We start from the raw sequence: 108,201 nt of genomic DNA, 5'->3' as shown, positions 1-108,201 counted from the left end.
GCCGCGCCTCTGCCGCCCCCCGCCGGACTGTCTGCCGGACCCGCCCCCTCCGCGGCGCCCGCTGGGCCTGGGGAGCCTGCGCCGCTCCCCCTGGCGAGCGCCTCTGCCGCCCCTTACGACTACGCCGCCCCCGTCCCCCAGACACAGCCCGTGGATGTGGACTGGTTTGACGACGCCGCTTTTCTCGGCGACTCCCGTACCGAGGGGCTGCTGCTCTACACCGATCTCTCCCCCGCCGGCCGGCTGGCCTACCGGGGACTCAACGTCCAGACGGTGCGTACCAAGCGGTTTGTCCCCCAGGACGGCGGCACTGTCACCGCCCTGGACTGCCTCCAGAGCGTCTCCTATGGGAAAATCTACCTCATGCTGGGCGTGAATGAGCTGAGCTGGATGACCCCGCCAGACTACCGCCAGCGCTACGGCGAGCTTTTGGACCTCATCCTCGCCGTCCAGCCCCAGGCCCAGATCTACCTCCAGACCATTATCCCCGTCACCGCCGCCAAATCCGCCCAGGGGGAGTTCACCAACGAACGCATTCTGGCCTTTAACCAGGAGATCCGCGGCCTGGCCGCAGAGAAGCAGGTCTATCTGGTGGACGTGTGGTCCGCCTTTGTGGATGAGGACGGCTGCCTCCCCCAGGAGGAGAGCAGCGATGGGGTCCACCTCTACCAGCGGCATTACCAGAGGTGGCTGGACTATCTGGCCGTTCATACCGTGTCTCCCGCCGCCCCATCATAACCAGGAAAGGAATGGAACCAGGTTGACAGCTCCCACTGACAAGCGCCAGCTTTTGATCGATCATATTCTGGCCGGCCAGGACGGCTTCTACCGCCTGGCCTACAGCTATGTCAAGGACCCGGACGCCGCCATGGACGTGGTGCAGGAGAGCATCGCCAAGGCCTTGGGCAAGGTGGACGGACTGCGCCAGCCCGCCTACCTCAAAACCTGGTTTTACCGCATTCTCGTCAACGAGAGCGTCAACTACTTCCGCCACAGCCGGCGGCTGGTCCCACTGGATCAGGACGGGCCGGGGCTCTCCGCCGCGCCCGAGCCGGACTATAGCGCCAGAATTGACCTGCACAACGCCATCGAGCGGCTGGGGGAGAAGGAGCGCACCGTCATCCGCCTGCGTTTTTTTGAGGATCTCAAGCTGGAGGAGATCGCCAAAATTACCGGCGCCAACCTGAACACAGTCAAGTCCCGCCTTTACAAGGGCCTGAAGCGGCTCCGGGCATGGACAGGGGAGGATTTCTATGAAGGATCACTTTGAGCAGGAGAAATTGTCCTATCAGTCGGTGGAGGTTCCCCCGGCTCTCTCCTTCACGGTGGCCGCCGCCATCCGGGAGGGGGACCGCCGCCGCCGGGCCCGCAGGCGGGTGCGCCGGGCCTGTACCGCCGGACTGGCCGGGTGCGCCTGCTTCTGCCTGCTGGTAAACAGCAGCCCCGCCCTGGCCAGCGCACTGGAGCAGGTGCCGGTCCTGGGACATCTGGCCCGGCTGGTGACGGTGGAGGAGTACCACGCCCACAACCGCACACGCCTTATTGACGTGCGCCGCCCCGCCCTCACCGTCACCGGCCGCCCCCAGCTGGAGGAGGCCATCACCGTCGAGATCGACCAGCAGATCGACCTTCTGGTGGAAGAGGCCGAGCTCCGGGCCGAGGAGCAGTATACCGCCTTCACCGTCACCGGCGGACAGGAAGAGGAGTTCCTTCCCGTCATTGTCACCATTGACTATGAGCTGCGCTGCTCCAACCAGCGCTACCTCTCCTTTTTGATCTACCAGACCGAGGTGCAGGCCACCGCCTATACCCAGATCTTCGCCTATAACCTGGACCTGACCACCGGGGAGCCCGTCACCCTGGAGGACCTGCTGGGCCCCGACTACCAGGCCATCGCCGGTGAGGCCGTCCAGGCGGAGATGGATCGCCGCGTCAGAGAAGAGGACGCCGTCTACTTCACCGCCGATCTGGGTGGCTTCTCCGGCATCACTGCCGGCCAGCTCTTCTGCCTGGATGAATCCGGAAATCCTGTGATTCTCTTTCAGAAATACGAGGTGGCCCCCGGCTTTATGGGCCAGCAGGAGTTCACCGTCCCCATCCCCGAGCCCTCCCTCCAGGCCGGCCGCTGAGATTTTCAAAATTTTTTGGAAAATCCAGTTGACAAACCGCTCTTCTTCGAGTATACTAATTCTTGCCCTGTTTGAAACGAGGAAATGAGGGCAGGCTATGGCGGTATAGCTCAGTTGGCTAGAGCATGCGGTTCATACCCGCAGTGTCCCCGGTTCAAATCCAGGTACCGCTACCATGGGCTGTTTGATCAGTCCTTCGCTTGGCGCGTTGGTCAAGCGGCTAAGACACCGCCCTTTCACGGCGGTAACACGGGTTCGATTCCCGTACGCGTCACCACGACGGGAGAGGAATCGCTCCCGCCAACCGGAGGCTTAGCTCAGCTGGTTAGAGCGCCTGCTTCACACGCAGGAGGTCACTGGTTCGAGTCCAGTAGTCTCCACCATAGGAACTCCTAGAGCCGCAACGGCTCTAGGAGTTTTCTTTTTGTCATGGGCATACTGAGTGTGTGCAGTTTGCAGGTAACCCCAGAAGGGTGCCCCCTCTGGACGCCCCCATGGCGAGAAGTCCAGGCGGCGCACCGCGCCGCCACCACTGCCTCAACGTTCTGATTCTCTTCCAATCGACCCAGTCTAAGCTAGGGTCCTGCGCTTACGTTGCAATAGAAGTGCCGGGCCTCCCCAGTCGGCCCGGGGGTTTGTCCCCTGCCAATTCTCCCCCCGGCCGACTCGAGGGGCCCGGCACAGAAATGTAGGCCGAGCAGAAACCCTACGCAGGGACTGGCGCTGCCTGCCAGACTGACACCATCGGCATGGCAGTGCTCCGGCGCGGTGCGCCGGGTGGGCCCCTCGTAATGGGGGATTCTCAAGGTGGGTCAACCCCCCTTGAGCCCTTTGGGCGCCCGGGCCCTTTCCCGAAAGGGCCTGGGCGCCCGCTGCATAAGCGGCCCGTGCGGCGAGCACAAATCTCTCCGCCGGGGCCCCTGGGGGGGCTCTGCCATAAGGAAACCTGCCGATGTTACAATTCATTGCTTGCCGCAACGGGCAATTTCTAATACAATCATGGCAGCAATTGAAAGAAAGGTGGTTATCCCTCATGCTAAAGGAAAACATCAGAGCAATCAGAAGATCAAAGGGACTCTCACAAGAAGAACTTGCTGTCAAGCTGAATGTGGTGCGGCAAACAATCTCTAAATGGGAGCAGGGTCTGTCGGTTCCAGATGCCGATATGCTGATTTCCATATCAGAGGTATTTGAAACCTCTGTAAGCACACTGCGGTAATCGCAGTTGTGCTTCACACATTTGAGTGGCTGTTCGTCAGAATCGCGCCGCTTGCCTTGATTGGAGCAATCGCCGGGGTTTGTCTGACACGAAAGGACGTGTAAAACGGCCCAATTTTCAGGGGACCGGCCTCTTATTTTCTGCTCCTCGGATAGGGCTTCCTCACATCGGTAAGGCCCAGCAGGTAGTCGGCGCTGGTCTGGTAAAATACCGCCAGCTTGATGAGCACATCGGTGGGAATGTCCCGCTTGCCCAGCTCATAGTGGGAATAGCTCACTTGGCTGCACTGTAGATACGCCGCAACATCCTTTTGCAGCAAATCTTGGTCTTCCCTCATATCGCGGATTCTCTTGTACATTCTGCCTAACTCCTTTCCAATTCTGAGGGGATGATAGGCAGAAGTATATATAAAACGTTTTGTTATCTTGACACGTAAAACAAAATGTTTTATAATAAAATTATTATCAAGACGGGCGGCTTTCTCCAAGACCCGCCGGAAGGGAAATGTGCGATATGAAAAAATTAAGGGTGTTTTTGTTAGGGCTGGCGATGATCTGCGCTCTGTGCGCCTGCGGCGGGGGCGGCGGCACCTCCTCCCCCCAGGATGATCTGGAGCAGGCGCTAAAGGACAAGGTGTGGGCCGATGTTGCCGTGGAGTGCAAATTCAGCTATGCCGATGTGAAAAACGTCACCACAAATGTGACGGACATTTCCGAGGATGACGGTACCTATACCGTCAAGGGCAAGGCCACGGTTTTGGATAACTATGGGGACAAGTACGTAGGGAAATTTACCGCCGAGTACACTTACAGCGAGTCCTCCGAGTCCTTCAACAAGGTAGATCTAGACCTGGAGACGCCCACAAAGCAGAAATAAGCGCTCAGAGCAAAAAGGCGCGGAACCCAGAGGGTTTCCACGCCTTTTTTGTTTTGTCACGGCCGCAGGACCATAGACAGGTCCATGTTTTCCGGGTGGAAAAAGACCTCGCAGAAGGCCACCGGCTCATCGGACAGGTCGTAGAAAATCTCCTGCCAGTTCTGCACCACCGTCTCCCGGGGGAGCGCCAGGGCCTGGGCGGCGTCTTCGTCGGCCTGACAGCCCAGGTGGGCGGCGAAGTAGGCGAAATCCCGACCGCAGAACCGGGCGATCCACTGATACAGGGTCTCCCCCCGGGCAGGGGGTTCCGGCGGCAGAGTAAGCACCTCCTCCGGCAGGGCGATTTTGCAGAATATCATAGGCGTCTCCCCCAAGGTGTACAGCCAGTGGAGCTCATATACCCGCCCGCAGGGCCGGGGAAACCGGCGGGCCATGGCCTGGCTGGCCCGGGCAAAGCCGCAGCGCAGATTGCGGCAGTCCCCCTCCTGATCCTCTGTGCGGATGAGGCGGAGGAAGTCCGCGTCCAGGTCCATCCGGTGGCGCAGCTGCCCCACGGAGGGGTGGGCGAAATTGCCCTTCCCCTGGCGGCGGGTGACGTACCCCTGCCACACCAGGGTGTCCATGGCCTCCCGCACGGTGGCCCGGCTTACGTTCAGCCGCCGGGTCAGGGCCTCCTCCGTCTCCAGCCGGTTCTCCCCCGGCCTCATACGGCGGATGCTCTCTAATAAAACTCCACAGGTCTGACTCCACAGCCGTCTGCTCTTCCCCGCCCCCATTCAGGACTGCTCCAGGAACGTAACCGGCGCCATGAAGGGGCGGATGTCCCAGGCGCAGGTATCCCGGGTCACCAGGTCCCGGACAATCTCCCCCGCCACTGCGGACATCACCACCGCGCTCTTAAACCCGGCGGCCAGAATCAGGCCGGGGATGGGGCTTTTACCCAGAATGGGCTCGTTGTTCTCCGTGGAGGGAGAGGCCGTCACCCACCCGCGGAGAATCTGCACCTTTTCTAACGCGGGGTAGGTGCGCAGAAGCTGCCGGCGCAGGTTGCGGCAGTGCTCCAGAGAGGTACAGTCCTGCTTACCGGCGTCCACGCTCTGATGGGGCTTGGTGGTCTCCGCCAGCAGAATATTACCGTAGTGGCTCTGCCCCACGCACAGGGTAGTGGACGCCTGGGTCTGGCTGTGGGCCTCGTCGAAGAAGGCCGCGGAGGAGTAGTAGCTGCGCAGGAAGGGCTGGATGGCCTCGGTGACAAAGGCCTCCGCCTTTACCGAGTGGACCGGCACGTTCAGTCCCGCCCCGGCGCACAGCTCCGCGGTACCGCTGCCGGCAGTGACAATCACGTGCTCCGCCCGCAAGGTGGATCCATTCTCCAGCTGCACGCCGGTACACCGGCCGCCCTCCACCAGCAGGCACACCGGCCCGGCCTTCTCCCGCACCTCCAGGCCGTGCCTGCGGCCCTGGCGCACCAGGGCGTACAGGTAGTGGAAGGGGTACACCCGGCCCTGGACAAAATAGGTGGCCGCGATCACCGCTCCGGGGGCCATGTTGGGCTCCACCTCCAGGACCTGGTTCTCATCCAGCCAGCGGATGTCCAGCCCCGCCGCCTTCTTCTCCTCGTAGAGCCGGCGCAGCCCGTCCAGATGCCCCGGCCGCTCCGCCGCCAGAAGGGAGGGGTAGTCATTGTAGCCGATGTCGCTGTCCAGCTCCGCCTCCATGGTCTTCATCCGCGCAAAGCCGGCCAAAGTCAGCTCATAGCTCAGGCCCATGGAGGCATCCTGCACCTGCACATTGCCGAAATTGGCCCCCGAGGCCCCCCGGCCGATCTCCCCCCGGTCCAACAGCAGGGCGGGCACCCCCGCCTTGGCCAGAAAATAGGCGCAGGCACAGCCGAAATAGCCGCCGCCCACCACAATGGCGCCGTAGTTATTCCCCATCTCCGCCACCTCCCAGGGCCCCGGTCTCACAGGGCACAATGGGGAACCGGGGTTTGTCCCCCTCTATGGTCTCGGGGCTCTGGATCCCCTGACTCATTAAAATCTGTTGAATCAGCCGGCCGCACATACGGCCCTGACAGGCCCCCATCCCCGCCCGGGTGGCCCGCTTGATGCTGGCTACGGTATGGCACCCCTGCGCGATGGCCTGGAGCACATCGGCCCGGGTGACCTCCTCACACCGGCAGATATAGATCTCTGTGCCGTCCATTCAGCGCCCCTCCTGTTCCAGCCGCTTCATAAAGCGGACCTGCTCCCGGTGCTCCGCCGGGAAAACCAACGTCACCAGCACGGTTTTATTATAGACCGGCCGGTCCTCCACCGCGGCCACCACCGCCTGGCACACCGGCTGGCCCAGCCGGTCCACTGCGGTGACGGTCTGGCCCTCCTCCGGCAGGGGGCGGTACTCATAGGGGAAGGTGAGGGCCCACTTTCCCGGCTCATAGTCTGGCGTCTCCAAAAAGATGGCCTGCCCTGGACAGGCCGCCACGCACAGCTTGCACCCTACGCACTTGTCCGGGTGGAACTCCGGTCTGGCGTTCAGGCTGGCCTTGGTAATGGCCCCGGTTTTGCACACAGTGGCACACGGGTTGCAGGGGATCTCCTGGCAGCACTCCAAGAGGGCCGCTCCCCGTCTCTTCTGCTCAGACATACGCGCTCTCTCCCTTCTCAATAACCCGCTCCTTGCCGGACAGGCGGCGCAGGGCATGGGCCCCGCCCCGGAGGGATCTCAAACTCTCCCGCAGGGCGTTCATCTTCTCCTGTGCCTGCTCCCCGTGGTACCCCAGGGCGCAGGCGGCGTGAACACCCGCCAGACGCCCCTCCTCCAGGGCGGTATTGGCCTCTTCCACCCCGGCCAGGTCGCCGCAGACATAGATGTCCGGGTTGGTGCTGCGCATCCAGCCGTCGTGGACGGGCAGAATGCCCCCCAGCGCCCCCTCATAGGTGGTCTGGCAGCGGAACATGGCCGCCAGTTCCGTCCTGGGATTGAGGCCCACCGCCAGCAGAATGGTGTCCACCGCCAAGGCCCGCTCCGTGCCGGGGATGGGCTGGAAGCGTTCGTCCACCTGGGCGATGACCGCCTCCTCCACCTCCCCCGTTCCCCTGGCCTCCACCACGGTGTGGCCGGTGTATACCGGCACGCCGGCACGCTGAATTTTTCCCGCGTGGACCAGGTAGCCGGTGATCTGGGGGGCCGCCTCCACCAGGGCACAGATCTCCGCCCCCGCCTGCATCAGCTGGTAGGAGACAATCAGGCCCACGTTGCCGGAACCCACCATGAGAATCCTTTTCCCCGCCAAAGTGCCGTGGACATTGCTGAAGGTCTGGGCGGCCCCGGCTGTCATCACGCCGGGCAAAGTCCACCCCGGGAAGGCCAGGGCATTCTCCTTGGCCCCGGTGGCCAGGATGATTTTCCCCGCCTTCACCGGCTCCACCTTCCCTTTGCGGAGCACCGCCACTGTCCCGTCGTCCAGCAGGCCCAGGGCCCGGGTGTCCAGCCAGGTCTCCACCCCCAGCTCCTCCGCCTGACCCAGCAGGATGTCCGCAATCTGGAACCCCCGGGTCCCGGCGTAGTGTGCGCCGGAGCCGAAAAACTTGTGGATCTGTTTGTAGAGCTGGCCGCCGGCTTTCAAATTCTCATCCACCAGCAGCACCTTGGCCCCCAGGCGGGCGGCCTCAATAGCCGCGCCCAGTCCCGCGGGGCCGGCCCCTACCACCAATAGATCGGTTACTCGCACCGTACTCCCACCTTTCCCAGGCCGTGCTGTGTCTCAATGACCATGCCCTCCTCCAGCGGCGTGACGCAGGAGCGGACATTGGGCGTCCCGTTCACCACCACCACGCAGTCGCTGCACTGGCCGATGCCGCAGAACAGCCCCCGGGGCTGGCCGGTCTTATGGGTATGGCGAAAAGCGCGGATGCCGTTGTCCACCAGCGCCGCCGCGATGGGCTGGCCCTCCAGCCCCATCAGCTGTGTACCGTCAAACGTAAAACGCACCTGCTTTCGCTCCGGGTAGTCCACAATGGGGTGCTCCCGTCCAGAAAGATACATGATGTGCCGCCTCCTTCAAAATTTGTACGTACAACTTTGAGCTAATTATACTCCTGGTCCGCCGTCTTTGCAAGTGTCTTTTTGCGGAAAAGGGCCGCACCCCCCGGAGGGCCCTGCGCGGGCGGCGCCAGGGCCCAAGGGGGGCTTCCCCCCTTGGGAATCCCCCGGGCGGGCGGCCTCTATGTCCAGGCGAGAGGCAAGCGCAAAACAGTTGCGCCCGCGCCCGACACATTCCCGCGTCAGTCGATACAAAAAAGCCCGCGTCGACTACACGGTAAAACTTGAACGCTCCAGCGATTCAACAACCGGATCTGACGGCCGCCACGGAGTTAGTTGCAACACAACCAGCAGGGCGGCCGTCGGACAGCGTATTTGAATTGCTTAGACTGTCAAGTTTTGCGTTGTATACGACGCGGGCTTACATGTTTTGTCTATTTTCTTGTCGGGGCGGGCACAGCTATTTTGTTTCGTGTCCGATGAATTCAGAGGCCGCCTGTCCACGGCTTTGGGGGAGTCCAGAGGGGGGATGATCCCCCCTCTGGCCCTTTAGGTCCAGGGCCCTTTCGGGAAAGGGCCCTGGCGCCCGCCGCGCAGGCGGCCCGCCCGGCGAGGGCAAATTCCCCGCCCCCGTGGGGCGGCCCGCCTGCCCAGGGCCCCTTGGAGCCCCAAAAACCTCAAAAAGAACGGAGAACCGCTCTTTCGCGGTCCTCCGTCTCTGTCTGATAAAGGGAGCGTCAGCACAGCTTCGCCCCAGCGGGGATTGCGTCGCTGAGCATGATCAGGTTCAGCCGCTCCTCCCCCCGCTCGGTGTGGACGGCGGACAGGAGCATTCCGTTGGACTCCAGGCCCATCATCTTTCTGGGGGGCAGGTTGACAATCGCGGCCAGGGTCTTGCCCACCAGGGCCTCCGGCTCGTAGTACATGGCGATGCCGGAGAGGATCTGCCGGTCAATGCCGGTGCCGTCGTCCAGGGTGAAGCACAGGAGTTTATTGCTCTTTTTCACCTTCTGGCAGTCCTTGACCTTCACCACCCGCAGGTCGCTCTTCACGAAGGTGTCAAAGTCCACCGTCTCCTCCAGCTGGGGCTCCAGCTCCAGAGGGGGCAGGGCGGCTTTTTTCGCCGCCTCGGCGGCGGCCTCCAGCTCGGCCAGCTCCTTCTGCACATCGATGCGGGGGAACAGGTTCTCCCCCCGCTCCACCGTCACGTCTTTGGGCAGGCCGCCGAACTGTCCGGCGCTCTCCCAAGTGCGCAGCTCCGGCCCGGCGCCGATCTGGTCAAAGATCTTCCCGCAGGACTGGGGCATAAAGGGGGTGAGCAGCACCGCGGACAGGCGCAGGCACTCCAGCAGGTTGTACATCACCCGGGCCAGCCGGGGGCGGTTGGCCTCGTCCTTGGCCAGCACCCAGGGGGCGGTCTCGTCAATATACTTGTTGGCCCGAGCAATCACCTTAAAGGCCTCCATAAGGGCGTTCTGGAAGGCGTATTTCTCCATCTCCCCCTCGTACCGGTCCCGCAGGGAGGCGGCCAGGGCGGTGATCTCCCCGTCCTCCGGGCCCTCCGCCTGCTCCGCCGGGAGGCGGCCGCCTGCAAAGTACTTGCCCGCCATGGACACCGTCCGGGACAGCAGGTTGCCCAGGTCGTTGGCCAGGTCCATATTGATCCGGCTGATCAGCGCCTCGTTGGAGAAGTTGCCGTCGGAGCCGAAGGGGAACTCCCGCAGCAGGAAATACCGCAGGGCGTCCACTCCGTACCGCTGGGCCAGAATCACCGGGTCTACCACATTGCCCTTGGACTTGCTCATCTTGCCGCCGTCCAACAGCAGCCAGCCGTGGCCGTACACCTTCTTGGGCAGAGGCAGGTCCAGGGCCATGAGGATGGCGGGCCAGATGATGGCGTGGAAGCGGACAATCTCCTTGCCCACAAAGTGTACGTCGGCGGGCCAAAAGGTCTCAAAATCCTGGTACTGTCCGTTCTCATAGCCCAGGGCGGTGATATAGTTGGACAGCGCGTCAATCCACACATAGACCACATGGCCGGGGTCAAAGTCCACCGGCACCCCCCAGGTGAAGCTGGTCCGGGAGACGCACAGGTCCTCCAAGCCGGGCTTGATGAAGTTGTTCACCATCTCGTGGACCCGGGAGCGGGGCTCCAGAAAGTCCGTGTTCTCCAGCAGGTCCTGGATGCGATCGGCGTACTTGGACAGCCTGAAGAAGTACGCCTCCTCCTGGGCGTCCGCCACCTCCCGGCCGCAGTCGGGGCACTTGCCGTCCACCAGCTGGGTCTCGGTCCAGAAGGACTCGCAGGGCTTGCAGTACTTGCCCTCGTATTTGCCCTTATAAATGTCCCCCTGCTCATACAGCCGCTTGAAAATCCGCTGGATGGACTGCTCATGGTAGCTGTCGGTGGTGCGGATGAAGCGGTCGTTGGAGATGTTCATCAGCTTCCACAAATCCAGAATCCCCCCAGGGGCAGAGACGATATTGTCCACAAATTCCTTGGGGGTAATGCCGGCCTCCCTGGCCTTGTCCTCAATCTTCTGGCCGTGCTCGTCCGTGCCGGTGAGGAAGAGGACCTTATCCCCCTTCAGCCGCTTGTACCGGGCCATGGCGTCGGTGGCCACGGTGCAGTAGGTATGGCCGATGTGCAGCTTGTCCGACGGGTAGTAGATGGGTGTTGTGATATAAAATGTGTCAGGATGCTTCATTGGGGTTATCCTCTCTTTCTTGCTCTTCTTTCTTCCGCTGCCAGGTTTCGCGTCTGAACACCTTGGGCCAGCTGCTGGCGCTGGCCCCCCGGAGCAAAAACGCCGCCGAAAGGGCGCTGTAGCAGATGGCAAACGCGTAAAAGGCCACATAGGCCCAGCTGTGGCCGTCCGCCAGGGTGGTCATGGACAGGCAGATGGCCAGCAGGCAGCAGAAGACAGTCCGGCCGACCTTGGGCCTCTCAAAGGAGAAGCCCGCCAGATAATAGCAGGCCAGCAGGGCGCAGATAATGGCCAGCAGCTCATAGATATAGTCCTCCACCACCGGGTCGGCAGTCCGCGGCTGGTAGGCGGAGATAAGCCATACGCAGCAAAAATAGGCCGGCGTCAGCAGCAGGCCGCTGTATTTGCCCACCTGCTCCCCCCGGTAGCGCCTGCGCCCCACCGCTGCAATGCAGAACGCCGCCGCCATGGCCAATCCCGCCCGCAAAGCCGGCAGAAACAGTCCCGGCAGGGGATTGGGCACCCCCTCCAGGGGCCCCGCGGCCGCCCGGGCCGCCTGGTAATCCACCAACACGCGCAGTATGTCGATCATCTCCAAAACGGTCCCCGCCAGCAGCAGGAAGGCCGACAGGATCATTCCCATCAGATAGGGGAAGCAGTCCTCCACCTGAAAGGCCTCGTCATAATCCTCCTGCCAGCCCCTGCGCTGGCTGTACCCCAGCAGGGCGCAGAGGGCAGCCGCCGCCGCGCACAGCGCCAGCAGCGCCATGGTGCTGGGCATCCCCGGCGTAACCAGGCCGGTCTCCGGCTCAAAGGCGGTGGCCCGCTCCCAACGGCGCAGGCCAAACCCGGCGGCGCCCAGCAGCACCGCCGTCCCAGGAAATATCCACTCTTTTCGCATATCAGGCATCCTTTCAAAAGGGGCGCTTTTCCCGCCAGGGCAGACAAGTCCCAGACGGATTTTAATAGTATACCATACTCCCTGGAAAAAAGCACGGGATTTGCCATGATTTTTGGGGAAAATCTCCCGCCGGGCCGAATTTCTCCACAACGCCCGAAAAAGCGGTGCAGCATTCTGCTGCACCGCTTTTCCGCCGGTTTACCTAGTCTGAATAAACACACCCTGCTCCCCGCTCCACCCCACGGTGAAGCCCAGGGCGGTTCCCAGGTCACGGAGCTTATAGTAGGTATAGCCCTTCCCCCCATCGTCGGTGAGGACAATGGCCTCCAGATTGGCCGCCGCGCCGTTCACCTTGGTGGCCGCGGCGGGCACCGTATAGGCCCGGTTCCCCGAGAAGGGGGTGGACATCTCTGACCCGTCGGCGGTGTAGGACCGCCCGGTGACGATGTTCACCGCTCCGTCCCAGGTTACCTCAAACTGCGCTCCGGTGCCGTTCAGCGTCGCCGCCACGTCCCGCAGCTTCACATAGTTGGTGTCGTTCCCGTTGGCGTCCTTCAAGGCGTACATCTGGAACTCCACCGGTCTCCCGTCCACCTGCACTGTCTGAGTGGAGGCGTAGGCCAGATTTTTGGGCCGCTCCGGCTGGGGCGGGGTGGTGGGCTTCTGTCCGGACGCGCCGGGGCCGTAGGGACAGTCCGACGTCCAGAAAATATAGGTATTCTTTGTGACTGCGCCGGTATAGTCCCACTCCCAGCCGATGGCCATGCCGTCCACCAGTTCACCAATACTGCCGTCATCGTCCCCCCAGCCCACAGGGACCACCATCTTGCCGGTGGCGTCAATAATCCCATGCGACATACCATCTGTGAGTCTGGTCACACCATAGAGAAAGTTATCTTCACACCTCAAGTCCATGTAGGGATAGAGATAGGGCAGGAGCATGGCGCCGTCCATGCCTATAATGGCCTGCATGGCGTTTTTCTGCACCAGAAGGCGGTCACTGCCCAGATAGGCCACCAGCCCCGCCCCGTTCAACTCAGGCAGGGCCCGCCGGGCGCCGGTTTTGTCCATCAGGACGATCTGCTCCTTCTCGTCCTTTATGGGAAGCCAGCCCTCCCGGAGCCGGTTTTGCTGTATCCCGCAAAGCGCAACCGTATCCCGCTGGTAGGTGCCGGTTTTCATGCCTGCAGGGGCATAATCAAACCATTCGCTGGGGAAGTCATAGACAACGCTGCCGCTGGTGTCGATCAACCGGCCGTGCCTGGCACGCATCTCCCCTCCGTTGCCGGTATACTGCGCCGGTACCGTAACCACGGCAATCCCGTCGCTGAAGTCATAGCAGTCAATAAACTCCTCGGAGAACGCCCGCTTTCCGGCGGTGTCGATATAAAACTGCTTATCGCCCTGCTTCACGATGGCCCGGCCGCTATTGAAGACGTTGGCGTTGTCAAACTGGGCGGAGATCACCACAGCGCCGGTTTTGTCAATGTAGCCGTAGCGCTCCTCGGCGGTGTTGGGGTCGTAAGCCCTCACCGGGGCCCGCCCGTCGTGAAAATGCCCCATCAGGGTGTAGCCGGATCCAGTGCCCAGGGTGTTGCCCTTGACGTCGTAGAACGTATAGGTCTTGTTCTCCTCCTTTACGAAGACGCCTTCTCCTCTGTGATAGCTGTCCGCCAGGGCGGCGGGCGCGGGAGTCACGTTGACGGTGAACCCGCCGGCAGAGGTATAGCTGCTCTTGGGCGCCGCCTGGGCGGGGACGGCCAGCCCCAGCGCCAGGGTCAGGACCAGTGCCGCCGATGCCAGTTGCTTTCTCATGTTCGGTTCCCCCACTTCTTTTGGAATGTTCAGGGTTTTTTCTTCCATTATTGTACACCATTTCATCCCGCAAAGCAAGGACGGGCCGGCCCCCCTTGAAAAGACGGGGCCGGCCCTTTATAATAGGGACATATCCCGCATTTGGCCGTTTTCCGGCGGAAAGGGGACGTTTATGACGCAGCACCGTTATACCCGGCTGAAATTAAAAATGCTTCTCTTTGTGGTGGTGGGGGCGGTAGGCGCCAGCGCCGCCGGGCTGTTCATTCTGGAGTTTCTGGTGGACGGCCTGTTTCAGGACGCCTTCGCCCGGATCTTCCTCTGGGTGGCCTCCCACCTCTTCGGCCAGACCGCCGAGGTGGCCCTGGACGCCTATCAGCACTATGTGCGCAACTATAAAATGCTCTACATCATTCTGGGCCTTGTGCTGCTGATGCTGGCGGCGTTCTATCTGGCCATGGGCCGCTTCACCCGCTGGCTGGACCAGATCCGCTCCGCCACCCGGCAGGTGGCCGGCCAGTCCAGCAGGGAGATCTCCCTCCCCAAGGAGCTCAAGCCTCTGGAGGAGGATTTGCAGGACATCCGCCGGCAACTCCTGGCCCGGGACGCCGCCGCCAGGGAGAGCGAGCGGCGGCGGCAGGATCTCACCGCCTTTTTGGCCCATGACCTGAAAACCCCGCTCACCTCTGTCGTAGGCTATCTCACTCTGCTTCAGGACGATCCAAAGCTCACCGAGGCCCAGCGGGCCAAGTTCACTAACATCGCGCTGGACAAGGCCCAGCGTCTGGAGGAGCTGCTGGGGGAATTTTTTGACATCACCCGAATGGACCTGGGCATCAACCCCGGCGCGCTGGTGCCCATTCAGCTCACCGTCCTGCTGGAGCAGCTGGCTGACGAGTTTTATCCCATTTTCTCCGAAAAAGAGCTGGTGTGTCAGGTGGAAATCGAGCACCACCTAGTGGTGCTCGGCGACCCGGACAAACTTGTCCGGGTCTTTGACAACGTGCTGCGCAACGCTGTCAACTACTCCGCCCCCGGGGGGCAGATCCGCGTCTCCGCCCTGCGGGAGGGGGAAAACGTGGAGATCATCATCTCCAACCAGGGGCTGGAGATCCCCGAGGGGGAGCTGGCCAACATCTTTGAAAAATTCTACCGGCTGGACGCCGCCCGCTCCACCCGCACCGGCGGCGCCGGCCTGGGCCTGGCCATCGCCAAGGAGATCGTGGAGCACCACGGCGGCGCCATCCGGGCGGAGTCCAACGGCAGCTTTACCAGCTTTGTCATCTCCCTGCCCCTGTATTCCGGCGGAGGCTGACCTGCCCCTCAGAAAAAGCGGCCTGCGGAAACAGCGTTTCCGCAGGCCGGGCGTTCTCTATTCTCTCTATTGCCGCTGAGCCAGAGGAACGAAAGTGCGCATCGGCGCCACCGCCTTGTAGGCCGGGCGGATGATGCGGTTGGCCGTCCCGGCCACCTCCTCCAGCCGGTGGGCGCACCAGCCCACCATACGGGCCACGGCGAAGAGGGGGGTGTACAGCTCCTCCGGGATGCCCATCATCTTGTACACCAGGCCGGAGAACAGGTCCACGTTGGCGCACACCACCTTTTTCTCCCCCTTCACCTGGGCCAGCACCCCGGGGGTAAGGCGCTCCACCGCCTCGAAGAGGGCGAACTCCTCCTCCATGCCCTTGGTCTGGGCCAGCTCCCTGGCAAAGCGCTTGAGCAGCGCCGCCCGGGGGTCTGACAGGGTGTAGATGGCGTGGCCCATGCCGTAGATGAGCCCGGAGCCGTCCCCCGCCTCCTTTTTCAAAATACGGCCCAGGTAGTGCTTGACCTCCTCGTCGTCTCTCCAGTCCTTCACCCCCTCCTCAATAAAGCGGAACATCTCCATGACCTTCCGGTTGGCGCCGCCGTGGCGGGGGCCCTTCAGGGAGCCCACCGCCGCCGCGATGGCGGCGTACATATCCGTCCCCGAGGAGGAGAGCACCCGGCAGGTAAAGGCGGAGTTGTTGCCGCCGCCGTGTTCCGCGTGGAGCACCAGGCACAGGTCCAGCAGCTTGGCCTCCTGGTCGGTGAACTGGTTGTCATGGCGCACGGCGTAGAGGAAGTTCTCCGCCACCCCCAGCCCGGGCTGGGGCCGGTGGAGGTAGAGGCTTTCGTTGTCATAGTAGTGGCGCTTTACCGCGAAGGCGTGGGCCACAATCACCGGCACCCGGGCGATGAGCTCCACCGCCTGCCGCAGCTGGTTGGACAGGGACAGGTCGTCCGGATTGCTGTCGTAGGAGTACAGCGCCAGCACGCTGCGGGCCAGCTTATTCATCACATCGGGGCTGGGGGCCTTCAGAATCATGTCCTCGGTAAACATAGGGGGCAGGGTGTGGCTCTCCGACAGGATTTGCTTGAACTGCTCCAGCCGCTCCCGGCCGGGCAGGTCGCCGAAGAGCAGCAGATAGGCCGTCTCCTCAAAGCCGAAGCGGCCCTCCCGCACAAAGCCCTCAATGAGCTCCTCCACATTGATGCCCCGGTAGATCAGCTTGCCGTCGGCGGGGTAGCGCTCCCCGTCCTGGACGTAGTAGCCCAGCACGTTGCCCACCTGGGTCACCCCGGCCAGCACACCGGTGCCGTCCGCGTTGCGCAGGCCCCGCTTCACTCCCCACCGCTCGTAATACTCCGGGTCGATGTAGTTATGTCTCCGGTACTCCTCGCATAAACTCTCTACAAAGCGCCCAGCGCCCCACTGCGTATCCTGCATATTCCCAAACTCCCTCTCCCATTTTTTTCTTATCATTTTATCATACTAAAGTTTGGGCCGTCAACTATGCTTGCGCACAAATCAACGGCTTTTCGCCCCATATCCTTTGTATATTTCCTGATTCCCGCCCCGCCCATTTTGAATTTTAATCGGGTTTTCCTTGCAGTCCGCAACGATATCCCACGGGAGGTTTTACCGATGAAACAAGTGGTTGCCACGGCCCTCATTTTACTGCTGCTCCTGTTTTTGCTCCCCCTCTTTTTTTTGGACACCGGCTCCACCCAGGCCACGCCGGAGCCCCAGGCCACCCTCCCCCTGGACCGCACGGTCGTCTCCCCCTCTCCCACCCCGGTCCCTGCCGGCCCCCTGGACCAGGAGCGGCAGATCCAGGTCCAGCTGCCGGACGGCACGGTGCGCGCCATGAACATGGGGGACTATCTGTGGTGCGTCGTGGCCGCCGAGATGCCCGCTTCCTTTGAGCTGGAAGCCCTCAAGGCCCAGGCGGTGGCCGCCCGGACCTACGCCGCCCGGAAGATGGACCGGGCCACCGCCGCCCACCCGGACGCCAACGTCTGCACCGACCACACCTGCTGCCAGGCCTACATCACTCCAGAGCAGGCCGCCGCCAACTGGGGGGAGCAGGCCCCGGCCTACACCGTGAAGGTCCAGACCGCCGTGGCCGGCACCGACGGCGTGGTGGCCCAGTACGGCGGACAGCTCATAGACGCGGTCTTCTTCTCCTCCGCCGCCGGGCGGACGGTGGACGCGGTGGAGGTATGGGGCAACGCGGTGCCCTATCTCACCAGCGTAGACAGCCCCGAGGGGGAGGGTGTGCCCAACTACCACTCCACCGTCACCCTCACCGCCCGGGAATTCAAGGACAAGTTCCTCTCCGCCTACCCCGACGCCCAGCTGGAGGGAGACCCCGCCTCCTGGCTGGGGGAGCGCACCCCCAACTCCGCCGGCGGGGTGGGCACCCTCACCGTCGGCGGCGTGACCGTTGGCGGGGGGAAGCTGCGCGCCCTCTTCGGCCTGCGCTCGGCCAATTTTACGCTCTCCTATGCCGGCGATACCTTTACCTTCTCCGTCACCGGCTACGGCCACGGGGTGGGCATGAGCCAGTACGGCGCCAACACCCTGGCCCAGCAGGGCCAGACCTATGACGAAATTTTGAAGTGGTACTACACCGGCATTGACCTCACCCCCGCCCCCGCCGGGGACGAATAGATTTGTAATCGCGCAGGCCTTCTGGTATACTGTCAGAGGAAGCCGGCGTGAGCCGTCCCCAAATACGACGAAAAGTGAGAGATTACCATGAACACACGCTGTGATGTGGCTATTCTGGGCTGCGGCGAGGCGGGCATCTTCGCCGGGTATGAGCTCATGGGCCAGAATCCCTCCCTCAAGGTGGTCACTTTGGACCAGGGGGCCGACATTTACACCCGCAGCTGCCCGATTGTAGCGGGGAAGGTCAAGGAATGCGTTCACTGCAATATCTGCGATACCATGTGCGGCTTCGGCGGCGCTGGGGCCTTTTCCGACGGAAAATATAACTTTACCACCGCTTTCGGCGGCTGGCTCACCGACTTTATGGACAGCCGGGAGGTCATGGACCTCATCGACTATGTGGACTCCATCAACGTCCGCCACGGCGCCACTACCCAGGTCTTCTCCACCGCCACGCCGGAGGCCAAGGCGTTGGAAAAGCGGGCGCTGGAGTATGATCTCCACCTCCTCCAGGCCCGCTGCAAGCACCTGGGCACGGAGAACAACTTAAAAATTCTCCAGAGCATCTATGAAACCATGAAGGACCGGATTGACTTCCGCTTCCGCACCCAGGTCACCCGCATTGAGCGCCGCGGGGAGGAGGGCTACCGCCTTATCACCGCCGGAGGGGACGGGGTGGACTGCGCCTGGCTCATCGCCGCCCCCGGCCGCTCCGGGGCGGAGTGGTTCGCCAACCAGTGCAAGGACCTGGGCCTGGACCTGATTAACAACCAGGTGGACATCGGCGTGCGGGTGGAGCTCCCCGCCAAGGTCTTTGAGCACATCACCGACGTAGTGTACGAGTCCAAGCTGGTCTACCGCACCAAGGGGTATGGGGACCAGGTGCGCACCTTCTGCATGAATCCCTACGGCCATGTGGTGGCGGAGAATGTGGAGGGGATCAACACCGTCAATGGCCACTCCTACTCCGACCCCAGCCTGCGCAGCGAGAACACTAATTTCGCCTTATTGGTGTCCAACCGGTTCACCCAGCCCTTTAACGAGCCCTACCGCTACGGCAAGCACATCGCCTCCCTGTCCAATATGCTGGCCGGGGGGGTGCTGGTGCAGCGGTTCGGGGATCTGGTGGGGGGACGGCGCTCCAATGCCCACCGGATGAGCAAGTCCTTTGTCCGCCCCACCCTCACCGCCGCCGTCCCCGGGGACCTGTCCCTGGCCCTGCCCAAGCGGCAGCTGGACAACATCATCGAGATGATCTACCAGCTGGACAAGATCGCCCCCGGCACTGCCAACTACGACACCCTCCTCTACGGCGCGGAGGTGAAGTTTTACTCCTCCCGCCTGGCCCTGTCCAGCGAGCTGGAGACCGCCCTCCCCCGCTTCTTCGCCATCGGCGACGGCGCCGGCGTCACCCGGGGCCTGGCCCAGGCCGGCGCCTCCGGCGTCAAGGCCGCCCGGGTCATCGCCCAGCGCCTGGCCCAGGCTTAAGAAATTGCAAACGTGCCGCCCGGCAACCGCCGGACGGCACGTTTTTGACGGACGCCATGACGATAGGGAACTCCTCCCGTCACAATACAAGCGCCTCTTTGGAGACGTAGATAACATCGGTTTGGCACTTCTCATCTTCAACGCCAAAGGGCAGCGGCGCGCGGTTCAGGGGCAGCCAGATACCCCAAATCCCCCGCCGGGCCTTTGGATACCGAAGCAGTCCAAAGAAATCCACTTCCTCACGCCCCATTCCCTCCACAAACTGAAAGCTGATGGTCACGACCTGCCGGTCCGCTTTGGGGGAAATCGCAATCTCATAGCCACAGCCATTCCCCTTTTGCGGAGCCTCCAATACGGTCTCCCGCCGTGTCTTTTTGCCGGAGGGGAAGGTGATGTCCTGGGTCATGACCTCGCTGCCGGAAATCACAGAGCAGTTTTGATTCAACCCGGCGTACACCGACACACGCCGCCCAATTCCCCCCATTTCCCCCGGGATAACTTCCAGCCGGAGCACCGCGCAGTACCGGCGCAGCCCCTCTGACACGCCCAAATCCGTGATTTCCCCGGACCAGCGGTACCACGTCCCGGCAGGTCGGGGGTACAGCGCCAGGACAGCCCCTGTCACTGCCAGCAAAAGGGCCAGGGCGGGGAAAGCCAAGCGGCGCCTCCTCATCTCAATCCCTCCTTGGGAACGCCCAAAACACACCGACGGCAATCAGGACGACATTCCCCAGCGGGCAGCACCAAAAGCCCTTTTCGCTTCGGCTCACTGGCTCCCTCCCTTTTTCCGCTTCAGCCGCCGGCGCAGGCGGCGCCAGAGGGTGTCCGGCTCGTATCCCTTGGCGGCCCGGAAGGCGGCCTCCGCCGCTGCGGCCCGCCGCAGGCAGTCCCGCTCCTCCCGGCCCATGTAGGACGCGGTCCCCTTGGCGGCCAGCTCAATCTCCCGCTCTATCATCTTGTTGGGCTTTAATGGAACCATAAATAATACCCTCCTTGCCAATCTGCAGATGGGCGGGGCGGCGCCTGTCAGCAGTACAGCGCCCGCAGCAGGCTCAAAAACCGCTCTGACTCCGCCCTCGCCGGTTTATTGTCCAGCCCGCTGAAGTACAGCGGCAGTTTCTCTTTGCGCTCTACGCAGATCCAGCCCTTTTTGTCCGCGGAAAAGCCCGCGATCTCCTCCCTAGGCGTAAATTTCGTGCCCACTGAGTTGTGCAAAATTCCCTTGTCACAGGCCAGCAGTCCCTTTGTCGCCTCCCCCTTCACCCTGTCCGCCGTGACAAAGTACGTCACGCCGCTCTGGGCGACGGCCTCCTCGCACCCTGACTTCCGCAGCAGCTTCCCCACCATCTCATACATAATCACCCGCTGGGCCTCATCCGTAGGCGTGCGGAAATAGGTAAGCGGCAGGTCCGTATATTCTCCCAGAATCGTCTTGAAAGCGGGGTCACAGCTGTCCTGCTCCAGGGCAAACCGCACCAGTCCGCTGTGCGCCACATACTTGATCAGGTACGCGCGCTTCTTTGTGTACTCTTCCTCCTCTAAGTCACGAAAGAATCCCATCTGCGCCATCTCCTTTTGCCGCTGAGTCCTGGTCTTCGGGCATACGCCCCGGGCGGCTTTTCTTATCTCTATTGTACAATAAAGCCTCAAAAAAAGCAACTAGATCCGTCATTTTTATGTATCCAGCCGGCGCAGCATGTCCTCCAGCAGCAGAGCGCCGGCGAGGCCGGCGGCCAGGGGGACCAGGGCCAGGGTGGTGAGCTCGGCGGCGTAGCTCTGCAGCAGGGCCAGATGCCGGTGGGACGCGTCCGCCCACACCTGGACCACCAGCGCCGCCGTAAGCGTCAGGCCGCTCAGCCGGCTGCCGAAGCATAGCACCGCCCTGGAGAGCGGGCGCAGGTAAAACTTGTCTGACATAAAAGCCTCCTAACCGGATCTGTTGTCTGTACGCTCTAGACTATAGCAGACCGGCTTTTTCGGGACAAGGCACAAAAAATACCACCCCGGGGACAAAATCGTTCGACCCGCTTCAGCAAAATTTCCTGTTTTTCGTGTCTCTTCCCTGTAAAAACCGAAAATTCTTCCTGTCTTCCTGTCGACTTGTGTAGAATCATTGCGGTTTCTGTCGGCAGAAAATTCTTTCCTGTCTCCCCCAAATCAATTATAATAGGCCACGAGATCTGAATCTTAAGGAGGAGATCTGAACTATGAAGGAGTTGTACGTCGGGCGGCAGGAGGAGCGGGATGAAATTGGCCAGCTCCACCGCTTTGATTACTATATCCTGGTGGACCAGATGGACATCGAGGGTGCCTTTGCCTGTGAGAGCTATGGGATTAAAATTACCGCGCTGGAGAAAAGCGAATCGATTCAGATCCCCCATATCACCACAGACATAAAACGCATCGGCGATTTGGCCTCATGTCTGCTCCGCAATACGGTCACCCCGTCCACACTGAAAGATGTGGTTCTGGATTGGCTGTAGCGCCGGTTTTTGTTCACCAGCAGATATAGCGGTACACTCCGGCGGGGAGCTGGAGCGCTCAGCTCCCCGCCCTGTGCGCCCCTTTCGATCTCTTCCGCCCACCCCCGCCTAAAAAAGCCGGACGCGTCAGCGTCCGGCTTTTCTCATATTCCTTTCTGCCGGGAGCGGGGGACAAAGCCGTCGTCAAACAAAATCGGACCGTTGGCCTTTTCCCATGCCTCAATATGCCGGAGAATGAGCTGCTCGATCTCTTTGTTGGCGGACCGGCCGGAGCGATCGGCGATGTATTTCAGCTTATCCATAACCTCCGTTGGAATGCGAAGCGCGTAGTGGGGCAGCTTTGACGGCATACCAGAACCCTCCTGTCAATCACACCAGCCGCAGGGGGTAGCCGCAGGCGGAAATCGCCCGCTGGGCCAGCACGTCCATGGCGTCCAGGTAGTACTCCGGCAGGCCGTGCCACGCCCGGTACACCGACAGCTCCGTACAGCCCAGCACCGCCCCGTCGCAGTTCAGCTTCGTGCGCAGGCAGCGGTCGATCTCGGCGAACTTCTCCCGGGACCCCTTCTCCCCCCGCTTGATCTCGTCGTAGATGATGGACATCACCAGGGCCTGGACGGACTTGGGCAGCGGGGGGCACTCCAGCCCCGCTGCCTCGCACTCCTTTTGATAGATCCCCGTGCCCACCGTGCCGTCGGTGGCCAGAATGCCCACCCGCTTCCGGCCCGATTTGGCCAGCACCCCCACGGTCTCCCGCACCATATGGACCAGCTTCAGCTCCGGCACGTCCCCCTGGAGCCGGTCGGCAAAGTAATGGGAGGTGTTGCAGGGGATGGCCAGCACCGTGCAGCCCCCCTCCGCCAGCAGCCCGGCCCCGAACCGCAGCCGCTGGTAGCAGGCCTCCGCGTCCCCGCCCAAAATCGCGGTGGTCCGGTCCGGCATCTTGGTGTCGCTGAAAATCAGCGTGGGCACGTGGGCCTGATCCGTGGCCGCGTCCGTCATGTCCAAAATCCGCTGGTAAAAAATCTGGGTGGCCTGGGGGCCCATGCCGCCCAGGATGCCCAAACGGGCTTCTTTTTTCTCCGCCATTGCTCCCTCCATCCGGTCTGTCCGCCCAAGCAGATAGTCCGCGCTCACCTGAAAATAGTCCGCCATGGCCGCAATGGTGGGGGCCATGGGCTCTCTCTGGTCGCCCTCATACCGGCGATAGGTGGTAACTGCAAGTCCAAGGGCCTCCGCTACCACCTCTTGTCTTATTTTTCGTTGACGGCGAATTGTTTTCAGACGCTGCGCCAAAATTTTCATGCGATTCTCCTTGACAACCTTGACTCAACTCATTATACTATAAATCACCATACGGCGCTACTATTTAGAGTTAAAATAAAAAATAGTCTTAAATCTGTCTGTACGGAACATTATAAGATGGCAATAAGGGAGGTAATTCACCGTGAACATGAACCCCAGTCAACGCCGGGCCGGGTCATCGCTCCGTCCCACCAGGTAGTCCAGGGAAACATCAAAGTAATCCGCAAGGGCGATGAGAACAGAGGCCGTTGGCTCGCTTTTCCCATACTCATAAAATTGATACATCGCCTCAGAGACACCGGCCGCTTTCGCCGCTTGCACCTGTGTTGCCTTTTTCTGTTTCCGCGCGCGCCGGAAGGCTTCGTTTAACTGCATGATGCAATGCCTCCAATTTTATTTGAACAGGATGTTGACGCCTAAGAAATTATGTGTTACTATCAGAATAGCCTAATTTATTAGGTTATGCCGTGAAAGAGAGGAGCAAATGAATCTGATGCTGCGGGCGGCCCGCAAACAGTCCGACAAGACGCAGGCTCAGGTCGCCAAGGAAGCAAATATCAGCAAGGCACAGTACCAGAATATTGAATACGGCAAAAGCGAACCCGGCGTCCTGACCGCAATTCGGATCGCGGACGCGCTGGGAGTGGAGAACCCAAAAGGATTGTTCACCCCCCACCCCCGCCCGTCAGGGGAGAAACCGAAATCAAATTCCCTTCCAAAACCATCTGTAAGGCAACACAAAGGAGGCAATTTACCATGAACATGAAAGCAATCTTACGCGACTTGTTTTCCCAAATCTACGCTGCCGCCCAGAACCACCTTGAGGAGGACGATGAATCTGAGGAGTACCGCCAGGACCAGCGCACCCACCGCGCCTGGCTGGAGGAGCACCTTACCCCCGAGGGCCTGGAGCATCTGAACGGCTACATTACCTCCCGCGCATACGCGGACTCATTGCGGGAGGATCAGCTCATCGCCGTGGCCCTGCGCGCCGGCCTCTCCCTGGGCTGTCTGGCGCTGTAAATCCAAGTTCTTAGTTGGCCTTCTCCATAGAGCTGGCGTAGCGCCTTTTATACCGCCACTGGTCCTTGAGGACGCGCAGCTTGTGGATCAGGTTTTTGTCCGCCCTGTAAAACAGGGGGTTCACCGCCGCCCCCTGCTGGATCAGGGTCTTCATCTCCTGGTGGAATTTAGCGGGGATATAGTCATAGGCCACGCTCTGGGGGATGACCCGCCACAGGTGGCGGTTTTTGGTCACCACCAGCGCGCCCGGTTTGTGCTCGATCCGGTCCTCCACCAGCCAGCGGGCCAGGTTATACCCCGCGCCGGTGACATAGTAATTGCTCCGGCCCTGGCGGGTGTTGATCTCAAAGACCTTGAATTTCCCGTCCCGCTGGTCATACTTTACGTCGAAGTTGGAGAAGCCGGTGTAGCCGATGTCCTCCAGAAAGTGCCGCAGCTTGCCGCACAGCTCTGGCTCGTGCTCGGTGATGATGACGGCGTGGTTGCCGATGCCGTGGCGGGTGTGTTCCTCCAGCAGCACGTGGCCCACGCACATCAGGCGGACCCTGCCGTCCTCCCCGGAGTAGTTTGTCACCACCCGCATGAAGCTGTCGTCCCCGGGGATAAAGTCCTGGATGATCAGGGAGTCCTGGTAGCCGTGGGCGTAGATCTCGTCTACCACCCGGTCTACCTCCTCCCGGGTCTGGAGGACGTAGGCCTTTTTCTGGGTATCGAAGGGGTGGTCCCAATAGGTGGCGGACTCTGCGGGCTTTACCACAAAGGGCCCGTCAAAGGGGAGCTTGAAGTCGTGCCCCATGCCCTTTTTGTACACAAAGGTGGCGGGGTGGTCAATGCCGTACTGGTCGCACAGGGCGTAAAACCGCTCCTTGTGGATGAGCTGCTCCATCCGCTCCAGGCTGATATAGGGGGCGATGACATTTTTGGGGAAACGGGGCAGGTTGCAGGCGATGGAGGTGAGGTAGTTATCCCCGCAGCCCAGCACGATCACCTTCCGGTCGGAAAATTCCGCCGCTGTCTTCTTCACATTGTCCAGCACCACCTGGGGATCGTCGTTGTTGGGGCACACCCGGTAGTCGATGATGCCGCTGCCCACGCAGGGGCCGGAGGGGTACATGCCATAGGCCACGGTCTTTACGCCATAAGCCTCGTGAAAGGCCCGGGCCATGCTGTATACGTTGATGTCCGCCCCCAGCAGCAGGGGGACAAAGCGGTTTTCCATGTCAATTACGCCTCCATGGCAAAAAGTTTAGGGATGATTAGCCGGTGGTCCGCTTGACCTGATAGACGCTCTGGATCTGGTTGAGCTTGTTGATCACCGAGGCCAGCTGTTCCTGGTTCTTGACCTCCAGCACGATGGAGACAAAGGCGTGTCCGTCGGGGAGGGCCCGGGAGTTGAGGGTATTCACCTTCACCTTTGCGGTGGACAGGGCCATGGCCACGTCCAGGGTCAGGCCGTCCCGGTCCTTGGCGGACAGGTCCAGCGCGGTCTTGTAGGTGGCCTGCTCTCCGGCGGCCCAGCTCACCTTCACCCACCGGCCGGCCTCCTCGGGCCGGCGTTTTTCCGGCATACAGTTGGGGCAGTCCGCCCGGTGGACCGACACGCCGAACCCCCGGGTGATAAAGCCCACCACCTCGTCCCCAGGCACCGGGGTGCAGCACTTGGCGAATTTGATCAGGCAGTTGTCCAGCCCCTCCACAATAATGCCGGAGTCGGAGAATCTGGGCACCTTTTCCGGCTCTCTGGCCGGATCTTTTTTTACCGCGGGGTGGAGGGACTCCTGCTCCCCCGCCGCCCGGGCGGCGGCCAGCCGCTCGGCCTGGAGGCGGCTGAGCCGGGCCAGCTCATCTTTGATGCGCACCACCGCCTTCTGGGCGGTCATGCCGCCGTAGCCGATGGCGGCGTACAGCTCATCCAGGCTGTTGAAGCGCACCTTCTTCAGCACGTGGGGCAGCACGTCCTCCTGGGTAATCACCGCCAGGGACAGGCCCATGTGCTTCAGCTCCGACTCGAAAGCGGAGCGGCCGGTGGCGATGTTCTCCTCCCGGCGCTCCCGCTTGAACCACTGGCGGATTTTGTTGCGGGCCTCGTTGGATTTACAGATTTTCATCCAGTCCCGGCTGGGGCCGTGGGCGGACTTGGAGGTGATGATCTCCACAATCTGCCCGTTTTGCAGGTGTACGTCAAAGGGCACCATGCGCCCGTTGACCCGGGCGCCGGTCATGGTGTTGCCCACCGCGGAGTGGATGGAGTAGGCGAAGTCGATGGGGGTGGCCCCCGCCGGCAGGTTGATAATATCCCCATTCGGCGTGAAGACGAAGACCTCGTCCGCGAACAGGTCTACCCGCATGGAGCGGAGAAATTCCTCGGCGTCGGTGTCCTGCTGGGCCTCCAGCAGCTTTCGCACCCACTCGAAGGCGGTCTCGCTGCCCAGGGCGGTGTTGGCCATGCCCTGCTTGTACTTCCAGTGGGCGGCGATGCCGTACTCCGCCGTATGGTGCATATTCCAGGTGCGGATCTGCACCTCAAAGGGCAGGCCCTCCCGGCCGATGACCGTGGTGTGGAGGGACTGGTACATATTGGGCTTCGGGGTGCCGATATAGTCCTTGAACCGGCCCAGCACCGGCTTGAACATATCGTGGACGCAGCCCAGCACCTTATAGCAGTCGTTCATGTCGTCCACAATCACCCGGAAAGCATACAGGTCAAAGATCTCGTCCATGGTCTTGTTCTGGCCGTACATTTTGCGGTAAATAGAGTAGGCGTGCTTAATGCGGCCGTATACCGTGGCCTTGATGTGCTCCTCCGCCAGCCGGTCCTCAATCCGCTTCTGGATGGAGGCCATGAACTCCTCATGGGCGGCGGCCCGGGCCGCCAGCTCCTCGGAGATCTCCTTGTACCCCACCGGGTCCAGGTACTGCAAAGAGGTATCCTCCAGCTCCCACTTCACCCGCTGCATTCCCAGCCGGTGGGCGATGGGGGCGTAGATCTCCATGGTCTCCAGGGCTTTCTCCCGCTGCTTCCTGGGGGACTGGTACTGCATGGTACGCATATTGTGTACCCGGTCGCAGATTTTAATCAGGATCACCCGGATGTCCTTGGCCATGGCCATGAGCATCTTGCGCAGGTTCTCCATCTGCTCCTCTTCCTTGGAGATATACTTCACCTGGGTCAGCTTGGTCACGCCGTCCACCAGATCCGCCACGCTCTTTCCAAAGAGCTTGGCCACGTCGTCATAGGTGGCGCTGGTGTCCTCCACCGTGTCGTGGAGCAGCGCCGCCATAATGGAGTCGGTGTCCAGCTCCAGGTCCGCGGCGATCTCCGCCACCGCCAGGGGGTGGGTGATATAGGGGGAGCCGTCCTTGCGCTTCTGGGTGGAGTGGGCGTTGTCCGCGTAGGAAAAGGCCTCGTACAGCCGCTTGGTGTCCAGCCGGGGGTTATAGAGCTTTATTTTATCCTCAAGCGCCTGGTAGCGCTCCAAAATTGGATCCATACACTCACCACATTTCCGAAAATAGGGTGCCTACGCCCCGCTCTCCCCGGACAGGGCGCGCAGGCGGCGCAGAATATCCGACTGTTCCAGGTCCACCTTGCCCTCCACCGGCTGGAGGGCGATGTGCAGGCAGTCCTGCCGCCGCTCCAGGGAGATGAGGCCCCGCTCGTCAAAGACCTCCAGGCACACCAGCGTGCGGGACAGGGGGGCCCGGCGGCCGAAATTCCGGGACAGATTGCGGGTCAGCTTCCGGGGGCTCTCCTCCACCGGGCCGGGTGCCGCCCTTCCCTTGAGGTAGCGCCACACCATCACGAACTCCTCCCGGCTGGGCAGCAGGGCGGCCGCCTCCTGGGGGCTGAGCGCCTCCCCCCGGAGATAGCGCTCATATAACGCCTGCTCGCTCTGGGCCCGGGTGAGGGCAGGCCGTAAATCCTCGATCTGGAGCTGGACAGACCGCCAGCCCCGGAATTCATTGATCTGGGGGCAGAAGGCCGCATCCACCCGGTCCCCAACGCACACACCGGTCTCCGCCGCGCTGGCCGCAAAGAAAATAGCGTCGTACAGCCGTCCCCCCGCCGCCAGGCGCAGCTTCAGGTGCCGTCCGCCCCCCACCTCCTGCACTGCCGCCACTGTGCAGCTCTGTAACAGGAAGACGGGCTTTGGGTTCCCCGTGCCGTAGGGCTCCAGCAGATCCATGGCCTCCACCGCCTCCAGGGTGAGCACGCCGGGGTCCTCGATCTCCGCGTCCATCTCCAGCACGGAGATCATCTCTTCCCCGCCGGTGCGCTGGCAGACCAGCTGGTTCATCCGCCGGCGGAAGGCGGGGATGTTTTCCTCCAGAATGGTGAACCCGGCGGCCAGCTCGTGGCCGCCGAAGCCCTCCAGCAGGCCGGCGCACTGCTCCAGGGCGGCAAAGAGGTTAAAGCCCCCGAAGGACCGGCAGGAGCCCTTGCCGTGTCCGTCCTGAAGGCAGATCATAAAGGCAGGGCAGGCGTATTTTTCCGTCATCCGGGAGGCCACAATGCCCACCACCCCCTGGTGCCAGCCCGCCCCCGCCAGGACCAGGGCCTTTTGCTCCTCAGGCGGCGCGGCCTCCGCCAGGGCGATGCTCTGGGCAAAAATATCCGCCTCAATGGCCTGCCGCTCCCGGTTCAGACCGCACAGCAGCCGGGCCAGCTCCTCCCCCCGGGCGGGATCGCCGGTGAGCAGCAGCTCCACCGCCACCTGGGCGCAGCCCATTCGTCCCGCGGCGTTGATCCGCGGGGCCAGCGTGTAGCCGACGGCGGCGGAGGTGATGGGCCTGTCTGACAACCCGGACTCCCGCAGCAGCGCCGCCAGGCCGGGCCGCCGGCTGTGCCGGATGGCGCTCAGGCCCATGGCCACCAGCGCCCGGTTTTCCCCGGTCAGATTCATCACGTCGGCCACCGTGCCGATGGCCGCCAGATCCATATACTCCGCCCGCAGCCGCTCCCGCTCCGCCGGCCCGCCCAGGGCCAGCACCAGCTTCAGGGCCACCCCCACCCCCGCCAGGTACTTGAAGGGATAGGGGCAGTCGCCGCGGCAGGGATCCACCACCGCCGCCGCCGCAGGAATGTCCTCCTTGCACTCGTGGTGGTCGGTGATCACCAGGTCCATGCCCAGACTGGCGGCGTAGGCGGTCTCCTCCACCGCGGTGATGCCGCAGTCCACGGTTACGATCAGCGTCACGCCCTGGGCATGGAGCACATCCAGCGCCCCCAGGCTCACCCCGTAGCCCTCCTCCATCCGGTCCGGGATGTAGGGCACCACCTTGGCCCCCTGGCTGAGGAGATAGTGGGTGAGCACGCAGGTGGAGGTAATCCCGTCCACGTCATAGTCCCCATAGACCGCGATGGCCTCTCCCTCCGCCAGGGCCCGTCTGATCCGCGCCGCCGCCCGGTCCATGTCCTTCAGGCGCATGGGGTCGCCGAAGCGCTCCCGCCCGCTGGACAGAAAGACCCGGGCCTCCTCCGGCTCCGTAATGCCCCGGGCCGACAGAACCAGCGCCGGCAGGTAGGGAATCCCCCCCCGCTCCAGCGCCGCCAGCGCCGCTGGATTGCCGGCGGGCCGGCGCCACTGCTGATATTTCATTCCGCCCGCCTCCCCTCCGGCACAAGCAGCTCAATCAAAATTACCTTTTATTATAGCAAATTCCATGCCGTCTTGCAAGTCTGGCAATCTCACATCGCTGATCTATAATATAAGGCAGCAAATCCGCCTTGGGGGGATGCGTTTATGGCCTATCCCTATCTGTACCACGGCGTTCTGTGCGCCAAGCAGGACAAATGCACCCCCTCCATCCCTCTGGACCGGGCCAGAATCTGGCTGGATTTTAACAAAATCTGCGCCAGCGGCCCCGCGTTGATTTCACCGGCGCAAAAACGGCGCGGCAGATTGCCGCGCCGTTTTTGTAAAAATTTGCTTGAAACTTGTACAAGAGTGTGGTATAGTAAGGGTACGAGGCAAATAAAAGGCAGGACGAGAGGTGTCACACCACCCCTCGCCCCTATGCGGGAGAAACACCCTCCCACACAACAGCATTGCTGCGCCAGCCCTATTATATCTCAAATGAAGCCCCTTTACAAGAGGCGGATTGAGATTTTCCGGGTTTGTGTCTTAGATAAATGCGGTGTGGGCTATGTGAGTTATGTCATATCCTGCACCGTCTTTGTTTGTCTCGGCGGGAACCCCTGGGGGGTGGGCGATTCAGATCTCAACCTTGGTGATTTTTTCACCTCCTTAACCTCCCACCTCCCGGGGCAGAACCGCTGAGCGCGTCAACAACCAGATTGGTACAGCTTCTAGGTCCTATTGAATAACAAAAGCCTGCCGGAAACACGTTTCCAGCGGGCTTTTGTTATGTGTTTCTGTATTCAATCTTCCCGCCGCAGCTTCAGCGGCGCCAGCAGACGGCCGCTCATGGGGGGCAGATGGGCGGTGAGCGCCCGGCTGCCGGGGCGGGGGAACACTTCCCCGGTGAGCACGTCCCGGGCGGGCCAGGGGAGGGCCAGCTGCGCCTCTTCCGCCCCGGCGTTGGCCGCGGCCAGCACCGCGTCCGCCCCGCTCCCACGCCAGAAGGCCAGCACCCGGCCCTGGGCGGTGTGGTAGGAGATCTCCCCCCGGCGCAGGGCCGCGTACCGGTGCCGGGCCCCGGCCAGGGCGGCAAACCACTCTGTCAGGGCGTGGTCCTCCTCCCCCCAGGGGAAGGTGCGGCGGTTGAAGGGGTCCTCAAAACCCTCCATCCCCGCCTCGTCCCCGTAGTACACCGTGGGGGAGCCGGGGAAGGCGAAGAGGATCAGCGCCCCCAGCTTGAGCAGCGTCTTGCCCCGCCGGAGCTGCTCCTGCGTCATGCGGTACTCCGCCCGCCAGGACTTGGGCTGGTCCATACAGGCCGAGCCCACCCCCAGCAGGGTGAGGATGCGGGGGGTGTCGTGGGTGCCCAGGGCGTTCATGGCGCTGGTGTAGGCGAAGGGCGGGTAGTTGGCCCGCAGCTCCTCCATGGCCTCTTGAAAATGCCGGGCGTCTCCCCCCTGCAAAAAGGCCAGCACCGCGTTGCGGAAGGGGTAGTTCATCAGCCCGTCGCAGTGTTTTCCCCAGATGTGGTGCCGCCGCACGCCGTAGGCCACCTTATTGGAGCCGTCCTCCCACACCTCGCCGATGACAATGCCCTCCGGCTTGGTCTCCCGCACCGCCTGGTGGACGGCGTGGACAAAGGCGTCCGGCAGCTCGTCGGCCACGTCCAGCCGCCAGCCGTCCGCCCCCGCGCGCAGCCAGCGGCGGATGATGCTGTTCTCTCCCCGGATGATGTAGTCCATATAGGTGGGGTCGCTCTCGTTCACCGCAGGCAGGGAGTAGATGCCCCACCAGCTGTCGTACTGTCCGGGCCACTGGTGGAAGCTGTACCACCGCCAGAAGGGGCTGTCCTGGGACTGGGCCGCCCCCGGGACGCCGGTGTGATAGCTGCCGTCCCCGTTAAAGTACCGGCTGACGAAGCCGGTATGGTTGAACACCCCGTCCAGCACAATGCGCATTCCCAGGTCATGGGCCTGCCGGCACAGGGCGCGGAAGTCCTCCTCATCCCCCAGCATGGGGTCGATTTTCTCATAGTCCCCGGTGCCGTAGCGGTGGTTCTCCGGTCCCTCAAAGATGGGGCAGAAGTAGAGGGTATCCACCCCCAGCCCGCGGAGATAGGGCAGCTTTTCCCGCACCCCCGCCAGACTGCCGCCGAAGAAGTCCCGGTTGCGCACCTCGCCGTTAGAGTCGGGGCGGTACTCCGGCTCCTCCCGCCAGCCGGCGTGGACGCTCCGCCCCCCCACCATTCCGGCGGGGTCGGGCGTCCGCAGCCGGTGGAACCGGTCGGGGAAGATCTGATAGGTCACCCCTTCGCCGAACCAGCCGGGCACCTCCTCGCTGCCGTCGTAGACGGTGAGCTGGTACTCTCCCAGCTCGGCGCAGGCTCCGTCCAGCCGCTCCAGCCGGATGGAGTACCACACCAGGCCCACATAATCCCCCGTCTCCAGCACGCCGGAGAAGCGGTCCTTCGCCCCCTCGAACCCCTGCCACAGCAGGGGGCAGTCCACCGTTTGGTTCTCCCGCCCCTCAAACCGGGCGGTGAGCACCGCCCGGGAGAATCCCAGGGCACGGCGGGGCCGGACCTGGAAGGTCACCGCCGTCCCCGACGGAACCGCCCCATAGGGCGACTTGAACGCGGTCTGTTTCGGGTCAAAAATCTGGGGGTCCTTCATTCTCTCTCACCCTGCTCTCACAAAACTTTCCCCTGCCGCGGGCCGGGCCCGGGCGGGTTTGCAGCCCGTCCGTTCCCGTTCCCGCCGGGATGGAATTCTATGCGCCGCACTCAGTGCAGGAGCTGCCCCTCGCCGGTGACGGACTGCTCAACCTGCTCCTCGCTGAAGTAGACTGACAGCACGTCCGCCGCCACGGCGGCCAGGTCCGTACCGGAGCCGCCCTGCTCCGCCACCAGGGCGATGGCGATCTCCGGATCCTCATAGGGGGCGAAGCAGACGAAAATGGCGTTGGAGTTGGCGGTCTCCGAACCCACCTGGGCGGTGCCTGTCTTGGCGCCCACCGTCACCGGCAGATCCTTGAAATAGTTTCTCACGCTGCCCTCGTTGGCCATGAGGTACATGCCCTCCTTCACGGCCTCCAGATTCTCCGGGCTGATGTTGATGGAGTCCAGGGGCTGGGGCTCATACTCCAGCAGCACCTGGGAGTAGTCGCTGCTCTTCACCGCCTTGAGGAGGTGGGCGGGGTATCGATCCCCGCCGTTGACCAAGGCGGCGATATAGTTGGCCAGCTGGAGGGGGGTACACAGGGTATTGCCCTGTCCGATGGCGGCGGAGAGGAGGTTGCCGCCGTACCAGGTCTGGTTCAGCCGCTGGCTGGTCTCCGGCCCGGCCACCATTCCGGTCTTCTCCCCGATCTCAATGCCGGTGGGCCGGCCCAGGCCGAACCGGGCGGCGTAGTCGTCGATCAGGTCGATGCCCAGCCGGTCCCCCAGGGTAAAGAAGAAGATGTTGCACGAGTCCTTGATGGCCTCCCCCACGGTTACCCGGCCGTGGTTCCCCCGGTACTGGAGATAGTACCAGCAGGCGGGGTGGTAGTCGCCATAGGGGTACTTCTCCCCTTTGGGGTACTGGAAGCGGCCGGTGTCCTGAATGCGCTCCTCCGGCGTGGTCAGCCCCTCCTGAAGGGCGGCCACCCCTACGATCATCTTGAAGGTAGAGCCGGGGGAGTACAGCCCGTGGGTGGCCCGGTTGAGCAGGGGGCTCAGGGGGTCCTGGCTCACTTCGTTATAGTAGGCGGTGTCGGTGTACAGCCGGGTGAGGTCAAATGTGGGATAGGAGGCCATGGCCTTCACCCCGCCTTTCATGTCGATCACCACCCCGGCGGCGCCCTTTACCTCCTCCGACAGGCTCGGTACCCGGGCGGCCAGGGAGCGCTCCAGCACCTCCTGAAGCCGCTGGTCCACCGTGGTGACCACGTGGTTCCCCGGCTGGGGGGCCAGAATTTCACCGGTCTGGCTGTCCACGCTCCACGTCTCGCTGACTACCTTGCCGTTGGCGTTGGTCTCCACAATCCGCTCCCCGGCCACGCCCCGGAGGTAGTCCTCAAAGGCCAGCTCCAGTCCGTCCCGGCCCACGGTGTCGTCCATATCGTACCCCGCGTCCCGGTAGTAGGCCTCCCACCCCTCCGCGTCGATGGGGCCCACCCGGCCCAGAATATGGGCCAGATAGGTGGTCTCATACTGGCGGACCGTGGTGGCTTCGATCTTCACCCCTTTCAGGCCCAGCTCCTTCACCGCGGTGATAAAGCGGATGTCCACATCCTGGGCGAAGATATAGGCGGTGCGGGAGATATCCCTGCTGCGCAGGCGCAGCTCGTACAGCACCCCCACCACGTCCCGCACCTCCTGGGGGGAGAGGGTGTCCTCCAGCTCGAAAAAGGTCCCCATGGCGTCCAGCAGCGCGTCCGCCGGCGCCGCCGTCCCCGGCCGGACGGCGCTGGCCGCCGCCTTGCCGGACCAGTCCCGGACACTCTGGAAGACGCCCGCCGGCGCCGCGTCCGCCGGCGCGTCTGTCCCTTCTCCCATTCCGGGATCCATCTGCTCCAGCTGAGCCAGGCCGGGGGCCGCCGCCTTGCTCCAGTTCATAGCCTCCACCAGCTGGGCGAAGTTGCGCCGGGCGGGGGCGCTGCTCTCCCCCAGGGTGTAGACATAGGGGGCGGAGCGGGAGATGGGCAGCGTGTCCGCCCAGACGACTCCCTCCCTGCGGCACACCTCCAGCAGCTGCAGCAAGGTGGCGTTACGCTCCTTGGGCGTTCCCAGCATGCTGACATCCAGCGTCACCTGATAGGTGGCCCGGTTGGACACCAGCACCCGGCCGTTGCAGTCCAGAAGCTCCCCCCGGCTGGCCTCCACCGTCTCCACCCGGGCGATCCGCTTGGCGGAGCGCTCCCGGTAGGTGGCGCCGTTGACAATTTGCAGGTTGTACAGCACCCCGAAGAAGAGCAAAAACAGGGCGGCCATGATCACCGTCACCCCGTAGAGCCGCGCGTGAAATTGCTTACTATCCATAGCTTGACTGTCCTCGATCTAAAAGTGGGTGCTTTTGGGGACCCGGCGGAAGACCCACCGGAACAGCAGATACACCGGGGCCGCGAAGAGCATGGACACGCCGATCTCCCGTCCCGCCAGGCGGAGCATCGCGTCCAGGGGGGCCCGCCCCCCTACCATCCAAAGGATCATGCGCACTCCGTCCAGCCCCGCCAGCGTCAGCAGGGCGCACACCAGGCAGCCCAGCAGATCCTGGCGCAGGAAATACTGGGTCAGCAGCCCCGCCCCCAGCCCCGCCAGGGCCAGGTAGACGATCATCCAGGCATTGTTCCCGTGGTAGACCACGGTGGACAGCAGGCCCACCGCCACGCCGAAGCCGGCGCCTCCCACCGTCCCCTCCAGCACAGCCACCGCCGCCGCCGCCAGGGGCAGCAGCATGGGCGTCAGGCCAAAGATACGCCACCGCGAGAGAATCAGGCCCTCTAAAAACCAAACCGGCACAAGGGCCAGGGCGTATACGCCCCATTTTACCATAGAATCATGGCGGGTCAACTCCGCATACCCCCTGCCCTACTCCACAATATCAAAGCTTTTGATCACAAAAACCTGCTTTAACCCGTTCAGGTCGGTCTCTGGGGCGATTACGGCGTACCGGGTCATGCCGGAGGCCTCGGTGCGCACCTCTTCCACATGGCCCACCACCAGCCGGGCGGGATATATGCCGCTCAGCCCGGAGGTGAGCACCTGATCCCCTGCCATGAGCTCGCTGTTTTCCGGCAGATAGGACAGCTTGAGCCGCCCCTGCTCCATCAGGGTAAAATCCCCCTCCAGAATGGCGGTGCCGTCGGTGCGGGCGATGAGGCCGCCCATCTCCAGGTCGGAGTCCACCACCGTCATTACTACCGACCAGTTGGAGCCCAGCTCGTCAATCACCCCCACCAGGTAGCCGTACTCGTCGATCACGCAGTCCCCTAGGGCCACGCCGGCGTCCGATCCCTTGCTGATGGTGAGGGTGGAGTCCCAGTTGGACGTGCCGTGGGCGGTAACCACAGCGGACTCCAGATCCAGATCCCGCCGCTGCTGGGCCAGGCCCAGCAGATTGCGCAGACTGACATTCTCCTCCAGCGCCTGCTGGGCGTCCCGGTACTTCTCCTCCAGGTCGGCGTACATCCGCCTCAGCTCCTCCAGCTCCGCCCGGGTCTCATCCTGGCGGAAGAGGTCGGTGTACCAGTTCTCTCCCCAGCTGGCCACCGCGCTCACCCCGTCGCGAATGGGGGTGGTGATCAGGTTGGTCAGGTTGGACAGCGGGTCCGCCACCCCCTTGAGCAGGGCGGAGGTCACCGCCACAATCAGCGCCAGCAGCACCGCGATAATCAAAAGCAGGCCCCCGTTGTCCCGCAGAAAGTCCTTCATTTCCCGCCTCCTGTCCCCTTGCGGCTTTCATAATTATCCTCTGCCCGCGGCCCGGCGCATACAGTGCAGCCCCAGCCCGTCCAGCATCCGGCCCAGCCGGCACACCGGCAGGCCCATTACGTTGTAATAGTCCCCCTGAATGCCCTCTACAAAGAGGGCCCCAAGGCCCTGGATGCCGTAGGCCCCCGCCTTGTCCATGGGCTCTTTGGTGGAGATGTAGTCCTCAATCTCCCCCTCCTCCAGGGCGCGGAAGGTCACGTCGGTGACCTCATGCTCCGTGCGGCGCCGGCTGCCCCACAGCACCGTCACCCCGGTGTACACCTGGTGCCGGCACCCGGACAGGGCGGACAGCATTTTAAATGCCTCCCGCTCGTCCCTGGGCTTGCCCAGGATGGCCCCGTCCAGGGCCACCACCGTATCGGCGGCGATGATCAGCGCGTCCGGCCCCGCCTTGGCCTGCACCGCCTCCGCCTTGCGCGTTGACAGCCGGCAAACCAGCTCCGCCGGGGGCAGCTCCTCCCCCAGATCCTCATCCACGCCGGGGGAGCAGACCCGGAAGGGCCTGATCCCCATGCGCTCCAAAAGCTCCCGCCGCCGGGGCGACTGGGACGCCAAAATCAGTTCCATACAAACCTCCCGCGTCTGTTACCGCCCGGTGGAGCCGAAGCCGCCGTCTCCCCGGTCCGTGTCCTCCAGGGTGTCCGCCACCTCCAGCGCCGCCTGCACCACCGGCACCACCGCCAGCTGGGCGATCCGGTCCCCGGGCTGCACGGTATAGGGCTGCCTGGACTGGTTCACCAGCCCCACCCGGATCTCCCCCCGGTAGTCGCTGTCAATAACCCCCACCCCGTTGGCCAGGGCGATGCCGTGCTTGATCCCCAGCCCCGACCGGGCGAAGACCAGAGCCGCGTACTCCGCCGAGGGCAGGGCGATGGCCACCCCCGCAGGCAGGCTGACAATCTCCCCAGGGGCGATGGTCACCGCCTCATCCATACAGGCGCACAGATCCATGGCCGCCGCCCCGGGGCTGGCGTAAAAGGGGAGCGGAATCTCGTTTCCCATCTTGGGGGACATGGCTTTTATCTTTAATTTCATCGGCTTCTCTCCATTATGTTCTGGTTATTCTACCTCCCGGTAGTACAGCCCCCGGGTGTATTCCTCCGGCTCCCAGTTATTTTGTCCCAAATACCGCTCTGTCACCCGGACGCACGCTTCCGGGGACTCTATGGTAAACATCAGCCGCTGGGCCCATACTCCGATCCGGCGGTAATCTGCCCCTCTGTCTGCCAGATACAGGGGCCGGGAGTTCAAAATCTCATTCCGGCAGCCGTAGGCCCGCGCCACGGGGAACGGGGCGCCCCGCCGGTCGGTGAGGGTATTTTCCCCCGCCTCACAGGAACGGCGGCACACGCCGCCGTCGCGGCTGCGCAGCAGGCAGTGCTCCGTCAGCATCAAGGGCAGGCGGCCGTAGGCGATGAGCTCGGTGTCCACCGCCTTGGACAGGTCCCGGATCTGGGCCAGCCGCAGCTCGAAGGACACCGTTGCCGAGCGCAGGCCCAGGGTCCGCAGCGCCTCCAGCCCCAGGGAGTTATACACCCCCAGGCCGTAGTCCCCCCGGGGGACAAACTCCATTTCCCGGGCCAGGGACAGCATTCCCAGATTTCCGATCAGCGCGTCGGCAATCCCCATGGCCCGGACCCGCTCCAGCTGCTTTATCAGGCCGTCCTGCTCCCGGTCCCAGGCCACCCGGGGCAGAATCGCCGCCAGAGGACCGGTCCCCGCCAGCTCCGGGTGGGCGGCCAGCTCCTCCACCGGCACGTACACCAGCGCCGGCTTCAGCGCCAGCAGCGCCGGGGTGATCTGCCCGGCCCGGCACACCGACAAGGTAAGCGCCGGCCCCTCCCGCCGGTTTTCCCGCCGCGGTCCCGGGCAAAACGCCCCCCGGCGGCGCGCCGGCGGCGCAAGGCGCAGATCGGACAGTTTTTCCAACGCCTCCCGCCGCAGGGCGTTCAGGGCGGCGGCGGGAACGCTCAGCCCCTCCTCCGCCGCGATATCCGCCGCGGCGCAGAAAAAGGGGGTGCCGCCGGTACGGGAGAGCTGCCTTTTGACCTCCTCCGGCCCCACCGCGCGGGTGCGGGCCTCCTCCGGCACGGGCCCCTCCGCGCAAGCGGCGTGCCCCTGGCCGTCCCGCGCCTCCAGGCGGATGGGCGCCCCCCGGCGCACCTGGGCGGTGAAGGCCACCGGCACCCGCTGGGCCTCCCCCCGCTCGTAGCTCTGCCGGGCCTGGGCGAAGAGGGCCTTGGGTTCCGCCTGCTCCTCCCGCACGCCGAACATGGCCGGGGTCTTCTGGTCCATAAAGTAGCCGTCCGTAAACCCCTGGCGGGAGAACGCGCCGGTGAGCGCCTGCACCTCTCCGGCAGTGGGTTCCCGCCTCTCCCGGATGGCGGCGGCATATACCCGGGTCACGATGGCCACATATTCCGGCCGTTTCATCCGGCCCTCCAGCTTCAGGCAGGCCACCCCCATCTCCTCCAGCTCCCGCAGGTGCCCCGCCAGGGACATATCCTTTAGGGACAGGGGGTGTCCGTCTCCCCGGCCGTTCCAGCCGTAGTTCAGGCGGCAGGGCTGGGCGCACAGGCCCCGGTTGCCGCTGCGCCCGCCGATGACGCTGGAGAAAAAGCACTGCCCCGAGTAGCACATGCACAGCGCCCCGTGTCCGAACACCTCAATTTCAATGGGGGAGCGGGCGCAGATAAAGGCGATGGCGTCCCGGGACAGCTCCCGGGAGAGCACCGCCCGGGTCATGCCCAGATCCGCCAGCTGCTTCACCCCGTCCAGACTGTGTACCGTCATCTGGGTGGAGGCGTGGACCGGCAGGTCGGGGCACACCTGCCCCAGCATACGCACCACCCCCAGGTCCTGCACCAGCACCGCGTCCACCCCCAGCTCGCTGGCCTGGGCGGCGCACCGGGCCGCGGCGGGCAGCTCCCGGTCGGTGAGCAGGGTATTCAGGGTGAGGTAGACCCTGCACCCCCGGAGATGGCAGTAAGAAACCGCCGCCGCAAACTCCTCCCGGGTAAAGTTTTTCGCGTTGCGGCGGGCGTTGAAGTCGCCATACCCTAGGTAGACGGCGTCCGCCCCGTTCTGCACGGCGGCGCGCACCGCCTCCACAGAGCCGGCGGGGGAGAGTAGCTCCAGCATAATTCCTCCTGGCGTTGGCGCGGTCTTGTTATTTCCTATTCTCCAGCTTGAAGATCTCCCGCTTGGCCTCGGACAGCTCGCTTTTCAGCTTCGCCGCCTCCTCCAGCGCGTCCTTGAGCTGGCGGCGCAGGTTCTCCGTACTCTCCAGCTCCTTGTAGTACTCGTCCGCAATATTGATGGCGGCCAGGATGGTGCTGTTGATCAGGGACACCTTGCCCCCCTCCTGGACCTCCTGCACCTTTTCGTCCACGTGGGCGGCCACCTTGCGGATATAGCGCTCCTCCTCCGAAGCCACCAAGGTATACTCCTGTCCCGCGATTGTCACTGCGATATTTTTCCTCATCGTGCCTTCCCCGCCCCTCTTACGTTTCAGACTGCCTATCTCAAACGCCGCCAAGCGCCCCGCGCCGGCGGCTGTTATGCTGCATATGAAAAATTGCTGTGCGGTTATGATACCATCTGCATTTTATATGGTATCATAGCCACTATGGGGCTATTATACCATGAATCCCAGGAAACACAAATACCTACCTGTGAATTTTTCACCCCCTGCTTTGTGAAATTTATGTGTCCATTTCCAGGGGGCGGGCGGGATTTTCCTCTGTGCCGGGAACTGCGGCGGCAGAGCTGGAACCCGCCGCACACGGGTTATCTAACAAAATCATTGGCTTGTTGTTAACAGTATGATAAATTGCTAACAACAGAAAGGGGGCGAATTCGTGCCCAATAAAAGCCGCGCTGAGCATTTTCGGGAGCTTCGAAAGGTGAAAAAGCAGCTGGTCTTTCTGGTAGACCGGGACAAAGCGGAGGCCCTTGATAAAAAGCTGGCCCAGAGGGGCGAAGGCCGGACCGAATGGTTCCGGCGGAAGCTGGAAGAAGAGCTCAGCGAATAAAATAATGGAAACGCCCTCCCGTAACAAACGCAAAGTTGGGCGAATCCGTTAGGCGCCCACATCTGGAGGAGTGGCACCGTATCCGCCGATTCAGAACGCCGTGGGCAGGCGATGGGGCCATTGAACGCCGGCGTGTTTCGTGATATGATTAGGAGAACACGAAAAAGCGGAGGTGGTTTCCTTGCCTGACAGGCTGCTCTTCCCCGGTCAGATCCTCTCTCTCACTGCCCAGACGGCGGACCGGCTGGTGGCCGCCGGCAGCGGGGACGCCGCATTGCTCTATCTCTTTCTGCTGCGCCGCGGGGGCGCATTGGAGGTAAGCGCCGCCGCCCGCGCCCTGAAGTGGCCCCCCGGCCGGGTGGAGGCCGCCTTTGACGCCCTGGCGGGGCTGGGCCTGGCGGACCGGGCAGCGGTCTCCGCCCCGCCCCCCCGACCGGAACCGGCGGAGCCTCCGGAGTACACCGCCGCCGACCTGACCCGTGAGCTGGAGGACAAGTCCTCCCCCTTCCCCGCCCTGGTGGGAGAGGTGCAGCGGCGGCTGGGCAAGCTGCTGTCCACCGCCGATCTGAAGATGCTCTATCTGCTCTACGACTATCTGGCGCTCCCGGCGGAGGTAATCATGCTGCTGGTGAGCTGGTGCGTGGAGGAGATGGAGTCCAAATACGGCCCCGGCCGCAAGCCTAAGCTGTCCCAGATCCGCAAGGAGGGCTTTGCCTGGCACCGCCATGGCATTGACACCACCGAGGCCGCCGAGGCCCATCTGAAAAAGCTCTCCGCCCTGCGCAAGCGCACCGGCGCCATTCTCCCCCTGCTGGGCATCCGGGATCGGGCGCCAGTGGAGGCGGAGCGCCGGTATATCGCCGCCTGGTTGGAGATGGGGTTTGAGGACGAGGCCATCCGTCTGGCTTACGAGCGCACCGTGCTGCAAAAGCAGTCGATGAACTGGCCCTATATGAACTCAATTTTGAAAAGCTGGCATCAGAAGGGGCTGCACACCGTGGCCGCGGTCCAGGCGGGGGACTCCAGCCGGCCCCAGGGGAGCGTCTCCAACGCCCCCCGGCCCATGCCCGCCCCCCCTGGAGAGGCCGACCGCCGGGTGCGGGAGGATCTGGCCCGGATGCGCGCCGCCCTCCGGGAGGGCCGTCAGCTCCAGCAGAAGGGAGAGGAATAAGCTATGGCATACAGTTCCACAGTGCTCCGCCGGGCCATCCAGCGCCTGGAGGAGCGGCGGGCCCGGCGGGAGCGGGAGCAGGCCCGCACCCGGGCCCATATCTGCCAGACCCTGCCCCAGGCGGACCAGCTGGACCGGGCCCTGCGGCGCACCGCCGCCGGGGTGATTGCCGCCGCCCTGCGTGCCGGGGACGACCCCGCCCCCGCCATCCAGGAGGTAAAGGCCCGCAGCCAGTCCCTTCAGCTTCAGCTGGCCCAGCTTCTGCGCCAGAACGGCTACCCCGCCGACGCGCTGGATGACACCCCCTTCTGCCCCAAGTGCGGGGACAGGGGCTGGATCGGCGCCCAGATGTGTACCTGCCTCAAGGAGCTGTGTACCCAGGAGCAGATTGGCGAGCTGTCCAAGCTGCTGGATCTGGGGGGGCAGTCCTTTGAGTCCTTCTCCCTGGACTACTACAGCGACCGCCCCTGGCCGGGGGAGACTGAGACCCCCCGGGAGCGCATGGAGTTTATCCGGGATGTGTGCTACAACTACGCCAGCCGCTTCCCCAATTTTCTCTACCCAAACCTCTTTCTCACCGGTGCCCCCGGCCTGGGCAAAACTTTCCTGTCCGCCTGCACGGCCCGTATGGTGGCGGAGCGGGGCTACTCTGTGGTGTACGACACCGCGGTGAATATCTTCGCCCAGTTCGAGACCCAGAAATTCTCCCGGGATACCCCCGGACTCCAGGACGCCCGGGATGAGACCCGGCGCTACCTCCACTGCGATCTGCTCATTCTGGACGACCTGGGCAGCGAGATGACCACCCCCTTTGTCCAGTCCGCGCTCTATACGCTGGTCAACGCCCGGCTGGCCGCCCAGCGCCGCACCATCATCTCCTCCAACCTGTCCATGGACGAGGTCCGCCGGCGCTATTCCGGCCAGACCGCCTCCCGTCTGGAGGGAGAGTACCGGGTCCTCCCCTTCTATGGCGAGGACATCCGCCTGCTGCGCAAGCAACGGCTTTAATCCTATTTCTTGATAAAAAGATTTAAAAATCTTTTTATGGTGGCGTAAGACGCCGCCGCGCCTGCGGCGCGCCCCTCCGACTGCGCCAAGCGGCCTGTCTGGCAGTTGCCAGACAGGCCGCTTTTTTGATCAGCTGCATATTCCGCCGGTTTAATGATTCCCCTCCAGAGAGAACTGCCTGCAAACGTTACCGGCCGGCGGGGTAATAGGGGCAGCGGTGTCTCAGGCACTGCTGGTTTCCCTGGAAATGGCGGCACACAATCCGCTCCGGCAGCTCCATGGAGACGCCCCGGCGCTCCGCCGTGAATTCCACTGCGGCGCGGATGGCAGTAAAAGCGTTGCGCTTGCAGCAGCGGGGGCCGCCGATGGTCCCGATGGCCTCCAGGGCCTTGGCCGTAAGCAGGTTCCCCTCTCCCCAGGTCTTTCCCGACAGCGGGGTGGTTTTCGTGACAATGCTGTAAAACATCCCCGCGCTCACCGCCGCGCCGCAGCAGCCCCAGAAGCCGCAGGTCCCCCCGGGGCACTGGCTCCCCCGGGCCCGCATCTCCGCCAGGGCGGGGAGAAGCTCCACCTCTCCTCCGGCGCTGCGGTATGCGGCAATCAAGGCCGCGCCCACCATAATATGGTGCTCGTTGCCGTGCATATAAATGGCGGGGTGGTCCATCATCTCCTGCACCATAAAAACGGGGTTTCGGGATGCGCTGGCCCGGCAATAGGCCATAATGGCCTCCACACCCTGCCGGGCGTGGCAATCATCGCAGATGTAGTGTCCGTCCTCACAGCTGGCCCGGCTCAGGAAGGCCTGTCCGCAGGCCGCACAGGTCATCTCCCGCTCCTGCTCGTAGTAGCACAGGGGCTTTCCACAGACAAGGCAGGCGCCTGTAACCATGCACTCCCCTCCTCTCGAAAAATCTGTTATTGGCGGGCGGGATCTATTTGATCTCGTAATCCTTGCCGAACTGCAGGTTGGAAAAGTCAATCCGCTTGGTAGGGGAGCTATCCATATCCTCCTCTTCCTGGGGGGGCGGCGGGGGCTTGACCGCTGGGGCGGGGGGCTCCGGCTGGGGCGCCGCCGGCGGGGTGCTCAGCCCGATAAGCTCAGCGTACAGGCTGTCCCGGCCGCCGTCCTCCTTGGGCGCGGCGGGCGGACGGGGCGGCTCCTGGGCGCGGACCGCCTCGCTCACGGCGTGCTCAATGGCCTGGGCCGCCTCCTCCTGGGGGGAGGGCGCGGCCAGGTGCCCCAGGCCGCTGAGGTACTCCATCTCGTGCTGGCACAGCTGCTTGAGCTGGCTGAGATACTCAGACGTGCTCTGCCGGGCGGCGGTGAGGCGCAGCTCCTCGCTGGCGATGTCCTGCATCAGCTGCTTATGGCGCTCCACCGCCTCGCTCTCCGCGGAGCGGATGAGCTCGTCCCGCTTGGACTGGGCCTCTGCCACCATATCGTCGGCAAGGCGCTGGGCGGTGAGCAGCGCCTTGCGCATGGCGTCCTCGGTAGAGCGGTACTCCTCCACCTTGTCCACCAGCACCTTCATCTTGCTCTTCAGGACGGTGTTCTCTTTGTAAAGCGTGGTATAGTCTTCGGTGAGCGCATCCAGAAATTCGTCCACCATTGCCATATTGTAGCCGCCGAAGGACGCCTTGTCAAAGACGTGCTCGGAGACCTCCTGCGGTGTCATCATAAAGATCCGATCCCCCATTTCTCACACTGTCGGGCGGCGCGGTTGGATTGACGCGAACGGACATTCCGAATCTGTATTCACAACCGCTGAGCGCTCTCCCGCGTTCCCCGGTTATGAATCCGATCCAGCAGGGCTTAGAAATAGAGCCCGTTGTTCTCCAGCTCGTCAATCAGATCCCCCAGGATATCCACATTATAGGGGGTGATGATGTAGGTAGACAAGGCCACTTTTTTGATCTTGCCCTCGTTGGCGTAGGCCACGCCGGACAGGAAGTCCAGCAGGCGGCGGGCGATGTCCTTGTTGGTCTGCTCCAGATTGAGCACAACGGTGCGCTTCTCTCTCAGGTGGTCGGCGATCTCCGCCGCGTTCTCAAAGCGGTCTGGCTTGACCAGTACCACCTGAAGCTGGGTGGTGGTGTGGATATTTACCACTTTATTGTTCCGCCGCTCCGGTTCCATGCCGAAGGAGCTGTAGTCCTTTTTGGGCACGGCGCGCCGCTCCGGAAAGTCAGAGCGCTCCCCCCGGGGGGTGGGGGCATCGTAGTCGTCCTCAAAATCATCCATATCGTCCTCGTCCTCATAGGGGCGAGCCAGGCGTTTCAATTCGTCGATAAATCCCATAATAATCTCTCCTTGCTCGCGCAAAATCGTAAGAATCTGTTCCATATCCCAGGATATTCCACGGGATATTGGGCAGACTTCAGTTGCGGCGCAGGTCCTACTCTGCCGGTATTACGGCGTATCTGGCCGGCGGATGGGAGGACGCGGGCCAAAGAGAGCGGTCCCCACCCGGACCAAGGTAGCTCCTTCCCGGATGGCGTCCTCATAATCTTGGCTCATGCCCATAGACAGATAGTCCATAATAGTCTTATTATCGTTCATCTTGTCCTTTATGTCAACAAAAAGTCGACGCATTTTCGCAAAAAAAGGGCGGCTGCCGTGAATCTCTTCCGCCGCGGGGGGAATGGCCATCAGGCCCCGCAGGCGGATATGGGGCAGCAGCAGGGCCCGCTCGGCCAAGGGGAACAGCTCCTCTGCGGGTACGCCGCTCTTGCTCTCCTCCCCGCCGATATTCACCTCAATGAGGATATCCTGAACCAGGTCCAGCTTGGCGGCCTGGGCCTCAATGGCCTCCAGCAGGCGCAGGGAACCCACCGACTCAATCAGGCCGGCCCTTCCCACCACAAACTTCACCTTGTTGGTCTGGAGGTGGCCGATAAAGTGGAGGGCCGCCCCCTCATAGGCGTTGTCCGCCAAGTGGGCGGTCATCTCCTGCACCCGGTTCTCGCCGCATACGGTAATCCCCGCGGCAATAGCCGCGCGGATGGTATCGGAGGTCTGTACCTTGGTGGCCGCCACCAGCGTCACTGACGACGCCTCCCGCCCTGCCTCCTGGGCGGCGGCGGCCATGCGATCTTTTACCGCTTGGATGTTTTCTGCCAATGCCATGATAAAAGCACCTCTTTTTCTCTATGTGCGCTACTGAATCACCTTTCCGTCAAAAAGGTCCTTCCCCGCGACGATGATCTGGTCTCCGGGACGCAGGGCCTTTTTGGCCACGTTGTCGTTGTCGGACTGGGCGTCCACAGAGGCGACGATGCAGAAGTCCTCCTCCTGGGCGAGAATCTCCACCGGCTTGAACTCTGACTCCGCCCCCACCTGGACATAAACCCCGGCAATGTTGACCTGGGTCTCCTGGCCGGTCTTCTCGTCGGTGACGGTTTCACTCCGCACCCGGACGGCGTTTGTGGGCACCTGGATGCCGCTGGTGCTGCCGAACAGCAGCTCCACGCTCTGCTGGCGCAGCAGGGTGATGTTGGACAGAAAGCGGGTGGAGGACAAAATGACCGTGACGCGGCCGGTCTGCACCGCGCCGATGTAGTGTACCGTCATCTCCACCTCTCCCGACCAGTCCCGGGAGAAACGGACGCTCACCCGGTCCCCCTGCTCCAGCTTGGCGGCCTCCCGCTCCGTCAGGGGGCAGATAAAGTACCAGGTGTTGCTGGTAATCAGCTTACCGGCGGCCCCTGCCTGGGGAATGGGGTCCGCCCGCTCCAGCTGGTCCAGGTCTTTGGGCGTGAGCCGCTCCAGCCCCTCCGGATCAAGCAGGGTTTCATAGCCGTCCACCAGGCCGGAGAAGATGCCGGACTTGGCCGCGGTGATGCGGGTGGTATCCTGGGCGGACGCGCTGCGCAGGGCGGAGATCTGGGTATCCAGCCCCTGGATCTGGGCCTGGAGGGCGGCGCGGTCGCTGTAGCCGCCGTAGGCCCCGGCCCGCTGGTAGACCAGGCTCTTGAGCTGCATGGTCTTCTCCTCCAGCCGGGTAAAGTCCTCCGACGCCACGCAGGAGTGCAGGCCGGCCATGGCAGAGATAATCTCGCCGCTGAGGCGGGCGCTGCTGTGGCTGTCATCCTGGCTGTTCAGCACGTAGTCCAGCTGATCCCGCTCCGCCTCCAGGGCGCGCAGCTCCTCCCGCCGGCCGGCGGCAGCCGTGCTGGCATATATCACTGCCACGGACTGGCCCTTGGCCACCTTTTCCCCCTCGTCAAAGAGCAGGTCCATCTGTCCCCCGCCGCCCAGAATGACCTCCTCCTGCCGGGCGAGAAAGCCAGTGGCCGCAATGGTGTCGCTGACCTCCACATAGTAGGCGGTGACGGTGGCGTAGGGGTCCGTAATCCCCCGCCAGGCGTAAACGCCCAGGTAGAGCACAATGGCCAGAAAGACCGTCAGCATCATAATTCGGTTGAATACGGGGCCCTGTTTCATGGATTCCTCCGCCCCCGGCGGGGCACGGCTCAGGACGGCTGCTCTCTGGGCGGATCGGGCCGCAGATCTACCGGCCGCTCGGGAATGACGGTGGAGATGGCGTGCTTATAGATCACTTGCTGCCTGCCGTCGCTGCTGACTACCACTACAAAGGCGTCAAATCCGGTGATCTGCCCCCGGATCTGGTAGCCGTTCATAAGAAATACGGTAACATTGGCGCGGCTGTTCCGGGCACGGAGCAGAAAAAGGTCCTGAAGATTGTTTGTCTTTTGCATTGAGCTGCACTCCTTTTCTATCTAACCAAGGCGCGCCCGTCCCGATGGGACAGGCTGGGTACAGCTCTATATTAACCATTATTTTACATTTTTGGATGCGAAATTTGTCGCCGCCTCTGCTTTTTTTCTCCCAGCGGCGTCAGGTGCGTTTAAACTGCCTTTCCAGCTGGGCGCGGGTGAGGGTGATAGCCACCGGCCGGCCGTGCGGGCAATATTTTACCTCCCCGCTCATCACCGCCTGGGCCACCTTTTCCAGCTCCGCCGGACTGTTCTTCTGCCCGCCCTTGACAGCGGCCTTGCAGGCCATGGTGTGCAGCAGGGCATCCCGGGCGGCGGCGGGGTCGGCCCGCCCCCCGGCGGAAAGCTGAGCCGCCAGCTGGCACAGGACGCCCTCCGCCTCCCCGGCGTCTATGTAGTCGGGGCATTGCCGCACAATCAGGGCGCCGCCGCCGAAGTCCTCCGCCACGAAGCCGAATTGGGCCAGCAGGTCCAGGTGCTGGAGCAGGATCGCCCCCTCCTCCGGCGGCGGGGTGAACACCGCCGGGGTGAGGAGCACCTGGCTCATGGGGGCGGCTCCCTCCGCCTTGAGGCGGTCAAAGTGGATCCGCTCGTGGGCGGCGTGCTTGTCGATTAGAAAGACGGCGTCCCCCTGTTCCACAAGGATGTAGGTCTGAAACACCTCCCCCGCCAAGCGCCAGGGGAGAGGCTCCGCCGGGGCGGGCGGCTCCGGCGGGGGCTCCCGCTGAGGCTCCGAAGACGGGGGCGGGGGCGTTGACGTCCTCTCCGGCCTGGGAGCGGGGGCGGGATCGGGCTCTGACGCCTCCTGCGGCCGCAGGGCCGGGGCGACGGGACGGGCGGCATCGTGGAGGGACAGACGCCCGCCTTGGGCGGGGTTGGACCGCGGACACAGTCCAAGGCTGGGGCGCTTCGCCGGCGGGACGGCCTGCGTCTCCTGGATCTCCGGCGCAGGCCGCGCAGGGCGGGCCTGCGCCGGGGCCTCCTCCAGCCGGACGGCGGGGCGGGTGCGGTCCGCCCCCAGGGCGGAGCGCACGGCGTAGTACACCCCGTCGAAGATATTCCGCTCGCTGCTGAACTTGACCTCCTGCTTGGTGGGGTGGACGTTTACGTCCACCGTGTTCAGCCTGGCGGTGAGGTGGAGGACGCAGCCGGGGAACTTGCCCACCATCCTCTGGTTGGCGTAGGCCTCTTCCAAAGCGGCGGTCATGGTACGGCTTTTCACAAAGCGGCCGTTGACAAAAAAGTGCTGGCAGCCCCGGGTCCCCCGGCAGCAGGCGGGCAGAGAGACGTACCCCTCCACCGTGAGGCCGCCGCCGGAGCTCTTCACCGGTACCATGCCCAGGGCGATGTCCCGGCCCAGCACGGCGTACACAGCGCTTTCCAGCCGGCTGTCCCCGGGGGTGTGGAGCTCCTGCCGTCCGTCCCGGAGGAACCGGATGCTCACCTCCGGGTGGGACAGGGCCAGATGCTGCACCGCGGCGAAGACCGCCGCCCCCTCCGCCGCGTCCTTTTTCATAAATTTCAGCCGGGCGGGGGTGTTATAGAACAGGTCCCGCACCAGCATAGTGGTGCCCTGGGGGCAGCCGGCCTCCTCCCGGCCCGTCATTACGCCCCCCTCCAGCTCCAGGGCGGTGCCGGCGGCCTCCTCCGCCGTGCGGGTGAGCAGGCTGATCCGCGACACGGCGGCAATGGCGGCCAGGGCCTCTCCCCGGAAGCCCAGGGTGCCGATGGCCTCCAGGTCCTGCTCGGTCTGGACCTTGCTGGTGGCGTGGCGGAGGAAGGCGGTCTCCGCCTCCTCCCCGGGGATGCCGCAGCCGTTGTCCGTCACCCGCAGCAGGCTCATGCCGCCGTGCTGAATCTCCACCGTGACATGGCTGGCCCCGGCGTCAATGGCGTTTTCTATCAGCTCCTTGGCCACGCTGGCCGGCCGCTCCACCACCTCGCCGGCGGCGATGAGGTCGGCCACGTGGGGGGGCAGGGGATGAATCCTTGGCATAGATGCTCCTCTCAAAATACTCCGCTGTACAGCGCAACAGCCCCCCACAGAATCAGGCCGTTCAGGGCCATGTGCAGCACGATGGCCGTCCAAAGGCAGCGGGTGCGCCCATAGGCCCAGCACAGGGCCAGCGACATGGGCAGGTACTGCGCGCCCAGAAGCAGATAGCGCAGATCCGTACCGCCGCCGGAAAAGGCATACCGCAGCACGCAGTACAGGGCGAAGCCGCCGCCGGATACCAGATAGGCCAGCCATATGCTGTGCCGGCGCAGCACGCCAAAGATGAGCCACCGGAAGAGCAGCTCCTCCACAATGGGCATCAGCACCACCAGGATCACCGCCGTGGCCCGGGGGGCCAGGGCGAACTCCTGGGCGTAAGCCATAGGCGCGGGGTTTTCCACCGGATAGGGTGGCAGCACTGCCACCAGGTGGAGCGCTCCTGCCGCCGCCAGGGCGGCCAGCAAAATGACCAAATGTTCCGCCGGGCGGTCCAGCAGACGGTTGAAGTGCTCCCGCAGCACACCCCAGAACAGGGCGAAGGCCAGGACCACCGACAGCAGGTAGCACACTGCGTTTGCCTCCGCCGCCGGAATTTCCCCGCCGGCGGTGCGCTGTACCCAAACCATGGCAAAGGGGAAGAAAATCAGATGGAACAGGGCCAGCACAAGGCCCCTGGCGCATTGGGCGGGCGTGGGCTCTCCCAGACGGGTTCTGCGGGGATACATGGATATGGTCGCTCCTTTGAACTATGAAAACTTAGAACCTGTATTCATAACCGGGGAATGCCGGATTGCCAGGGGATTTTTCCGTCCTGCGAGGCAAAAAATCGCAGGAATGCTTTGTGCGTTTCAAGATTTCTTAACGCGGCAGGGCGGTAAAAGGCCCGGCAAGCCGGTGTTTCACGGTTGTGAATACAGGTTCTTATACCATCGGCTGACAAGGGCCGGCACGGTTTTGGGGGCGCAGGATGCAGCCGGGCTGCATCCCCGCCGCCCTGCAAAGAAAAATCTTTTTCCACAGCCTCGATCAGCGGGGGACGGAGAGGATCTGCTTGAGCTCATAGAGCAGATTCATGGCCTCAATGGGGGTGAGGGTGTTCAGATCCGTCTGGCGCAGGCGGCGGGCCGCCTCCGCGGCCCCCAGGTCCAGCAGAGACACCTGGCCGGTCTGGGGCGGCGGCGCGGCGGGAGCGGCAGACTGGCTCTGCCCCTCCAGCTCGTCTAAAATGGCCCGGGCCCGCTTGATGATCCGCTCCGGCACGCCGGCCAGCTGGGCCACCTCCACCCCGTAGCTCTGATCCGCGCCCCCCCGGACAATCTTGCGCAGGAAGAGGATGTCGTCCTTCTTCTTCTTGGCGGCGATGCTGTAGTTTTTCACCCCAGGGAGCGCTCCCTCCAGACAGGTCAGCTCATGGTAGTGGGTGGCGAAGAGGGTCTTGGCCCCCAGACGGCGTTTGTCGGCGCAGCCCTCCAGCACCGCCCGGGCGATAGCCATGCCGTCGTAGGTGCTGGTGCCCCGGCCGATCTCGTCCAGAATCAGCAGGCTTTTGCCCGTGGCGCACTTGAGCAGCTCGGCCACCTCGGTCATCTCCACCATAAAGGTGGACTGGCCGGCGGAGAGGTCGTCGCTGGCGCCGATGCGGGTAAACACCCGGTCCACAATGCCCACCCGGGCATACCGGGCGGGGACAAAGGAGCCCATCTGGGCCATAAGGACAATGAGGGCCACCTGACGCATATAGGTGGACTTGCCTGCCATATTGGGGCCGGTGATGATGGCCGCCAGGTTGTCCCCGCCGTCCATCAGGGTGTCGTTGGGAACAAAGAGCGTGCCCTTGAGCATCTGCTCTACCACCGGGTGGCGCCCCTCGGTGATCTGGATGATGTCGGACAGGTCCACCTCCGGCTTGCAGTACTGGTTGTCCGCCGCCACGGCGGCGAAGGAGTTGAGCACGTCCGCCTGGGCCACGGCGGAGGCGCTGGTCTGAATGGCCCCCACCTGGGCGGCGGCCTGCTCCCGGATATTGCAGAAGAGCTCATACTCCAGGGCGGCCAGCCGGTCCTGGGCGGAGAGAATCGTGTGCTCCATGTCCTTGAGTTCCTGGGTAATGTACCGCTCGCAGTTGGCCAGGGTCTGCTTGCGGATGTACCGCTGCGGAACCTGGGCGTAGTAGGACTTGGAAACCTCAATATAGTAGCCGAAGACCTTGTTATACCCCACCTTCAGGCTCTTGATGCCGGTTTCCTCCTTCTCCCTGGCCTCAATGCCCGCCACCATATCCTTGCCGTGGACCATAATGTCCCGCAGGCGGTCCACCTCCGGGTCAAAGCCGGGACGGATGACGCCCCCCTCCCGCACGGAGAAAGGGGGATCCTCGGCGATGCCCCGGCCGATAAGCGCGCACAGCTCCGGCAGGTCGTCCATCTGGGTACACAGACTGGCCAGCAGGGGCGCGGAGACAGGCTCCAGCAGCGCCCGAAGGCGGGGGAGCTTCCCCAGGCCGGCGGCCAGGGCGGACAGATCCCGCCCCCCGGCGGTGCCGTAGACGATGCGGCCGATGAGCCGCTCCAGGTCCCCCACGTCCCGCAGGCACAGGTTGAGCTCCTCCCGGGCGATGGGGTCGCCCACCAAGGCCTCCACCGCCCCCAGGCGGCGGCCGATGGCGGCGGGGGAGAGGAGGGGCCGCTCCAGCCAGGAGCGGATCAGCCGCCGGCCCATGGGGGTGCGGGTCTTGTCCAGCACCCACAGCAGAGAGCCCCGCTTCTCCTTGGAGCGCAGCGTTTCCGTCAGCTCCAGATTCCGCCGGGCGGTGAGGTCCAGCTCCATATACTGACCGTTGGTGTAGTAGACCAGCTGGGCGATATGGGACAGGTCGGTCTTCTGGGTCTCGTAGAGATAGGACAGCAGGCCCCCCACCGCCTGGAGAGGGTGGCTCTCCCCGGGGGGAAGGCTGTCCAGCCCGGCGGAAAACTGCTTCTGGCACATGCTCAGGGCCACATCAGGCCGGAAGCGGCCCTCTCCCCCGTTCTCACACCGGCAGTCCAGCCGGTCCCGCAGGAAGGAGACCAGCCCCGCGTCGCTCCACGCTCCGTCAGAGAGCACGGCCTCCCGGGGGGCATACCGCCCCAGCTCGTTTTGCAGATGCTCTCCCCAGCCCTCGCCGGAAAAGGCGGTCACGGTCAGCTCGCCCGTGGACACGTCGCAGAACGCCGCGGCGGCCCCCCGGCTGTCCCGGTAGACCGCGCAGATGAAATTGTTGCGCCCCTCGTCCAGCATGGAGGAGGCGATGACCGTCCCCGGCGTCACGATACGGATGATGTCCCGATCCACCAGGCCCTTGGCCGCCGCGGGGTCCTCCATCTGCTCACAGATGGCCACCTTGTAGCCCTTGGCAATGAGGCGGGCGATGTAGGCGTCGGCGCTGTGGTAGGGCACGCCGCACATGGGGGTGCGCTCCTCCTCAGGCTTATTCCGGTCCCGGCTGGTGAGGGTGAGATCCAGCTCCTTGGACACCAGCTTGGCGTCCTCATTGAACATCTCATAAAAATCCCCCAGCCGGAAGAACAGAATGCAGTCCGGGTGGTCCTTTTTCATCTGGACATATTGGCGCATCATAGGGGTGGTATCCGCAGGCATGGCGTCGCTCCTTTGTGTTGATGGTTGTTACCCTTCGGGTCCCTCCTCCAGGGCCGGCCGGCCGGACAGGGACCATTTGTTGGCGCCGGTGATGTGGACAGGGATAAACCGGCCAATCAGCTCCTCCGCTCCCTCCAGCCGGACCAGCCGGTTTCCGGGGGTGCGGCCGGTGAGGCCGTGTTCGTCCCGGCCGTCCACCAGGCAGCGCAGGGTGCGGCCGATGTAGGCCTTGTGCTTGGCCTCGGAGATCTCATCCTGCCGCCGGACCAGGCGCTGGAAGTTGGCCAGCTTCTCCTCCCGGCCCATGGGGTCTGGGAGCGCGGCGGCGGGGGTGCCCGCCCGGGGGGAGTAGATAAAGGTAAACAGGGCGTCAAAGCCCACGGCTTCGATCAGGCTCAGGGTGTCCTCAAACTCCTCCGTGGTCTCCCCGGGGAAGCCCACAATTACGTCGGAGGTGAGCACGATATCCGGCATCAGCGCCCGGAGGGCGCGGACCTGCTCCAGATATTTTTCCCTGGTATACCGGCGGTTCATGGCCGACAGCACCCGGTTGTTTCCCGACTGGAAGGGCAGGTGGAGGCAGGGGGCGATCTTCTCGCTGGCGGCCATGGTCTCAAAGAGCTCCTGGGAGGCGTCCTTGGGGTGGCTGGTCATGAAGCGCAGAAGAAACTCCCCCTCAATGGCGGCGGCCTGCTTCAGCAAAGCGGCGAAGGACATGGGCTGGGAGAGGTCCTTGCCGTAGGAATTGACGTTCTGGCCCAGCAGGGTGATGTCCCTGCAGCCCCCCGCCGCCAGCGCCCGGATCTCGTCCAGAATGGCCTGGGGCTCCCGGCTGCGCTCCCGCCCCCGGACGTAGGGAACAATGCAGTAGGAGCAGAAGTTGTTGCACCCGTACATGACGGACACCCAGGCCTTCACCCCGCCCTGGCGCACCGCGGGGATGCCCTCGGCGATGGAGCCGGGCTCCTCCTCCTGGGCGAAGACCCGGCGGCCGCCGGTGCGCACCCGCCACAGCAGCTCCGGAAAGCGCCACAGGGCGTGGGGGCCGAAGAGCAGATCCACCTGCCGGTAGGACTCCTTAATCTTCCGGGCCACGTGCTCCTCCTGGGCCATGCAGCCGCACAGGCAGATGATCTGCCCCGGGTTGCTGCGTTTGCTGTGGGTCAGGGCGCCCACGTTGCCCAGCACCCGCTGCTCCGCGTGCTCCCGGATGGCGCAGGTGTTGATAACAATCACGTCGGCCTGGAAGGGGTCCTCGGTAAAGCCGTAGCCCATCTGGGACAGATAGCCCCGCAGCCGCTCCGAGTCCGCCTCGTTCTGCTGGCAGCCATAGGTGTCCACCATGGCCAGGGGGGTGTGGTCCAGGGCGGTGTTTGCGGCGTGCAGCCGGGCGCAGTACGCCAGCTGGGCGGCAATCTGCTCCTGGGTGATGTGTGTGGTCTGTCGGTTCAATTTGTCTCCTCCGCTCCCCTTTGACAGTTCTTGAGATACAAGCATATCATCTTTGGCGGAAAAAAACAAGCGTTCTGCCGGGGGATAGGGGGCGCCTGCCTGCCGGTTGATTTTTGGGAATTGTTGACGCTCTGTGTCAAATTGGGTATAATGGGGGAGAAAAACCCTGGGCCATTTTTGAGAAAGATGAGGCGGGCGGGATGAAACTGCTGGTAATAGAGAAAAAGGCCTTGAAAAACAACATCGCCATTGTGAAGGAGCGGGCGGGGTCCGCCGCGATTTACGGCGTGGTCACCGGAGACGGCGGCGGGGCCGGCACAGTGGAGCTGGCCAAGCTCCTGCGGGACGAGGGCGTCCGCCGCTTCGCCGTGGCCGAGCCGGCCGAGGCCGCCGCCCTGCGCAAGGCGGGTCTGGTGGACGAGGAGATTTTGATGCTGCGCTCCACCACCGACCGCAAGGAGCTGGACCAGCTCATCGATCTCAACGTGGTGTGTACCGTGGGTTCAGTGGAATCCGGGCTGGCCCTCAACGGCACGGCGGAGGCCCGCTCCACCGTGGCGGAGGCCCACATCCAGGTGGACACCGGCCTGGGCTTCGGCGGCTTTCTTACCAACGAGCCGGAGAAGATCATCAATGTCTACCGCAATCTGCCCAACGTGGCGATTTCAGGCATCTATACCCAGGTCCACGCCAACCGGGTCAGCGGCCAGGACGCCTGCGCCGATCTGGACGTCTTCCGGCAGACCCTGGAGGCCATCCACAAGGCGGGGTTTGAAACCGGCGTGGTCCACGCCGCAGGCTCCTTCGCCCTGCTCCACTTCGACTTCGCCCGGATGGACGCGGTGCGGGCGGGGTCGGTGCTGCTGGGCCGGTGCCGCCGCCGGCGGGGGGACGGCCTGCTCCGGGTGGGCTACGGCGAGGTGAGCATTGAGGAAACCCGCTGGCTCCCCAAGGGCCACACCATCGGGTACGGCCGCCTGACCACCCTGAAGCGCCCCACCCGGGTGGCGGTGCTGCCGGTGGGGTACCAGAACGGCTTTGGCGTCTCCCACAGCCGGGACGCCGGCCTTTGGAGCACCCTGCGCCGCTGGTGGCGGGGGCGGCGGATCACCGTCCGGGTGGGCAGTCAGAAGGCCCGGGTGCTGGGCCAGATCGGCGCCATTGAAACTTTAGTCGATATCACCGATCTCAAATGCTCCGCCGGGGATCCGGTCTATTTTGACATCGATCCCCTGTACGCCAGGGGATTAAAACGGGAATACCGGTAATATCATTATTACAGAGGAGACGGGGAAGGATCATGCGCGCGGTTGTGACGAGAGTAAAAAACGCCCGGGTGGAGATTGACGGCCGGGTAAACGGCTCTATTGAACAGGGCTTTCTGGTGCTGCTGGGGGTGGGCCCCAACGACACCCCCGCCCAGGCGGAAAAGCTGGCGGATAAGGTGTGCGGCCTGCGGGTCTTTGAGGATGAGAACGGCAAGATGAACTTAAATCTGGCGGCGGTGGGGGGCGGTTTGCTGGTGGTGTCCCAGTTCACCCTGTACGCCGACACCAAGAGCCGCCGCCCCGGCTTCACCGGCGCCGCCCGGCCGGAGCTCGCCGTCCCCCTCTACGAGCAATTTATGGAGGCGTGCCAACAGCGGGGCTTCCCCGTAGCCCACGGGGAGTTCGGCGCGGATATGCAGGTCTTCTCCCAGAACGACGGGCCGGTGACTATCTTATTTGATACCGATACAATGTAATGCAGAAGAAAGGGACGCCATGGTAATTAAAACGCTGATTATGCCCACTCTGGGCACAAATTGCTATCTTATCGCCGACGAAGCGGCCAAAGTGTGCGCCGTCATCGACCCCGGCGATCCGGACCCCCGGATTCTGGCCGCAATCGAGGCGGAGGGCTGGACGTTGGCCTGCTTTTTGCTCACCCACGCCCACTACGACCACACCATGGGCCTGCCGGAGCTGCGCCGGGCCCTGCCTGATGTGCCGGTGTACGTCCACCCCGGGGACAAGGAGATGCCAAAGCCCTTTTTCCGCATCGCGGAGATAGGGCCCCTGACCTTCTATGAGGAGGGAGATCGGGTGGAGCTGGGGGAGATCACCCTCCAGGTGATGCATACCCCGGGCCATTCCCAGGGCAGCGTGGTGCTGCGGGCGGGGGACGTGCTCTTCACTGGGGACACCCTCTTCAAAGGCTCCATGGGCCGCACCGACCTGCCGGGGGGCAGCGATGAGGAGATGCGCCGCTCCCTGCGCCGCCTGGGCGCGCTGGAGGGGGACTTAAAGGTCCTCCCCGGCCATTCAGAGGCCACCACCCTGGACCATGAGCGCAAGTACAATTACCTGCTGAAAGAGGCCATGAAGGGCGGATGAGGATTTACTTTCAGGGGGACGCCGTCTCCCGGCACGACTTCCGCTACGCGGCGGAGCAGATGATGCTCACCCTCTTCCCCGGCCAGCGGCCGGAGTATCCCCAGGCCATGCCCGACGGCGAGGACAACGCAGTGGTACTCACCCTGGAGGAGACGGCGGACGGATTCACCGCCGCCGCCCAGGTCATGCTGGGAAGCCGGCGGGAAACCGCCGCATGCCAGTGCGGGAAGGCGGAATGCACCGGGGAGCTGGAGGAGTACCGCGCCCTTCAGCGGATTTTGAAGCTGGCCTTCTATCAGGCCGCCGCCGCCCTGCTGGGGAAGGAGCCCCCCTGGGGCGCCCTCACCGGGGTGCGGCCGGTAAAGCTGCCGGTGAAGGCCATGGCCCGGGGACTCACCCCGGAGCAGGCCCGGGAGGAGCTGATTCACACCTATCGGGTCTCCCCCGCCCGGGCGGACCTGGCCATGGACTGCGCCAGGGCCAGCGTGCGGGCCAAAGAGAGCCTGCGCGGGGACGAAGCCTCCCTCTATATCGGCATCCCCTTCTGTCCCACCCGGTGCGCCTACTGCTCCTTTGTGTCCGCGGACGTCCACCGCGCCCTCAGGCTGGTGGACCCTTTTCTGGAGGCGCTCCGGGAGGAGATCGCCCTCACCGGCGCGCTGCTGCGGGAGGCGGGGTATTTTGTCCGCACGGTCTACATCGGCGGCGGCACCCCCACCACCCTGAGCGCCCCCCAGCTGGACGCCCTTTTGGCCGCGGTGGGGGAATCCATTGACCTGTCCCGCTGCACCGAGTACACCGTGGAGGCCGGCCGGCCGGACACCATTACCTGGGAAAAGCTGGCGGCGCTGGCCCGGGGCGGGGTGCGGCGGGTGTCCGTCAACCCCCAGACCATGGAGGACCACGTGCTCCGGGCCATGGGCCGGGCCCACACCGCGGCGGACATCCTCCGCGCTTTCCAGCTGGTACGCCAGGCGGGGATCCCCTGCGTGAACATGGATCTCATCGCCGGACTGCCGGAGGACACGGCGGAGGGCTTCCGCCGCTCCCTGGACCAGATCCTGGCCCTGGAACCGGAGAATATCACTGTCCACACGCTGGCTCTAAAAAAGGGCTCCCGGCTGATGGGGGACGGCAGCGCTCCCGCTCCCAGGCTCCCCGATGCCCAGGCGGTGGACGAAATGCTCTCCTACGCCTGGTCCGCCCTGGGCCGGGCGGGGCAGGCCCCCTACTACCTCTACCGGCAGAAATATATGTCCGGCTCCTTTGAGAACGTGGGCTGGTCCGTCCCCGGGTGGGAGAGCTTATATAACATCTGCATGATGGAGGAGCTGCACCCCATTCTCGCCCTGGGCGGCGGGGGCGTCACAAAACTTATCCACCCCGCCACCGGCCGGATTGACCGGCTGGCGAATCCCAAATATCCCCAGGAGTACCTCCAGCGCCTGGAGCGGATCCGCCAGGACAAGCGCCGGGCGGCGGACTTCCTCGCCGGCCTGCGCAGGGGGAGATAAGGAAAGGAGATACCATGCCCTATCAGCTGCAAGACATTCTCCAAAGAACCCGCCAAGACCCCAAGGGGTTTCTCGCGGAGTGCGATGCGGTGTATCACCAGCGGGTGTCCGCCGCCGCGGATCGGATTCAGGAGCGGCTGGCGGAGGGGGGCAGCGGCATTGTGCTGCTCTCCGGCCCCTCCGGCTCCGGCAAGACCACCACCGCCCTCAAGCTGGAGGAGGAGCTGATCCGCCGGGGCGTGGGCACCCACGCCATCTCTCTGGACGACTACTTCAAAACCCCCGACCGGGCCACCGCGCCCCGCACCCCCGAGGGGGACATTGACTATGAATCCCCCCTGCTGCTGGACATGGTGCTGCTGGACGAGACCTTTACCAGGCTGGCCCAAGGGGAGGAGGTCATCATCCCCAAGTTCGAGTTCGCCCGCCAGATGCGCAACGACGCCCGGGGCCGCCCTCTGCGCCTGGGGAAGCAGGAGATCGCCATTTTTGAGGGCATCCACGCCCTCAACGACGATATCGCCGGCCGGCATCCGGAGGCCACGCGGCTGTATATCTCCGCCCGGTCCGACATTTTGGATGGGGCGCAGCTGCGCTTCAAGGGCACCTGGACCCGCATCACCCGCCGGGCCGTCCGGGACTACAATTTCCGGGGCACCGACATGGCCGCCACGCTGGAGATGTGGCACAACGTCCGCCGGGGGGAGAAGCGGTTTATCTCCCCCTTTAAAAACCGGGCCCATATCCTTCTGGACTCCTCGCTGCCCTACGAGGCGCCGGTATTTGCCCACTACACCGCCCCGCTGGCCGGCGCTCTCAGCGGGGTGTCTGAGCGCAACCCCCGCTGGCGGGAGCTCCACGATCTGGTGGACGCCTTTGGCTGGTTTGACCCCATCGACCCCGCCCTGGTGCCTCCCGGCGCCCTGATCCGGGAGTTTATCGGCGGCGGCACTTATCAATATAAATAGAAATCCCAGCCATACTATCTGTTACTATGTCAAAAGAAAGAAGGAAGTCCCATGTCTGAATGTACCCATGACTGCTCCTCCTGCGGCGAGAGCTGCGGGGAGCGGACCCAGCCCCAGAGCCTCCAGGCCCCGGCCCACGAGCTGTCCCACATCAAAAAGGTCATCGCCGTGGTCAGCGGCAAGGGGGGCGTGGGCAAGAGCCTGGTCACCTCCTCCCTGGCGGCGGCCATGCAGCGCCTTGGCAAGCGCTGCGGAATTCTGGACGCCGACATCACCGGCCCCTCCATCCCAAAGGCCTTCGGCATCCACACCCGGGCCGCCGGCAGCGAGCTGGGCCTCTACCCTGTGGAGTCCAAGGGGGGCATCCCGGTGATGAGCCTCAATCTGCTCACCGAGCACGAGACGGATCCGGTGGTGTGGCGGGGTCCCATCATCGCCGGCACGGTAAAGCAGTTCTGGACCGACGTCATCTGGGGGGAGCTGGACTATCTCTTTGTGGATATGCCCCCCGGCACCGGCGACGTGCCCCTCACCGTGTTCCAGTCCCTGCCGGTGGACGGCATCATCGTGGTCACCTCTCCCCAGGATCTGGTGAGCATGATTGTCACCAAGGCGGTAAAGATGGCGGAGCTGATGAATATCCCCGTGGTGGGCCTGGTGGAGAACTACAGCTATTTCCAGTGCCCCGACTGCGGCAAACAGCACCGGATTTTCGGCGAGAGCCACATCGACGCCGTGGCGGCGGAGCACAGCCTGAAGGTACTGGCCCGGCTGCCCATCGACCCCGCCCTGGCCGCCGCCAGCGACGCGGGGGAGATCGAGTCCATTGAGACCAATTATCTCGCCGGCGTCGCCGAACTGTTAGAGGCGCAGTAGGCCATGGTATTCCGGCAGGGAACGGCCGGGGACGCGGCGGCGGTCTTCGCCCTGATGAAAAAGCGCGTACGGTGGATGGAGCAGAAGGGGCTGCGCCAGTGGAATGAAAACGGCTACCTCGCCGCCTATCCGGAGGATTATTACGCCCGGCACATGGCCCAGTTTCTTGTGGCGGTGCAGGAGGAAAAAATTATGGCCGCGGCGGCGCTCTTTGACCGGGATGAGAACTGGGACGGGGATCGCCCCGCCCTATACCTGCACCACTTTGTCTCTGACCCAGACTGTCCGGGGGCGGGGGACGCCCTGCTCCGCCAGGCGGAGGCCCTCGCCCAGGTCAGAGGCATCCATGCCCTGCGGCTGGATTCTGACATTGACAACCGGGCCTTGGGCGCGTACTACGAAAGCCGGGGCTATCTCCCCCGGGGCACCTGCACCGACGGCCCTTATGTGGGGATCAAGCGGGAAAAGATACTCTGAAAACGTCAAAGAGGACGGGAATCCGCGGCGGATTCCCGTCCTCTTTTTCGTTACAGAATGGAGCTGTTAGCCGTAAGTGCGGTTCCACTTGTGGCCTTCCCGGCGGTTGGTGATCTTGCCCCGCTGGCACAGGTCCTCGGCGCACTTCTGTACCCTGCGGTAGATCTCCTTCTCGTCCTTGACGGTGGTGATGACGCCGTTTTCCATGACCACCCTGCCGTCCACAATCGCCCCCACGATGTTTTTGATGGAGGAGGAGTAGACCAGCGTGGACACGGGGTTGTGCATGGGGATGGCCTTGGGGCACTCCACCGGGTCAAAGATGACCAGGTCGGCCTTCTTGCCCGCCTCCAGGGAGCCGATCTCGTCCTCCATGCCCAGGGCCCGGGCGCCGTCGATGGTGGCCATCTCCAGCACCTTCTCGGCGGACATGGCCAGGGGGTCCCGGGTGGCCACCTTGTGCTGAAGGGCAGTGAACTTCATCAGCTCCACCATATCCTGGGCGTTGTTGGAGGCCGCGCCGTCCACGCCCAGAGAGACGGTAATGCCGTTTCTGAGCATCTTGGGCACGTCGGCCACGCCGGAGGACAGGTACTGGTTGGAGCAGACGTTGTGGGACACCTTCATGCCGTATTTCCTGGCCATGGCGATGTCCTTGTCGGTGAGGTAGCAGCAGTGGACCATCAGCACGTTGGGGCCCACAATGCCCAGCTCTTCCAGCAGCTCCGCGTCGGGCTTGCCGTGGAGCTCCTCCGCCGCGTCCCGGTCGAAGGGGGTCTCGGAGATATGTACGGTGAAGCCGGAGTGGTACTGTTGGGTCACCCGCCACAGCATCTCCAGGTTTTCCCGGCTGTTGGACCACATAGCGGCGGGGGCCACCCACACCTTGATGCGGCCGTCCTCGCTGTTGTGATAGGCCTTAAAAACCCGGTGCAGGTCGGCCTCTATCTCGGGGGTCTTCTGCATAATGCCCGGGTGGACGCCGAACTGGGCTCCGGTGTCCATGCAGCCCCGGCCCAGAATGCCCCGGATGCCCAGCTCACGGAAGGCGTCCACCACGCCGTCGGACAGCTCGCCCAAGGGGTGGGGGTACATGTAGTCCAGCATGGTGGTGATGCCGCTGTGCAGGCCCTCCATGCAGCCCAGCATGGCCGCCAGATAGCAGTCCTCCCGGGTCAGGTTGGTGGCGGCGGGGAAGGTCATGGTCTCCAGCCAGTCCTTGAGCACCATATCGTCTCCCAGGCCCTTGAGCAAAGTCTGGAACAGGTGGTTATGGGTGTTGACAAAGCCAGGGAAGACGATCTTCCCCTCCAGGTCGGTGACCTTGGCCGTGCCGGCGTACTTGGCCTCCAGGGCGGCGCTTTCCCCTACCTCCGCGATTCTGTTGCCCTCGATGGCCACAGCTCCGTGGAAAAAGACCTCCCGGTCGGGATTGACCGTGACAATAATACCGTTTTTCAGCAGGTGATCGATCATAGCGCGTCACTCCTTCATCAATATCTGGTTCACCGCGGTCAATCTATGCTGGCCTCGGCGTTCAGGTCCTCACGGGTCTTGGGCAGGACGATGTTCAGCACAATGGCGGTGAGGGCCACCAAAATAATGCTGGACTCGCCGAAGAACATCTGCACATAGCCGCCCACCGCGTCCAGGGTGTCCTTGGCGAAGGAGATGCCCAGGCCCAGAGTGAGGGAGATGCCGCAGATGAGCATGGAACGGCTGGTAAAGCGGCTCTTGGCCACCAGGCTCATGCCGGACATGGTGATCATGGAGAAGACCACCATGGTGGCGCCCCCCACCACGCAGTTGGGGATGGTGGACAGCACCGCGGCCAGTTTGGGGCAGAAGGCGGCCACAATCAGCGTCATGGCGCCGGTGCCCATCACCCAGCGGGAGCACACCTTGGTCATGGCCACAATGCCGGAGCACTGGCTGTAGGAGCCGGTGGCGAAGCAGTTGAAGACGGAGGCGAACATGCAGCCCACGGCGTTGCCCAGAATGCCGCCGGACAGCTCCTCGTCCTTGGGCTGGCGGCTCAGGCCGCCGGTGGCGGAGACGGTCATGTCTCCCACCATCTCCACCGCGTTGATGAAGTACAGCAAAATAAAGACCAGAATAATCGTGGGGTTGAAGGCCAGGGGCGCGCCGCCGCCGCCGAAAGCCAGGGGCTGGGGAATGGCGAACCACTTGGCTGCGGCGATGCTGGAGAAGTCGATCACCGGCACAATCCCCGCCACAGTGACCACCGCGGCGATGACATAGCCCGCCACAATGCCGATGAGCACCGCCGCGGCGTTGACCATCCCCTTGCCGAAGGAGGTACAGCCCACAATTACCAGGATCACGACTGCGCCGATGATCCAGTTGTGGGGCTGGCCCAGGTCGGGGGCGCCCTGCCCGCCGGCCAGGTTGTACGCGGCAATGGAGAAGCAGGAGATGCCGATGGAGACAATGATAGTTCCCGTCACAATGGGCGGGAAGAATTTGCGGATATAAGGCAGCACAAATGCTACAAAGACGGAGCTTAGGGCGGCCACAAGCTGGGCGCCGAAGAGCACCGGAAGGCCCAGTTCCCCATTGGTGGCCACCGCCAGGCAGATGGGCAGGAAGGTATAGGTCAGACCCATCATAACCGGCAGGCCGGAGCCGATGCGGATTTTCCCCAGCTTGATGGGGAATGCCTGAATCAAAGTGGCCACGCCGGCCCCCAGCACACAGCACTGGATGAGCAGGGTGGCGTGGTAGCTGTCCATTTCGGCGGCGTTTGCCACCAGAATCATGGGTACGATATTGCCCACGAACATGGCCAGCAGCTGCTGGAAGCCCAGGGGAAAGGCCTGGGCGAAGGACGGCCGTCCGTCCAGTTCATAGATCGCGTTTTTCTTACTGCTGCTCTGTTTCAAAGTAAACGATTCCCTCCAAAAGGATTGTCCGGCGGAGGGGACGGTCCCCTCCGATACTATCTCATCTCGTAGCGGACGGGGCGGCGCGGTCGGGAGAGCGCGGTGTACGCCGCCCGCCTGTGGACCCTGTAGATTTTCCGCCGAAGCGAAACGGCCCGGTCAGTATACAGGCTTGAGGGGGAGTAAGATGAGAAAAGAACTCCCTGCCCCCCGCGCATTCACTGCAAGCGCGGCTGAATTGACCTCCTTAATTCCTATAAATTATATTACATATTGTATCGCTTGTCCAGGTGAATTTGTTCCCTAGGGCCTGTTTTGCAAAACGCTCCGTTTATCTTGTAATTCCACGGGGATTCCGCTATAATTGGAAAAGAACGGGCCGCTGTGCGGCGCGGCCAAATAGAGAGGAGTGTTTCCCATGAAAATTAAAAAAACCGTCTTTGCCCTGGTGCTGGCTGTGGCCGCCGTGGTCAGCTTTGCCGCAGGCGCCGCTGCCGCCAGCAACCTCAAGGAGATCAAGGCTTTCCTGAGCTACGACATCACCATCAAGTACGACGGCGAGGAGCAGGTGATGACCGACGCCAACGGCGCGCGGATTTATCCCATCGTCTACAACGGCACCACCTACCTGCCCATCCGGGCCACCGCCACCCTGCTGGATGTCGGCGTGAATTGGGAGCAGGCCACCCAGACCATCCTGCTGGGCGATCCCGCCGACGGCGTGGACCTGATTGACACGCACAAGGCGTACTTCCTCACCGACGAGTACGGCCTGGGCGCCCGGCAGCTGCAGACCGCCGACAAGGAGAGCAAAGAGATCTCCGGCATCACCTGCTCCCACTGGCTTGCGCTGAATCTGGGCAGATACGCCGCCAAGAATTCCCTGTGCGCCGGCTCCTTCAACGTGGGGGGCAAATATGACACCGTGACCTTCCAGTATTACTCCGACAAGAACGTCACCCTGCGGGTGCTGGGAGACAACGACTCTGTCCTAGCCGAAATCCCCGTGACCGGCGGACAGGCCGCCCACTCCATCACGGTGGATCTCCACCAGAGCAGCCAGCTCACCTTCCAGGCGGAAAAGCTGATTGAGCCGGCCATCACCCAGGACCAGGACACCCACGTCTTTATCTTTGACGCGAGACTGAAATAAGAACGCTGTATTCCAAACCGCGAAACGCCGGCTTACCAGGCGTTCTGCCGCCCTGCCGCGGCAAACTCCCTTGGCAATCCGGCATCTCCCCGGTTATGAATACAAGTTCTAAGACCCGCACAGTTAAAAAGTTGGGAAGCGCCGCGGTGCTTCTCGACTTTTTTGCGCGGATGTGCTATACTGAACAAAGACAGCGCCTCCCTTTCACCAACAGACCTTCCGGCTGTGCCGGAACCGGACTCAAAAGGAGAAGATGTTTATGAGAAGAACGTCCCTGCGCAAGCTGCTGGCCAGCGTCCTGGCCGCCGGTATGCTGGCCTCTCTGGCGCCCGCGGCACTGGCCGCCGGGGAGGAGAGCGGCGATACCCGCGTCACCATCCTCGGCACCTCTGACACCCACAGCAACATCTGGGGCTTCGCCTACGAGGACAATCAGGAGAGCACCAACAACGGCCTGGCCCGGGTGTACACCTATGTGCAGTCCGTCCGGGCGGAAAATCCAAATACCCTGCTTATCGACAGCGGCGACACCATTCAGGGCACCATCCTCTCCGACGATATCTACAACAAGCAGGAGGGGGAGCACCCCATTATCTCCGCCATGAACTTTATGGGCTATGACGCCATGACCTTGGGCAACCACGAGTTCAACTTCGGCCTGGACCTGGTCAAGCGTCTGGAGGCGCAGGCTGACTTCCCCCTGCTGTCCGCCAACACTACCTACAAAGACAGCGGCGAGCACTTTGTGGGGGACTATGTGATTCTGGAGACCGGCGGGGTCAAGGTGGCGGTCATCGGCGTCACCACGCCCAATATTCCCACCTGGGACGGGGAAAAGGTGGACGCCCTGGCCTTTGAGGGCATGTCCGCCGCGGTGGACCGCTGCATCGACGCCATCGGCAATGAGGCAGACATTATTCTGGTCTCCTCCCACGCCGGCATGACCGCCGAGTTCGACGAGGACGGCGGCGCCGATTCCGCCCAGAAGATTCTGGAGGACAACCCTGAGGTAGACGCCATGTTCGTGGGCCATTACCATATTGTGGTCAACGACAAGTACGGCGAGGTGCCGGTGGGCGGCGCCCGCAACGGCGGCCGGGATGTGGTCCGCTTCGACTTTACCCTCAATGCCGATAAGGAGATCACCGGCATCACCACCGACGTGGTGGATATGGCCAACTATGAGCCGGACGCCTCCCTGCGGGCCCTCCCCATTGTGAAAGAGGCCCATGAGAAGACCATCGCCTTCATCAGCGGCGGCGGCGGGGGCGACGGCGAACAGGGCGGCGGCATTCTGGGCAGCACCACCGCCAGGTTCCAGCCGGAAAACGAGATCGCCGGCCTGCCGGAGGGCAAGCTGCGCGACACCGCCGTGATGGATCTCATCAACAAGGTACAGCTGGAGAACTCCGGCGCCGACGTGTCCGCCGCCGCCCTGTTCAAGGACACCAGCGACCTGCCGGAGGGGGACATCAACTACGGCAACATCTTCAATATCTACAAGTTTGACAACACCCTGTACCGGGTGCCTGTCACCGGCGCGGAGCTGAAAGCCTACATGGAGTGGTCCGCCGAGTGCTATAACCAGTGGGTCCCCGGGGACATTAACCTCTCCTTTGATCCCGAGTACCCCGGCTATCTGTACGATATGTTCGCCGGCGTGGACTACGAGATCGACCTGTCCCAGCCCAAGGGGGAGCGGATCAAGAACGTCATGTTCAAGGGCGAGCCCCTCAAGGACGACCAGGAGCTCACTTTGGCCGTAAACAACTACCGCTACTCCTCCGCCCTGAAGACCGGCGGTCTGGTGGCCGGCAAGCGGGAGTGGGAGTCCCCCAACTCCATCCGCGACATGCTGGTGGCCTACTTCGCAGAGCACTCCCCCGTGGCTCCCGAGGTGGACAATAACTGGAAGATCGTGGGCGTTGACCTGAGCGAGGACGACCCCCGCCGGGCGGAGATCATCGGCTACATCAACGCCGGCCTGCTGGACGCCCCCTATGACAAGAGCTACAACCTGGCCGACTACGACGCCCTTGTGGCTCAGGCGGAGGCCAACCAGGCCGCCGTCACCGTGGACGGCGAGGCAAAGGACGTGTCCCTCGCCAACGACGCCCAGGGCAACACCTACTACCGCCTGCGCGACCTGGCCAGCGTCCTCAGCGGCACCTCTGTCCAGTTCAATGTGGAGTGGTCCGGCGGTGTGGTAATCACCACCGAGACCGCCTACACCGGCGGCGCCCTGGCCGCCGCCGAGACCGCCGCTGCCGATGCCCTTACCCTCCAGTTTACCCTGGACGGCGCCTCCGCTGAGACCGCCGCCGTTGTGGTGGCCGGCAATTACTACGTCACCGCCGATTTCCTTACCGCTCTGTCCGTCAACGCTTCCACAGCGGACGGCGTACTCGCTATCACCACCAAATAAATTAATGACAGCCTGAAACCTGGGGCGCGTCTTTTAGACGCGCCCCAGGTTTTTTATCCCTCCAAATCCTCCTCCGGCTTGCAGGACGCTGCCGCCGCGGGGTTGGACACAAATTATTTACATTTCCCCGGTTGACAAAAAAATGGATCTCCCGTAAAATAGGTAAGCGTCTTAATCATTAACCTATTAACGGATTGCGCACATCTGCAAGGAGGTGCTCAGATATGGAGCGCAAGACTGAGGCGTCCGGTATGCTGTTCCACTCCCTCAACCGGGCCTTTCACAACGCCCTTCAGGCGGAGATGGCAGCGGCCGGCCTGGGGGATTTCGGCTCTCCCCCCATTCTGCTGTTTCTTCTGGAGCGGCACTGCGGCGGCAAGCCCCCCGCCCAGCGTGAGCTGGCGGAGCAGCTCCACATCAGCCCCGCGGCGGTGGCCATGTCCCTGAAATCCCTGGAGCGGGGCGGCTACATTGAAAAGCGGATGGACCCCCAGGACCAGCGGTGCAAGCGGGTGAGCATTACGGAAAAGGGTTCCCAGGCCCTGGCCACCTGCTTTCAGGTCTCCGCCCGGGTGGAGGAGCGGATGTTTGACGGCTTCACCCCGGAGGAGTGCCGGCAGCTGGCCGACTATCACTGGAAAATGCTCCGCAATCTCCGGGGCGGCGACCGTCCGGAGACGCTATTCCAACTGGAAAGGAAGGATCCACCATGCTCAAAAAATTAGCGTCCTATCTTGGCGAGTACAGGAAGTACGCGATTCTCACCCCCCTGCTGGTCATTCTGGAGGTCATCTGTGAGCTGGCCCTCCCCCGGTTCATGGCCAACATCGTAAATGTGGGCATTGCCGGGGACGACCTGCCCTATATTCTGAAAATGGGGGGCATTATGCTGGTGCTGGCCCTGTGCAGTATGCTGTGCGGCATGTTCGCCGCCAAATTCGCCGCCATCGGCGGGCAGGGCTTTGGCGCCAACCTCCGCCGGGGGATTTATAACAAGGTGCAGGAATTTTCCTTTTCCGACATTGACCGGTTCTCCTCCGCCTCCCTCATCACCCGGATCACCAACGACGTCAACGCCATTCAGATGATGGTGACGATGGGCCTGCGGATGCTCACCCGCTCGCCGGTGATGCTCATTGCCGCCCTCTTTGTGGCGATGAGCATTAACGCCCGGCTGGCCCTGGTGCTGCTGGTGGTGATTCCCCTGATGGCCCTGGCGGTGGGCCTGCTGATGAAGATCTGCAACCGGCTGTTTGATCAGATGCAGCGGAAAATTGACGCGCTGAACAACACGGTGCAGGAAAATCTGGTGGCCATCCGGGTGGTAAAGGCCTTTGTCCGGGCCGGCTATGAGAAAACCAAGTTTAAAAAATCCAACGACGAGCTGACTCAGGCCACCCTCACCGTGGATCTGCGCATTATTCTGATGATGCCCATTATGACCATTGCCCTCAACGCCGCCACCGCCGCGGTGCTCTACCTGGGTGGGACCCAGGTAATGGGGGGCTCCATGCTCATCGGCGACCTGTCCTCCTTTATCACCTACATTTTCCAAATCCTCATGAGCGTGATGATGGTGGCTATGAGCCTGCTCCAGCTCTCCCGGTCCATCGCCTGCGCCCGCCGCATTGACGAGGTGCTGGAGACCCGGCCCTCCATTCAGGAGCGGCCCCGGACGGAGCCCATCTCCCTCCCCGCCCCCCGGGGACAGGTGGAGTTTGACCACGTCCACTTCAAGTACCAGGCCGCGGGCACCGGGGACGACGTGCTGGAGGACATCCACTTCACCGTGGCCCCCGGGGAGTTTGTGGCCATTGTGGGGGGCACCGGCACGGGGAAATCCTCGCTGGTGAACCTGATCCCCCGGTTCTACGACGTCACCGGCGGTGCCGTCCGGGTGGACGGGGTGGACGTGCGGGACTACCCGCTGGACGTTCTGCGGGCGCGGATCGGCATGGTGCTGCAAAACAACGTCCTTTTCTCCGGCACCGTGCGGGAAAATCTGCTCTGGGGCCGGCCGGACGCCACGGAGGAGGAGATGATCCAGGCGGCGAAAAACGCCCAGGCCTACGACTTTATCATGGGCCTGCCGGAGGGGTTTGACACCTGGCTGGACCAGGGGGGCGTCAACGTCTCCGGCGGGCAGAAGCAGCGCCTGTGCATCGCCCGGGCCATGCTCCGCCACCCCGCCATCCTCATCCTGGACGACTCCACCTCCGCCGTGGACAGCGCCACCGAGTCCGCCATCCGCCAGTCCTTCTCGGACAATCTGGCGGGGACCACCGTGATCATCATCGCCCAGCGGATCAGCTCCGTCCAGTACGCCGACCGCATTCTGGTGCTGGACGACGGGCGGGTGGCCGACACCGGCACCCATGACGAGCTCATGGCCCGCAGCGCCATTTATCAGGAAATTTATCAGTCCCAGCAGGAAGGGGTGCAGCAGTAATGGCAGAAAACAGAACAGGATCCGGCCCCCGGGGCCGCGGCCGCAATCGGGGCGGCTTTCAGAAGCCCAAGGATCTCAAGCGCACCGTGGGCCGCCTGATGGGGTATATCGGACAGCGCAAGTCCCTGCTGGCCCTGGTGGGGGTGTGCCTGCTCCTGTCGGTGGGCACCAACCTGGCCGGCTCCGTCTTTGTCAACCAGGTGATCATCAACGGCATCACCTATGGCCAGTACGCCGGCCCCGGGGGCCTGCTCCTGGACATGGTAAAGCTTATCTGCATCTACGCTGTGGGCTGGGTGGCCACCTACAGCCAGTCCGCCGTTATGGTCCGTCTGGCCCAGCGGGGCACCAACCGCCTGCGGCAGGATCTGTTCGACCACCTCCAGACGCTGCCCCTGAGCTACTTTGACCAGCACACCCACGGGGAGCTGATGAGCCGCTTTACCAACGATGCGGACAACGTCCAGTTCGCCCTGGAGCAGAGCGTGGTGTCCATGTTCTCCAGCCTGTTTATGTTCGTGGGCATTGTGGTGGTGATGCTGGTGGTCAGCCCCCTGCTGTTCCTGGTGAGCGTGTTCACTTTGGGCTCCACCTTCCTGGTGTTCAAGGTCTTCGGCGGCCGCAGCCGCAAGTATTATCAGGCCCAGCAGGCCGCCCTGGGGGCGGTGAACGGCAACATCCAGGAGACCATCGAGGGCCTTAAAGTGGTGAAGGCCTTCACCCACGAGGAGCAGGCCAAGGCCCGCTTCGCCCAGCTCAACGAGGAGTACCGCGCCGCCGCCACCAGCGCCAGCTTCTACTCCACCGCCGTCATGCCCATCGCCATGAATATCATGAACGTGGGCTATGCCCTCACCGCCGCGTTCGGCGGCATCCTGTCCATCGCCGCCGGCCTGCGCATGGGCTCCTTTACCCTCTACCTCCAGTTCTGCCGCCAGGTGGGCCAGCCCATGAACCAGATCTCCCAGCAGCTCACCAACGTCCTGGCCGCCCTGGCCGGCGCGGAGCGGATTTTTGAGGTCATCGACACCCCGCCGGAGGAGGACAGGGGCGCTGTCACTCTGGTCCCCGTCAGTGTGGGGGAGGACGGCGTGCTGTCCATCTGGACCGGCAAGGCCAGCAAGAAGGGCCACTGGGCGTGGAAGACCCCCCGGACCGCGGGGATGGAGCTGGTCCCTGTGGAAAAGGGGGCGGACGGGACTCTGGTCCAGCTGGAAAGGGAGCGCCCCGGCTGCCGCTGGGCGTGGAAGTATCCCGATCCGGACGGAACGGTGTCCCTCCACCTCATCCGGGGGGCGGTGCGCAATCTCCCCGGGGAGGATTACTGCCTCAACGAGCTCAAGGGCTCTGTGCGCTTCCGCGGGGTGGACTTCTCCTACGTCCCCGGCAAGCGGATTTTAAAGGATGTGTCCGTCTATGCCGACCCGGGGCAGAAGATCGCCTTCGTGGGCTCCACCGGCGCAGGCAAGACCACCATCACCAACCTCATCAACCGGTTTTACGAGATCGAGGGGGGCATGATCACCTTTGACGGCATCAACATCCAGTCCATCGCCAAGGACGACCTGCGCACCGCCCTGGGGGCCGTGCTTCAGGACACCCACCTCTTCACCGGCACCATCATAGACAACATCCGCTACGGCCGGCTGGACGCCACCGACGAGGAGTGCGTCGCCGCCGCCAAGAGCGCCAACGCCCACTCCTTTATCCGCCGCCTGCCGGAGGGATATCATACCATGGTCACCGGGGACGGGGCCAACCTCTCCCAGGGCCAGCGGCAGCTGCTGGCCATCGCCCGGGCCGCCGTGGCTGACCCGCCGGTGATGATCCTGGACGAGGCCACCTCCTCCATCGACACCCGCACCGAGGCCCTCATCCAAAAGGGCATGGACGCCCTCATGGAGGGCCGCACCGTCTTTGTCATCGCCCACCGGCTGTCCACTGTGCGCAACTCCAACTGCATTGTAGTGATTGAGGGAGGGCAGATCGAGGAAAAGGGCTCCCACGAGGAGCTGCTGGCCCAGCAGGGCCGGTACTACCGCCTCTACACTGGCCAGTTCCAGCTGTCCTAGGGACCTGCCGCCCGATCCGCCGCAGATGTCGCTAAAATACGAAGTTCAAATTTTGTTCTTTTGAGTTATATTTCCTCTTGTCCAATGCGAATAAAACTGATATAATAAGTTCAACAGGGAAAACTCATCGTATGATTTCAAAAAATAAACGGAGGCGACTGACATGGCGAACATGCAGGGCAAGGTAGTACTCATCACAGGCGGCGGCAAGGGCGGCGGTATTGGCTATGGACTGTCCACGGCGTTTGCCAAGGAGGGGGCTAATCTGGTCATCACCGGCCGCAACACCAAGAAGCTGGACGACGCCAAGGAGGAGCTGGAGCGCCTGTACGGCGTGAAGGTGCTGTGCTGTCAGGCGGACGGCGGTGTGGAGGAGCAGGTGGCCGGGGTCATCCGGCAGACCATCGACACCTTCGGCCGGCTGGACGCGGTGGTCAACAACGCCCAGAACTCCGCCTCCGGCGTGATGCTGGCCGACCACACCAAGGAGCAGTTTGATCAGGCCATCTTCTCCGGCCTGTACGCCGCGTTCTTCTACATGAAGCACGCCTACCCCTATCTGAAGGAGACCCAGGGCTCGGTGGTGAACTTCGCCTCCGGCGCGGGCCTGTTCGGCAAGCCGGGGCAGAGCTCCTACGCCGCCGCCAAGGAGGGCATCCGCGGCCTGACCCGGGTGGCCGCCACCGAGTGGGGCCCCGCGGGGATCAACTGCAACATCATCTGTCCCCTGGTGATGACCGACGCCCTGGCCAAGTGGAAGGAGGCCTATCCCGAGGTCTACGAGCAGACCATCAAGGGCATTCCCGCCGGCCGCTTCGGCGACCCGGAAAAGGACATCGGCCGTACCTGCGTCTTCCTGTGCTCCCCGGACGCCAAGTATATCTCCGGCGAGACCATCACCATGCAGGGCGGCAGCGGCCTGCGTCCCTAGAAGTTTGAATATTGCGCCCGCCTTTCCGCATAACTTGACTGCCGCTCTTGGCGGGAGATTTCTTTGCCGGACCAGGCAAAAAGCGATGCGTAAAAGCCGTAAAAAAAGCGAGGACAGCCCGCCGCTGTCCCCGCTTTTTTGTTTTACCCCACACTCCCCCGCTTGGGGCGGAACAGGCCGGTCATGTCCGCGCCCTCGTGGGTCAGGAGCCAGATTTTCTTATCCAATCCCCCGGCGTAGCCGGTGAGGCTTCCCCCGCTGCCCGCCACCCGGTGGCAGGGGATGATAATAGAGATGGGGTTGTGTCCCACCGCGCCGCCCACCGCCTGGCCGGACATGGTCCTGCGCCCCTGCTGTTCTGCGATTGCGCGGGCAATGGCGCCGTAGGTTGTTACTTCTCCGTAGGGGATGTCCAGAAGGAGCTTCCACACCGCCTGGCGGAAAGCGCTGCCGGCGGGGGCCAGAGGGAGCTCCCCCGGGCTGGGCCGCCCTCCGGCAAAGTAACGGTCCAGCCAGTCCTTTGTCTGGGCGAAGATGGGTGCAGCCCCATGGGAGCCGGAGACCACCGGCAGGGTGCTGGGAAAATACTTCTGCCCCGCCAGCCACAGGCCCACCAGCCGTCCCGCCCCGTCGCAGGCCAGGGTCAGCTCCCCGATGGGGGATAAATACCGCGCGGAATCATACATCGCCGTTCCTCCTCTCCGTTTTTCTCCATTGTAGCACAAGCGCAGGACAGAGACAAGCGCGGCGCCAGAACAGGCCCGCCGATTGAACCCAAGGAGGAACTATGCTATAATCAGCGCGATCAGCAATCCATCTATATGGAATGGAGGGTGAGACAGAGATGGGCGTTGACTTGAATTTCTGGCGGTACCGGGAGGGGGTGTATCTGGATAACGGGGCGGTGTACCAGATGGCCTGCTGCGAGAACGAGCATATTGACGGTCTGGACCTCCTGCCGGTAGAGGATATTTTGAGGGAGACCGCGGCGGTGTTCCAGGACTGGGACAGGCTGGATCCGTTCAGCTATGAAAAAAACGGCCGCAGCGCCTTTCAGATTTCAGCCGCCGCTCAGGCTGTCCGCTTTGACTGTTACTGCATGGAACCGGCGGATATGAGGCGCTTTTCCTCCCTGATGGCAAAATTCGGGTGCCCCCTGTACGACCCGCAGCTGGGAGTTCGCTTTGATAAAATCGCGGCCTTCTTCACCGGCGAGGCGGGGGAGTACGCAGCCCAGGGGAAACAGGAGCTCTCCCGCCTGCTCCCGGGGCTGGAGGTAGACACATGGGTGGGAACCTGGGAGGAATCGGCGCGTCTTGCAAAGACCCTTCCCTGCATCCAGTACCACGGGACGATCCACCGGGCGAAGACTCTGACAAAGGCCACCTCCTTCCTCCAGTTTGGCCGTGCCTGGGCAAACCGCCCCTGCCAGTGCAAAACCGCCCAGCTGGCCCAGGAGGATACCGCCCGTCAAATTCTGGGGGAATTGCTGTGTAAATCCATTCAGCGGGTTGTGGAGGATGCCCGCGCCAAAACCTATTACGCATAAGCGGGCACGGCTTTTCGGGGCGTGTTCCGGCTTGTCCCGCGATTGACAGACAAAGACGCCCAGTGTACAATAAGAATGGTAATGTATAGAGTAAGTCAATATTAAGGGGAGGGGGAGTTTCGGAATGTCAATTAAGGAAAAGCTGACATCCATCCTGTTCAGTCAGAAGTCTGACAAGACCCCAGCGGAAGCGGAACAGGAGCGGACCGGGCCCGTGGTGGAGAAGGCGCCTGAGTTTTCCGGCGGCAGCGTGTCAAATCCGGCCCTGTTGGAGATTCCGGCGGAGCATCCGCTCAACCAGCTGTACAACCACCGCCGGCATGAGGCCGGCTACCTGCCTGCGCCCCGCATCTGCCTGGACGAGGACGGCGCCCTTCCCCCGGATGTGGTGCAGAAGGAGAAAGCCCGGCTGAGAACGGTGCTGACCGGGGCGTGCAGCGCCCGCCTGAGAGAGGCCAAGGGCCAGAACAAGAAGAAGGGGCCCAAGGATCCCAAGGCCCAAAGCGCCAAGGCGCACCCGGAGAAAAAGGGCGGCCACAAGGAACAGAAGACGGAGCCGGAGGCCAGCCCGCCCTGCCTGGATGCCCTCCCCTGCTTCTTCGTCTCCGCGGATAAGCTCTACGCATGGGTGATGGTGTTCCCCCCTGTGGGAAAGGGGGCGGAGCTGTCCCGCGACATGCTCTATCAGGCCCTGTCCGCCCAGGGAATCACTTTCGGGGTGGACACCCGCTTGGCCGACCATCTGTCCCACAGTGAAAAGCGCTACTTCCACCTGTACCTGATTGCCAGGGGGAAACCGGCTTTCGACGGGAAGAACGGCAATATTGTGGATAACTTTCCCCGGGTTATTGAGCGGGTGCTGGAGGTAGACGAATTCGACCAGGTGGACTACACCGCCCTGAACCTGATCCACAACGTGGAGGAGGGGCAGGAGATCTGCCGCCTGATCAAGCCCACAGAGGGCGAACCGGGGCGGACCGTGCTGGACCAGGAGATCCCCGCCAAGAGCGGGACCTCCGTTCCCCTGCCCAAGGGCAGGAATACGGAGATCAGCGAGGATGAAACCCAGCTGCTGGCCACCATATCCGGCTCCGTGGAGTTCACCGGGCGGAGCTTTCAGGTCAACCCGGTGCTGGATATTCCCGGGGATGTGGATTTTTCCACCGGAAACCTCAACTTTATGGGGGACATCAACATCCAGGGCAACGTAATCAGCGGCTTTACTGTCCGTGCGATGGGAAATATCCACATCGCCGGCGTGATCGAGGCGGGGAGCACGGTGGAGGCCGGGGGCGATCTGGCCGTGGTAAAGGGAATCTTGGGGGACGGGTCCACAACGGTCCAGGTCCACAGGAACATTTTCTCCAAATATGTGGAAAACGCCACCATCTGTGTGCGGGAGAATTTGCAGACCGACTGCATTATCGGCAGCAATATCTACTGCGGCGGCGAGGTGATCGTCCGCTCCGGACGGGGCAGCATCATGGGCGGCCGGGTGTGGGCGGCCATGAAGGTGAATGCCAACGTGGTAGGCTCCCCGTCGGAGTGCAAGACCTCCATTATCCTCGGCGGAAAGCCCTGCGCCAGCTTCGAGTGGGAGATCACACAGAAGGAAGTCAACCGTCTGGAGATGGAGCTGGAAAAGCTGGAGTGCCAGATTGACAGTCCGGCGAAATCCAGCCTGCTGAGCAAGACAAAAATCAAGCTGGCTATTGCCAAGCTGAAGCTCCAGCAGATGGAGGACCCCCTGGAGAGCGCCGCAAAGGAGCGGGAACAAAAGCAGGAGCTCAGGCCGGGGAAGCGGGAAAAGAAGGACCCCGGCCGGCTGGAGTGCAGCATCGCCTACCCCGGCACAAAGCTGCGCTTTGGGGAGGAGGTGCTCCGCCTGCACCAGATCTCCCGGCAGTGCATCGCCACGCTGGTAGAGGGCGAGATTGTCCTGATGTAGTTCTGAGCAGTTCCGCCGCTTCTGCGCATTTAAAATAAATAGAAAGGTTAACAGAAAGAGGGAAATGTCCGATGAAAAAGCGACTGATGGTTGTAGATGATTCCCAGGGAACGGAGATTCAAATCCGCACTCTGCTGGACAACTCCGGGTTTGAAGTCGCCGCTTACTGTGAAAATGGCGAAGACGCGATCCGCTGTTACGAGGAGATCCAGCCGGATGTGGTGACCATGGACATCATCATGCCTGGAATCGACGGCCTGGAGGCCGCCCAGATCATTTTGCAGGAGCATCCCGATGCGAGGATTGTGGTTATCTCGGCCCTCCATGACGACGAGGCCGTTCACGACGCCAAGGCAATTGGGGCAATGGCCTTTCTCCACAAGCCCATTACCCGGGAAAAGCTGCTGCAGGCCCTGAGCCGGGCTGCCGAGTCTGTTTAACGCCTGCCGGCAGACTTGGGATCCCCCGCCCCTCTTTAATAACTGCCGTCCCCTATGCGGGCCGTGTCCGCATAGGGGACTTTTGTCTGCCGCCGGGGCGCCTGGCGTCTGCTTAAAAACCCGCGCAATGGCCAAGGGGAAAATAATTCCTCTGACAGGCAATCTTCTGGATGTCTGCATAAAAGGGGGAGCTGGAAAATTTACAAATTGTTCTTTTTTCCGCCAGGGCGTATGGTATACTGCTGTGCAGCAGAAAATTCAGGAGGGATGTTGTTGTGGAGGCTCAGGAGTTGTCGTGGCGGGAGCGGGGCCGGCTCTGGCTGCGGCTGGGCATCCGGCTGCTGTTGGCCGGCGGGTCGGCAGGGCTGCTGATTCACGTGGCGCCGCCCTTGCTGTCCCTGTTTATGCCCTTTGTGCTGGCCCTGGCCGCAGCGTGGATGCTCAATCCCCTGGTACAGCTGCTCCAGCGGCGGCTGGGCGTGTCCCGGCGGTTTTTGTCTCTGGTGGTGATTGTGCTGATCCTGGCGGGGCTGGGAGGATTGGTCTTTCTCTTTGTATGGAACATCGCGGGGGAGATTGTCTCTCTGGTGAACAACTGGCCCGCCATCTGGGAGAGCGTCCAGAGCGGCCTGGCCAGCCTGGACCGGGAGCTGTCCCGGTTCCTGTCCCTGATCCCGGCGGAGATCCGGGACATGGGGGGCAGCTACCTGGACGCAGTGGTGCTCTGGCTTCAGGACACCCTGTACGCCTGGCTGACCCAGCTGGCCGACCAGGCCACCCGGGTGGCCAAGCAGGTGCCCTCCTTCGCGGTGGCCACTGTGGTCTTCTTCATGGGCGCTTACTACCTGACGGCGGACTATCCCCACATCCGCCGCCAGGTGTCCAGACGCTTCAACCGCCGCCAGCGGACCTTTCTGCTGGAGGTGCGGGGGGCGGCGGTGTCCGCCTTCGGCGGCTATGTGCGGGCGGAGTTTATTCTGTCCGTGGGGGTCTTCTTTATCCTGCTCATCGGCTACAGCGTCATTCAACAGCCTTACGCCCTGCTTCTGGCCTTCCTGCTGGCCATTCTGGACTTTATCCCCATTATCGGCGCGGGGACGGTGATGGTGCCCTGGGCGGTGGTGGATCTGGCGCTGGGAAACCTGCGCCACGCCATTGAGCTTATGGTCATCTGGGGGATAATCGCCCTGTTCCGCCGGGTGGGAGAGCCCAAGGCGGTGGGCAATCAGACCGGCCTCCCCCCGGCGGCGTCCCTGATCAGCATCTATGTGGGGATGCGCCTGGCCGGGGTGCTGGGGATGATCCTGGCCCCGGTGGTGTGTATGGTGGTGTGGAACATCTGCCGCCTGGGCATCTTTGACCCTACCCTGGCGGATCTCCGTTTGGCGGCGGCGGATATCAGCGCCTTTTTGAAGCACCGCCCCGAGCCAAAGCAGTGAATTTAAAATTTGTGTCAAATTTCTTCATGCTTTAGACACAATTTGGCGGTATTTTAGAGACAGACCATACAAAACACGCCGGGACCGTGCCGGTCCCATGAAGGAGCGACGATTATGTATTATGGTGATTACCGTCCCGACCCGGAGCGGAGAGACAATACACAGCCCAGCGGCTATCCCATGCCCCCCGCCCCCTGGCCGGAGGGAACCGGCTGCGCCCCTCAGGTCCGGAAGAAGAAAAACCACACCGGGACAAAGATCGCGGCCCTAGGCCTGTGCTGCGCCTTGCTGGGGGGCGCGGCAGGCGGCGGCCTCTTCTGGTATCTGGGCCGGCAGAGCAGCACCACCCTCTACCAGGGGGGGCATGAGCCTGTCAAGGTGGAGACCGCCAGCATCCGCAACGGCCAGGTACTCACCCCGCCGGAGCTCTACGCCGCCAACGTGAACTCCTGCGTGGGCATCACCACCGAGCTGGTGCAGGAAAACGGCTTCGGCTACCGGGTGCGGGGCGCCGCCGCCGGGTCCGGCTTCGTGGTGTCCGCCGACGGCTATATTGTCACAAACTACCACGTCATCAAGGGCGCTACCTCCATCCAGGTGGCTTTCCTCAACGGGGACACCTACGACGCCGCCCTGGTGGGGGGTGAGGCGGAAAACGACATCGCCGTGCTGAAAATCGAGGCCAGCGGCCTGGCACCCGTCCAGCTGGGCGACTCCGACACCCTGGTGGTGGGGGAGACGGTGTATACCATCGGCAACCCCTTGGGCGAGCTGACCTGGACCCTCACCGACGGCCTGGTCTCTGCCAAAGACCGCAAAGTGACCACCAGCGAAGGGGAGACCATGAACATGCTCCAGACCAACACCGCCATTAACTCCGGCAACTCCGGCGGTCCCCTCTTCAACGCCTATGGAGAAGTAGTGGGCATCACCTCCGCCAAGCTGTCCAACAGCAGCGGCAGCTCCACCGCCGCCAGCATTGAGGGCCTGGGCTTCGCCATCCCCATCAACGACGTGAGGGAGATGATTGAGGACATTATTACCCACGGCTACGTCACCGGCAAGCCCAATATCGGTATTCTGATGAACGACGTGGCCAGCGAGGCGGTGCAGTACGGGGTACCCCAGGGCGTGTATATCGAGGCGGTCCTCTCCGGGTCCTGCGCCGACCGGGGCGGCCTGAAGCAGGGGGATATCGTCACCGCCATGGACGGGGAGGAGGTCACCTCCGGCGACGCGCTCAAAGCCGCGGTGCGCCAGAAAAAGGCGGGAGACACCATTACGCTCTCCGTCTTCCGCAGCGGAGAAAAGGTGGAGCTGACCCTCACCCTGGACGAGGACAACCAGCAGCGCCAGGACGCCCTGAGCGACTTGCAGGACGCCCTTAAGCAGCAGCGCCAGGAGGAGCTGGAGCGCCAGCAGCAGCAACAGCAGCAAAACGGCGGCTATTACTATAGCTGGCCCTTCGGCTTCGGCTATTGACAGGAACACATCAGCAGAAAAAGCAGCGGCCGGGAATCCGAAGATTCCCGGCCGTTTTTATTTCATTTGGGGCGGCCCAGAGATCCTCAGGAATTTGAACCGGACCATACCGCTCCTCATAATCTTCCACTTAAGCGAACCCAAGCCCACGAATATGGACCCGCACAAGCAGAGCGTGGACGAGTGGCTGGAGGAGGCGCCGTATTCGGCGCTGCGGCTCCTGGAGAAGCTGCGGGAGACGGGGTTTGACGGGGGCTACAGCATCGTCAAGGCATATGTGAACAGCAGGAAGATGGATTTAAATGAGAAAGCAGCAGTGCGGTTTGAGATAATGCCAGGAAAGCAGGGATAGGCGGGGCCGGAAACATAAAAACCGGCTATCCTCCTAAAAGGGCGAAAAAGGAACCGTTTTCATTCCGTGTTTTTCTATAAAACTCTATAGAATTTTATCACCATCTTAACGTTCTTTTTCATCTGTGTTGTTGCCCTCTTCATGAACCGCGCGGCAATGGATTCAGCCTTTTATTCCGCAAGTTGATTTGCAGCTTTAATTTAAAAGCAATACTATAAATTTCTTTCCTTTTCTTCTTTTATAACTGGTTACATATAACAATTTCTATTTTACTTTTTAGGAAATATATGCTATGCTTGTAATGTAGAGTAAGGCCTTACTCAAGTAAGATCGGTTTCGGGAGTAGTGAATGCAACTACATACGCCTTTGAGCTGGAGACGTCAGAGCGGAATGCTGCCTATCTTGGGAAGCTGGAGAGGATGTCTGGAGCAGGTTCGTGCTGGCCTTAGGATTGTGAAAAGGATGGAGGCGCTGGAGATGGCGCATAATATTGGCATCCTGGCAAATCTCCGGTGGGCCTGCGGGAGCGCGAGAGGGGGGAGGCTAAGAAGAGAAAAATAAAAACAGCAGAAGCGCTACAGAATTTACTATGGGTTATATTGTGGATTTCCTTGGGGCTCGCATATATTTTGAATAGTGATATATTACGTGTTATATTATTAATAATTGGAGTAATTGTACTGGGACTAATCGTTGTTGTGCGAGTTAAGTTTTGGAAGTGCCCATATTGTGGGAAATATTTGGGAAGAGAGAAAGGATATTTCTGTAGAAATTGTGGAAAAGAGATAACGTAAGTTACAAAAACAACAAAGATATCGTATAATTTGGTTGGACAGAGCCGATCAGCAGTATCAACATCCGCCGTCCTCTGGTACAGCTCGCCCAGGTTGTCCCCGCTCTCATAGTGCGGAGATTCGTCCGAGCAGGCATAGTACAAGCGGCTCAAAAACTCTTTCTTCATTTCTGCGCCTCCAATGCCAGGGCCGCTTGGTCATCTGGTAGCCTCAGAATGTCCCTGCGTTTGCGGCAAATCTCCTCGCGCTGCGCGGGCTTCAGCTTCCGCTCCAGTTCAAAAAGCGCGTGGTTCAGATTATGCACACGCATGGACTTCACAGCTTGCGCCGCCCCTTGCATATGGGGTTCCAGTCCGCAGAAAGAAGTATCGCTCGTAAGTAACGCATCCCCAACGGCCCCCGCGATGATAAGCCGTTCTTTGGCGGTAGTCTCTTTGATATACACTTGAAAATCCTCCTTGTTTTCCCAAAGGAGGCGTGCTATAATAGCAGCATCCCCTTATGGGCTATGGGCTTCATACTCAAACGCTTTGGACGGCAGGTTGAGTATGGGGCCTTTCTTATAACTGTCCCATGACAAACTGGATCAGGGCCTCGTCGTCATGGACGTGTCGAGCGTAGGTCTTTCTGATCCACTCCACAGCGTGGTCTTTGTTCAAGCTGTCCAGTTCGGCCAGGGCCTTGGTAGCCCCGCCTTTGAAACCGTGGGCGGCAATGTACTCGCAATAGCGCTGGAGGGCTTCTCTGGCTTTCTGGTTTTTGTCATCCAGCCAAGTAAAATAAGTGATCAGCACCGTTCCACGTCCGGTAAATGCGATTTCTTCTTTGCCGTCAATTACCACCTTCGTGCAGTCCGTAGTGTCGGGAGTAGACAGCTCATACTCGCCAGAATTGATGTCGTGCATCATGCGGACCGCCGCGAAGTCCCCGGCCTTGGAATTAACCTCCAGGGCCTCTTGCGTTACCCGCAGAACCTGATGGGTCTGGTAGCTGGCCCCCAGCTCCTTGTTCAGTATTTCTAGAAGCGTCCCGGCAGCGGCTCCAGCCTCGTACATCGTCCACGGCTCCTTGTCATAGACCTTGTTCATCGGCCCATACACAACCCGCAACTGGAATCCCCGACCATGCCGCCGATTGAGTTCCATATAGATTTCCATTAACAATCAGTTCCTTCCTCTCTCAATGTGCCAACCTCCACCCCGTCCTTGTCGATCAGATGTCGAGTACCGTCCTCGTCGGTCACAAGGGTCAGGGCGTTCTCCATCCGCTTAAACTCCGATGTACCGTTCTGCGCTAAACATTCGTTTCTGACCTTGATATCCTCAATCTGTGCCAGCTCGTCGAAGTCTGTAAGTGACAGCTGCCGTTCGGATACCGCTTTCAACGTCTCTTGGTCCAGCTCCATCATTTTGACTCGGCGGCGGACCGTAGTTTTGGACAATCCAGGCTTCACCGCGATTTCTTCCACAGAGTCCCCCATATCAAGCATCATCTGGAAGCCCTGTGCCTGCTCATAGATCGTCAGATCGGAACGCTGCATATTCTCCAGCAGCATGGTCTGTACCTGCTCTTTCGCGTCCATGCTGGCGATAACGCAGGGGATCTCTTTCAGCCCGGCCAGCTTCGCGGCCGCAAGGGGGCGGTGGTAGACTTCTCCGGTCCCTGGAGTGGTGTCGGGGGCGGCCCTTCCGGTTCACCCTGGGTGCCTTCCTCACTGATACCAGGCTTGACAATCTTCACCAGCCGGGTCCGTACCATTGTGCCGCTCTCTTTGAATGCGCCCTCTTCAATCGGAACGATGACCGCCTCCCGCTCTTCGAGGAACGCCCGGAAGTCCACAGATTTCTTGTTGCTCCGGAAGAAGGGGCTTTCCGACACCACCGACACGAGGATGCCGCCGGGCCGCAGGATTTCGTAGGCCGTGAGCGTTGCATAGGGTTTGCCGGTCAGGTGCTTCTCCATATCCCGGTTAAGCTCCAGGCCAACCAGCTCCTTCACCCCGGCCTCATAAATGACATCCGCCAAATCACCTTTCCCACAGGACGGCTCCAGCACGATACAGGTGGAGTCCAGTTCGGCCAGTTCGCACATCTTCTCCGCAATGGGCCACGGCGTGGGGAAGAACTGGTATTGCTTTTTGAGGCCGGTGATCTCCCCGGCCAAAATCACGTTGTCCAGCAGTTCGGCGGGGTCGCCGTCAGCGAAAACATGGCCCTTCACTTTACGATTCCACTTACCGCCAACGCTTTCCAGCACCTTGTTTACGGCCTGATAGGTACTGCGTTCAAACTGGCGGTCCGGGAGGAAAAGTGTGTTGCCTTCAGTCCGGCATTCTCCGAGAATATCCAGAATGTCGTCGGCAATTTTGCTCATGCTACATATCAGCTCCTTTCAAAACAGCGTTAGTTGTCCTCCGGCCCCTTCATTCAGCGGTAAGGGGTCCGGCTCGGGAGCTTGCGCGGATTCTAACGGCGCAGGGGTGGGCTCCAGTTTGGGCTGCCCTGGTTCCGGCGGAGATTTCATAATTCCCAAGCTCTCCAATGCCAACCGCGTCCGCTCCCATTGGATACGCGCGGCCCATACTTCATCGTAAAGCGCCGGCATAAACCATATTTCCTGCCCCGGCATAGGGGAGATCAGCAAAGGATTTCCCCCTGGCCCTACCACCGGATTCAAAAGGGAGTCAGCTACCACCACATATCCAGCGCGCCCCAAAAGAGACAGCTGTATGTAGCACATTAGGGCCGCCGTTCGGTCAACATCCTGGGCCACATAGAGAGCTTCCCGGGGACCGCGTTTCTGGCGGACCATCGTATTCCGGGCGGCAATCAGCAACGCTCCCGCCCCGCAACACGGGTCCTGGATACCAACCCAGCTCTTTTTCTCAATGTGTGCCTCCAGGTCTGTGATAGTGATTTCTGACATCATCCGGCAGACGTTGTACGGGGTGAAAAACTGGCCTTTCCAGTGATTCCCGAGGTCCAGAGCCATGAACATTTCCCCGAGAAAGTCCTGATCCGGCTCCGCTTCCAGGGCCTCCACGGTCAGGGCAAACAGCTTTGGAAAACCTTCCTGCTCGTTCTTGCTGTACCGCTTGATGGTCCTGATGTACTCCTGCTCCCGGTCGTCATGCGTCTGGCCCTCCCGGTCAAAAGCATTGGCGATTGTCAGCGCGGTCATTGCCACGAAGTCCGCCCACACTTCCCAGGAGCTTCTGGTCTGGCACATCCCGGAGAACACCTTGTAGAACTCGGTGTGACTTTCCTTGCGAAAACGTACTGCGCGGGCCAAGTTCTATCACGCTCCCTTCTGCCCCCTACCGGGGCCGCTTTGCGTCAATCCTCCGGATTCCGCCCACCGTGGGCGACTCGGCCTGGGGCGGGGCTGCCCCCACCCGTAACAGGTCCAGCACATCGTTCAGATTGATTAGGGCCTTGTTCCCGGCCCATACCACCGGGACAGCGCCAGCCTTCACCAGCTGACGGACGTAATACTCCGTGACTTCGGTTTCGGGGTCCAGCGCCTTAATCTCGGCCACGATCTTCGGGGCCGTCCGCATACGCGGGATCATGTTCTGTTCCATGGTGCGTCCCCCTGTTTACTCGCTGCTGGCCGCCTGGGTCTGGTCTGTCAAATCCAGAATCTCACAGATGGCGCGGATGATTTTGGGCGTTGCCAGCTGGCCCGTCAGAATCTTGTTGAGATACGAGGCGTCAAAATAGAGGCCGGTGTTCTCCTGCACCTGGTTAATGAGCCAAACCTGCGGCTGGTCCAGATCGACGAGCTTTTTCTTAACGTCTTTACCGAATACTGTAATTTGTTGAAATTCACTAAAAAGGAGCGGCGGGATATGAGCGATTTATATAAGCGCATTGACTCCATCTGCAAAAAGAATGGCACCAATGTTACGGCACTCTGTAAAAAGGCAGGTGTGGGCCGGGCCACGCTTTCGGAGCTAAATGCCGGACGCACAAAGGACCTTGAACGCAGATACAGTAACTAAACTGGCGGCTGCATTAGGCGTTTCTGTTGACTATCTTCTCGGCGCAGACGCAAAAGAAACGCCGGCCCTTACTGAGAAGGACCGGCGCGATGTGGCTAAAGACGTGTATCAAATCATGGAGAGCTTGGAAAGCAGCGGGGATCTTATGTTTGACGGAGTTCCTATGTCCGAGGAATCTAAAGCGGCCATGGCCGCCGCAATTAAAATCGGTCTGGAAGAAGCCAGAAGGAGGAACAAAGCAACCTACACCCCCAAGAAGTACAGGAGGGACTAACTCTATGGATGGCAAGGCTCTTGCGGCCCGCTTGTCCAAAAAGTACGAAACCAGGAGCCCCTTCCGTCTGGCGGACGAGTTAGGCTTTATCGTTGTTACTGCTCCGCTGGTGGATATGCGGGGATTCCAGCAGCGTATCAAGCGGCAGAATATTATCTATGTCAATTCCGATTTGGACCCGAAACAGCAGGATTTAGTCTGCGCCCATGAAATGGGCCATCACTCCATGCACCGGGGTATGAACCGGATTTTTATGAATCTCAACACCCAGTTCGTCGTGCAGAAATTCGAGAATGAAGCAAACCTGTTTTCTCTGGAGCTGATATATCCAGACGAGGACCTGTTACCGTTCCTGAACCGTTCAATCACTGACGCCGCGACCTATATGGGCATGTCGGTTCAGCCGGCAACCTGGAGGATGCAGACCGTTCCCATTCCGGCCATAGACTATTACGCAAGCTAAAATCCCAAGCGTTTGGGATTTTGACAACAAAAAGCCCCCTCCAGTGTTCCAGCACTGGAGAGGGCAGGGGATGCAAAAGACCAGCTATCAACCAAGGCCCCTTTGTGCCCTTTATTATATCATATCAGGGCGTTTAGGTGCAAGCAGGAAAGGAGAAAAGCACCTATGGCAACCGTAGAAAAACGGGGAAAAGGGTAGTATCACCGTTGCGGCCGGCATTGATATGAACGGCAAGCAAATCCGGCACCGCCTTGTCTGGACCCCGGACGAGAAGCTGACGCCGCGACAGGTGGAGAAGGAGCTGAACCGCCAGATCGTCCGCTTCGAGGAACAGGTCAAGAACGGCTCCATTGCCACCAATGGGAATATCCGCTTTGCCGACTTCGCAGAACGGTACATGACGGACTTCGGCAATCTGAACTTGAAGCCCACCACCCTCTCCAACTACAAACGGAACTTGGTGCGTATCAATCAGGCCATCGGCCATATCAGGCTGAAGGATTTAACCATCCTGCACATTCAAGCCTTTTACCGCAATCTCCAGGAGCAAGGAATCAGGCAGCACACCACCGCCACAGCCACCCCTGCGCTGAACGAATGGATTTGTCAGCAGCATATCTCCAAGTCCGCTCTCGCAAAGAAAGCCGGTATCACTCACCAGACTGTCAGTCAGGCGATAAAGGGCCGGCCCGTCAGCGAGGAATCGGCTACGAAGATCGCCGCCGCTGTCGGGCTGGAGATCAAGGTTCTGTTTACCGTCACCAGCGACGCCGCGCCCCTGGCCCCGGCCACGATCCGCTCCTACCACCGCACCATTTCCTCCATCTTGGAGAAGGCCGTCAAGTGGCAGATCATCCCCCGCAACCCGGCGGAGAACGCGGAGCTTCCGTCCAATGCCGGCCACAAGGCCCGCTACCTGGACGAGCCGGACGCAAAGCGTATGCTTCAGCTTCTCCAGGACGAGCCGATCAAGTGGCGGGCACCCATCATCTTTGACCTGCTCTCCGGCCTGCGCTGGCAGGATGTCAACCTGGACGATGGAGTGATCCGGATTGTCCAGACCTCCAACTATGTGTCCGGCAAGGGCGTCTATGTCGATACTCCAAAGACCGAGGACTCCGACCGCTATCTGAAGGTCTCCCGGACGGCAATCCTGATTCTGCTGGAATACAAAAGTTGGCAGGACGGCATGAGGGAGAAGGTAGGGGACGCATGGCAGGGCTCCTCGGAGGATGATAGAGTATTCACCAACGACGTGGGCCGCCCTTGGTTCCCCACGTCCCTCACGCAATGGATGGGGAAGTTCATCAAGCGGACCAGCCTTCCCTCCAGCTGCGTCCATTCACTCCGACACACATACGCCAGCCTCCTGATTGCGGACGGGACCCCGCTGGTGGTCGTTTCCAAAAACCTTGGACACGCCCAGACAAGCACCACCAGCGACATCTACTCCCACGTCATAGCCTCCGCAGAAGCAAAGGCCGCCCAGGTCACAGACAAGTTTGCGGAGGACATTCACCCCAAATTCACCCCAAAAGCGAAAAAAGAGAGCGCGTCGTGAAATAGAAAAAACCCCGTAACCGTTGCCTTTATAGTGATAAGGAACTAAATTCACTTATCACTGTTGGCTGACGGTTTCGGGGTGCATACGAAAGCCCGTCTGATTCCTAACAGGGATTCAGACGGGCTATTTTCTTAACAATGTGGAGGTATAAACCTATGAATATACTCATTTCTTGCGAGTTCAACATAGATACGGCCTGTGTTGAGCTGCGCTTCATGGACGGGAGTTTGATTTCGATTGACTGTACTGCCGTAGAGTACGAGGTTGCACATACCATCCGTCAACGGTCAGAATTGGACTGGCTGGTGTATAATGACCCAGTTGGATATGCCGATTTGATTTTGAATGGAGACCCTGAGCAATATCTGAAAACAGTTACAGGGTAAGGGCAATTTCCTGATACGAGGCCGCTCTCACAAGGCGGTCTTGTATTTTTAAAAAGGGTCTTGACAAATGCGTCTACATAGTGTAGTCTGTGTATGAGGCTACACTATGTAGACAGGAGGCTGTACTTATGGCAGAAATTCAATTAGGGGCTGTGGAGGCTCGTTTTGCGGACATCATCTGGGAAAGGGAGCCAGTGACATCCACCGAACTTATAAAACTGGCTGCGGCAAAACTCACCTGGAAACGGACAACAACACATACGGTACTGCGCCGGCTCTGCGACAAGGGCCTGTTTCAAAACAATAACGGCATAGTGACTTCTCTTTTGTCCCGGCAGGAGTTCTATGCCCGTCATAGCAAAAAGTATGTGGATGAAACCTTTGCGGGGTCTCTCCCCGCTTTCCTTGCCGCATTTACCAGTGAAAAAAAGTTGACAGCCGAAGAAATTACCGAGATTCGTAAACTAATCGACAAGGCAGGTGAATAATATGGGCGATATATTCCTGAAAATTCTGAACATGAGCATTGCCGCAAGCTGGCTGATTTTAGCGGTGATGCTGTTCCGGTTTATACTGAAAAAGGTGCCGAAGTGGATTACCGTCCTTTTGTGGGGGATTGTCGCTCTGCGGTTGGTGGTTCCCTTCTCCTTCGAGAGTGCGTTGAGCCTGATCCCCAGCGCCGAGACCTTCAATGCTCATAACATCCAGTATGAAACACCCGCCATCAGCAGCGGCATCCCCGCCATCAACAATGCAGTCAATCCCGTCCTGGGTGAGACCTTTGCGCCGAATCCGGCTGGCAGCGTCAATCCACTCTATGTCTGGACATTTATTGTATCGGTGATCTGGCTCATCGGTATCGCCGCTATGCTGCTGTATGCGGTCATCAGTTATGTGCGGGTACGCCGGAGCGTTGCGGAAAGAATACCCTATGAGGGAAACATCTTCCTGTGCGACCATGTAAAGTCTCCGTTTATCCTGGGACTGGTTCGACCCAAAATCTATCTGCCCTCCAACATGGACGCGACGGCTATGGAGCCGGTGATTGCCCACGAAAAGGCGCACCTGGCAAGGCGTGACCACTGGTGGAAACCGCTGGGCTTTCTGATCCTGACGGTTCACTGGTTCAACCCCCTGTGCTGGGTGGCCTATGTGCTGCTGTGCCGGGACATTGAACTGGCCTGTGACGAGAAGGTCATCCGGCAGATGGATTTAGATGGAAAGAAACGCTACTCCACCGCCCTGCTGGAGTGCAATGCTCAACGGCGGCTGGTCACAGTTTGCCCGCTGGCCTTTGGAGAAGTTGGTGTAAAAGAAAGGGTGAAAAATGTGCTGAATTACAAAAAGCCGGCGTTTTGGGTCATTATTGCGGCTGTTGTCGCCTGCGGGGTGGTGACGGTATGCTTTGCGACGAATCCAGTGACAGCTGAACCCAACACGCCAAACGCAGAGCGCCCCACATTGCTGATGGACGGTGCTGCCTACGTCGATCCGTATATGCCAGTGTCCTACTTGCCCTATGGCTATCAGTCTGCCGGAAAGCTGACAGAAGAACAGGCAAATAATACAGGACTTGAGGGCATCGAGTATTTCGTTCACCCATCCGAAACAGAGGATTTTTATACCTATCAGGAGTGCGGAACGCCCATTAGTATTGATACGGTAGACAGCACAAAGCGTCAATGGGCCTATGTGCGCTGGATACGGGCTGGGAATAACGCTGTTGATGGACGAAAGCTGACCCTTGATGATGTGGTCATGCTGTCACAAAAGGGGGACGCGCTGAGTTGGTCAGATTTTGAGCGGTATCAGGGTCGGGAAGTCGGCTCCGGTCTGTATATCATGCGTTATGAGATTGATGAACTCTTTGATGTCCTGGTGGGCGGCGTTCCAGACGAGATGCCTTGGTATATCTATCTGAGGGTCAACAATGAGGCCGATGATAGAATTGATATTCGGACAGAGGATGTTTCCGCATTCGCTGAAGCGCACAGAAACGATGTGCCAAAGGTTGTCGAACCAGCACCTGATGGCGGCGGTGAACCCGCGCCGGAGGAGCCCGATTTTTCTACTCTCTCCGAAGAGCAGGCCGCGATCCGTCAGGCGATTCTGGAGCATAACCGTTCCACCAGCGCAATAAACTTTTCCGCAGACCCGGACAGCCCTGTGCCCTGCGTCAGCTTTACAGAGCTTGCCGGTTTCGTTGTGGATGGAAGTGACTTTTCAGAGTATATTCACTACGGCTGGGCACTCTATGAGGAATATAGGGTCACAGACAACGGGCTGGAAACAATCACCGGCAGTCATATCCCTGTTGCCATCACATTTCGGGAAGACCCATCCGGTACTCTTACATTGGAGGAATATTGGGAACCCAGAGACGGCAGCTATTATGTGCAGGACATTCGGGAGAAGTTCCCGGCGTCTGCTGTTGAGGACGGCATGGACAGTCAGAAGTTCATCCTTCAGCAGACCCAGGAGTGCTACGCCCAGGCGGTAGCGTTCACCGGGCTGGATACTGAGAAGGTGATTGGGTCGCTCATTGAGACGATTTGCAGCGGCCCCGCATTGTCCTCAAATCCGGGGGATTATATTGAGGCACACCCCATCGAGTACCGGGAACTGACATACTATGGCCGGTACACCCTGAAATACTGCTTCACCGAGTTTTTGAAGGGTGGACAAACTGATTTGCGCGGGCATATTATGAGATCCGCCATGGATGACATAGCGCCGGAGGCCCAGCTCAACCTATATGCCGAAACCGGACAGGAATATTTCGATACGTGGAAGGACGCCGCCATATCCGTTGGGGAGCAGCATGATATGGAATGGATTCAAACGAATCAACCGGCTATCTACCTGCTGCTCAGTATGCTTGGGGAGGCATAGACACTTTCAAAACGCAAACAGTAGCTTTTGGGGCGGATGCTCTATATCACAAGCCCTGATATACTTTATTGCCCGCTCTGCAAACATCTTGCTTACCATTGTATCCCATTCCGCCAGCCGGACGATCTCCGCTGTGCTGCTCACAAAGTCAAACTGAATCTCACCCCACTCGCCGTCGCAGTCTGCCTGATACTCGTAGACTGCGGCGGCGATTTTCTTTTTTGTCCGCTTCACCGATTTTCGCCGGAGCCGGACAGCGTGGAGCGCGCTGGCCTCCACCAGCAGGACGGTCAGCTTCTCCACCGCCTTGCGGTAAGCCCTCTCTGCGCCGCTGGCGGTACTGCCCTCAAACATCACGGCCAATTCCTCAAAGGACTTGCGCTTGGATATTGGACTGACCCGGCCACAGGTCATGCAGATGGCATTTCGTTCCTCCAAAAGCCGCTGCTCCCGATAAGTCAACTTCTCAAAAGCAGCTTGAACCGCCTCTGCCTGAGTGCCGTTCCAGAGGATCGCCGCATAATTCCAGGAATCGTCCCTGGTTACATCCTCGCCGGTTTCCTCTCCGTCCTCGTCCTGGGCTGTGACATAAAGCGGAACATGATTGCGGTTGAGCCGGGCCACGGTCAGATACTGCTCTGCTGTTTCCTCAGAGCAGCCCTCTTTTTGGGCGTAGTCGCTGACCACCTCGCCCTTAGATTTGCCTGTTTCGTTGTAGAGCCACGCAATACTCCGAACCCGCTTGTACTCGTCCAGAGAAGAAAAGGAGCCGCTTTCTTCCATCATGCGGCATTGAATCAGAGCGTTTCCAATGGCGTGATGGGCATATGTAAGGAACTCCGCACCTTTGTACGGGTCATAGCTTTCCAGACATTCCAGCATGGCGAGAACGCAGTTTTGTTTATAGTCCAGGAACCGCTCCGGGTCGTATCTGTCCAGCCCCTCCCGCAAGAGGAAATTGCTGACCCGTCTATTCAGGCGTGGTTCTATGTGGTGCAGGAAATAGGCAAAGAAGCGGAGGTCATTCCATGTTTGCGCGGCAACGATATACTCATTGACCGTATACAGTTCCGGCGGCGGAGGCGTAAGCTGGTACACATGGGTGACTTCAAACATGGTAAGGCCATGGGCGTTTCCCCGAAACGGATATTTTGCAAATCGCTCTTTCACAGCCTCACCACCTCCGTCATTTCAAATAGTTCTGCGCCTCCGCCAGCAGCACCTCCTGCGTCATTTCCGATTCATAAGAACCGGCGGCATACTCCCGGTCAGCAATAGCGTGTTCCAGCTTGTTCTTCGCCAGCCGCTTCATCACGGCGGCGGTCTTTTCGTCTATCGTTCCCCGATGCAGTTTCTGGATGATCGTGTTGGTGCGGCGCTCATAGATTTTCTTCAGCGGGTGATCGTCAGCCCGTTCCCTTTGCTCCCGCCCTCGGAGGTTGCCGATCTGACGGCAGGTGCGCCCGCGCTTGTCTCCCGGAGCCAGACCGCCGCAGTATTTTGTGGGCCTTGCGTCCGTGGTCAGGAACCATGTTCCGCAGATGGGGCATTTGCGGGGCGCATGACCTACGCACAGGCCCTCGAATAAGTCGGAGCGGAACATCCCCACAAAAGAGACATAGTGCATCCGTTTCACAAGCTGGGACTTCTCTTTGCCGGGAATGGTCGCGGCGGCATATTGGACGGAGGCATTGGCAAGGGACATCCAGCTGGGATTGTTCGCCGACATATCAGGATTAAGAGAAAAGTATTGCCCAAAGCTGGCGGCGTATCCGTCTGGTGTCCTGTTGCTCTCATGGAGTTTCTCCGCGAACGGCAGAAGCTCCCGTTTGAACTCTGCCAAGGAAAATCCCAAGTGCGCCATGACAGGCAATACCCGCAGCAGAGTAAGTGCCTTTTGGTATTCCGGCGAAACCACCCCGGCAAAATTTCCAGACTTCGCAAAGTCCATTGTGTTTTGCAGATAGCTCTCCGTAAAAACTGCATCGACATAGTTGCGGACAATTTCATATTCCAGGCAGGAGAACGGCGGTACGTTCCGCAAAAGCTTCACAATCTGAAAGGCGCTCTCCCTCGCCGCCTCCATCTGCGCCATGTCTGCCTGTCCAAGTTGGAGCGCCCCCATATACAGATTGAGCGGCGTACAGAGCTGGGACAGCTTTGCTATGACCTCATCGGAGAGGTTCAGCGCGGCACAGGCCAGTGTCCCGGTCGGCATAGACTTCCCCTCGTAGGTCACATTGTCCTGCCAGAAATCCAGTGTCAGAAGCGTGTGTTCAATCAAATTCAAGTGCGCTGCCTCCTGTCATGTTTTTTCGTTTTTCATTATACCACAGCCGCCCCTGATTGGAAAGATGGCTTGTCATGTTTTTTGAAACGGGGCTGTCATGCTGTTAGCCTGTTTTTCTCGAATTTGCTCATAACCATAATAGAAAGCCGTTGACTGGATGCGCTGGAAGCGTACCAGTCAACGGCTCTTTTTCGGAAGTCAGAGGACTTCCGAAAAATGCGGGAGTGCAGAGGGCGGCAAGCCCTTTGCGCCAAGTCCAGAGCGGCGAGCGTCTGGTCAGTGTCCAGAGGTGAAACCTTTGGGCCGGGTGCAGGGCGGCAGCGCCTGCTGGGTGTCCAGAGGGCAAAGCCCTTTGGGGCGGGTGCAGGGCGGCAGCGCCTGCTCAGGTGTCCAGAGGGTGAAACCCTTGGCCCAGTAAAGTGATGCTCTGCGTCACTTTATACTGGGTTATTATCTGGCGCAAAGCACACAGATTCGGCGGCTTCGCCGCCCTTGGCCACTCCCGGAACAGCAAAAAACGAAAAACAGGAAGGAGAACAGAATGTCAAAAAGACTGACCCGGCACAACGGGAGAGCCGGAAAAAGCGGAGTCTACAAATCAACGCACAATGACAGAACCTTCGATACCGAACACGCTGACCACATTGACGGTGAGCGCATTCAGCAGAACATCTATTGGGATTGCTTTCGGGGTGCGACCTATCCGGCCCAGCAGGACGGGACGGTTTCCTTCGCGGATGTGGAACGGGCCTTTTATTTGAACCGTTACTCGGATTACCTGGACGGCCAGCATGAACGGAACGCTAAACGCCGCCACTCCGAGCGTGACCGGAGCGTGGATGATCTGCTGGCAGACAAACGCTTCTGCCCGGAGGAAACCATCTACCAGATCGGCACGATGGAGGACTCCGTTTCCCCGGATGTGCTTCTGGAAATTGTCGGGGAATTTATGATGGAGTTGGAGCGGCGTTTCGGTGAACACGTCCATGTCATTGACTGGGCGCTCCATCTGGATGAGGCCACGCCCCATATCCATGAGCGGCACGTGTTCGACTATGTGAACCGTTATGGCGAGGTGGAGCCGAAGCAGGAAAAGGCACTGGAGGCCCTCGGATTTGAATTGCCTGATCCTGAGAAAAAGCCGGGGCGCACCAACAATCGGAAGATGGTTTTCGATGCGGTCTGCCGGGTCATTCTGTTTGATATTTGCAAGCAACATGGTCTGGTGGTCGAGGAAGAACCTGACCCCGGCAACCGTGGGCGCAGCTATCTGGAGAAGAACGACTATATCATCCAGAAGCAAAAGAAATTGATTACGGAGCAGGAGACGGCGATTGAAGAAAAGGCACAGGCGTTAGAGGCCGTTTCGCTTCGGTTGGAGGATGCCGAGGCCCTGATTGATGAGGTCACAGAGATCGCCTATGACAAGGCCGTGGAGCTTGTGACCGATGCCGTCCGCGCCGAGACGCAGTTGCAGGACGAGAAGATCATCTCCGATTACAAGGACTGGTGTCTGGCCCCGGAGCGGCGCTATTCCCCAGCGGAAAAAGGGCTGATCGGCAAGGTGCTGGGAAAGGCGCAGGAGCTGATCCACAAAGCCGCTCAAAAGGTGCTTGCCAAGGTGCAGGCGGTTTTGCGAAAACCGGAGGTCAGAGCTGCCGCCACCAGGCAGATCAAGGAGAAGGCCAGAGAGTCCGTCCTCGCCAGACTGGAACAGGGCAGGGCCGAGATTGCCAGGCAGGATGCCGAGCGCAGGGCGGCGCAAACCGCAACGAGACACAGCATGGAGCGGTAATCGCTATTACACTGACAAAGGGAATTTTGGAAGCCGCTGCCGAAATTCCCTCTGTCATGTTTTTTGAAACAGGGTTGTCATGCCATTAGCCCGGTTTTTTCAAATTTGCTCATAACCACAGCAGGAGGGCGCAACAGACGCCCGATTTTTACAGATTGGAGGTATGCAAGATTGAATGAAAATGAAGAATTGCAGTCCGGGTTTCCTGACTGGCTGACGGAGGATTACAAGCTCATAGAGCCGGAGTTCTGCCGGACATTCCTTCGGGAACATCCCATGCGCTGCATCCGGGGGCGGTTCTACACGGTGGATGGGCTGGTGGCGGACGAGAGCAGCTTGAAGAAGAAAATCTACGAGCAAATCAGTCCGTGGCTGGAAACCAAAATCGCCAGAAAGGTAGACGAGCTTCTGAACGCCCTGCGGATGGCGGCGTACTCGGAACCGATAGAATTGGAGTGCGACCGTATCCATGTTGCCAACGGCACACTGTTTGTGGATGGCCGCTTCTCGCCGGAGAAAGCCTACTGCAACAATCGCCTGACCGTCAGCTATCGCCCTGACGCGCCGCCGCCGGAGAAGTGGCTTCGGTTCCTGTCGGAGCTGCTCCACCCGGAGGACATCCCCACCTTGCAGGAATACCTGGGCTACTGTTTGCTCCCCACCACCAAAGGCCAGAAGATGCTGATGCTCATTGGTAAAGGAGGCGAGGGCAAGAGCCGTATCGGTTTGGTGATGCGCTCCATCTTTGGGGACAGCATGAACACCACCAGCATCCAGAAAGTGGAGAACAATCGGTTCAGCCGCGCCGACCTGGAGAGCAAGTTGCTGATGGTGGACGATGATATGGACATGAGCGCTCTGCCCAAGACCAATTATATCAAATCCATCGTAACTTCGGAGTGTAAGATGGACATGGAGCGCAAAGGCGTTCAGAGCTACCAGAGCCAGCTTTATGTGCGGTTTCTCTGCTTCGGCAACGGGGCCTTGACCGCCCTCCATGACAGGTCTGACGGCTTCTTTCGCCGCCAGATCGTTTTGACTACGCGGGACAGACCAGCAGAGCGGACGGATGATCCGTTTCTCTCTGAAAAGTTGATTGCCGAGCGCGAGGGGATATTCCTCTGGTGTCTGGACGGGCTTCACCGCCTGCTGGTAAACAATTACCGTTTCACTATCAGCGACCGGGCCAAAGAGAACATCTCCGTTGTAGTTCGGGAGGCCAACAACATCGTGGACTTTCTGACCTCTGCCGGTTATGTCCAGTTCAAGGCGGACAGCGAGGCCGCTACCCGTGACCTGTACGCCGCCTATAAGGTCTGGTGCGAGGATAACGCAGAAAACCCGCTTTCGCCCAAGAGCTTTTCCGGTTTCATCGCCCAGAACGCCGATGCCTACCGGCTGGAGGCCACCAACAACGTGTATATCGGCAGCGGCAAGCGATGCCGGGGCTATGTGGGCATCGAGGTTCTGATAAGACCGACTGCATTATGAACAGAGAAATGAAATTATCTGTACGTGCGTACAGGCGTACAAGGGATGCTGACCCTGTACCGATGTACGTATGTACGGATAGTTTTGAGTTCGCTGTTATCTTTTTATAGGCGGTCATGTTGCCGCCACAAGGCCGCTATGTAACGCTTTAGGCCCTTGAAAAGCCCGATATCACGGGCTTCTGGAACGTAATTGAGAGGGGGCCTGTGTAGTTGTATTCGGAGCGCCCGAAACGGGCGTCTAACCGTCCACGGATTTTATGAAAGTGAGGAAATTATTTGAACAATTTTGAGAGCTATGTGTACGAACCCATCGACCTGTGCGCCTGCTATGAGCCGATGTTTGAAGCACCCGCCGATTTTATTGAGGAATGGTACAAGGAGCATGGCATGAGAAATCCCTTCTCCTGCAAGGTGACCCGCAAAATCGGTAACACCTGGTATATCATCGAGACAGAGTGCGCCGGGGACGAGCCGCTTCCCAGCTTGATGCGCCGTATGATTTTTTCGGATAAGGGGGCGGTTTGATGTCGACAAAACGAGAAGATCATGCTATCATAGAACCATGCACTACGGTACTGTCAGCTGACCCACAGAAGAAAGGAGACAACAACGTGGATCAGCAGAAAATCACGATTTTGTACTGCCGCCTCAGTAATGAGGACACCCTTGATGGGGAGAGCAATTCGATTGCCAATCAGAGGGCTATTCTGACCAGATACGCCGCTGACCAGGGCTTCACGAACACCCGCATTCTGGTGGATGACGGGTATACCGGAACGAACTTCAACCGCCCCGGCGTACAGGAGGGGCTTTCCCTTGTGGAGCAGGGCTTGGTCGGCACCTGGATTGTCAAGGACATGAGCAGATTCGGGCGCGACTACTTGCAGGTGGGCCGGTATACGGAAATCGTTTTTCCCAGCTATGATGTGCGGTTCATTGCCGTCAACGATGGCGTGGACAGTGCCAGGGGGACTGACGATTTCACCCCGTTTCGTAATCTTTTTAACGATTTTTATGCCAAAGACACCAGTAAAAAGGTTCGTTCTGTGATGAAAACCCGTGGGACCAGCGGCAAGCACCTGGGCAAGCCGCCTTATGGCTACCAGCCTGACCCGCAGGATAAAGACCACTGGATTCTGGACGAGGATGCCGCCCCGGTTGTCAAGCGTATCTTTGACTTGGCGATTGCCGGAGCAGGCCCGTCCCGGATTGCCCGAATCCTGGAAGCGGACGGTGTGCTGACTACCAAGGCTCTCTACGCCCAGCGCAAGGGCAAGCCCATGCCGGAGCGTCCCTGCCACTGGGTGGAACAGTCTGTTGTCGGCATTCTGGAACGGATGGAGTACACCGGCTGCGTCTGCAATTTCAAGACCTACTCCAAGTCCTATAAGCTCAAGAAGCGCATCCCCAACGCCAGTGCGGATATGTTTATCCTGCCTGACACCCAGGAGGCCATCGTGCCGAAAGAGCAGTGGGACAGGGTGCAGGAGCTTCGCCAGCACAAGCGCCGCATGACCAAAGCGGAGCGGCAAGGACTGTTCTCAGGTCTGGTGGTCTGCGCTGATTGTGGGAGCAAACTCCACTTTGCCACTTGTAAGAACTTTGACGGCAAGCAGGACCACTATGTCTGCGCCAAGTACAAGAGCGGACGGGGGACCTGTTCGGCGCACTATATTCGGGAGGACGTTCTGCGGGATGTGGTGTTGGAGCGTATCCGGGCCGTGACGGAGTATATCCGAGCCGATGTGGAGGGCTTTCAGGAGGACTGGCTGATGTGCCGGAGAGAGGAACAGGAGAAATCTATCCGGGAGGACAAGCGGCGGCTTGAGAAAGCGAAGAAGCGTTTGGCCGACATCGACAAGCTCATCACCCGTATCTATGAGGACATGGTACTCGGCAATCTGAGCCAGGAGCGTTACCAGAAGATGTTGGAGGGCTATGAGGCGGAGCAGGCCAGTCTGAATAATGAGATCATCGGTCTGGACGATTGGGTGGCGACCCGTGAGGAAATGGAGGACAATGTTGACCAGTTCCTCGCCCTGCTGGAAAAGTATGTGGACATCCCGGAGCTGACGCCGACCATTGTGAATGAGTTCATCAAGCAGATCATCGTCTATGCGCCGGACAAGTCCAGCGGCAAACGGACGCAGAAGGTCAAGATCGTTTTCAACTTCCTGGAGGAAGTGGAAGTACCGGAAATCAGCGAACCTGTTATAACGCAAACCACCTATGGACGCAGAAAGACGGCGTGACACTCGGTCACGCCGCCCTCTGCGGCAAATAGTTACTTGTCACTATTAAGCCTTGCAGTTACGGGGTTTTTCTTGGAGCTGCTATCCAGATTTGAACTGGAGACCTCATCCTTACCAATTACCTTTGCGCTGTTTTTTCTTGTTCTCGCTTTTTGTAGCTTATCGCCGCTATCCGTTGCGCCGCATTGGGTTTGGAATTTTCCTCGTTGTAGCTTGTTATAAGATATCGCCTCTTGATGTTGCGCCTTTTAGCTTGCATGTTGCGCCTTTTGTTGCGCCTAAATAAATCAGGCCGGGGAGTATACCCCGGCCCTGCTGATTCATTTGAAAGATTCCCTTGCCAGCTTGTACACCCCAACGGCCACCAGTGCCGCCAGCGCCCATGCGCCCATCATATAGACCGCGCCCAGGAATACAGCGCCAGCGATAGCGTCCCGGGCCAGCCTGCACAGGGCGTTGAACCGCTCCAGCTCCATTGGCTCCCGCTCAAACCGAAAGCCGCCGTCATCTACTTTAACCTTCATGCTGGGCCCTCCCATCTCTATGTATGTAGATGTACTTGGTGAAGCGGTAAATGCGGTTCAGCAGGGATTCATCCGAAATCCTGCACAGCATGTCGGCAATCAGACCGATGGTCTTCGCTCTCTCGTTCATCTGCCTACCTCCCCTTTGGCAGCCTGACGGTGCCCTCTCCAATTCCCCACAAGTAATTGATCCAACATTGGGTACAATCCCCGGTGCAGTCCTCCGACACCATGCACAGATAATACTTGCGATTCGGCGGACATTGGTCGGCCAGAATCATGTGGGCGCATTTCAGAAGTGCAGATTCTTTCTCGCTTAATATCATTACCGGCATTAAAAAAATCCTCCTTGCAATATGCCCAGGAGACCGGTATAATTGAGTTACCGGCCTCCTGGGCTGTGTGTGGGCTTCATATCCAAACGCTTTGGTTGGCTGGTTGGATATGGGGCCCTTCTCATACGCTCAGCACAAAGCGGGCGGTGGTGGTCTGGCGGCTGTACTGGCCGTAGAGGTCGGCGTGGTCGGCCTTGAAAGCCTTGCTGTCGAAGCGCTGGCTGTTGACGTTCTTCCAGGTGGCTTTCCAGCCATCCCCCTGGAGGACTTCGGCCCCCTGCTCCACCATTGCGGCCTTGAGCTTGTCGGTGAGGGCCTGGGCCTCTGCCTCCAGCTCCTCAATCATGGACCGGACGCTCATCAGGTCCCGGGCGGTGCTGTTCAGTTCGTTCATACTCATGGTGTCGGCTCCTTTCATATTTTGGGGGCTTGCCCACCCGCCAGACACTTGCTCCTTGTTGGAAGCACCCGGTGTCCTCATGAGTACGCCTCCGGCGTTTGTGGGGGCTGTCGGCTCCCCAGTGGGCTGGTCCCTCCTGACAATATGAATTATACTATATGATTAAACATATATCAACGGGCAGAACAGACAAAGTTAATCATATATATTTGTGCATTTTATATATGGTAAATCATATATTTTTGTTGTATAATATAAGTGTCTTAAAGGAGGTGAAGTGTTGGCACCGACAGAGGCCCAGCGGCGCGCATCGGCCAAATACCAGCGGGAAAACATCGCAAGTTTAGCGTGTCGTGTGAAGAAAGAACAGGCCGAAAAATTCAAAGCCTATTGCACAGACAAAGGCAGAACATCTAATGCGGTGTTAAGGGATTATGTCCTTGACTGCATCGGAGAGCGCGACACAGAAGGAGGTCAACACAATGCAGGAGGTTGATGTTATGACAGAGAAGGAACAGGCCACAAACATGATTGACGTCTACACGGACTTGCTTCGTATCAAGCAAGCAGTAGACAAGGAGAAAGAAGTCAATAACCAGCTCCGCAAGGCAAAAGCAAAGCTAGAGGCGCTCGGGGTCGTGGTAGAGGATTTGGTTATTGAATGACAGCACAAGAGCCAGAAGACACTCCCAAATAGCTCTCACAGCCCGTCAGCGCCGTTCTGACGGGCTTTCCTTTATGGGGTGGTATTCCACCCCACACTCTTAAAGCGGCCTGTGGGCGGGGAAATAGAAAAGCGGCACCAGATAACCGGTGCCGCCTTACTGCTTATTTTACTTTTGGGAGAGGGAACTTGATGACGTTCCCGCATTCCTCTGCCCACTCAAGCAGGGCATTTACTCCGTCGCGGACTTCCTCATTGGATTCCTCCAGTTTGTCCAACCGCTCAATAATAGGCTGCAATTTCTGGTCGAACTTTTCATCCATCATCTGGCCTATAGCCTCTAGTAATGCTCTTTCATCCATGCTTCATCACTCCTTGCTTTCAATTATACGGTCCCGGGGTATCACTGTCAAGAACGGGGCCGGGGGCGCAATCTGCGCCATATGAATTATACTATATCTGCGCAGATATTTCTATTGATGTGATATACATATTTGTGCAGATATATTTGTTGACATTGTATATTTGCATAGATAGATAAACGTGATACAATAGAGTTATACTGGAGAAGGTGTCTGAACTTCAAACGCTCCCCCACTGGACAGAATGGACTAAATGGACAGAATAGGCCACAAGGGAGGGATTTCGTCCATTGTGTTCATTTAGTCCATAGAAAGCAAAACAAAAAATCAAGGAGGTTACGCAATGCCAGCATCAAAAGCGCAGCAAAAGGCGGTTAATAAATACATGGCTGCAAATTATGACCGTATCAATGTAACCATGCCCAAAGGGAAGAAGGATACCATACAAGCGGCGGCAGAAGCCCAGGGACAGAGCGTGAACGCATTTATCAATGCCGCCATAAATGGGCACATGGCCCCAGGGACAGGCCAGGAGGCCACAGGAGCGCCCATAGAGGATAGGGGCATATCCCTATCCCCCTCCACTCTAAAAGCCGCGCAGGCGGCCGCACAGGCCGCAGGAGAGGGAGTATCAGAGTTTATAGGTAGAGCGGTGGAGACACAGGCGCAGAGAGACACTATAGCCCGCAAGATGAAAAGGAGGCAAAGCTAATGAGTAACCGGGAAAAATGTATAGCCATTCTGGACAGCTTCAGCGATGGGCAGCTTGCCAACATTGCCACCATGCTCCAGGCCGCAAAGGACGCTATCAGCGAGGCGGCGGACGATGCTTTTTGCAATTCCCTGTATCGGGCGTATGAGGCAGACCCGGACAAGGGCCAGCCGGTCAGCCTGGAGGATGCTGCAAAGGCGCTGGGGGTATCTCTGTGACATACAGAATACAGATTGACAAGCCTGCCATGAAGTTCCTCCAGAAACAGCCACAGGCCCAGCGTGAGCGTCTTTTAAGGGCAATACAGGGCTTGCCGGACAGCGGGGATATAAAACCTATGAGCGGACACGAAAATCTTTACCGGCTCCGCGTGGGGACGTTCCGGGTGCTTTATACCATCATCGGGGATCTTCTCATTGTGCGAGTGCTGGACATCGGCAACCGTGGGGACGTGTATAAATAAGCAAAGAGCCGGGGGCGATTGAACCCCCGGCTTGCGTTATTATTGCGTTACTTGAACAGCCGCAGCAGCCGCGCCATGTCCTTCAGCTGGCGGCGGCGGTGCTGTTCCTGGTACTTGGCGAACCGCCGCAGATAGCGCCTATATGTGGTCTGGTGCATATATCGGGGCCGTTCTGGAATCCATTCGCAAAAGCTGAACCCATCCGGGCGCACCCTGGGCCATGTGTCCAGGTGCTTTTCTACCAAGTCACAGCCTTTGTGATAGAAATACATACTGTCCGAGCGGGTTTCCTGCTGGCTCTTATAATTCACCTGGGCGCATTTCCGGCACAGGAACACACCGCCGGACAGATACAGATACCGCCGCCGCTCCCCGCAGGCCGGACACAGAAAGAAGGCCTGACTGCCGCCGAATCCATTTCTTTTCCGGGACAGTTCCAGGGTTTGGCTCCACACCTTCCCCCACAGCTCCACAATCTCCCGGTCTGCCTCCGGGGTTGGTCCATAGTCCGTGTAGCGGTCACAGTCAATCAGCCGGTTTATCCCATCCGCGCAGACAAATAGCACACCGCCGCCCTCTGATATCGCAGGGTCGAAGCTGTCAATCCTGGGCGTATTTTCCGCCGTCCCGTGGGTCTTGTTCCAGCCACCTCTCTGTCTGAACACAGAATCCCCCTCTTTTTTTATGCCGTAATACTATGACAATCTTGCTGCCTATTTCATACGGACTCTCCTCAAAAATGAGGACAGTCCTATTTTTCCGCCCCTGACAGCTATACGCTCCACATCTCTTTCAGCCGGTTCAGCAGCTGCATTTCCTCTGTGGTATCCTTGCCTGGATTCAGGTCTGGGTGGTAGGTCTTGGACAGACTCCGGTAAAACTGCCTGAGTATGTCCCGCTCGGCGTCGGTGTAGGTACTGGAAGCGGAGACGGAGTAACTACCGCTTGCATACTGCTCGTAGGTACTGCGCCAACTTTCCCGGTACCTACGCTCTGACTGCTTCCGGGCTTTGTGCTGTGCCTGGATTTTCGCCAGATACCCTCTGTTCCTCAGTACACCAAACACGTCATAACAGCGGTTGTATTCGTCCTTCTCCACATCGTACTTGTTACAAAATTTGTTCTGTGCGGTCAGGTGATCCGCTATAATGCGCTCGTGTTCCTGCTGGGTTATGTACTCAGGGGATTGGTGGAACTCCGCTTCTATGCGTTCTCGCAGCAGCTCCAGCTTGGTTTCTATGATCTCGTACAGTTCGGCGGGGTCCATGCCTAGCTTGTCCGCTGTAGCCTGTATGCTGCCGTCCGCGCAATCGTACAGGCTATACGTAGCGATATCGTAGTAGCCCATAGTCCGAATGGGGTATTGCCGTTTTTTGACCACGCCGCTTTCCCGGTAGCTGCTGTGAATGCTGATTTTGTATGCCTCCAGGTGTGGGCGCTCAAACCGGCCGCCAGTGTGCCGATAGGACCAAGTAAAAGGCCGGTCATCAAAGCGCCATTCGTTCTGATACGCTTCCAGTTTCCGATACGCCCCGTATAGGTCCGGCTTCTTCCGCCGAACTTCTTGTATCACGCAATACATAAACTATCCCCCGTGGTTACTGCTTCTCGGCGGCTGGTAACTACGGTATAGCTTCAGCCAGTCCGTCAATGTCATGCAGACCATCCACGGCGAGCGGGAGCGGCGGAAGAATACGGCGGGAAGGCCGTCCCCGAACCGCTGGGCGTCCCGCTCGGCCTGTTCCATCCATTCAGACAGCCGCAGTGCCTCCGCCCGCTTGCACTCGACATGGATACCGGGGAGTCCGGACAAGTCCGGCACTTCCCCATAACTCAACACCTGCCCCGGCTCTACTGGATAGCCGTACCCCTGGAGGACTTTGGAAAGCTCAATTTCGGCCCTCCTGCCTTTTGTTTGGCTTTTAGCTCCCATCAACATCCACCCCTGTATTTTTTCATCCACCCGTACCGTGCCGCCGGTGAACCGCCCATCTGGTACAGCCGCCGGGACGGTTCGTTAAACTCCAGCTTGACCCTGCCCCTGGAGCCGAATTCCCGGTTTTTTAGGACGGTAAGCAATGTGGAGTACCCCAGCTCCTGCACCTTCTCCTCCGGTACACGCTCCACCTTCAGCACGTTGTCAGCCCGGTTTGTGATATCGCCGGATCCGCCTACGTCATCGGCCTCCAGGGGCCTGTTGCCCTCTGTTTTACGGGGGTGTGCCACAAGATGTACATGGACATTCTGCCGCTTGCAGAAGTCCGACAGACGGCCCGCAAAGGCCGACTGCGCCCGGTAATATCCCATTGCCGCCTCCCCCCGCAGCTGGGCCGTCATCACATTGTCAACCAGAAATGTATCGCAGCCATAGCGGCGGTGAGCGCCCTCGAACAGCCGCAAAATGGTATCCTCATCGTGGGCGTTTTTGTCGCGGATATCTGTAAGAAACAGGCTTCCCCTAAACCAGTCATCAATTGGCCCCTTCACGTCGTCGTTAACCATGTAAAAGGTCTTGCCGGTGCGGGGGTCCTCCTGTGGGGTTACGTGCAGGTACCCCGCCGCCTGCTGGCGGATAAACCGCTTGAACTGCTTCGCTGGCAGCTCCCCGGAGTAAACGCAGGCCCGGTGCCCCTGGTTGACAGCGTCCAAGAGGATTTGGCCCAGCAGCGTTGATTTCCCCTCGCCCCGGCGGCCGGTCCAGACCGACAGTTCTCCCGGGGCAAAGCCGCCAATCTCCCGGTCGAGCAAAGGCAAACCGGAGCTTGTCCGCTTGATGCTGGCCTCTGCGTCACAGTCAATCTCCGCCACATTGAGCACACCAGGGGCGGGAAGCTCCTGAGCGTCGATAATCAGCCAGTCAAGCGCCTGTGTGCCGTAGTTGTCCCGCAGCTCTCGGGTGGAAGCGCAGCCGTGAAAGGCGCTGTCCCCCGGTACAAGGACAGGGATTGGAAAGCGGGCTTGCAGTTCTTCCGCTATTTTGTCCCGCTCCGGCCCGGGAGGCACGGCCACCAGAACATAGGGAAACCGGCAAATAAGCTCTGACCATTCCCCCAGCTCTCTCCAGGGCGTCAGCAGGCCCTTACAGACGGCGTTGATTTGAACGGCCTGCATGTCCTCGGCGTCCTTGCACCAGAACAGACCGAACGGCGGCTGGTCTGGATCCATGAACTCAGGGTGGAAAAGCAGCTTTTCGTTATTGGGACCAGTAGTCATCTTCATCCCCTCCTCTCTGCTCCGTCTTGTGCCTGCGCTCCCAAGTCCTGACGGCGGCTTTCCAGTCTTTCATGGTCTGGCCCCCGTTGAGCTTCCACCCCCGAGCGGCGTAGTAGTCTACAAATGAGGCCGGGTCTATCCCGTTCCCGCGCTCAAGGCAATAGGCCCTGACTTCCTCCACCTCTGGCGGAACAAAGCGGGGGCGTTTGGGCGGCTTGTCCGCCTCTTTTGCTTCAGTTTTAGATATAGATTCAGTATAAGATTCAGTATAAGTGCTTTCGTTTTTTGAAAACCATAGGTTTTCCGAATCAGTAACCATAGGTTTTTTAGGTGGCCTGCCGCCTTTGGCACCGTTTCTGCATCTGGCCTTATTTGCGTCAATACTGGGCTTGGCCACAGTAAAAACAGCTCTTGACATTGCGTCTTTCAGGTCTGGAGCTACGCCATATAGGGCATAATCACAGATTGCAAGGAGGGTTGCCAATTTGTTGGCATCGGTCATCTCCTCGATAGCGTCTCGAAAAGACCGGTAGAAAACAAAGGATTCAAAGGGCTGCTCTGTCATCCAATTCCCGCTCCCTTCTCAATCGCTCGCGCTGTCCGCAGTATCTCCCGCGCCCTATGCTGCATTGAGCGGGCGAACCGCTGGGCCTCCGCCGGGTCATCGGTCAGAAAATAGCCGTGCTGGTTGTCACTGATAATCAGCGCCCCGGCTCTCCGCTCCCGCTCGATCTGCCGCCGAACCTCCCGGCCTGGAAGATTGGTCAAGCTCTCCAGGTGGCGCAAAGGCATGGCATTTTCTTGGCCGTAGCTGAGAAAATCAGTAATTTTCCCCGTTTGACGGCTCCGCGCCGTCGTGGTATCATCTGTGGTGGAAGTGGTGGCTTATCCAATCCCCGCTCCCGCCTTGACCTGCTCCACGGTTGCCGCCGTGGAGCGGGTTTTTCTGTTTCCCCTCATACGTTCTCCGGCTCACTCTCCGCCCCTAACTGCCGCAGCAGCGCCGGAACATTCACAAAAAAGGTCTGCCCGGATTTGGTGTGCGGGATAGAACCATCCCGGCACCCCCGGCGCAGGTAGTATTGAGACAACCCGGTTGTCTTGCTGGCCTCCGCGATTTTCTGGAAGGGTACAATTTGCTTGTTTGCCGTAGCTTGCATTTTTTTACCGTCCTTTCAATTATTTTTGTTTTACCTATTGACATTGAAGCAACACTTTATTATAATAAGGTATATAAAGTGTTGCTTCTTTCCATTAGGATAGCACACCCTACGTCAGATTTCAAGCGTTATTTTCCAGATTTGTATATGTGAAAGCAATATTTATTTGGAGGGTCAGCTATGGGGCGCAAAAAAAATGCCGCTTCCGAAATGGACGTGGCCGAAAAGCTATCAGCTCCACTTACACAGCGATTAAATGAGCTAATAACTGATAGCAATGAATTAAAGGATTTTCTGGGCTGTTCCATTCAGGCAGTAAACCAATACAAGCTGGGAACTTCCCGCCCATCCCTTGAAAATCTCTGTAAAATTGCTGACTTCTACGGGGTGTCCACTGATTACCTTTTGGGACGGACAACAGTAAGAACGTCCGCAGTGGACAAACGGGAAATGTGTGATTATTCTGGCCTGACAGAATCGGCGCTTGAATATCTCCACTCCCTCCATGATAGCCCGGACTATTTACGCATCATAAGTGCTATTCTGGAAGATAAAACCTTTCAAGCAATACTCCCAGATATTCCAAATCTTGAAAAAGTTAAACTTGCCGTTGAACTTGACCGTTTTGGTGTTCTCCCGCCGGTAAAAGAACACTGGACAAAGGAAGGGTATCTTGTTGGCACATATGATTATTTTGATATGTTAGAATTTAGAATTGCCCAAAACCTTAAACTTGTCATATCAAATATCACTAATCCACCAGCAGAGGAGGTATAACCATTGGCCAGCATCAAGAAGGAGTATGACGCCACCGGCGCAGTTGTTTATAAAGTCCAGGCCAGCGGGGGCCGGGGCCGTAAGGTCAAAAGGTCATGGAGGCCGGAACCGGGTTGGAGCGCACGAACCATTGAGCGGGAGTTAAACAAATTTGCAGCGCAACTCGAAAATGAGCTTGCAGACGGAACGATCTCCACAAAAAAAGAGGATGAAGAAAAAGCGCGGCTTGCCGCTCTGGAAAATGCAAAGTTGAAAACACTCCGCCAATATGCCACTGGCGTTTTCATGCCCACGAAAGAGGCCACCTTCTCCGAAAACTCCCGGTCAAGCTATCAGCGGAACCTTGATGTGCATATCCTCCCTGTCCTGGGCGATTTCCTTATGGTGGACATTACCCCCGCCATGCTCTCCAAACTGCTGCTTGATTTCCAGAAAAACGGACACGCCCACGCATCGGCGGTCAAGCTCTACAACATTCTGAATGGTATCTTCCAAATGGCTTTTTTAGACGATACGATCAAGACCAATCCCATGTTGAAGGTGAAGCGCCCCTCTCCACGCAAAGAGGAAAAGGCGCAGGACGAATCCGAAAAAGCCTATACTGTCCAGCAGCTTGCGTATATCCTCCAATGCCTGGAGAATGAATCCTTGAAGTGGCAGACATATATAAACCTTGTTGCTGATACCGGCATCCGGCGCGGGGAGGCTTGCGGTTTGGAATGGGCAGATATCGACTGGGCAAAAGGCACCATCACGATCCGGCGCAATGCTCAATACACCCCTACTGCTGGGGTTTATGTCACCAACCCCAAAAACGGCAAGTCCCGGACGGTGGACGTGGGGCCGGACGTGCTGAAGCTCTTGCAGCAGCTCCGCCTTGAACAGGCCGGGAAAGCTATCAGTCGGTATGTATTCACCCAGGACAGCAGCCCCGACATTATGCACCCCCAAAGCCCCACCCGCTACTTTAAGAAATTCGGTCAGCGATACGGTATAGAGGATTTCCACCCGCACAAGCTCCGCCATACTTCCGCCAGTCTTGCACTCACCAACGGCGCAGACGTGGTGTCGGTCAGTGAACGCCTGGGCCACTCCGATACATCGGTAACGCTCCGAATGTACGCCCACGCCAATGAGGAAAGCATACGCAGGGCCGGACAGGTTGTCCGGGACGCACTGAAAGCACAAGCCTAATAATAAGAAAACCGGGCGGGGTTGCACCCGTCCGGCTCTTGCTTTTGGTCAATGTTGCGCCTTTTGTTGCGCCTTATCCAAAACTGCAAAAATGGCAAAAATCCGTTTCCTGTTAAAAAATAGCGAAAGCAAAACAAAAAGCACCGAAAACCCTTGTTTTCAGTGCTTAAAGTTGGAGCTGCTATCCAGATTTGAACTGGAGACCTCATCCTTACCAAGGATGCGCTCTACCGACTGAGCTACAGCAGCAAATGGCGACGCGGAAGGGACTTGAACCCTCGACCTCCGGCGTGACAGGCCGGCGTTCTAACCAACTGAACTACCGCGCCATTTGAACATCTATATAAACAGCGAACGCTGGATTTTAAGTGGCAGGGGCAGAAGGAATCGAACCCTCGGCACGCGGTTTTGGAGACCGCTGCTCTACCTGCTGAGCTATACCCCTAAATGGTGGGCCTTCACGGGCTCGAACCGTGGACCGACCGGTTATGAGCCGGTTGCTCTAACCAACTGAGCTAAAGGCCCATTCGACCGGTTGTTCACTTCAAAGAAAGAGGAAAGGCTTGCCGCCGCATCACGTGACGGCAAGCCCAACTCTTATGGCTCCCCCTGTTGGACTCGAACCAACGACCCTGCGGTTAACAGCCGCATGCTCTACCGACTGAGCTAAGGAGGAATACAGAAGGGTCCGGTCTGGTCAGACCAGACCCTTTCCGTGTTGGCATTACCTATCTTCCCAGGCCGTCTCCAGCCAAGTATTTTCGGCGCAGATGAGCTTAACTTCC

General features: G+C 60.6%; 114 protein-coding genes, 8 tRNA genes and 1 pseudogene. 54 read left to right on the top strand and 69 right to left on the bottom strand.

Annotation, left to right across the window (positions count from 1 at the left end; translation table 11 throughout):
• The 7 genes and pseudogenes from D1159_RS03540 to D1159_RS03510 all read left to right on the top strand — a co-directional run.
• The coding region (locus D1159_RS03540) for a GDSL-type esterase/lipase family protein (protein WP_161844316.1) at positions 1–738 on the top strand (738 nt) is incomplete at its 5' end.
• A 22-nt stretch (positions 739–760) separates the two neighbouring features.
• Positions 761–1,270 carry a sigma-70 family RNA polymerase sigma factor gene (locus tag D1159_RS03535; RefSeq protein WP_243152092.1) on the top strand — a complete coding sequence of 170 codons (510 nt, stop codon included), beginning with the start codon at positions 761–763 and terminating at the stop codon, positions 1,268–1,270.
• On the top strand, positions 1,254–2,129 hold the full coding sequence (locus D1159_RS03530) for an RsiV family protein (RefSeq protein ID WP_161844314.1): 876 nt from the start codon (positions 1,254–1,256) through the stop codon (positions 2,127–2,129). The genes D1159_RS03535 and D1159_RS03530 overlap by 17 nt, the downstream gene beginning before the upstream one ends.
• Positions 2,130–2,228: 99 nt before the next feature.
• A tRNA-Met gene (locus D1159_RS03525) sits at positions 2,229–2,305 on the top strand.
• 26 nt (positions 2,306–2,331) lie between these two features.
• Positions 2,332–2,406 (top strand) — tRNA-Glu (locus D1159_RS03520).
• 29 nt (positions 2,407–2,435) lie between these two features.
• A tRNA-Val gene (locus D1159_RS03515) sits at positions 2,436–2,512 on the top strand.
• 650 nt (positions 2,513–3,162) lie between these two features.
• Positions 3,163–3,452, top strand: a pseudogene (locus D1159_RS03510) (helix-turn-helix transcriptional regulator).
• A 29-nt stretch (positions 3,453–3,481) separates the two neighbouring features.
• Here the strand turns inward: D1159_RS03510 and D1159_RS03505 are convergent.
• Positions 3,482–3,706, bottom strand: coding sequence for a helix-turn-helix transcriptional regulator (locus D1159_RS03505; RefSeq protein ID WP_161844313.1), 225 nt, complete (start codon positions 3,704–3,706; stop codon positions 3,482–3,484).
• A 155-nt stretch (positions 3,707–3,861) separates the two neighbouring features.
• Here D1159_RS03505 and D1159_RS03500 point away from each other — a divergent pair, with 155 nt between their 5' ends.
• Positions 3,862–4,224 (top strand): hypothetical protein, encoded by a 363-nt coding sequence (locus D1159_RS03500; protein WP_161844312.1) that lies wholly within the window; start codon positions 3,862–3,864, stop codon positions 4,222–4,224.
• A gap of 56 nt (positions 4,225–4,280) precedes the next feature.
• On the opposite strand, the gene D1159_RS03495 is transcribed toward D1159_RS03500, so the two are convergent.
• The 9 genes from D1159_RS03495 to D1159_RS03455 form a co-directional block, all read right to left on the bottom strand.
• Positions 4,281–5,000, bottom strand: a complete 720-nt coding sequence (locus D1159_RS03495; protein ID WP_161844311.1) for a GntR family transcriptional regulator — start codon at positions 4,998–5,000, stop codon at positions 4,281–4,283.
• On the bottom strand, positions 5,001–6,161 hold the full coding sequence (locus D1159_RS03490; protein ID WP_161844310.1) for an FAD-binding oxidoreductase: 1,161 nt from the start codon (positions 6,159–6,161) through the stop codon (positions 5,001–5,003).
• Entirely contained in the window at positions 6,151–6,429 is a 279-nt protein-coding gene (locus tag D1159_RS03485; protein WP_161844309.1) for a (2Fe-2S)-binding protein, read from the bottom strand. Before D1159_RS03485 ends, D1159_RS03490 begins: the two co-directional genes overlap by 11 nt.
• Positions 6,430–6,870 carry a 4Fe-4S binding protein gene (locus tag D1159_RS03480; RefSeq protein WP_161844308.1) on the bottom strand — a complete coding sequence of 147 codons (441 nt, stop codon included), beginning with the start codon at positions 6,868–6,870 and terminating at the stop codon, positions 6,430–6,432. It lies immediately after the preceding gene.
• On the bottom strand, positions 6,863–7,957 hold the full coding sequence (locus tag D1159_RS03475; RefSeq protein WP_161844307.1) for an FAD-dependent oxidoreductase: 1,095 nt from the start codon (positions 7,955–7,957) through the stop codon (positions 6,863–6,865). The genes D1159_RS03480 and D1159_RS03475 overlap by 8 nt, the downstream gene beginning before the upstream one ends.
• The gene (locus D1159_RS03470; protein WP_161844306.1) at positions 7,948–8,271 is read right to left on the bottom strand and encodes a (2Fe-2S)-binding protein; all 324 of its coding nucleotides are present in this window, start codon (positions 8,269–8,271) and stop codon (positions 7,948–7,950) included. Before D1159_RS03470 ends, D1159_RS03475 begins: the two co-directional genes overlap by 10 nt.
• 734 nt (positions 8,272–9,005) lie before the next feature.
• Entirely contained in the window at positions 9,006–10,976 is a 1,971-nt protein-coding gene (metG, locus tag D1159_RS03465) for a methionine--tRNA ligase (RefSeq protein ID WP_161844305.1), read from the bottom strand.
• Entirely contained in the window at positions 10,963–11,877 is a 915-nt protein-coding gene (locus D1159_RS03460) for a hypothetical protein (RefSeq protein ID WP_161844304.1), read from the bottom strand. The genes metG and D1159_RS03460 overlap by 14 nt, the downstream gene beginning before the upstream one ends.
• Before the next feature lie 198 nt (positions 11,878–12,075).
• A complete protein-coding gene (locus tag D1159_RS03455) occupies positions 12,076–13,692 on the bottom strand; it encodes a WG repeat-containing protein (RefSeq protein ID WP_161844303.1) in 1,617 nt (538 codons plus the stop codon).
• 172 nt (positions 13,693–13,864) lie between these two features.
• Between D1159_RS03455 and D1159_RS03450 the strand changes: the two genes are divergently transcribed.
• Complete coding sequence (locus D1159_RS03450; RefSeq protein ID WP_243152090.1) at positions 13,865–15,004, top strand: HAMP domain-containing sensor histidine kinase; 1,140 nt, start codon at positions 13,865–13,867, stop codon at positions 15,002–15,004.
• Positions 15,005–15,070: 66 nt separating this feature from the next.
• Here D1159_RS03450 and D1159_RS03445 read toward each other — a convergent pair whose 3' ends face one another.
• The gene (locus D1159_RS03445; protein WP_161844302.1) at positions 15,071–16,438 is read right to left on the bottom strand and encodes a citrate/2-methylcitrate synthase; all 1,368 of its coding nucleotides are present in this window, start codon (positions 16,436–16,438) and stop codon (positions 15,071–15,073) included.
• A gap of 198 nt (positions 16,439–16,636) precedes the next feature.
• Here D1159_RS03445 and spoIID point away from each other — a divergent pair, with 198 nt between their 5' ends.
• On the top strand, positions 16,637–17,665 hold the full coding sequence (gene spoIID / locus D1159_RS03440) for a stage II sporulation protein D (RefSeq protein ID WP_161844301.1): 1,029 nt from the start codon (positions 16,637–16,639) through the stop codon (positions 17,663–17,665).
• Between the two features lie 87 nt (positions 17,666–17,752).
• On the top strand, positions 17,753–19,153 hold the full coding sequence (locus D1159_RS03435) for an NAD(P)/FAD-dependent oxidoreductase (protein ID WP_161844300.1): 1,401 nt from the start codon (positions 17,753–17,755) through the stop codon (positions 19,151–19,153).
• A 79-nt stretch (positions 19,154–19,232) separates the two neighbouring features.
• Here D1159_RS03435 and D1159_RS03430 read toward each other — a convergent pair whose 3' ends face one another.
• From D1159_RS03430 to D1159_RS03415, 4 genes are all read right to left on the bottom strand, one after another.
• Positions 19,233–19,826, bottom strand: a complete 594-nt coding sequence (locus D1159_RS03430) for a hypothetical protein (protein ID WP_161844299.1) — start codon at positions 19,824–19,826, stop codon at positions 19,233–19,235.
• A 93-nt stretch (positions 19,827–19,919) separates the two neighbouring features.
• Positions 19,920–20,132, bottom strand: coding sequence for a hypothetical protein (locus D1159_RS03425; protein WP_161844298.1), 213 nt, complete (start codon positions 20,130–20,132; stop codon positions 19,920–19,922).
• Positions 20,133–20,179: 47 nt separating this feature from the next.
• A complete protein-coding gene (locus D1159_RS03420) occupies positions 20,180–20,713 on the bottom strand; it encodes a hypothetical protein (RefSeq protein WP_161844297.1) in 534 nt (177 codons plus the stop codon).
• Positions 20,714–20,827: 114 nt separating this feature from the next.
• Positions 20,828–21,070, bottom strand: a complete 243-nt coding sequence (locus D1159_RS03415) for a hypothetical protein (protein WP_161844296.1) — start codon at positions 21,068–21,070, stop codon at positions 20,828–20,830.
• A gap of 290 nt (positions 21,071–21,360) precedes the next feature.
• On the opposite strand from D1159_RS03415, the gene D1159_RS03410 reads away from it, so the two are divergent.
• Entirely contained in the window at positions 21,361–21,636 is a 276-nt protein-coding gene (locus D1159_RS03410) for a DUF6514 family protein (RefSeq protein WP_161844295.1), read from the top strand.
• Positions 21,637–21,779: 143 nt separating this feature from the next.
• On the opposite strand, the gene D1159_RS03405 is transcribed toward D1159_RS03410, so the two are convergent.
• The 3 genes from D1159_RS03405 to D1159_RS03395 all read right to left on the bottom strand — a co-directional run bounded on the left by D1159_RS03405 (position 21,780) and on the right by D1159_RS03395 (position 23,316).
• A complete protein-coding gene (locus tag D1159_RS03405; protein ID WP_161844294.1) occupies positions 21,780–21,986 on the bottom strand; it encodes an Arc family DNA-binding protein in 207 nt (68 codons plus the stop codon).
• A 19-nt stretch (positions 21,987–22,005) separates the two neighbouring features.
• Entirely contained in the window at positions 22,006–22,941 is a 936-nt protein-coding gene (locus tag D1159_RS03400) for an amino acid racemase (protein WP_161844293.1), read from the bottom strand.
• Positions 22,942–23,100: 159 nt separating this feature from the next.
• Positions 23,101–23,316, bottom strand: coding sequence for a helix-turn-helix transcriptional regulator (locus D1159_RS03395; protein ID WP_161844292.1), 216 nt, complete (start codon positions 23,314–23,316; stop codon positions 23,101–23,103).
• Between the two features lie 109 nt (positions 23,317–23,425).
• Between D1159_RS03395 and D1159_RS03390 the strand changes: the two genes are divergently transcribed.
• Together D1159_RS03390 and D1159_RS03385 are read left to right on the top strand one after the other, a co-directional pair.
• The gene (locus D1159_RS03390; RefSeq protein ID WP_161844291.1) at positions 23,426–23,701 is read left to right on the top strand and encodes a helix-turn-helix transcriptional regulator; all 276 of its coding nucleotides are present in this window, start codon (positions 23,426–23,428) and stop codon (positions 23,699–23,701) included.
• Complete coding sequence (locus D1159_RS03385) at positions 23,698–23,964, top strand: hypothetical protein (protein ID WP_161844290.1); 267 nt, start codon at positions 23,698–23,700, stop codon at positions 23,962–23,964. The genes D1159_RS03390 and D1159_RS03385 overlap by 4 nt, the downstream gene beginning before the upstream one ends.
• A 10-nt stretch (positions 23,965–23,974) precedes the next feature.
• Here the strand turns inward: D1159_RS03385 and D1159_RS03380 are convergent, their stop codons facing one another.
• From D1159_RS03380 to D1159_RS03330, 11 genes are all read right to left on the bottom strand, one after another.
• The gene (locus tag D1159_RS03380) at positions 23,975–25,183 is read right to left on the bottom strand and encodes an ATP-grasp domain-containing protein (protein ID WP_161844289.1); all 1,209 of its coding nucleotides are present in this window, start codon (positions 25,181–25,183) and stop codon (positions 23,975–23,977) included.
• A 37-nt stretch (positions 25,184–25,220) separates the two neighbouring features.
• The gene (locus D1159_RS03375; protein WP_161844288.1) at positions 25,221–27,455 is read right to left on the bottom strand and encodes a bifunctional (p)ppGpp synthetase/guanosine-3',5'-bis(diphosphate) 3'-pyrophosphohydrolase; all 2,235 of its coding nucleotides are present in this window, start codon (positions 27,453–27,455) and stop codon (positions 25,221–25,223) included.
• Positions 27,456–27,485: 30 nt separating this feature from the next.
• On the bottom strand, positions 27,486–29,564 hold the full coding sequence (gene recJ / locus D1159_RS03370) for a single-stranded-DNA-specific exonuclease RecJ (RefSeq protein WP_161844287.1): 2,079 nt from the start codon (positions 29,562–29,564) through the stop codon (positions 27,486–27,488).
• Between the two features lie 782 nt (positions 29,565–30,346).
• On the bottom strand, positions 30,347–32,218 hold the full coding sequence (locus D1159_RS03365; protein ID WP_161844286.1) for a glycoside hydrolase family 13 protein: 1,872 nt from the start codon (positions 32,216–32,218) through the stop codon (positions 30,347–30,349).
• A gap of 110 nt (positions 32,219–32,328) precedes the next feature.
• Positions 32,329–34,566: a penicillin-binding transpeptidase domain-containing protein gene (locus D1159_RS03360; protein WP_161844285.1), complete on the bottom strand. Its 2,238-nt coding sequence runs from the start codon at positions 34,564–34,566 to the stop codon at positions 32,329–32,331.
• Between the two features lie 18 nt (positions 34,567–34,584).
• Positions 34,585–35,097 carry a rod shape-determining protein MreD gene (locus tag D1159_RS03355; protein ID WP_161844284.1) on the bottom strand — a complete coding sequence of 171 codons (513 nt, stop codon included), beginning with the start codon at positions 35,095–35,097 and terminating at the stop codon, positions 34,585–34,587.
• A gap of 18 nt (positions 35,098–35,115) precedes the next feature.
• Positions 35,116–35,958, bottom strand: coding sequence for a rod shape-determining protein MreC (gene mreC, locus D1159_RS03350; RefSeq protein WP_161844283.1), 843 nt, complete (start codon positions 35,956–35,958; stop codon positions 35,116–35,118).
• A gap of 33 nt (positions 35,959–35,991) precedes the next feature.
• A complete protein-coding gene (locus D1159_RS03345; RefSeq protein WP_161844282.1) occupies positions 35,992–36,585 on the bottom strand; it encodes a Maf family protein in 594 nt (197 codons plus the stop codon).
• Positions 36,586–36,603: 18 nt separating this feature from the next.
• On the bottom strand, positions 36,604–37,053 hold the full coding sequence (gene dut, locus D1159_RS03340) for a dUTP diphosphatase (protein ID WP_161844281.1): 450 nt from the start codon (positions 37,051–37,053) through the stop codon (positions 36,604–36,606).
• 24 nt (positions 37,054–37,077) lie between these two features.
• On the bottom strand, positions 37,078–39,159 hold the full coding sequence (locus D1159_RS03335; protein ID WP_161844280.1) for a U32 family peptidase: 2,082 nt from the start codon (positions 39,157–39,159) through the stop codon (positions 37,078–37,080).
• A gap of 28 nt (positions 39,160–39,187) precedes the next feature.
• Complete coding sequence (locus D1159_RS03330) at positions 39,188–39,502, bottom strand: cell division protein ZapA (protein WP_161844279.1); 315 nt, start codon at positions 39,500–39,502, stop codon at positions 39,188–39,190.
• Positions 39,503–39,878: 376 nt separating this feature from the next.
• Between D1159_RS03330 and D1159_RS03325 the strand changes: the two genes are divergently transcribed.
• The 3 genes from D1159_RS03325 to D1159_RS03315 all read left to right on the top strand — a co-directional run bounded on the left by D1159_RS03325 (position 39,879) and on the right by D1159_RS03315 (position 42,231).
• Positions 39,879–40,052 (top strand): hypothetical protein, encoded by a 174-nt coding sequence (locus tag D1159_RS03325; protein ID WP_161844278.1) that lies wholly within the window; start codon positions 39,879–39,881, stop codon positions 40,050–40,052.
• Between the two features lie 181 nt (positions 40,053–40,233).
• Positions 40,234–41,223, top strand: coding sequence for a DnaD domain protein (locus D1159_RS03320; protein ID WP_202620914.1), 990 nt, complete (start codon positions 40,234–40,236; stop codon positions 41,221–41,223).
• A 3-nt stretch (positions 41,224–41,226) separates the two neighbouring features.
• A complete protein-coding gene (locus D1159_RS03315) occupies positions 41,227–42,231 on the top strand; it encodes an ATP-binding protein (protein WP_161844277.1) in 1,005 nt (334 codons plus the stop codon).
• A gap of 187 nt (positions 42,232–42,418) precedes the next feature.
• Here the strand turns inward: D1159_RS03315 and D1159_RS03310 are convergent, their stop codons facing one another.
• The 10 genes from D1159_RS03310 to miaB all read right to left on the bottom strand — a co-directional run bounded on the left by D1159_RS03310 (position 42,419) and on the right by miaB (position 54,052).
• Positions 42,419–43,120 (bottom strand): DUF5714 domain-containing protein, encoded by a 702-nt coding sequence (locus tag D1159_RS03310; protein WP_161844276.1) that lies wholly within the window; start codon positions 43,118–43,120, stop codon positions 42,419–42,421.
• Between the two features lie 43 nt (positions 43,121–43,163).
• The gene (locus D1159_RS03305) at positions 43,164–43,910 is read right to left on the bottom strand and encodes a DivIVA domain-containing protein (RefSeq protein ID WP_161844275.1); all 747 of its coding nucleotides are present in this window, start codon (positions 43,908–43,910) and stop codon (positions 43,164–43,166) included.
• 134 nt (positions 43,911–44,044) lie between these two features.
• On the bottom strand, positions 44,045–44,530 hold the full coding sequence (locus D1159_RS03300; protein ID WP_161844274.1) for a cell division protein SepF: 486 nt from the start codon (positions 44,528–44,530) through the stop codon (positions 44,045–44,047).
• A 111-nt stretch (positions 44,531–44,641) separates the two neighbouring features.
• Positions 44,642–45,358, bottom strand: coding sequence for a YggS family pyridoxal phosphate-dependent enzyme (locus D1159_RS03295; RefSeq protein WP_161844273.1), 717 nt, complete (start codon positions 45,356–45,358; stop codon positions 44,642–44,644).
• Positions 45,359–45,388: 30 nt separating this feature from the next.
• Entirely contained in the window at positions 45,389–46,675 is a 1,287-nt protein-coding gene (locus D1159_RS03290) for an HlyD family efflux transporter periplasmic adaptor subunit (RefSeq protein WP_161844272.1), read from the bottom strand.
• Between the two features lie 29 nt (positions 46,676–46,704).
• Positions 46,705–46,950 carry an RNA chaperone Hfq gene (gene hfq / locus D1159_RS03285; protein ID WP_161844271.1) on the bottom strand — a complete coding sequence of 82 codons (246 nt, stop codon included), beginning with the start codon at positions 46,948–46,950 and terminating at the stop codon, positions 46,705–46,707.
• A gap of 139 nt (positions 46,951–47,089) precedes the next feature.
• Complete coding sequence (gene mutL, locus D1159_RS03280; protein WP_161844270.1) at positions 47,090–48,964, bottom strand: DNA mismatch repair endonuclease MutL; 1,875 nt, start codon at positions 48,962–48,964, stop codon at positions 47,090–47,092.
• 11 nt (positions 48,965–48,975) lie between these two features.
• On the bottom strand, positions 48,976–49,689 hold the full coding sequence (locus D1159_RS03275) for a CPBP family intramembrane glutamic endopeptidase (RefSeq protein ID WP_161844269.1): 714 nt from the start codon (positions 49,687–49,689) through the stop codon (positions 48,976–48,978).
• Positions 49,690–49,990: 301 nt separating this feature from the next.
• The gene (gene mutS, locus D1159_RS03270) at positions 49,991–52,600 is read right to left on the bottom strand and encodes a DNA mismatch repair protein MutS (protein ID WP_161844268.1); all 2,610 of its coding nucleotides are present in this window, start codon (positions 52,598–52,600) and stop codon (positions 49,991–49,993) included.
• Positions 52,601–52,627: 27 nt separating this feature from the next.
• Positions 52,628–54,052 carry a tRNA (N6-isopentenyl adenosine(37)-C2)-methylthiotransferase MiaB gene (gene miaB, locus D1159_RS03265; RefSeq protein ID WP_243152088.1) on the bottom strand — a complete coding sequence of 475 codons (1,425 nt, stop codon included), beginning with the start codon at positions 54,050–54,052 and terminating at the stop codon, positions 52,628–52,630.
• A gap of 200 nt (positions 54,053–54,252) precedes the next feature.
• On the opposite strand from miaB, the gene D1159_RS03260 reads away from it, so the two are divergent.
• Genes D1159_RS03260 through D1159_RS03230 form a run of 7 tightly spaced genes read left to right on the top strand, consistent with a single transcriptional unit; the run spans position 54,253 to position 60,262 of the window.
• Entirely contained in the window at positions 54,253–55,320 is a 1,068-nt protein-coding gene (locus D1159_RS03260) for an alanine racemase (RefSeq protein ID WP_161844266.1), read from the top strand.
• A 32-nt stretch (positions 55,321–55,352) separates the two neighbouring features.
• Positions 55,353–55,796: a D-aminoacyl-tRNA deacylase gene (gene dtd, locus D1159_RS03255; RefSeq protein ID WP_161844265.1), complete on the top strand. Its 444-nt coding sequence runs from the start codon at positions 55,353–55,355 to the stop codon at positions 55,794–55,796.
• 19 nt (positions 55,797–55,815) lie between these two features.
• A complete protein-coding gene (locus D1159_RS03250) occupies positions 55,816–56,427 on the top strand; it encodes an MBL fold metallo-hydrolase (protein WP_161844264.1) in 612 nt (203 codons plus the stop codon).
• Positions 56,424–57,941: a coproporphyrinogen dehydrogenase HemZ gene (hemZ, locus tag D1159_RS03245; RefSeq protein ID WP_161844263.1), complete on the top strand. Its 1,518-nt coding sequence runs from the start codon at positions 56,424–56,426 to the stop codon at positions 57,939–57,941. Before D1159_RS03250 ends, hemZ begins: the two co-directional genes overlap by 4 nt.
• A gap of 14 nt (positions 57,942–57,955) precedes the next feature.
• Complete coding sequence (locus D1159_RS03240) at positions 57,956–58,909, top strand: nucleoside kinase (protein ID WP_161844262.1); 954 nt, start codon at positions 57,956–57,958, stop codon at positions 58,907–58,909.
• Positions 58,910–58,960: 51 nt separating this feature from the next.
• Positions 58,961–59,785 (top strand): Mrp/NBP35 family ATP-binding protein, encoded by an 825-nt coding sequence (locus D1159_RS03235; protein WP_161844261.1) that lies wholly within the window; start codon positions 58,961–58,963, stop codon positions 59,783–59,785.
• 3 nt (positions 59,786–59,788) lie between these two features.
• Positions 59,789–60,262, top strand: a complete 474-nt coding sequence (locus tag D1159_RS03230; protein ID WP_161844260.1) for a GNAT family N-acetyltransferase — start codon at positions 59,789–59,791, stop codon at positions 60,260–60,262.
• A 66-nt stretch (positions 60,263–60,328) separates the two neighbouring features.
• On the opposite strand, the gene D1159_RS03225 is transcribed toward D1159_RS03230, so the two are convergent.
• Positions 60,329–61,738: an amidohydrolase gene (locus D1159_RS03225; RefSeq protein WP_161844259.1), complete on the bottom strand. Its 1,410-nt coding sequence runs from the start codon at positions 61,736–61,738 to the stop codon at positions 60,329–60,331.
• 38 nt (positions 61,739–61,776) lie between these two features.
• A complete protein-coding gene (locus tag D1159_RS03220) occupies positions 61,777–63,165 on the bottom strand; it encodes a solute carrier family 23 protein (protein ID WP_161844258.1) in 1,389 nt (462 codons plus the stop codon).
• 418 nt (positions 63,166–63,583) lie between these two features.
• On the opposite strand from D1159_RS03220, the gene D1159_RS03215 reads away from it, so the two are divergent.
• The 6 genes from D1159_RS03215 (at position 63,584) to D1159_RS03190 (ending at position 72,195) form a co-directional block, all read left to right on the top strand.
• Positions 63,584–64,318, top strand: a complete 735-nt coding sequence (locus tag D1159_RS03215; protein WP_161844257.1) for a hypothetical protein — start codon at positions 63,584–63,586, stop codon at positions 64,316–64,318.
• A 259-nt stretch (positions 64,319–64,577) separates the two neighbouring features.
• Positions 64,578–66,743 (top strand): 5'-nucleotidase C-terminal domain-containing protein, encoded by a 2,166-nt coding sequence (locus tag D1159_RS03210; RefSeq protein ID WP_161844256.1) that lies wholly within the window; start codon positions 64,578–64,580, stop codon positions 66,741–66,743.
• 224 nt (positions 66,744–66,967) lie between these two features.
• Positions 66,968–67,468, top strand: a complete 501-nt coding sequence (locus D1159_RS03205) for a MarR family transcriptional regulator (protein WP_161844255.1) — start codon at positions 66,968–66,970, stop codon at positions 67,466–67,468.
• The gene (locus tag D1159_RS03200; RefSeq protein ID WP_161844254.1) at positions 67,453–69,192 is read left to right on the top strand and encodes an ABC transporter ATP-binding protein; all 1,740 of its coding nucleotides are present in this window, start codon (positions 67,453–67,455) and stop codon (positions 69,190–69,192) included. Before D1159_RS03205 ends, D1159_RS03200 begins: the two co-directional genes overlap by 16 nt.
• Positions 69,192–71,264 carry an ABC transporter ATP-binding protein gene (locus tag D1159_RS03195; RefSeq protein ID WP_161844253.1) on the top strand — a complete coding sequence of 691 codons (2,073 nt, stop codon included), beginning with the start codon at positions 69,192–69,194 and terminating at the stop codon, positions 71,262–71,264. The genes D1159_RS03200 and D1159_RS03195 overlap by 1 nt, the downstream gene beginning before the upstream one ends.
• A gap of 163 nt (positions 71,265–71,427) precedes the next feature.
• Positions 71,428–72,195: an SDR family oxidoreductase gene (locus D1159_RS03190; protein WP_161844252.1), complete on the top strand. Its 768-nt coding sequence runs from the start codon at positions 71,428–71,430 to the stop codon at positions 72,193–72,195.
• Positions 72,196–72,338: 143 nt separating this feature from the next.
• On the opposite strand, the gene D1159_RS03185 is transcribed toward D1159_RS03190, so the two are convergent.
• Positions 72,339–72,881, bottom strand: a complete 543-nt coding sequence (locus D1159_RS03185; RefSeq protein ID WP_161844251.1) for a methylated-DNA--[protein]-cysteine S-methyltransferase — start codon at positions 72,879–72,881, stop codon at positions 72,339–72,341.
• Positions 72,882–73,039: 158 nt separating this feature from the next.
• Between D1159_RS03185 and D1159_RS03180 the strand changes: the two genes are divergently transcribed.
• The 6 genes from D1159_RS03180 to D1159_RS03155 all read left to right on the top strand — a co-directional run bounded on the left by D1159_RS03180 (position 73,040) and on the right by D1159_RS03155 (position 79,405).
• On the top strand, positions 73,040–73,744 hold the full coding sequence (locus D1159_RS03180; RefSeq protein ID WP_161844250.1) for a hypothetical protein: 705 nt from the start codon (positions 73,040–73,042) through the stop codon (positions 73,742–73,744).
• 124 nt (positions 73,745–73,868) lie between these two features.
• Positions 73,869–75,692 carry a FapA family protein gene (locus D1159_RS03175; protein WP_161844249.1) on the top strand — a complete coding sequence of 608 codons (1,824 nt, stop codon included), beginning with the start codon at positions 73,869–73,871 and terminating at the stop codon, positions 75,690–75,692.
• A 71-nt stretch (positions 75,693–75,763) separates the two neighbouring features.
• Positions 75,764–76,132 carry a response regulator gene (locus tag D1159_RS03170; protein WP_161844248.1) on the top strand — a complete coding sequence of 123 codons (369 nt, stop codon included), beginning with the start codon at positions 75,764–75,766 and terminating at the stop codon, positions 76,130–76,132.
• A 275-nt stretch (positions 76,133–76,407) separates the two neighbouring features.
• Positions 76,408–77,571, top strand: a complete 1,164-nt coding sequence (gene ytvI, locus D1159_RS03165) for a sporulation integral membrane protein YtvI (RefSeq protein ID WP_161844247.1) — start codon at positions 76,408–76,410, stop codon at positions 77,569–77,571.
• Between the two features lie 114 nt (positions 77,572–77,685).
• Positions 77,686–79,053 (top strand): trypsin-like peptidase domain-containing protein, encoded by a 1,368-nt coding sequence (locus D1159_RS03160; protein WP_161844246.1) that lies wholly within the window; start codon positions 77,686–77,688, stop codon positions 79,051–79,053.
• A gap of 94 nt (positions 79,054–79,147) precedes the next feature.
• Positions 79,148–79,405, top strand: coding sequence for a hypothetical protein (locus D1159_RS03155; RefSeq protein WP_161844245.1), 258 nt, complete (start codon positions 79,148–79,150; stop codon positions 79,403–79,405).
• A 446-nt stretch (positions 79,406–79,851) separates the two neighbouring features.
• Here the strand turns inward: D1159_RS03155 and D1159_RS03150 are convergent, their stop codons facing one another.
• The 8 genes from D1159_RS03150 to D1159_RS03115 form a co-directional block, all read right to left on the bottom strand.
• Entirely contained in the window at positions 79,852–80,367 is a 516-nt protein-coding gene (locus D1159_RS03150; protein WP_161844244.1) for a hypothetical protein, read from the bottom strand.
• Complete coding sequence (locus D1159_RS03145) at positions 80,364–80,645, bottom strand: hypothetical protein (protein WP_161844243.1); 282 nt, start codon at positions 80,643–80,645, stop codon at positions 80,364–80,366. Before D1159_RS03145 ends, D1159_RS03150 begins: the two co-directional genes overlap by 4 nt.
• Positions 80,646–80,760: 115 nt before the next feature.
• A complete protein-coding gene (locus tag D1159_RS03140) occupies positions 80,761–81,357 on the bottom strand; it encodes a hypothetical protein (RefSeq protein WP_161844242.1) in 597 nt (198 codons plus the stop codon).
• The gene (locus tag D1159_RS03135; protein ID WP_161844241.1) at positions 81,357–81,782 is read right to left on the bottom strand and encodes a hypothetical protein; all 426 of its coding nucleotides are present in this window, start codon (positions 81,780–81,782) and stop codon (positions 81,357–81,359) included. Before D1159_RS03135 ends, D1159_RS03140 begins: the two co-directional genes overlap by 1 nt.
• A gap of 26 nt (positions 81,783–81,808) precedes the next feature.
• Positions 81,809–82,573, bottom strand: coding sequence for a hypothetical protein (locus D1159_RS03130; RefSeq protein ID WP_161844240.1), 765 nt, complete (start codon positions 82,571–82,573; stop codon positions 81,809–81,811).
• Positions 82,574–82,591: 18 nt separating this feature from the next.
• Positions 82,592–83,491 (bottom strand): N-6 DNA methylase, encoded by a 900-nt coding sequence (locus tag D1159_RS03125; protein ID WP_161844239.1) that lies wholly within the window; start codon positions 83,489–83,491, stop codon positions 82,592–82,594.
• Positions 83,492–83,516: 25 nt separating this feature from the next.
• Complete coding sequence (locus D1159_RS03120) at positions 83,517–83,783, bottom strand: hypothetical protein (RefSeq protein WP_161844238.1); 267 nt, start codon at positions 83,781–83,783, stop codon at positions 83,517–83,519.
• Between the two features lie 15 nt (positions 83,784–83,798).
• Complete coding sequence (locus tag D1159_RS03115) at positions 83,799–83,942, bottom strand: hypothetical protein (RefSeq protein WP_243152085.1); 144 nt, start codon at positions 83,940–83,942, stop codon at positions 83,799–83,801.
• A gap of 108 nt (positions 83,943–84,050) precedes the next feature.
• Here D1159_RS03115 and D1159_RS03110 point away from each other — a divergent pair, with 108 nt between their 5' ends.
• From D1159_RS03110 to D1159_RS03080, 7 genes are all read left to right on the top strand, one after another.
• Positions 84,051–84,203, top strand: a complete 153-nt coding sequence (locus tag D1159_RS03110) for a helix-turn-helix domain-containing protein (protein WP_161844237.1) — start codon at positions 84,051–84,053, stop codon at positions 84,201–84,203.
• The gene (locus D1159_RS03105) at positions 84,181–84,477 is read left to right on the top strand and encodes a hypothetical protein (RefSeq protein WP_161844236.1); all 297 of its coding nucleotides are present in this window, start codon (positions 84,181–84,183) and stop codon (positions 84,475–84,477) included. The genes D1159_RS03110 and D1159_RS03105 overlap by 23 nt, the downstream gene beginning before the upstream one ends.
• A 4-nt stretch (positions 84,478–84,481) precedes the next feature.
• Positions 84,482–84,940: an ImmA/IrrE family metallo-endopeptidase gene (locus D1159_RS03100; protein ID WP_161844235.1), complete on the top strand. Its 459-nt coding sequence runs from the start codon at positions 84,482–84,484 to the stop codon at positions 84,938–84,940.
• A 223-nt stretch (positions 84,941–85,163) separates the two neighbouring features.
• Entirely contained in the window at positions 85,164–86,501 is a 1,338-nt protein-coding gene (locus D1159_RS03095) for a tyrosine-type recombinase/integrase (RefSeq protein WP_161844234.1), read from the top strand.
• A 158-nt stretch (positions 86,502–86,659) separates the two neighbouring features.
• Positions 86,660–86,890: a DUF6061 family protein gene (locus D1159_RS03090; RefSeq protein ID WP_161844233.1), complete on the top strand. Its 231-nt coding sequence runs from the start codon at positions 86,660–86,662 to the stop codon at positions 86,888–86,890.
• 128 nt (positions 86,891–87,018) lie between these two features.
• A complete protein-coding gene (locus D1159_RS03085; protein ID WP_161844232.1) occupies positions 87,019–87,378 on the top strand; it encodes a BlaI/MecI/CopY family transcriptional regulator in 360 nt (119 codons plus the stop codon).
• Between the two features lies 1 nt (position 87,379).
• Positions 87,380–89,782 carry a M56 family metallopeptidase gene (locus D1159_RS03080; protein WP_161844231.1) on the top strand — a complete coding sequence of 801 codons (2,403 nt, stop codon included), beginning with the start codon at positions 87,380–87,382 and terminating at the stop codon, positions 89,780–89,782.
• 6 nt (positions 89,783–89,788) lie between these two features.
• On the opposite strand, the gene D1159_RS03075 is transcribed toward D1159_RS03080, so the two are convergent.
• Both D1159_RS03075 and D1159_RS03070 read right to left on the bottom strand, forming a co-directional pair.
• Complete coding sequence (locus D1159_RS03075; RefSeq protein WP_161844230.1) at positions 89,789–90,952, bottom strand: hypothetical protein; 1,164 nt, start codon at positions 90,950–90,952, stop codon at positions 89,789–89,791.
• Between the two features lie 16 nt (positions 90,953–90,968).
• On the bottom strand, positions 90,969–92,072 hold the full coding sequence (locus D1159_RS03070; RefSeq protein ID WP_202620913.1) for a DUF6076 domain-containing protein: 1,104 nt from the start codon (positions 92,070–92,072) through the stop codon (positions 90,969–90,971).
• A gap of 541 nt (positions 92,073–92,613) precedes the next feature.
• On the opposite strand from D1159_RS03070, the gene D1159_RS03065 reads away from it, so the two are divergent.
• The 4 genes from D1159_RS03065 to D1159_RS03050 all read left to right on the top strand — a co-directional run bounded on the left by D1159_RS03065 (position 92,614) and on the right by D1159_RS03050 (position 97,612).
• Positions 92,614–93,867, top strand: coding sequence for a hypothetical protein (locus tag D1159_RS03065; protein WP_161844229.1), 1,254 nt, complete (start codon positions 92,614–92,616; stop codon positions 93,865–93,867).
• Positions 93,868–94,056: 189 nt separating this feature from the next.
• Positions 94,057–95,358, top strand: a complete 1,302-nt coding sequence (locus D1159_RS03060; protein WP_243152093.1) for a phage/plasmid primase, P4 family — start codon at positions 94,057–94,059, stop codon at positions 95,356–95,358.
• Positions 95,359–95,636: 278 nt separating this feature from the next.
• On the top strand, positions 95,637–95,885 hold the full coding sequence (locus tag D1159_RS03055) for a hypothetical protein (protein ID WP_161844227.1): 249 nt from the start codon (positions 95,637–95,639) through the stop codon (positions 95,883–95,885).
• Entirely contained in the window at positions 95,885–97,612 is a 1,728-nt protein-coding gene (locus tag D1159_RS03050; RefSeq protein WP_161844226.1) for a recombinase family protein, read from the top strand. Before D1159_RS03055 ends, D1159_RS03050 begins: the two co-directional genes overlap by 1 nt.
• Positions 97,613–97,932: 320 nt before the next feature.
• Here the strand turns inward: D1159_RS03050 and D1159_RS03045 are convergent, their stop codons facing one another.
• From D1159_RS03045 to D1159_RS03030, 4 genes are all read right to left on the bottom strand, one after another.
• Positions 97,933–98,136, bottom strand: a complete 204-nt coding sequence (locus D1159_RS03045) for a hypothetical protein (protein WP_161844225.1) — start codon at positions 98,134–98,136, stop codon at positions 97,933–97,935.
• A complete protein-coding gene (locus D1159_RS03040) occupies positions 98,126–98,266 on the bottom strand; it encodes a hypothetical protein (RefSeq protein ID WP_161844224.1) in 141 nt (46 codons plus the stop codon). The genes D1159_RS03045 and D1159_RS03040 overlap by 11 nt, the downstream gene beginning before the upstream one ends.
• A 4-nt stretch (positions 98,267–98,270) precedes the next feature.
• Positions 98,271–98,471, bottom strand: coding sequence for a hypothetical protein (locus D1159_RS03035; RefSeq protein WP_161844223.1), 201 nt, complete (start codon positions 98,469–98,471; stop codon positions 98,271–98,273).
• Positions 98,472–98,592: 121 nt separating this feature from the next.
• Positions 98,593–98,871, bottom strand: coding sequence for a hypothetical protein (locus D1159_RS03030; protein WP_161844222.1), 279 nt, complete (start codon positions 98,869–98,871; stop codon positions 98,593–98,595).
• A 280-nt stretch (positions 98,872–99,151) separates the two neighbouring features.
• Here D1159_RS03030 and D1159_RS03025 point away from each other — a divergent pair, with 280 nt between their 5' ends.
• Both D1159_RS03025 and D1159_RS03020 read left to right on the top strand, forming a co-directional pair.
• The gene (locus D1159_RS03025) at positions 99,152–99,367 is read left to right on the top strand and encodes a hypothetical protein (protein WP_161844221.1); all 216 of its coding nucleotides are present in this window, start codon (positions 99,152–99,154) and stop codon (positions 99,365–99,367) included.
• Between the two features lie 4 nt (positions 99,368–99,371).
• A complete protein-coding gene (locus D1159_RS03020; protein ID WP_243152084.1) occupies positions 99,372–99,536 on the top strand; it encodes a hypothetical protein in 165 nt (54 codons plus the stop codon).
• Between the two features lie 163 nt (positions 99,537–99,699).
• On the opposite strand, the gene D1159_RS03015 is transcribed toward D1159_RS03020, so the two are convergent.
• The gene (locus D1159_RS03015) at positions 99,700–99,897 is read right to left on the bottom strand and encodes a hypothetical protein (protein ID WP_161844219.1); all 198 of its coding nucleotides are present in this window, start codon (positions 99,895–99,897) and stop codon (positions 99,700–99,702) included.
• 343 nt (positions 99,898–100,240) lie between these two features.
• On the opposite strand from D1159_RS03015, the gene D1159_RS20160 reads away from it, so the two are divergent.
• Genes D1159_RS20160 through D1159_RS03000 form a run of 3 tightly spaced genes read left to right on the top strand, consistent with a single transcriptional unit; the run spans position 100,241 to position 101,072 of the window.
• Entirely contained in the window at positions 100,241–100,609 is a 369-nt protein-coding gene (locus tag D1159_RS20160; RefSeq protein WP_347563626.1) for a hypothetical protein, read from the top strand.
• Complete coding sequence (locus D1159_RS03005) at positions 100,609–100,827, top strand: hypothetical protein (protein WP_161844218.1); 219 nt, start codon at positions 100,609–100,611, stop codon at positions 100,825–100,827. Before D1159_RS20160 ends, D1159_RS03005 begins: the two co-directional genes overlap by 1 nt.
• Positions 100,824–101,072 (top strand): type II toxin-antitoxin system RelE/ParE family toxin, encoded by a 249-nt coding sequence (locus D1159_RS03000; RefSeq protein WP_161844217.1) that lies wholly within the window; start codon positions 100,824–100,826, stop codon positions 101,070–101,072. Before D1159_RS03005 ends, D1159_RS03000 begins: the two co-directional genes overlap by 4 nt.
• Before the next feature lie 47 nt (positions 101,073–101,119).
• Here D1159_RS03000 and D1159_RS02995 read toward each other — a convergent pair whose 3' ends face one another.
• The 7 genes from D1159_RS02995 to D1159_RS02970 form a co-directional block, all read right to left on the bottom strand.
• Entirely contained in the window at positions 101,120–101,737 is a 618-nt protein-coding gene (locus tag D1159_RS02995; RefSeq protein ID WP_161844216.1) for a hypothetical protein, read from the bottom strand.
• 107 nt (positions 101,738–101,844) lie between these two features.
• A complete protein-coding gene (locus tag D1159_RS19110) occupies positions 101,845–102,654 on the bottom strand; it encodes a hypothetical protein (protein WP_202620919.1) in 810 nt (269 codons plus the stop codon).
• Between the two features lie 3 nt (positions 102,655–102,657).
• Positions 102,658–103,005 carry a hypothetical protein gene (locus D1159_RS02990; RefSeq protein ID WP_161844215.1) on the bottom strand — a complete coding sequence of 116 codons (348 nt, stop codon included), beginning with the start codon at positions 103,003–103,005 and terminating at the stop codon, positions 102,658–102,660.
• On the bottom strand, positions 103,005–104,285 hold the full coding sequence (locus tag D1159_RS02985) for a DnaB-like helicase C-terminal domain-containing protein (protein WP_161844214.1): 1,281 nt from the start codon (positions 104,283–104,285) through the stop codon (positions 103,005–103,007). The genes D1159_RS02990 and D1159_RS02985 overlap by 1 nt, the downstream gene beginning before the upstream one ends.
• Entirely contained in the window at positions 104,266–104,850 is a 585-nt protein-coding gene (locus D1159_RS02980; RefSeq protein WP_161844213.1) for a DUF6291 domain-containing protein, read from the bottom strand. Before D1159_RS02980 ends, D1159_RS02985 begins: the two co-directional genes overlap by 20 nt.
• On the bottom strand, positions 104,847–105,077 hold the full coding sequence (locus D1159_RS02975) for a hypothetical protein (RefSeq protein WP_161844212.1): 231 nt from the start codon (positions 105,075–105,077) through the stop codon (positions 104,847–104,849). Before D1159_RS02975 ends, D1159_RS02980 begins: the two co-directional genes overlap by 4 nt.
• Positions 105,078–105,241: 164 nt before the next feature.
• Positions 105,242–105,445 carry a hypothetical protein gene (locus D1159_RS02970; RefSeq protein ID WP_161844211.1) on the bottom strand — a complete coding sequence of 68 codons (204 nt, stop codon included), beginning with the start codon at positions 105,443–105,445 and terminating at the stop codon, positions 105,242–105,244.
• Between the two features lie 180 nt (positions 105,446–105,625).
• On the opposite strand from D1159_RS02970, the gene D1159_RS02965 reads away from it, so the two are divergent.
• Positions 105,626–106,222, top strand: coding sequence for a helix-turn-helix transcriptional regulator (locus D1159_RS02965; RefSeq protein ID WP_243152083.1), 597 nt, complete (start codon positions 105,626–105,628; stop codon positions 106,220–106,222).
• Between the two features lie 3 nt (positions 106,223–106,225).
• Positions 106,226–107,416 (top strand): site-specific integrase, encoded by a 1,191-nt coding sequence (locus D1159_RS02960; RefSeq protein ID WP_161844210.1) that lies wholly within the window; start codon positions 106,226–106,228, stop codon positions 107,414–107,416.
• 173 nt (positions 107,417–107,589) lie between these two features.
• Here the strand turns inward: D1159_RS02960 and D1159_RS02955 are convergent.
• The 5 genes from D1159_RS02955 to D1159_RS02935 all read right to left on the bottom strand — a co-directional run bounded on the left by D1159_RS02955 (position 107,590) and on the right by D1159_RS02935 (position 108,092).
• A tRNA-Thr gene (locus D1159_RS02955) sits at positions 107,590–107,665 on the bottom strand.
• Between the two features lie 3 nt (positions 107,666–107,668).
• Positions 107,669–107,745, bottom strand: a tRNA-Asp gene (locus tag D1159_RS02950).
• A gap of 40 nt (positions 107,746–107,785) precedes the next feature.
• Positions 107,786–107,861, bottom strand: a tRNA-Trp gene (locus D1159_RS02945).
• A gap of 3 nt (positions 107,862–107,864) precedes the next feature.
• Positions 107,865–107,941: transfer RNA gene (locus tag D1159_RS02940), tRNA-Ile, on the bottom strand.
• 75 nt (positions 107,942–108,016) lie between these two features.
• A tRNA-Asn gene (locus D1159_RS02935) sits at positions 108,017–108,092 on the bottom strand.
• Positions 108,093–108,201: the final 109 nt, after the last annotated feature.

Origin of the sequence: Pseudoflavonifractor sp. 524-17, assembly GCF_009935845.1 — a bacterium.
GTDB lineage: Bacteria > Bacillota > Clostridia > Oscillospirales > Oscillospiraceae > Pseudoflavonifractor_A.
The sequence above is the reverse complement of the archived record's forward strand: the minus strand, read 5'-3'. Positions and strand labels throughout refer to the sequence as shown.

Bases quoted from the DNA above. Each gene is read 5' to 3' on its own strand.
- D1159_RS03250 (WP_161844264.1), top strand. From the start codon at position 55,816: ATGGTAATTAAAACGCTGATTATGCCCACTCTGGGCACAAATTGCTAT.
- D1159_RS03050 (WP_161844226.1), top strand. From the start codon at position 95,885: ATGTCGACAAAACGAGAAGATCATGCTATCATAGAACCATGCACTACG.
- mutL (WP_161844270.1), bottom strand. From the start codon at position 48,964: ATGCCAAGGATTCATCCCCTGCCCCCCCACGTGGCCGACCTCATCGCC.
- D1159_RS20160 (WP_347563626.1), top strand. From the start codon at position 100,241: ATGCCAGCATCAAAAGCGCAGCAAAAGGCGGTTAATAAATACATGGCT.
- D1159_RS02970 (WP_161844211.1), bottom strand. From the start codon at position 105,445: ATGCAAGCTACGGCAAACAAGCAAATTGTACCCTTCCAGAAAATCGCG.
- D1159_RS03310 (WP_161844276.1), bottom strand. From the start codon at position 43,120: ATGGTTACAGGCGCCTGCCTTGTCTGTGGAAAGCCCCTGTGCTACTAC.
- D1159_RS03300 (WP_161844274.1), bottom strand. From the start codon at position 44,530: ATGGGATTTATCGACGAATTGAAACGCCTGGCTCGCCCCTATGAGGAC.
- D1159_RS03485 (WP_161844309.1), bottom strand. From the start codon at position 6,429: ATGGACGGCACAGAGATCTATATCTGCCGGTGTGAGGAGGTCACCCGG.
- D1159_RS03360 (WP_161844285.1), bottom strand. From the start codon at position 34,566: ATGGATAGTAAGCAATTTCACGCGCGGCTCTACGGGGTGACGGTGATC.
- D1159_RS03315 (WP_161844277.1), top strand. From the start codon at position 41,227: ATGGCATACAGTTCCACAGTGCTCCGCCGGGCCATCCAGCGCCTGGAG.
- D1159_RS03200 (WP_161844254.1), top strand. From the start codon at position 67,453: ATGCTCAAAAAATTAGCGTCCTATCTTGGCGAGTACAGGAAGTACGCG.
- D1159_RS03175 (WP_161844249.1), top strand. From the start codon at position 73,869: ATGTCAATTAAGGAAAAGCTGACATCCATCCTGTTCAGTCAGAAGTCT.
- D1159_RS03170 (WP_161844248.1), top strand. From the start codon at position 75,764: ATGAAAAAGCGACTGATGGTTGTAGATGATTCCCAGGGAACGGAGATT.
- D1159_RS03275 (WP_161844269.1), bottom strand. From the start codon at position 49,689: ATGTATCCCCGCAGAACCCGTCTGGGAGAGCCCACGCCCGCCCAATGC.
- D1159_RS02990 (WP_161844215.1), bottom strand. From the start codon at position 103,005: ATGGGAGCTAAAAGCCAAACAAAAGGCAGGAGGGCCGAAATTGAGCTT.
- D1159_RS03400 (WP_161844293.1), bottom strand. From the start codon at position 22,941: ATGAAAATTTTGGCGCAGCGTCTGAAAACAATTCGCCGTCAACGAAAA.
- D1159_RS03375 (WP_161844288.1), bottom strand. From the start codon at position 27,455: ATGGATCCAATTTTGGAGCGCTACCAGGCGCTTGAGGATAAAATAAAG.
- D1159_RS03185 (WP_161844251.1), bottom strand. From the start codon at position 72,881: ATGTATGATTCCGCGCGGTATTTATCCCCCATCGGGGAGCTGACCCTG.
- hfq (WP_161844271.1), bottom strand. From the start codon at position 46,950: ATGCAAAAGACAAACAATCTTCAGGACCTTTTTCTGCTCCGTGCCCGG.
- D1159_RS03505 (WP_161844313.1), bottom strand. From the start codon at position 3,706: ATGTACAAGAGAATCCGCGATATGAGGGAAGACCAAGATTTGCTGCAA.
- dtd (WP_161844265.1), top strand. From the start codon at position 55,353: ATGCGCGCGGTTGTGACGAGAGTAAAAAACGCCCGGGTGGAGATTGAC.
- D1159_RS03290 (WP_161844272.1), bottom strand. From the start codon at position 46,675: ATGAAACAGGGCCCCGTATTCAACCGAATTATGATGCTGACGGTCTTT.
- D1159_RS03530 (WP_161844314.1), top strand. From the start codon at position 1,254: ATGAAGGATCACTTTGAGCAGGAGAAATTGTCCTATCAGTCGGTGGAG.
- D1159_RS03195 (WP_161844253.1), top strand. From the start codon at position 69,192: ATGGCAGAAAACAGAACAGGATCCGGCCCCCGGGGCCGCGGCCGCAAT.
- D1159_RS03225 (WP_161844259.1), bottom strand. From the start codon at position 61,738: ATGATCGATCACCTGCTGAAAAACGGTATTATTGTCACGGTCAATCCC.
- D1159_RS03365 (WP_161844286.1), bottom strand. From the start codon at position 32,218: ATGAAGGACCCCCAGATTTTTGACCCGAAACAGACCGCGTTCAAGTCG.
- recJ (WP_161844287.1), bottom strand. From the start codon at position 29,564: ATGAAATATCAGCAGTGGCGCCGGCCCGCCGGCAATCCAGCGGCGCTG.
- D1159_RS03415 (WP_161844296.1), bottom strand. From the start codon at position 21,070: ATGTCAGACAAGTTTTACCTGCGCCCGCTCTCCAGGGCGGTGCTATGC.
- hemZ (WP_161844263.1), top strand. From the start codon at position 56,424: ATGAGGATTTACTTTCAGGGGGACGCCGTCTCCCGGCACGACTTCCGC.
- D1159_RS02980 (WP_161844213.1), bottom strand. From the start codon at position 104,850: ATGACAGAGCAGCCCTTTGAATCCTTTGTTTTCTACCGGTCTTTTCGA.
- D1159_RS03090 (WP_161844233.1), top strand. From the start codon at position 86,660: ATGAATATACTCATTTCTTGCGAGTTCAACATAGATACGGCCTGTGTT.
- D1159_RS03100 (WP_161844235.1), top strand. From the start codon at position 84,482: ATGGATGGCAAGGCTCTTGCGGCCCGCTTGTCCAAAAAGTACGAAACC.
- D1159_RS03135 (WP_161844241.1), bottom strand. From the start codon at position 81,782: ATGGACGCGAAAGAGCAGGTACAGACCATGCTGCTGGAGAATATGCAG.
- D1159_RS03190 (WP_161844252.1), top strand. From the start codon at position 71,428: ATGGCGAACATGCAGGGCAAGGTAGTACTCATCACAGGCGGCGGCAAG.
- mutS (WP_161844268.1), bottom strand. From the start codon at position 52,600: ATGCCTGCGGATACCACCCCTATGATGCGCCAATATGTCCAGATGAAA.
- D1159_RS03330 (WP_161844279.1), bottom strand. From the start codon at position 39,502: ATGAGGAAAAATATCGCAGTGACAATCGCGGGACAGGAGTATACCTTG.
- D1159_RS03445 (WP_161844302.1), bottom strand. From the start codon at position 16,438: ATGCAGGATACGCAGTGGGGCGCTGGGCGCTTTGTAGAGAGTTTATGC.
- D1159_RS03490 (WP_161844310.1), bottom strand. From the start codon at position 6,161: ATGGGGAATAACTACGGCGCCATTGTGGTGGGCGGCGGCTATTTCGGC.
- D1159_RS03210 (WP_161844256.1), top strand. From the start codon at position 64,578: ATGAGAAGAACGTCCCTGCGCAAGCTGCTGGCCAGCGTCCTGGCCGCC.
- D1159_RS03120 (WP_161844238.1), bottom strand. From the start codon at position 83,783: ATGGAACAGAACATGATCCCGCGTATGCGGACGGCCCCGAAGATCGTG.
- D1159_RS03385 (WP_161844290.1), top strand. From the start codon at position 23,698: ATGAACATGAAAGCAATCTTACGCGACTTGTTTTCCCAAATCTACGCT.
- D1159_RS03040 (WP_161844224.1), bottom strand. From the start codon at position 98,266: ATGAACGAGAGAGCGAAGACCATCGGTCTGATTGCCGACATGCTGTGC.
- D1159_RS03020 (WP_243152084.1), top strand. From the start codon at position 99,372: ATGACAGAGAAGGAACAGGCCACAAACATGATTGACGTCTACACGGAC.
- D1159_RS03480 (WP_161844308.1), bottom strand. From the start codon at position 6,870: ATGTCTGAGCAGAAGAGACGGGGAGCGGCCCTCTTGGAGTGCTGCCAG.
- D1159_RS03230 (WP_161844260.1), top strand. From the start codon at position 59,789: ATGGTATTCCGGCAGGGAACGGCCGGGGACGCGGCGGCGGTCTTCGCC.
- D1159_RS03390 (WP_161844291.1), top strand. From the start codon at position 23,426: ATGAATCTGATGCTGCGGGCGGCCCGCAAACAGTCCGACAAGACGCAG.
- D1159_RS03085 (WP_161844232.1), top strand. From the start codon at position 87,019: ATGGCAGAAATTCAATTAGGGGCTGTGGAGGCTCGTTTTGCGGACATC.
- D1159_RS03470 (WP_161844306.1), bottom strand. From the start codon at position 8,271: ATGTATCTTTCTGGACGGGAGCACCCCATTGTGGACTACCCGGAGCGA.
- D1159_RS02965 (WP_243152083.1), top strand. From the start codon at position 105,626: ATGGGGCGCAAAAAAAATGCCGCTTCCGAAATGGACGTGGCCGAAAAG.
- D1159_RS03335 (WP_161844280.1), bottom strand. From the start codon at position 39,159: ATGCTGGAGCTACTCTCCCCCGCCGGCTCTGTGGAGGCGGTGCGCGCC.
- D1159_RS03160 (WP_161844246.1), top strand. From the start codon at position 77,686: ATGTATTATGGTGATTACCGTCCCGACCCGGAGCGGAGAGACAATACA.
- D1159_RS03425 (WP_161844298.1), bottom strand. From the start codon at position 20,132: ATGGTTCCATTAAAGCCCAACAAGATGATAGAGCGGGAGATTGAGCTG.
- D1159_RS03235 (WP_161844261.1), top strand. From the start codon at position 58,961: ATGTCTGAATGTACCCATGACTGCTCCTCCTGCGGCGAGAGCTGCGGG.
- D1159_RS03005 (WP_161844218.1), top strand. From the start codon at position 100,609: ATGAGTAACCGGGAAAAATGTATAGCCATTCTGGACAGCTTCAGCGAT.
- D1159_RS03455 (WP_161844303.1), bottom strand. From the start codon at position 13,692: ATGAGAAAGCAACTGGCATCGGCGGCACTGGTCCTGACCCTGGCGCTG.
- D1159_RS03435 (WP_161844300.1), top strand. From the start codon at position 17,753: ATGAACACACGCTGTGATGTGGCTATTCTGGGCTGCGGCGAGGCGGGC.
- D1159_RS03450 (WP_243152090.1), top strand. From the start codon at position 13,865: ATGACGCAGCACCGTTATACCCGGCTGAAATTAAAAATGCTTCTCTTT.
- dut (WP_161844281.1), bottom strand. From the start codon at position 37,053: ATGAAATTAAAGATAAAAGCCATGTCCCCCAAGATGGGAAACGAGATT.
- D1159_RS03410 (WP_161844295.1), top strand. From the start codon at position 21,361: ATGAAGGAGTTGTACGTCGGGCGGCAGGAGGAGCGGGATGAAATTGGC.
- D1159_RS03150 (WP_161844244.1), bottom strand. From the start codon at position 80,367: ATGAAGAAAGAGTTTTTGAGCCGCTTGTACTATGCCTGCTCGGACGAA.
- D1159_RS03130 (WP_161844240.1), bottom strand. From the start codon at position 82,573: ATGAGCAAAATTGCCGACGACATTCTGGATATTCTCGGAGAATGCCGG.
- D1159_RS03395 (WP_161844292.1), bottom strand. From the start codon at position 23,316: ATGCAGTTAAACGAAGCCTTCCGGCGCGCGCGGAAACAGAAAAAGGCA.
- D1159_RS03180 (WP_161844250.1), top strand. From the start codon at position 73,040: ATGGGCGTTGACTTGAATTTCTGGCGGTACCGGGAGGGGGTGTATCTG.
- D1159_RS03240 (WP_161844262.1), top strand. From the start codon at position 57,956: ATGCCCTATCAGCTGCAAGACATTCTCCAAAGAACCCGCCAAGACCCC.
- D1159_RS03460 (WP_161844304.1), bottom strand. From the start codon at position 11,877: ATGCGAAAAGAGTGGATATTTCCTGGGACGGCGGTGCTGCTGGGCGCC.
- D1159_RS19110 (WP_202620919.1), bottom strand. From the start codon at position 102,654: ATGTATTGCGTGATACAAGAAGTTCGGCGGAAGAAGCCGGACCTATAC.
- D1159_RS03420 (WP_161844297.1), bottom strand. From the start codon at position 20,713: ATGGGATTCTTTCGTGACTTAGAGGAGGAAGAGTACACAAAGAAGCGC.
- D1159_RS03215 (WP_161844257.1), top strand. From the start codon at position 63,584: ATGAAAATTAAAAAAACCGTCTTTGCCCTGGTGCTGGCTGTGGCCGCC.
- D1159_RS03380 (WP_161844289.1), bottom strand. From the start codon at position 25,183: ATGGAAAACCGCTTTGTCCCCCTGCTGCTGGGGGCGGACATCAACGTA.
- D1159_RS03030 (WP_161844222.1), bottom strand. From the start codon at position 98,871: ATGAGTATGAACGAACTGAACAGCACCGCCCGGGACCTGATGAGCGTC.
- spoIID (WP_161844301.1), top strand. From the start codon at position 16,637: ATGAAACAAGTGGTTGCCACGGCCCTCATTTTACTGCTGCTCCTGTTT.
- D1159_RS03035 (WP_161844223.1), bottom strand. From the start codon at position 98,471: ATGCCGGTAATGATATTAAGCGAGAAAGAATCTGCACTTCTGAAATGC.
- D1159_RS03305 (WP_161844275.1), bottom strand. From the start codon at position 43,910: ATGATGACACCGCAGGAGGTCTCCGAGCACGTCTTTGACAAGGCGTCC.
- D1159_RS03430 (WP_161844299.1), bottom strand. From the start codon at position 19,826: ATGAGGAGGCGCCGCTTGGCTTTCCCCGCCCTGGCCCTTTTGCTGGCA.
- D1159_RS03500 (WP_161844312.1), top strand. From the start codon at position 3,862: ATGAAAAAATTAAGGGTGTTTTTGTTAGGGCTGGCGATGATCTGCGCT.
- D1159_RS03110 (WP_161844237.1), top strand. From the start codon at position 84,051: ATGAGCGATTTATATAAGCGCATTGACTCCATCTGCAAAAAGAATGGC.
- D1159_RS03080 (WP_161844231.1), top strand. From the start codon at position 87,380: ATGGGCGATATATTCCTGAAAATTCTGAACATGAGCATTGCCGCAAGC.
- D1159_RS03405 (WP_161844294.1), bottom strand. From the start codon at position 21,986: ATGCCGTCAAAGCTGCCCCACTACGCGCTTCGCATTCCAACGGAGGTT.
- D1159_RS02975 (WP_161844212.1), bottom strand. From the start codon at position 105,077: ATGCCTTTGCGCCACCTGGAGAGCTTGACCAATCTTCCAGGCCGGGAG.
- D1159_RS03065 (WP_161844229.1), top strand. From the start codon at position 92,614: ATGTCAAAAAGACTGACCCGGCACAACGGGAGAGCCGGAAAAAGCGGA.
- D1159_RS03205 (WP_161844255.1), top strand. From the start codon at position 66,968: ATGGAGCGCAAGACTGAGGCGTCCGGTATGCTGTTCCACTCCCTCAAC.
- D1159_RS03345 (WP_161844282.1), bottom strand. From the start codon at position 36,585: ATGGAACTGATTTTGGCGTCCCAGTCGCCCCGGCGGCGGGAGCTTTTG.
- metG (WP_161844305.1), bottom strand. From the start codon at position 10,976: ATGAAGCATCCTGACACATTTTATATCACAACACCCATCTACTACCCG.
- D1159_RS03495 (WP_161844311.1), bottom strand. From the start codon at position 5,000: ATGGGGGCGGGGAAGAGCAGACGGCTGTGGAGTCAGACCTGTGGAGTT.
- D1159_RS03140 (WP_161844242.1), bottom strand. From the start codon at position 81,357: ATGGAAATCTATATGGAACTCAATCGGCGGCATGGTCGGGGATTCCAG.
- D1159_RS03260 (WP_161844266.1), top strand. From the start codon at position 54,253: ATGAAACTGCTGGTAATAGAGAAAAAGGCCTTGAAAAACAACATCGCC.
- D1159_RS03095 (WP_161844234.1), top strand. From the start codon at position 85,164: ATGAACGGCAAGCAAATCCGGCACCGCCTTGTCTGGACCCCGGACGAG.
- D1159_RS03295 (WP_161844273.1), bottom strand. From the start codon at position 45,358: ATGGCATTGGCAGAAAACATCCAAGCGGTAAAAGATCGCATGGCCGCC.
- D1159_RS03045 (WP_161844225.1), bottom strand. From the start codon at position 98,136: ATGAAGGTTAAAGTAGATGACGGCGGCTTTCGGTTTGAGCGGGAGCCA.
- mreC (WP_161844283.1), bottom strand. From the start codon at position 35,958: ATGAAGGACTTTCTGCGGGACAACGGGGGCCTGCTTTTGATTATCGCG.
- D1159_RS02985 (WP_161844214.1), bottom strand. From the start codon at position 104,285: ATGACTACTGGTCCCAATAACGAAAAGCTGCTTTTCCACCCTGAGTTC.
- D1159_RS03015 (WP_161844219.1), bottom strand. From the start codon at position 99,897: ATGGATGAAAGAGCATTACTAGAGGCTATAGGCCAGATGATGGATGAA.